At 36.8% G+C, this 115,343-nt stretch carries 95 protein-coding genes and 2 pseudogenes (1 of these 97 running past the window's edge); 44 read left to right on the top strand and 53 right to left on the bottom strand.

Annotated elements, in window-relative coordinates; all coding sequences use genetic code 11:
* Positions 1 to 828, bottom strand: the start of a protein-coding gene (locus F6K23_RS19870; protein ID WP_293159009.1) for a calcium-translocating P-type ATPase, PMCA-type. 2,097 nt of this gene lie to the left of the window's left edge; 828 of the gene's 2,925 nt are visible here — the first part of the coding sequence; it begins with the start codon at positions 826 to 828; its stop codon lies beyond the left edge, outside the window.
* Between the two features lie 715 nt (positions 829 to 1,543).
* Here F6K23_RS19870 and F6K23_RS19865 point away from each other — a divergent pair.
* From F6K23_RS19865 to F6K23_RS19845, 5 genes are all read left to right on the top strand, one after another.
* A complete protein-coding gene (locus F6K23_RS19865) occupies positions 1,544 to 2,677 on the top strand; it encodes a DNA cytosine methyltransferase (RefSeq protein ID WP_293159007.1) in 1,134 nt (377 codons plus the stop codon).
* A gap of 237 nt (positions 2,678 to 2,914) precedes the next feature.
* Positions 2,915 to 3,475: a COP23 domain-containing protein gene (locus tag F6K23_RS19860; RefSeq protein ID WP_293159004.1), complete on the top strand. Its 561-nt coding sequence runs from the start codon at positions 2,915 to 2,917 to the stop codon at positions 3,473 to 3,475.
* 431 nt (positions 3,476 to 3,906) lie between these two features.
* Entirely contained in the window at positions 3,907 to 4,233 is a 327-nt protein-coding gene (locus F6K23_RS19855) for a XisI protein (RefSeq protein WP_293159002.1), read from the top strand.
* Positions 4,234 to 4,299: 66 nt separating this feature from the next.
* Positions 4,300 to 5,085, top strand: a complete 786-nt coding sequence (locus tag F6K23_RS19850; RefSeq protein WP_293159000.1) for a serine protease — start codon at positions 4,300 to 4,302, stop codon at positions 5,083 to 5,085.
* Positions 5,086 to 5,320: 235 nt separating this feature from the next.
* Positions 5,321 to 7,084, top strand: coding sequence for a tetratricopeptide repeat-containing serine protease family protein (locus F6K23_RS19845; RefSeq protein WP_293158998.1), 1,764 nt, complete (start codon positions 5,321 to 5,323; stop codon positions 7,082 to 7,084).
* A gap of 347 nt (positions 7,085 to 7,431) precedes the next feature.
* Here F6K23_RS19845 and F6K23_RS19840 read toward each other — a convergent pair whose 3' ends face one another.
* Positions 7,432 to 8,637 (bottom strand): transposase, encoded by a 1,206-nt coding sequence (locus F6K23_RS19840; protein ID WP_293158996.1) that lies wholly within the window; start codon positions 8,635 to 8,637, stop codon positions 7,432 to 7,434.
* A gap of 168 nt (positions 8,638 to 8,805) precedes the next feature.
* On the opposite strand from F6K23_RS19840, the gene F6K23_RS19835 reads away from it, so the two are divergent.
* Entirely contained in the window at positions 8,806 to 9,192 is a 387-nt protein-coding gene (locus F6K23_RS19835; protein WP_293158994.1) for a hypothetical protein, read from the top strand.
* 55 nt (positions 9,193 to 9,247) lie between these two features.
* Here F6K23_RS19835 and F6K23_RS19830 read toward each other — a convergent pair whose 3' ends face one another.
* From F6K23_RS19830 to F6K23_RS19810, 5 genes are all read right to left on the bottom strand, one after another.
* Positions 9,248 to 10,441, bottom strand: coding sequence for a class I SAM-dependent methyltransferase (locus tag F6K23_RS19830; RefSeq protein WP_293158992.1), 1,194 nt, complete (start codon positions 10,439 to 10,441; stop codon positions 9,248 to 9,250).
* 356 nt (positions 10,442 to 10,797) lie between these two features.
* A complete protein-coding gene (mddA, locus tag F6K23_RS19825; protein ID WP_293158990.1) occupies positions 10,798 to 11,553 on the bottom strand; it encodes a methanethiol S-methyltransferase in 756 nt (251 codons plus the stop codon).
* A gap of 51 nt (positions 11,554 to 11,604) precedes the next feature.
* On the bottom strand, positions 11,605 to 11,958 hold the full coding sequence (locus F6K23_RS19820) for a macro domain-containing protein (RefSeq protein WP_293158988.1): 354 nt from the start codon (positions 11,956 to 11,958) through the stop codon (positions 11,605 to 11,607).
* Between the two features lie 161 nt (positions 11,959 to 12,119).
* Positions 12,120 to 12,491, bottom strand: coding sequence for a co-chaperone YbbN (locus F6K23_RS19815; RefSeq protein ID WP_293158986.1), 372 nt, complete (start codon positions 12,489 to 12,491; stop codon positions 12,120 to 12,122).
* A gap of 47 nt (positions 12,492 to 12,538) precedes the next feature.
* Positions 12,539 to 13,252: an NnrU family protein gene (locus F6K23_RS19810; RefSeq protein ID WP_293158984.1), complete on the bottom strand. Its 714-nt coding sequence runs from the start codon at positions 13,250 to 13,252 to the stop codon at positions 12,539 to 12,541.
* A gap of 633 nt (positions 13,253 to 13,885) precedes the next feature.
* Between F6K23_RS19810 and F6K23_RS19805 the strand changes: the two genes are divergently transcribed.
* On the top strand, positions 13,886 to 14,890 hold the full coding sequence (locus F6K23_RS19805; RefSeq protein ID WP_293158982.1) for a LysR family transcriptional regulator: 1,005 nt from the start codon (positions 13,886 to 13,888) through the stop codon (positions 14,888 to 14,890).
* A 1,186-nt stretch (positions 14,891 to 16,076) separates the two neighbouring features.
* On the opposite strand, the gene F6K23_RS19800 is transcribed toward F6K23_RS19805, so the two are convergent.
* Both F6K23_RS19800 and F6K23_RS19795 read right to left on the bottom strand, forming a co-directional pair.
* Positions 16,077 to 16,412 carry an acyl carrier protein phosphodiesterase gene (locus tag F6K23_RS19800; protein WP_293158980.1) on the bottom strand — a complete coding sequence of 112 codons (336 nt, stop codon included), beginning with the start codon at positions 16,410 to 16,412 and terminating at the stop codon, positions 16,077 to 16,079.
* Positions 16,413 to 16,540: 128 nt separating this feature from the next.
* Complete coding sequence (locus F6K23_RS19795; RefSeq protein WP_293158978.1) at positions 16,541 to 16,906, bottom strand: ACP phosphodiesterase; 366 nt, start codon at positions 16,904 to 16,906, stop codon at positions 16,541 to 16,543.
* A gap of 1,038 nt (positions 16,907 to 17,944) precedes the next feature.
* Here F6K23_RS19795 and F6K23_RS19790 point away from each other — a divergent pair.
* Together F6K23_RS19790 and F6K23_RS19785 are read left to right on the top strand one after the other, a co-directional pair.
* Positions 17,945 to 19,330, top strand: a complete 1,386-nt coding sequence (locus F6K23_RS19790) for a hypothetical protein (RefSeq protein WP_293158976.1) — start codon at positions 17,945 to 17,947, stop codon at positions 19,328 to 19,330.
* 402 nt (positions 19,331 to 19,732) lie between these two features.
* On the top strand, positions 19,733 to 20,002 hold the full coding sequence (locus tag F6K23_RS19785; protein WP_293158974.1) for a hypothetical protein: 270 nt from the start codon (positions 19,733 to 19,735) through the stop codon (positions 20,000 to 20,002).
* Positions 20,003 to 20,027: 25 nt separating this feature from the next.
* Here the strand turns inward: F6K23_RS19785 and F6K23_RS19780 are convergent, their stop codons facing one another.
* The 3 genes from F6K23_RS19780 to queG all read right to left on the bottom strand — a co-directional run bounded on the left by F6K23_RS19780 (position 20,028) and on the right by queG (position 24,992).
* Entirely contained in the window at positions 20,028 to 21,872 is a 1,845-nt protein-coding gene (locus tag F6K23_RS19780; protein ID WP_293158972.1) for an EAL domain-containing protein, read from the bottom strand.
* A gap of 1,456 nt (positions 21,873 to 23,328) precedes the next feature.
* Positions 23,329 to 23,958 carry an HAD-IA family hydrolase gene (locus tag F6K23_RS19775; protein WP_293158970.1) on the bottom strand — a complete coding sequence of 210 codons (630 nt, stop codon included), beginning with the start codon at positions 23,956 to 23,958 and terminating at the stop codon, positions 23,329 to 23,331.
* 110 nt (positions 23,959 to 24,068) lie between these two features.
* On the bottom strand, positions 24,069 to 24,992 hold the full coding sequence (queG, locus tag F6K23_RS19770; RefSeq protein ID WP_293158968.1) for a tRNA epoxyqueuosine(34) reductase QueG: 924 nt from the start codon (positions 24,990 to 24,992) through the stop codon (positions 24,069 to 24,071).
* A 447-nt stretch (positions 24,993 to 25,439) separates the two neighbouring features.
* On the opposite strand from queG, the gene F6K23_RS19765 reads away from it, so the two are divergent.
* Positions 25,440 to 25,922 (top strand): orange carotenoid protein N-terminal domain-containing protein, encoded by a 483-nt coding sequence (locus F6K23_RS19765; RefSeq protein ID WP_293158966.1) that lies wholly within the window; start codon positions 25,440 to 25,442, stop codon positions 25,920 to 25,922.
* Positions 25,923 to 26,613: 691 nt separating this feature from the next.
* Here F6K23_RS19765 and F6K23_RS19760 read toward each other — a convergent pair.
* The 5 genes from F6K23_RS19760 to rsmH all read right to left on the bottom strand — a co-directional run bounded on the left by F6K23_RS19760 (position 26,614) and on the right by rsmH (position 31,304).
* The gene (locus tag F6K23_RS19760) at positions 26,614 to 26,763 is read right to left on the bottom strand and encodes a hypothetical protein (RefSeq protein ID WP_293158964.1); all 150 of its coding nucleotides are present in this window, start codon (positions 26,761 to 26,763) and stop codon (positions 26,614 to 26,616) included.
* A 371-nt stretch (positions 26,764 to 27,134) separates the two neighbouring features.
* A complete protein-coding gene (locus tag F6K23_RS19755; protein WP_293158962.1) occupies positions 27,135 to 27,569 on the bottom strand; it encodes a hypothetical protein in 435 nt (144 codons plus the stop codon).
* 493 nt (positions 27,570 to 28,062) lie between these two features.
* On the bottom strand, positions 28,063 to 28,488 hold the full coding sequence (locus F6K23_RS19750) for an anti-sigma regulatory factor (protein ID WP_293062526.1): 426 nt from the start codon (positions 28,486 to 28,488) through the stop codon (positions 28,063 to 28,065).
* A gap of 4 nt (positions 28,489 to 28,492) precedes the next feature.
* The gene (locus F6K23_RS19745) at positions 28,493 to 30,148 is read right to left on the bottom strand and encodes a SpoIIE family protein phosphatase (protein ID WP_293159019.1); all 1,656 of its coding nucleotides are present in this window, start codon (positions 30,146 to 30,148) and stop codon (positions 28,493 to 28,495) included.
* A gap of 304 nt (positions 30,149 to 30,452) precedes the next feature.
* A complete protein-coding gene (gene rsmH, locus F6K23_RS19740) occupies positions 30,453 to 31,304 on the bottom strand; it encodes a 16S rRNA (cytosine(1402)-N(4))-methyltransferase RsmH (protein WP_293158960.1) in 852 nt (283 codons plus the stop codon).
* A 451-nt stretch (positions 31,305 to 31,755) separates the two neighbouring features.
* On the opposite strand from rsmH, the gene F6K23_RS19735 reads away from it, so the two are divergent.
* From F6K23_RS19735 to F6K23_RS19720, 4 genes are all read left to right on the top strand, one after another.
* Positions 31,756 to 32,163, top strand: coding sequence for a helix-turn-helix domain-containing protein (locus F6K23_RS19735; protein ID WP_293158959.1), 408 nt, complete (start codon positions 31,756 to 31,758; stop codon positions 32,161 to 32,163).
* Positions 32,160 to 32,285: a hypothetical protein gene (locus F6K23_RS19730; RefSeq protein ID WP_293159017.1), complete on the top strand. Its 126-nt coding sequence runs from the start codon at positions 32,160 to 32,162 to the stop codon at positions 32,283 to 32,285. The genes F6K23_RS19735 and F6K23_RS19730 overlap by 4 nt, the downstream gene beginning before the upstream one ends.
* A gap of 410 nt (positions 32,286 to 32,695) precedes the next feature.
* The gene (locus tag F6K23_RS19725; protein WP_293158957.1) at positions 32,696 to 32,857 is read left to right on the top strand and encodes a hypothetical protein; all 162 of its coding nucleotides are present in this window, start codon (positions 32,696 to 32,698) and stop codon (positions 32,855 to 32,857) included.
* Between the two features lie 225 nt (positions 32,858 to 33,082).
* Positions 33,083 to 34,267 carry an NAD(P)H-quinone oxidoreductase subunit H gene (locus F6K23_RS19720; RefSeq protein WP_293158955.1) on the top strand — a complete coding sequence of 395 codons (1,185 nt, stop codon included), beginning with the start codon at positions 33,083 to 33,085 and terminating at the stop codon, positions 34,265 to 34,267.
* 742 nt (positions 34,268 to 35,009) lie between these two features.
* Here the strand turns inward: F6K23_RS19720 and F6K23_RS19715 are convergent.
* A complete protein-coding gene (locus F6K23_RS19715; protein ID WP_293158954.1) occupies positions 35,010 to 36,758 on the bottom strand; it encodes a hypothetical protein in 1,749 nt (582 codons plus the stop codon).
* A gap of 1,954 nt (positions 36,759 to 38,712) precedes the next feature.
* On the opposite strand from F6K23_RS19715, the gene F6K23_RS19710 reads away from it, so the two are divergent.
* Genes F6K23_RS19710 through F6K23_RS19700 form a run of 3 tightly spaced genes read left to right on the top strand, consistent with a single transcriptional unit; the run spans position 38,713 to position 42,405 of the window.
* Positions 38,713 to 40,419, top strand: a complete 1,707-nt coding sequence (locus F6K23_RS19710; RefSeq protein ID WP_293158952.1) for a hypothetical protein — start codon at positions 38,713 to 38,715, stop codon at positions 40,417 to 40,419.
* A 9-nt stretch (positions 40,420 to 40,428) separates the two neighbouring features.
* Positions 40,429 to 42,156: an ABC transporter ATP-binding protein/permease gene (locus F6K23_RS19705; RefSeq protein ID WP_293158950.1), complete on the top strand. Its 1,728-nt coding sequence runs from the start codon at positions 40,429 to 40,431 to the stop codon at positions 42,154 to 42,156.
* Between the two features lie 45 nt (positions 42,157 to 42,201).
* Positions 42,202 to 42,405, top strand: coding sequence for a hypothetical protein (locus F6K23_RS19700; RefSeq protein WP_293158948.1), 204 nt, complete (start codon positions 42,202 to 42,204; stop codon positions 42,403 to 42,405).
* Between the two features lie 208 nt (positions 42,406 to 42,613).
* Here F6K23_RS19700 and F6K23_RS19695 read toward each other — a convergent pair whose 3' ends face one another.
* Positions 42,614 to 42,748, bottom strand: coding sequence for a hypothetical protein (locus F6K23_RS19695; protein WP_293158946.1), 135 nt, complete (start codon positions 42,746 to 42,748; stop codon positions 42,614 to 42,616).
* A gap of 18 nt (positions 42,749 to 42,766) precedes the next feature.
* Here F6K23_RS19695 and F6K23_RS19690 point away from each other — a divergent pair, with 18 nt between their 5' ends.
* Both F6K23_RS19690 and F6K23_RS19685 read left to right on the top strand, forming a co-directional pair.
* Complete coding sequence (locus tag F6K23_RS19690; RefSeq protein WP_293158944.1) at positions 42,767 to 43,585, top strand: alpha/beta fold hydrolase; 819 nt, start codon at positions 42,767 to 42,769, stop codon at positions 43,583 to 43,585.
* Positions 43,586 to 43,601: 16 nt separating this feature from the next.
* Entirely contained in the window at positions 43,602 to 44,414 is an 813-nt protein-coding gene (locus F6K23_RS19685; protein ID WP_293158942.1) for an alpha/beta fold hydrolase, read from the top strand.
* Positions 44,415 to 44,442: 28 nt separating this feature from the next.
* Here F6K23_RS19685 and F6K23_RS19680 read toward each other — a convergent pair whose 3' ends face one another.
* Both F6K23_RS19680 and F6K23_RS19675 read right to left on the bottom strand, forming a co-directional pair.
* Complete coding sequence (locus F6K23_RS19680) at positions 44,443 to 45,000, bottom strand: DUF4437 domain-containing protein (protein ID WP_293158940.1); 558 nt, start codon at positions 44,998 to 45,000, stop codon at positions 44,443 to 44,445.
* 487 nt (positions 45,001 to 45,487) lie between these two features.
* Positions 45,488 to 45,784 (bottom strand): DUF4437 domain-containing protein, encoded by a 297-nt coding sequence (locus F6K23_RS19675; RefSeq protein WP_293158938.1) that lies wholly within the window; start codon positions 45,782 to 45,784, stop codon positions 45,488 to 45,490.
* Between the two features lie 146 nt (positions 45,785 to 45,930).
* On the opposite strand from F6K23_RS19675, the gene F6K23_RS19670 reads away from it, so the two are divergent.
* Both F6K23_RS19670 and F6K23_RS19665 read left to right on the top strand, forming a co-directional pair.
* Positions 45,931 to 46,713: an SDR family NAD(P)-dependent oxidoreductase gene (locus F6K23_RS19670; RefSeq protein ID WP_293158936.1), complete on the top strand. Its 783-nt coding sequence runs from the start codon at positions 45,931 to 45,933 to the stop codon at positions 46,711 to 46,713.
* Between the two features lie 336 nt (positions 46,714 to 47,049).
* Entirely contained in the window at positions 47,050 to 47,523 is a 474-nt protein-coding gene (locus F6K23_RS19665; protein WP_293158934.1) for a hypothetical protein, read from the top strand.
* Positions 47,524 to 47,837: 314 nt separating this feature from the next.
* On the opposite strand, the gene F6K23_RS19660 is transcribed toward F6K23_RS19665, so the two are convergent.
* The 4 genes from F6K23_RS19660 to F6K23_RS19645 form a co-directional block, all read right to left on the bottom strand.
* Positions 47,838 to 48,689, bottom strand: a complete 852-nt coding sequence (locus F6K23_RS19660) for an RNA-guided endonuclease TnpB family protein (RefSeq protein WP_293158932.1) — start codon at positions 48,687 to 48,689, stop codon at positions 47,838 to 47,840.
* A complete protein-coding gene (locus F6K23_RS19655; RefSeq protein ID WP_293158930.1) occupies positions 48,646 to 48,906 on the bottom strand; it encodes a helix-turn-helix domain-containing protein in 261 nt (86 codons plus the stop codon). Before F6K23_RS19655 ends, F6K23_RS19660 begins: the two co-directional genes overlap by 44 nt.
* A gap of 160 nt (positions 48,907 to 49,066) precedes the next feature.
* Positions 49,067 to 50,077, bottom strand: a complete 1,011-nt coding sequence (locus F6K23_RS19650) for an NADPH:quinone oxidoreductase family protein (protein ID WP_293158928.1) — start codon at positions 50,075 to 50,077, stop codon at positions 49,067 to 49,069.
* 668 nt (positions 50,078 to 50,745) lie between these two features.
* On the bottom strand, positions 50,746 to 51,192 hold the full coding sequence (locus F6K23_RS19645; RefSeq protein WP_293158926.1) for a DUF3598 family protein: 447 nt from the start codon (positions 51,190 to 51,192) through the stop codon (positions 50,746 to 50,748).
* Positions 51,193 to 52,010: 818 nt separating this feature from the next.
* Between F6K23_RS19645 and F6K23_RS19640 the strand changes: the two genes are divergently transcribed.
* Positions 52,011 to 52,298: a hypothetical protein gene (locus F6K23_RS19640; RefSeq protein WP_293158924.1), complete on the top strand. Its 288-nt coding sequence runs from the start codon at positions 52,011 to 52,013 to the stop codon at positions 52,296 to 52,298.
* Positions 52,282 to 55,056, top strand: coding sequence for a pentapeptide repeat-containing protein (locus F6K23_RS19635; protein WP_293158922.1), 2,775 nt, complete (start codon positions 52,282 to 52,284; stop codon positions 55,054 to 55,056). The genes F6K23_RS19640 and F6K23_RS19635 overlap by 17 nt, the downstream gene beginning before the upstream one ends.
* Before the next feature lie 284 nt (positions 55,057 to 55,340).
* Here F6K23_RS19635 and F6K23_RS19630 read toward each other — a convergent pair whose 3' ends face one another.
* The gene (locus F6K23_RS19630; protein ID WP_293158920.1) at positions 55,341 to 55,913 is read right to left on the bottom strand and encodes a Uma2 family endonuclease; all 573 of its coding nucleotides are present in this window, start codon (positions 55,911 to 55,913) and stop codon (positions 55,341 to 55,343) included.
* 109 nt (positions 55,914 to 56,022) lie between these two features.
* On the opposite strand from F6K23_RS19630, the gene F6K23_RS19625 reads away from it, so the two are divergent.
* The 4 genes from F6K23_RS19625 to F6K23_RS19610 are packed head-to-tail and all read left to right on the top strand — an operon-like array spanning position 56,023 to position 57,261.
* Positions 56,023 to 56,259, top strand: coding sequence for a hypothetical protein (locus tag F6K23_RS19625; protein WP_293158918.1), 237 nt, complete (start codon positions 56,023 to 56,025; stop codon positions 56,257 to 56,259).
* 53 nt (positions 56,260 to 56,312) lie between these two features.
* Positions 56,313 to 56,552, top strand: a complete 240-nt coding sequence (locus F6K23_RS19620) for a hypothetical protein (protein ID WP_293158916.1) — start codon at positions 56,313 to 56,315, stop codon at positions 56,550 to 56,552.
* Between the two features lie 56 nt (positions 56,553 to 56,608).
* Positions 56,609 to 56,845: a hypothetical protein gene (locus F6K23_RS19615; RefSeq protein WP_293158914.1), complete on the top strand. Its 237-nt coding sequence runs from the start codon at positions 56,609 to 56,611 to the stop codon at positions 56,843 to 56,845.
* Positions 56,842 to 57,261, top strand: coding sequence for a putative toxin-antitoxin system toxin component, PIN family (locus F6K23_RS19610; RefSeq protein ID WP_293158912.1), 420 nt, complete (start codon positions 56,842 to 56,844; stop codon positions 57,259 to 57,261). The genes F6K23_RS19615 and F6K23_RS19610 overlap by 4 nt, the downstream gene beginning before the upstream one ends.
* A 316-nt stretch (positions 57,262 to 57,577) precedes the next feature.
* Here F6K23_RS19610 and F6K23_RS19605 read toward each other — a convergent pair whose 3' ends face one another.
* The 7 genes from F6K23_RS19605 to F6K23_RS19575 all read right to left on the bottom strand — a co-directional run bounded on the left by F6K23_RS19605 (position 57,578) and on the right by F6K23_RS19575 (position 66,467).
* Positions 57,578 to 59,095, bottom strand: coding sequence for a GMC oxidoreductase (locus F6K23_RS19605; RefSeq protein ID WP_293158910.1), 1,518 nt, complete (start codon positions 59,093 to 59,095; stop codon positions 57,578 to 57,580).
* Positions 59,096 to 59,465: 370 nt separating this feature from the next.
* The gene (locus tag F6K23_RS19600) at positions 59,466 to 60,080 is read right to left on the bottom strand and encodes a heme-copper oxidase subunit III (protein ID WP_293158908.1); all 615 of its coding nucleotides are present in this window, start codon (positions 60,078 to 60,080) and stop codon (positions 59,466 to 59,468) included.
* 487 nt (positions 60,081 to 60,567) lie between these two features.
* The gene (ctaD, locus tag F6K23_RS19595) at positions 60,568 to 62,262 is read right to left on the bottom strand and encodes a cytochrome c oxidase subunit I (protein ID WP_293158906.1); all 1,695 of its coding nucleotides are present in this window, start codon (positions 62,260 to 62,262) and stop codon (positions 60,568 to 60,570) included.
* 348 nt (positions 62,263 to 62,610) lie between these two features.
* Positions 62,611 to 63,516 carry a cytochrome c oxidase subunit II gene (locus F6K23_RS19590; RefSeq protein ID WP_293158904.1) on the bottom strand — a complete coding sequence of 302 codons (906 nt, stop codon included), beginning with the start codon at positions 63,514 to 63,516 and terminating at the stop codon, positions 62,611 to 62,613.
* Positions 63,517 to 63,640: 124 nt separating this feature from the next.
* A complete protein-coding gene (iscB, locus tag F6K23_RS19585; RefSeq protein ID WP_293158902.1) occupies positions 63,641 to 65,092 on the bottom strand; it encodes an RNA-guided endonuclease IscB in 1,452 nt (483 codons plus the stop codon).
* 272 nt (positions 65,093 to 65,364) lie between these two features.
* Positions 65,365 to 66,030 carry a DUF2231 domain-containing protein gene (locus F6K23_RS19580; RefSeq protein WP_293158900.1) on the bottom strand — a complete coding sequence of 222 codons (666 nt, stop codon included), beginning with the start codon at positions 66,028 to 66,030 and terminating at the stop codon, positions 65,365 to 65,367.
* Positions 65,967 to 66,467: a DUF2231 domain-containing protein gene (locus F6K23_RS19575; protein WP_287518265.1), complete on the bottom strand. Its 501-nt coding sequence runs from the start codon at positions 66,465 to 66,467 to the stop codon at positions 65,967 to 65,969. Before F6K23_RS19575 ends, F6K23_RS19580 begins: the two co-directional genes overlap by 64 nt.
* 1,116 nt (positions 66,468 to 67,583) lie before the next feature.
* Here F6K23_RS19575 and F6K23_RS19570 point away from each other — a divergent pair.
* Together F6K23_RS19570 and F6K23_RS19565 are read left to right on the top strand one after the other, a co-directional pair.
* Positions 67,584 to 68,768, top strand: coding sequence for a DUF4347 domain-containing protein (locus tag F6K23_RS19570; protein ID WP_293158896.1), 1,185 nt, complete (start codon positions 67,584 to 67,586; stop codon positions 68,766 to 68,768).
* A gap of 41 nt (positions 68,769 to 68,809) precedes the next feature.
* Entirely contained in the window at positions 68,810 to 70,168 is a 1,359-nt protein-coding gene (locus tag F6K23_RS19565) for an FG-GAP-like repeat-containing protein (protein WP_375340771.1), read from the top strand.
* A gap of 414 nt (positions 70,169 to 70,582) precedes the next feature.
* On the opposite strand, the gene F6K23_RS19560 is transcribed toward F6K23_RS19565, so the two are convergent.
* The 8 genes from F6K23_RS19560 to F6K23_RS19525 all read right to left on the bottom strand — a co-directional run bounded on the left by F6K23_RS19560 (position 70,583) and on the right by F6K23_RS19525 (position 82,310).
* The gene (locus F6K23_RS19560; RefSeq protein WP_293158895.1) at positions 70,583 to 71,656 is read right to left on the bottom strand and encodes a YheT family hydrolase; all 1,074 of its coding nucleotides are present in this window, start codon (positions 71,654 to 71,656) and stop codon (positions 70,583 to 70,585) included.
* Between the two features lie 222 nt (positions 71,657 to 71,878).
* Positions 71,879 to 73,093: a DUF1624 domain-containing protein gene (locus F6K23_RS19555; RefSeq protein ID WP_293158894.1), complete on the bottom strand. Its 1,215-nt coding sequence runs from the start codon at positions 73,091 to 73,093 to the stop codon at positions 71,879 to 71,881.
* A 166-nt stretch (positions 73,094 to 73,259) separates the two neighbouring features.
* On the bottom strand, positions 73,260 to 73,580 hold the full coding sequence (locus F6K23_RS19550; protein WP_367267759.1) for a reverse transcriptase domain-containing protein: 321 nt from the start codon (positions 73,578 to 73,580) through the stop codon (positions 73,260 to 73,262).
* A 582-nt stretch (positions 73,581 to 74,162) separates the two neighbouring features.
* Positions 74,163 to 74,864, bottom strand: a complete 702-nt coding sequence (locus tag F6K23_RS19545; RefSeq protein WP_124143022.1) for a hypothetical protein — start codon at positions 74,862 to 74,864, stop codon at positions 74,163 to 74,165.
* 846 nt (positions 74,865 to 75,710) lie between these two features.
* Positions 75,711 to 75,920: a hypothetical protein gene (locus F6K23_RS19540; protein ID WP_293158893.1), complete on the bottom strand. Its 210-nt coding sequence runs from the start codon at positions 75,918 to 75,920 to the stop codon at positions 75,711 to 75,713.
* A gap of 235 nt (positions 75,921 to 76,155) precedes the next feature.
* Positions 76,156 to 79,050, bottom strand: coding sequence for an AAA-like domain-containing protein (locus F6K23_RS19535; RefSeq protein ID WP_293158892.1), 2,895 nt, complete (start codon positions 79,048 to 79,050; stop codon positions 76,156 to 76,158).
* A gap of 447 nt (positions 79,051 to 79,497) precedes the next feature.
* Positions 79,498 to 80,319 (bottom strand): tetratricopeptide repeat protein, encoded by an 822-nt coding sequence (locus F6K23_RS19530; RefSeq protein ID WP_367267758.1) that lies wholly within the window; start codon positions 80,317 to 80,319, stop codon positions 79,498 to 79,500.
* 656 nt (positions 80,320 to 80,975) lie between these two features.
* Positions 80,976 to 82,310: a sensor histidine kinase gene (locus F6K23_RS19525; RefSeq protein ID WP_293158890.1), complete on the bottom strand. Its 1,335-nt coding sequence runs from the start codon at positions 82,308 to 82,310 to the stop codon at positions 80,976 to 80,978.
* A 1,146-nt stretch (positions 82,311 to 83,456) separates the two neighbouring features.
* On the opposite strand from F6K23_RS19525, the gene mazG reads away from it, so the two are divergent.
* Positions 83,457 to 84,266: a nucleoside triphosphate pyrophosphohydrolase gene (mazG, locus tag F6K23_RS19520; RefSeq protein ID WP_293158889.1), complete on the top strand. Its 810-nt coding sequence runs from the start codon at positions 83,457 to 83,459 to the stop codon at positions 84,264 to 84,266.
* Between the two features lie 515 nt (positions 84,267 to 84,781).
* Here mazG and F6K23_RS19515 read toward each other — a convergent pair.
* Positions 84,782 to 85,606: an alpha/beta hydrolase gene (locus tag F6K23_RS19515; RefSeq protein WP_293158888.1), complete on the bottom strand. Its 825-nt coding sequence runs from the start codon at positions 85,604 to 85,606 to the stop codon at positions 84,782 to 84,784.
* A 106-nt stretch (positions 85,607 to 85,712) separates the two neighbouring features.
* Between F6K23_RS19515 and gcvH the strand changes: the two genes are divergently transcribed.
* A complete protein-coding gene (gcvH, locus tag F6K23_RS19510; RefSeq protein WP_293158887.1) occupies positions 85,713 to 86,111 on the top strand; it encodes a glycine cleavage system protein GcvH in 399 nt (132 codons plus the stop codon).
* Between the two features lie 94 nt (positions 86,112 to 86,205).
* Here gcvH and F6K23_RS19505 read toward each other — a convergent pair.
* Together F6K23_RS19505 and F6K23_RS19500 are read right to left on the bottom strand one after the other, a co-directional pair.
* Positions 86,206 to 86,521, bottom strand: a pseudogene (locus F6K23_RS19505) (RNA-guided endonuclease InsQ/TnpB family protein); the annotation flags it as partial.
* A gap of 123 nt (positions 86,522 to 86,644) precedes the next feature.
* Positions 86,645 to 86,827: pseudogene (locus F6K23_RS19500) on the bottom strand (hypothetical protein); the annotation flags it as partial.
* A 775-nt stretch (positions 86,828 to 87,602) separates the two neighbouring features.
* Here F6K23_RS19500 and F6K23_RS19495 point away from each other — a divergent pair.
* Positions 87,603 to 87,950, top strand: coding sequence for a hypothetical protein (locus F6K23_RS19495; RefSeq protein ID WP_293158886.1), 348 nt, complete (start codon positions 87,603 to 87,605; stop codon positions 87,948 to 87,950).
* Positions 87,951 to 88,288: 338 nt separating this feature from the next.
* Here the strand turns inward: F6K23_RS19495 and F6K23_RS19490 are convergent, their stop codons facing one another.
* Together F6K23_RS19490 and F6K23_RS19485 are read right to left on the bottom strand one after the other, a co-directional pair.
* A complete protein-coding gene (locus F6K23_RS19490) occupies positions 88,289 to 89,380 on the bottom strand; it encodes a pentapeptide repeat-containing protein (protein ID WP_293158885.1) in 1,092 nt (363 codons plus the stop codon).
* A gap of 367 nt (positions 89,381 to 89,747) precedes the next feature.
* A complete protein-coding gene (locus F6K23_RS19485) occupies positions 89,748 to 89,960 on the bottom strand; it encodes a hypothetical protein (RefSeq protein ID WP_293158884.1) in 213 nt (70 codons plus the stop codon).
* Between the two features lie 91 nt (positions 89,961 to 90,051).
* Here F6K23_RS19485 and gcvP point away from each other — a divergent pair, with 91 nt between their 5' ends.
* The 4 genes from gcvP to F6K23_RS19465 all read left to right on the top strand — a co-directional run bounded on the left by gcvP (position 90,052) and on the right by F6K23_RS19465 (position 98,159).
* Positions 90,052 to 92,964: an aminomethyl-transferring glycine dehydrogenase gene (gene gcvP, locus F6K23_RS19480; protein ID WP_367267757.1), complete on the top strand. Its 2,913-nt coding sequence runs from the start codon at positions 90,052 to 90,054 to the stop codon at positions 92,962 to 92,964.
* Between the two features lie 397 nt (positions 92,965 to 93,361).
* The gene (locus F6K23_RS19475; protein WP_293158883.1) at positions 93,362 to 94,282 is read left to right on the top strand and encodes an ABC transporter permease; all 921 of its coding nucleotides are present in this window, start codon (positions 93,362 to 93,364) and stop codon (positions 94,280 to 94,282) included.
* Between the two features lie 1,236 nt (positions 94,283 to 95,518).
* Positions 95,519 to 97,087 (top strand): lysine--tRNA ligase, encoded by a 1,569-nt coding sequence (gene lysS, locus F6K23_RS19470; protein ID WP_293158882.1) that lies wholly within the window; start codon positions 95,519 to 95,521, stop codon positions 97,085 to 97,087.
* A 496-nt stretch (positions 97,088 to 97,583) separates the two neighbouring features.
* Positions 97,584 to 98,159 carry a hypothetical protein gene (locus tag F6K23_RS19465; protein WP_293158881.1) on the top strand — a complete coding sequence of 192 codons (576 nt, stop codon included), beginning with the start codon at positions 97,584 to 97,586 and terminating at the stop codon, positions 98,157 to 98,159.
* Between the two features lie 502 nt (positions 98,160 to 98,661).
* Here F6K23_RS19465 and F6K23_RS19460 read toward each other — a convergent pair.
* The 3 genes from F6K23_RS19460 to F6K23_RS19450 all read right to left on the bottom strand — a co-directional run bounded on the left by F6K23_RS19460 (position 98,662) and on the right by F6K23_RS19450 (position 100,617).
* A complete protein-coding gene (locus F6K23_RS19460) occupies positions 98,662 to 98,826 on the bottom strand; it encodes a hypothetical protein (protein WP_293158880.1) in 165 nt (54 codons plus the stop codon).
* 568 nt (positions 98,827 to 99,394) lie between these two features.
* Complete coding sequence (locus tag F6K23_RS19455) at positions 99,395 to 99,748, bottom strand: VOC family protein (protein ID WP_293158879.1); 354 nt, start codon at positions 99,746 to 99,748, stop codon at positions 99,395 to 99,397.
* Positions 99,749 to 99,966: 218 nt separating this feature from the next.
* Positions 99,967 to 100,617: a HEAT repeat domain-containing protein gene (locus F6K23_RS19450; RefSeq protein WP_367267756.1), complete on the bottom strand. Its 651-nt coding sequence runs from the start codon at positions 100,615 to 100,617 to the stop codon at positions 99,967 to 99,969.
* Positions 100,618 to 100,733: 116 nt separating this feature from the next.
* Here F6K23_RS19450 and F6K23_RS19445 point away from each other — a divergent pair, with 116 nt between their 5' ends.
* The 8 genes from F6K23_RS19445 (at position 100,734) to F6K23_RS19410 (ending at position 108,185) form a co-directional block, all read left to right on the top strand.
* The gene (locus F6K23_RS19445; protein WP_293158877.1) at positions 100,734 to 100,964 is read left to right on the top strand and encodes an acetyltransferase; all 231 of its coding nucleotides are present in this window, start codon (positions 100,734 to 100,736) and stop codon (positions 100,962 to 100,964) included.
* Between the two features lie 12 nt (positions 100,965 to 100,976).
* Positions 100,977 to 101,123, top strand: a complete 147-nt coding sequence (locus F6K23_RS19440) for a hypothetical protein (RefSeq protein ID WP_293158876.1) — start codon at positions 100,977 to 100,979, stop codon at positions 101,121 to 101,123.
* A 320-nt stretch (positions 101,124 to 101,443) separates the two neighbouring features.
* A complete protein-coding gene (locus F6K23_RS19435) occupies positions 101,444 to 102,028 on the top strand; it encodes a phycobilisome protein (RefSeq protein WP_293158875.1) in 585 nt (194 codons plus the stop codon).
* Between the two features lie 321 nt (positions 102,029 to 102,349).
* Positions 102,350 to 102,559, top strand: a complete 210-nt coding sequence (locus F6K23_RS19430; protein ID WP_293158874.1) for a hypothetical protein — start codon at positions 102,350 to 102,352, stop codon at positions 102,557 to 102,559.
* A gap of 18 nt (positions 102,560 to 102,577) precedes the next feature.
* Positions 102,578 to 103,108 (top strand): hypothetical protein, encoded by a 531-nt coding sequence (locus F6K23_RS19425; RefSeq protein ID WP_293158873.1) that lies wholly within the window; start codon positions 102,578 to 102,580, stop codon positions 103,106 to 103,108.
* A 385-nt stretch (positions 103,109 to 103,493) separates the two neighbouring features.
* Positions 103,494 to 103,700: a hypothetical protein gene (locus tag F6K23_RS19420; RefSeq protein WP_293158872.1), complete on the top strand. Its 207-nt coding sequence runs from the start codon at positions 103,494 to 103,496 to the stop codon at positions 103,698 to 103,700.
* Between the two features lie 872 nt (positions 103,701 to 104,572).
* Positions 104,573 to 106,834, top strand: a complete 2,262-nt coding sequence (locus F6K23_RS19415) for a hypothetical protein (protein WP_293158871.1) — start codon at positions 104,573 to 104,575, stop codon at positions 106,832 to 106,834.
* Between the two features lie 175 nt (positions 106,835 to 107,009).
* A complete protein-coding gene (locus tag F6K23_RS19410) occupies positions 107,010 to 108,185 on the top strand; it encodes an ATP-binding protein (RefSeq protein ID WP_293158870.1) in 1,176 nt (391 codons plus the stop codon).
* Positions 108,186 to 108,354: 169 nt separating this feature from the next.
* Here the strand turns inward: F6K23_RS19410 and F6K23_RS19405 are convergent, their stop codons facing one another.
* The 4 genes from F6K23_RS19405 to F6K23_RS19390 form a co-directional block, all read right to left on the bottom strand.
* Entirely contained in the window at positions 108,355 to 108,483 is a 129-nt protein-coding gene (locus tag F6K23_RS19405) for a hypothetical protein (protein ID WP_293158869.1), read from the bottom strand.
* A gap of 52 nt (positions 108,484 to 108,535) precedes the next feature.
* Entirely contained in the window at positions 108,536 to 110,605 is a 2,070-nt protein-coding gene (locus F6K23_RS19400) for a serine/threonine-protein kinase (protein ID WP_293158868.1), read from the bottom strand.
* 439 nt (positions 110,606 to 111,044) lie between these two features.
* On the bottom strand, positions 111,045 to 111,935 hold the full coding sequence (locus tag F6K23_RS19395) for a hypothetical protein (RefSeq protein ID WP_293158867.1): 891 nt from the start codon (positions 111,933 to 111,935) through the stop codon (positions 111,045 to 111,047).
* An 895-nt stretch (positions 111,936 to 112,830) separates the two neighbouring features.
* Positions 112,831 to 115,098 carry an SdrD B-like domain-containing protein gene (locus F6K23_RS19390; protein WP_293158865.1) on the bottom strand — a complete coding sequence of 756 codons (2,268 nt, stop codon included), beginning with the start codon at positions 115,096 to 115,098 and terminating at the stop codon, positions 112,831 to 112,833.
* Between the last annotated feature and the right edge of the window lie 245 nt (positions 115,099 to 115,343).

Here is a 115,343-nt window from a genome sequence, read left to right as displayed (position 1 = left end):
TCCGGAGGTGAGTTCGAGTTCTCCTGTGAAGATACCTCGTGCTACTAAGGCGATATCAATTAAGACTGCTATGACTAAACCGAGAATACCAATTAGGTTACTAAGACGTTCGAGTTGTAGATTTAGAGGCGTTTCAACATCCGTAATATCTAGAACGCATCTAGCAGTTTTACCAATTTCTGTCTCATCGCCAACCGCTGTGATTTCGATTACTCCATGACCATCATTAACTACAGTATCTCGCAATACTTTGTTTGGGGGATAAGCGCAACCACTATTACCATTAGAGGATAATTTTACATCTGCTACTTTGGCAACAGGTATTGCTTCTCCCGTTAAACTAGCTTCATTAACTTCTAGGGAAACTGCTTCTAATACTTGACCATCTGCTGGTATTTCGTCTCCTGTTTCTATCAGTACAATATCGCCTACTACTAAATCTTTTTTCGGAACAGTTGTAACTTTATTATCCCTAATTACTGCAATAGGAATTTCATCACTTACTTGATTAAGAATATCGAATTCTTTACTAGCTTTATACTCATTTAAAAAAGCAACAGAGGTAGCCAGAATAATAGCAGCAATAATGCCTAAACCTTCTACATAATTACCTTCAAAAATTCCCACAGTAATGGCAATAACGGCTGCGATTATTAGAATCCGAATTACTGGGTCGTCGAACTTTTCTAACCATAATTTCCACCATGGCGATCGCTTGGGTGGCGTTAATAAGTTAGACCCGTATTTTTGCCTGTTTGCCTCAACTTCAGCCTGTGTGAGTCCTCTATAGCGACTTTGTTTTTGCCGTGGTTCTTGAGTTGTTTTCATTAATTAATCTCCTTACCAAAGTTAACTTTGGTGAGTCTCGTTATAATTTTAGTATTTTATTGTTTTATGTCTTAACTTTATTAATATATCTTAAATGCGTGATTTTGTCTAGAAATGTTTATAATTAGGACTTAAGCACAGACACTAAATCAATTCATTAATGGATAATGGATAATTGATAATTACCTCTGGTTAAAACTGTTCTTGATTGAATATAAGGAAATATTATTTCTTTTTTCCCCCTTAAAAGGGGAGGCTTTCAAGCAGAATTATTTAATTATTAATTATTAATTATTCGGTAAGTGCGAATGCCATTCGCCCCTACATATGACGTTTTTAAGTTGAATTTGCGTAAGTCCTGATAATTAGGAAAACAACTCGTTTTTTTGTCTGTTTTTGCAATCAAAATATTTAATTTTTTTTCGTAAAATTATGCTATATTTTATTGTAAGCATTTCCTCCGGAATGCTACGCAAACAGCGGTCAGCCATCAGCTATCAGCTATTGCTTTTAGTTTAGGATCAAAGCAATATTTAATTGTCTTAGTACAAAAGTTGCCTCCCTTACCCTTAAAGTCAATTGTTAATTTAAACACTGTTCTATACTAGAAAGTATTGTTGCTGATAGCTGACAGCTAATAGCTGTTTGCGCAGCATTTCGCAGGAAATGCTTACCATTTTATTTTTCCCAAAAACCGCTTATTTTGTTTAATAAAATGTCGCTCTATCTTCTCAATAAAACACATTGGAAAACACCACCACAGCTTATTTCTTTATTTTCAGGTTGTGGAGGAATGGATTTACCATTTCATTACGCAGGATTTAAGGTTATTTGGGCAGTTGATTCTAATTTTTATGCCTGTCAAACTTTTAAGACAAATATTGCTGATGTTGTTGAGCATAATCAAATTGAAAATATAGATATTGATGCAGTTCCAGAGGCGGATTTAATTACGGGAGGGTTTCCTTGTCAAGATTTTTCAATGATTTGGAAACGTCCTGGTTTAGAGGGTACAAGAGGCAATTTATATACTTACTTCTTAGAATTTGTTAAACGGAAACAACCAAAGGCATTTATAGCAGAAAATGTCAAAGGTTTATTAAGTGCGAATAAACATCAAGCAATTCAACGAATAATATCAGATTTTGAAAGTATATCTCCAGGTTATTTAGTAAAGCCTAAATTATACAAATTTGCCGATTACGGAGTACCTCAATTTAGGGAAAGAGTAATTTTAGTAGGGATTAGAATGGATACAGGTTTTAATTTTATTCATCCTCAGCCCGAATATGGTCTTGGTCGTAAATATCCTTATAAAACTGCTGGTGAAGCACTTAAAAATGTAGAAAAAATTCCCCACAATAATGAACATCAAAAAATTCAACCTCGAACAATTGAAATATTGAAAAGGATAAAAGCTGGAGGTAATTTTAGAGATATTCCTCAAGATAGTCCCTACTATGTAAAAGGAATGATTAGTCATGTTTATCGACGCATTCATCCAGACAAACCTTCTGCAACAATTATTGCTGGTGGGGGTGGTGGAACATGGGGTTATCATTATCCCGAACCAAGGTCTTTAACAAATAGAGAAAGAGCAAGGTTACAAACATTTCCTGATGATTTTATTTTTGAAGGTTCTTTTACTGAAATTAGGCGGCAAATTGGTAATGCAGTTCCTCCAAATGGAATTGTTTCTATTATTGAATCTTTGATTCCATTATTTAAAGATGATTATCATAAAATAGATTTATATAGTCTTAGTAAACATTTACAATGTATGTCAATCAAAGATAGATTAAAGTTAGTAGAATTAGAATTAGATGAACAACCAATACAGTTAAGTTGAGTATAAAGTTTTGATATTAATTTTATGACTATTTATACTAATTATCCATATTTGAAAACTCAAATGTATTGAAAATAATTTTGATGATGTTTCTGAAGCTTTCCGGAATTATTAAAGTTACTTTTGTAGGTAAATTCATTGTTGCTAAACCTCAATTTATACTCATTCAATTTAGCAGCTAGATGCAAAAATTAAATATAATTGATATATATTTTTTGGTAATTAGGAGTGCTATATATGAATTTTCAATTTGTCAAACAATGGGCGACTATTGGTTTCTTAAGTTTAGCCGTAATTTCTGCTCTAACTCAATACAGTCAGGCCCAACAAGCTAGTCGTTTTGCTAGTTTCTACTGTGGTACTGATAATGGTAAAGCTGCTACTATAGCAGACCATCCTATCAGGGGGAAAATAACTCTAATTATTTGGGAAAGCGAGTATTTCATCAAAGCTGGATATGACCCTCAGAGACGTTGCCGTGAAGTTTCTGATAACTTTGAGAAGTTTCAACAGACAGGAGATTTGAGTAAAATTGTTCCTGGCCGTGCAAATAACCAACCTGTATTATGTGCTATTGGTAGTCTAAATAACTATACTGGCAAATGTCCTAGTTCTAATGTTTTGATGACTCTTATACCTGGTGATAATGCTCAAGGAATGGTTAATCAAATAGGCGAATTAAATCTAAAAGATTCTGTTGATCCTCTGAAGCATTCGGCTAGTATTTTTGAACAATATGGGGATATAAAGACTATTAATATCGATGCAATGTTGAAATATTCTCCACCTACGAAATAATTTGTTTGGCTTGAGTTTTTTCTAGCTAATGTAGGTTGGGTAGAACGAAGTAAAAGCCAACAAAGTAGCCAATTTTGTAGGGTGCGTTAGACGGCTTAAATTTAGACTATAAAAGGGATTTAGCAATCCGTCGTAACGCACCATTTAAAATGTGTCAGTCCACTAATATAGAATCCGATTGAATAGTTATTGTATAGTTGGGAGTAGGGGAGTAGGGGAGTAGGGGAGTGGGGGAGTGAGGGAGATTAAATATTAAAGTAATTATAGAATTATCAACATATACTGTATAACCGGATTCTATATAAAATAAATTATTTTTTAACAATAAACGTTATATTATCTTTGCGTAAGTCCTGATTTATGTAGAGTCTTTTGATAAAGTTTTAGTTACGACTAATTGTTTATAATCCAGACATTGAGGAAATTATCAAATGGCAATAGACTATAGTCAAATAATTCAAACTCTGATTAAAGAACAAGCTTCTTTGCACAAGTCTGGTGATGTTCGGGTAGAGACAATTTTCGATACTGAGCGCCACCATTACCTCTTAGTACAAGTCGGTTGGGCTAAAAATCATTGGGTATACGGTGCTATTCTGCATCTAGATATTATTGAAGACAAAGTATATATTCAACAGAATAACACAGAGCAATCTGTAGCTGAACGTTTAGTTGAATTAGGAGTTGACAAAGAAAATATAGTGATTGGTTTCCATTCTCCTTTCAAAAGACAATTTACAGATTATGCAGTTAGCTAAATTTATATTAGTCAGGTAATGAAGGTAAATTTTTCATTCAAAACAGTTAGCATCTTGAGTATATTTATGACAACTTTATTAGTGTCTTGTTTATATCAAAATATCGCTCCTGCTCGTCCTCCTTTTTTACCTGAAAAAATAGCCGCAAAAAAACTTTGTCAAACTGCTGCAAAATTTACTGTAAAAATTATTTCTGGTGAGAGTTGGGGCACGGGAATTTTAGTGCAGAAACAGCAGAATATTTATACTCTGGTAACTAACGGTCATGTTTTGAAAGATAAGGCAGAAAAATTTATTGTCGAAACTGAGGATGGTCAACAATATCAAGCAAGTTTATTGGTGAATTTTTATCATGGTAAAACAACAGGTAATGATTTAGCGATTTTACAGTTTAATAGTCCGAAAAATTATCCAACCGCTAGTTTGGCAAAGTGGAAAAAGGATGAACAAGTAATGGCTGTTGGTTTTCCCACTGATGTTAATGTTGCTAACTCTAATAATGGCGGTTTAACCTGTAGTAAATTAGGTGATGTTTCTGAAAAATTAGCAAAACCAATGCAGTCGGGATATCAAATTGGATATAACTTAACTACTTATAGTGGCATGAGTGGCGGACCTTTATTAAATAATTATGGTGAGTTGGTAGGAATTATTGGTATGGGGGAGCCGATTATTTTTGTTAATCCTGATGTTTATCTATATAGAGATGGTTCGCGAGTGACAGAATCTTTGGATGCTTCTCCAGAGGAAGCTTTGGATTTTTTATCTAGTTTAAGTTGGGCAATTCCATCAGAAACTTTAGTTTATTTATCGCCTTCTGGATTAGAATTGAATTTAGATTCGGGGAGATAGTCAAGTAATCTCAATATGACAAAAGACACCCAAACTGTCATTGCGAGGAACGAAGCAATCCCAGTATTTAGAAAAGATTGCTTCGGGAGGTCTCAAATATGAAATCTCCTAGATAAAATGTTAATCATCCTCCCTCGCAATGACACCCATTCTTTATATTTCTAAGAACGAAACAATGCTAAAATATTTAAATTAGGACTTACGTAAAGACCATGTAAATAACAAAACAACCATAATGAAACATATTACTAAAATAACAATTGGATTAATCACTATTGCTCTGGTTGGCTACAGTAAATATGAATCAGAAATAAGTACAAATGTATCTACTAAAATTTCTATATCAAATCCAATTTTTACTGCTAGACAAGACAATACTCCTTTAAGTCGATCTGCTCTAAATAGATTAGCTGAAAACATTACTGTAGAAATTGTTACTCCTAGTGTTACTACTGGAGGTGGTAGATTTACCCCTGCTGGTTCCGGGGTAATTATTGGTAAACAAGATTCTACTTATTATGTGCTGACTGCGGAGCATATTTTTCCTGACCAAAATGATTATCGAGTGGTTGTTCGTAGTAAAAAACCAGGGGAGGATGCGGAAGTAGTTAAACTACAAATTCTCCGCCGTTACCCAAAGCAGGATTTGGCAGTGGTGAAGTTTGCTAGTCTGAAGAAATATAAGGTTGTGGAAGTAGGAGAGGCGAGTCAGTTAAGTAATAATAGTCAAGTTTATGTGGGGGGTTGGCCTGGAGTTGAGAATAGGGAGGGTTTTCAGTTTACTCCCGCCAAGGTGACTAACCCACGAGCAGGAGATAATTTGACGTATGAACCTACTGAACCTGGTGAGGGTGTGTATAAAGGTATGAGTGGGGGAGCGGTTTTGAGTGAGGCAGGGCAGTTGGTGGGTATTCATGTGCAGTTGACGGAAGTTGATGGAGATGGGGAAGGGGTTTTGATTTCGACTTTTTTGCGGGAGATGCCACAGGAGGTTAGCAGGGTTTTGGTGAAGCCAACTTCTGTTGCCTCACCTTCTCGGACTAGAGAAAATCAGACTGTGAGAAATTATGCTAATCCTACTCCCGTTGCTTCACCTTCTTGGACTAGGGAAAATCAGGCTGTTACAAATGCTGGTAATCCTATTCCTGTTATCTCAACGTCTCCGACAAGAGAAAACCAGACTCTCAGAAATTCTGCTAATCCTACTCTATCTCAAAGTCAAAATGCTGCAATTTACATTTCCCAGGGTATTATTTACACCATCCAGGGACAATATGACAAGGCGATCGCTGACTTTAACCAAGCTATTCGACTCAATCCCAAATATGCTGAAGTTTACATAGCCCGGGGTGCTGCTTACGGCATACAGGGAAAATATGAAAAGGCGCTCACTGACTTTAACCAAGCTATTCGACTCAATCCCAAACATGCTGAAGCTTACAATGGCCGGGCTAGTGTTTACTATGAGCAGGGAGAATATGAAAAGGCGATCGCTGACTTTAACCAAGCTATTCGACTCAATCCCAAACATGCTGAAGCTTACAATGGCCGGGCTAGTGTTTACTATGAGCAGGGAGAATATGAAAAGGCGATCGCTGACCTTAACCAAGCTATTCGACTCAATCCCAAACATGCTGACGTTTACAATTACAGAGGTATTGTTTACCGTAAGCAGAGAGAATATGAAAAGGCGATCGCTGACTATAACCAAGCCATTCAACTTAATCCCAAATATCCTGAAGCTTATAATAACAGGGGTATTGTTTACCGTAAGCAGGGAAAATATGAAAAGGCGATCGCTGACTATAATCAAGCCATTCAACTCAATCCCAAATATGCTCATGCCTACTATAACAGGGGTCTGACTTACAAAGCTAACAAAAATATTGAAAAAGCCATATCAGACTTTGAAAAAGCTGCCGATTTATACAAACAACAAGCAAATCAAGAAGATTATCAAGACTCTTTGGATCAACTCAAAGAATTACGAGGATATTAATGAGTATTTCTTGGTGAGGTACACCCGCGCGAGCAAGATGCTTCCTCGCGAGCAAGATGCTCGGACTGGGAACATTTAATTGTTAATATTTGTACTTCTTATGCGAGGAATCTGCTGTATAATTAATAGGATTTACGCAAATACGCTATATATAGCGCTAAAAACTATTGGACAATAGTCATTAAACTCTATAGATAGTGCCTTTGCGTAAGTCCTGATTAAGTTGAACATTTCCCAAAAGCGATCGCTCTATAATCCAATTATCCTTTAAACAACTAATCAAAACTACCAATGACCAGACCATCATCAGACCGTACGAAAAAAACTGTAGAAAATTGTAACAGCTTTTATCTTGATATTGGATTAACCAATATTGGCTGTACGGCACAGCTCACTATTCCCTCGGCAGTAAATGCCTCTGGGAATTTCTTTCTAATTATTTGAAGAGATCCATTAACATCAGCATTAATGACTATACCAGTTGCACTCCTGAATAAACCACGTTTGACTCGTTTACCTACATAAGTTCTATGTTTACAAGGTTTTTCTAAGTCAATAGCTGAAGTTTTACTGGTGTAACTTTCTTCCGTTTCAATGACTTTTACCCCAGCCAGTTGACACTTATAAGTTATCTGTTGAATTAGCTGAGAATGCGGTATTTGAGTAAAATTTTGGTTGTTTTTTTTGCCGATATTTGCGCCTTGTTTCCAGTTATCATTTTGGCCGATGACTACAATACCAATTCTGTTAGTGACTAAATAATTCACCACTAATTTACTGGTGTTATGCAGATAATTCTCGACAAAACGATTTCGGTGATAAGTTAATGCTTCAATCTTACGGCTCGTTTTTTTCTGTCCCTTGAGAACACTTTGATACTTAGCTTTTCGCTTGTTATATAGTTGATTGACGCTTTTTAGTGGCTGACCATTAACTAGCATAGGTTTAACACCGGGCTTGTTTGTAGATATAGCAACCAATCTGTCAATTCCTAAGTCAATTCCGGCTACATATGTTGAGTCTATTTGTGGCTGATGTTTTTTTTCATACACAACTTCAATTATATAGCAGCTAGTAGCAGGTACTATCCTCACTTCGATGACAGTATCCACAACTACAGGTATTTTGATTTCACTCATGGATAAGTGACAAATACCATCTTTTAGAGGGGCTTTATAGACTGATTCTTTGGAATATATAACTACATTCCTACCTTGAGTTTTATTTTTATACTTTGGTATTTTGGGTTTACCTAAAAACTTACAGGGATGCTTTGACCATTCAATGATTGCCTGAAAATAACCACGCCAAGTGGCAACCAAGCATTTGATTATTTGTTTTGATACCTTGGTTGGTAAGGCTCTGTAAGCATCACTATCTTTGGTTGCATGGTAGAGTGTGGTTAAATCTAGACTTTTTGAACACTTGAAAAAATGCTGACGACAGTAATAATTAGCCAAATTATACAAGTTTTTTGACTTAAAGGCTAACTCATCACACACTCGCCAAAAGTTATGTGTTCGTTTAATAATATGTCTGTCAACAAGTCGCATTCATGCAGAATTATTTCATGTCTTTGGTTACCTGTTTAATATTAACACACTTTTCTACTTCTAGCAACTATTTTATACAATTTTCATTCAACAGTTAATTACCCTTCTCAAAATAATTCTCCACGACCTGGAAAAGGTAAGTTATTAGCAGTAATAGGGACAGCAATAATGATAATTGGTGTTATTGTTGGTATTATTGCTGATACAGCAGATATTTTTGACAGGTTTAAAGGAGTATTTCAAAAATCAGAAACCAATACTCAAACAATATTAGACACAGCAACTAAAAAAGCAGAGTCAGCCATTAGTAAAGCCAAAGTTGCTCTCAAAAAAGAACAATTAGAAACTGCCAGAGACGAACTACAAAAAGCAATTCAAGAATTAGAAAATATTCCTCTAAACCAAGGTACTGAGAATCAAATTAAAACTAAAAAAACAGAATATATAAAAATCATCTATCAAATAGACCAGGCATTAGAAAAAAAACCTTGTTATGAATTATTATATAAAATAGATGATTGCCAAGAATATCCAGTAAAATTAGATGATGGCTGAAGTCCGCAATTCGGACCTTATGAGGCTAGCTGACACCTAAATACTTACCTTAAACCTATCCCATCGCAGGCATACTTAAACCTTTCAAAATCTCCTTTTTTTCTTCCTCACTCAAACCTTTACTCTGTACTAAAACTCCAAAATTTCCCAACCCCATTGGGTCTATTAATGAATGTAATACTTCCCTACGTCGGAAAACTTCCTCAATAGAAAATCCTTGATTATTTGATAATTCATTTAATCTATCTCCTAAACCTAACGCCATTAAAAATAAAGCCTGTTGAGTAAAGCCTAGATTTTCCAATCCTGACAAAATTCCCTGTTTTTCCAAAGCAGTAAAATCCACATGAGCTGTAATATCTTGTCGCCCAATATTCCAATATAAGTCATTATTTCGATGATGTTGATAATAACATTGTAGAGTTCCTTGTCTGCGAGTGGGATTATAATAACGTGGTGCTTGATAACCATAATCAATTGTTAACAAATATCCCTTTTGTAGTTTAGAGGCAACAGTATTTATCCAATCTAAAGCTTGTAAATTCACCTCAGTTTGATAACCTTCCGCATCTGGAAATGCAAGTAAATCTATACCCACTAAATTAAAATATTCAACAATTCTAGGAGTGGAAGTTTCACCACTTATTTCTATAAACTTTCCATCTGAGTCAGAGCTTACATAAACTTCTCGAAATTCCTGATTTTCTATGATAATTTTATGCACTGGAAAAGCATCCACTAATTCATTAGAAAATAAACACCCCGTAATTGAACTATGAGAAATTTCATCCCAATCGCACCACCTGACTTTATATGAGTGTAACCTTTGTTTTTGTTCCTCTTTTAAAACTTCTGACTTTTCGATAATCAGATATTCTATTGTTTGGAAAAAATCTAAATACTTTTGCTTTAAATATCCTAAAATTTGTTCTGCTAAAATTCCCTGACCAGCACCCATTTCTACCAGAGTAAAATTATGGGGTCGATGGAGAATATCCCACATTTGCACAAATTGTTCTGCCAATAATTCTCCAAAATCTGCACTCCAATGAGAAGATGTTAAAAAATCTCCTTGTTTGCCAATATTCACAGGATGACTTGCATAATAACCATATTGTGAATGGTACAAAACTAAATCCATATATTCAGCAAAAGTAATCCGTTTTTTTGGAGATTCAGAAATGCTTTGATGGATAATTTTACACAAATTTTCGTTACTGTTGTTGATAGTTAATTGTGGTTGATTCATAAATTTAAGTAAGAAGGAAGAAGGAAGAAGGAAGAAGGAAGAAGAAAGATAAGTTTATAGTAAAATACAATTCAGTTACAGCGCTTTTCATATTGATGAACCACATCGTCACAATCAAAACCCTGTAGAGACGTTCAATGGAACATCTCTACTGTGGTCTACTGAAATGAAAACCGCTGTAAGGATTTTTTTTTGCCAGTTCCGTAACCTCAAGAGCTACTCTAATGGTTCCATACCTTATAAGACTAATGTACCTTACTAATATAAAATACCCTTGATGTACCTTACTAATATGAAATACGCTGTATCATCTTTCCCTTCTTCCTTCTTCCTTCTTCCTTCTTGCTTCTTCAAAATTATTCCTGAACCTTCTCCTGGGTTAATTTTATCCTGGGGATAGGAATTAACATAGAAACTTGCTGCCGATATTCCTGATATAAATCTCCATAAATAGAAATCATATCTACTTCTTCTAATTTAATTCCCACTAACATATAAATTGTTGTACCCAAGGCAAAAATCAAATGAGAAAATGTCATAGTTGGAGCTGCCCAAAAAACAATAACAAAACCCAACATAATCGGATGACGAACATATTTGTAAAATCCTGGAGTTCTAAATCCTAAATATTCATATTCCTGACTGCGCAAATATAAATATACTTGTCGCAACCCAAATAAATCAAAATGGTTAATCATAAAAGTGCTGAGGAAAACAATTAACCACCCCAAAGCAAAAATGCCATAAATAATATTAGAAGCAATCGGACTTTGTATATTCCAAATAATTCCACCAAGAGAATGCCATTGCCAAAATAACAGTAATAATGCCAGACTTGCCATTAAAACATAAGTGCTACGTTCAATCGGATGTGGAATAATTTTCGTCCACCATTTCTTGAAACTTTGACGTGCCATAAGACTATGTTGAATAGCAAACAAACCGAGTAATAAAATATCAATTAATATCCCGTTAATCAGAGAACCATCAAAATCGGAATCTAGTGTTTTTGGTACTATTAAGTTGCCGACAAAACCAATGCTGTACAGAATAGTTATCATTGATATTAAATAACAAACTACACCATAGATAAATGCTAGTATTCTACTCATATTTCTCTGATAAAATCTCCATTACTTTATAGAAATAAATGAAATTATTTTTTACTCTAGTATTTCACGAAAAACTTCTAAGTATTTTTCATATACTTTAGTCTGAAAACAAACAAGAACAACCTTTTCAATAGATTTACTTTCCAATAAAAATTGCATAACTTCAGTTATAGCTATTCTTGCTGCTACTTCCACCGGAAAAAATAAACCACCAGTAGCAATAGCAGGAAAAGCAATTGTTTTTATAGCATATTTTTCTGCTAAAGCTAAACTATTTTCATAACATCTCATCAGTGTATTCTTCTCTCCGAAAACTCCAGCTCGCCATCTAGCTGCAACTGGCTGTAAAAACTGAAAGAGGCTAAAACTAGCTCCAAAGGAAATTATTATTATTATTCCCTTCAATTCTAGTTTTAACCTCTTTATTTAAGACTCAGCAATAGTACAATTAGCGTTTGATCTTCCCTAAACTCCAAAAATGCTAGGTATAAGAAACTGGTGCAAGCAATTATTAATTATTAATTATTAATTATTAATTATTAATTATTAATTACCTAACACCTTCTTCATCCCATTAACTGAGGTTCCAAAAGTCGAGTTAGACAAGTTTTTTGGTAACTGGTCATAAAAGCATCTAATGTGCGTAAAAAATCTTCCCGTGCCTGAAAATGATCCACTCGATTCACTATTTGGCCATTTTCAAACAGGATCAGGGTAGGTAAGGTTCTGAGTTGATATGTACTAGCAAGCTTTAAACTTTCGTCAGCATTGACCTCCACCAACTTTAAGTGGCCATTCCATTCAGACTGAAATTGAATTAATTGGGGGACAATCATTTTACATAGGCCACACCACGGTGCCCAAAAATTTACTAAAACCGGGTTAGAGGCATCTAACACCTCTTTTTTAAAAGTTTTTTCGTTAATTGACAAAAGCATGGCTTCTCGATGTGAGTTAATTAAATTTTTTATATCCTGGGATCATGCTACCAGTCTACGCTCCCAGTTGCACGGATTAGTAGTGGATGAGCTTGCCAAAGTAAGAAAATAAAAATAGCTACTCCCACATAGGCCCATCGGAGAAACTCCTGTAAATGTAGAGTTTGACGTCCTTGGATAATAGCGACAAAAGGTATAACCGATGTGCGAAACTTTAACTTTTCAAAAGATTCACCAAAATGCTTTTGAAGTCGTCGATCCCCATGCCATACACCAAACAAATGATGGAGTATGAGGCCAAAAGAGGTCACTAGGGTAAAACTTGTCCCTAACCAAAGAGTATGGGCAATACACCAAATTACTTGGCCGACCATTTGGGGATGGCGGGTAATCCGAATGATCCCTGTTTCATAGAGATGGACTTGGGGTTTTTGAATTGCAGCAATTTCTAAAAGATTGAATGTAGAGGGATAGAGAAAGATAAATGAAATTGCTGATAGTATCCAGACTATAGGCTTAACTATTGGGACACCTTGCAGTTGCCATAACTGCAACCCATCGTAACGGTGGTTGAAAAAGTAAATAATCAGAATTACTGCTAGTGGTAGACTGACCAGAGCAAATAAGATGCGATAGGGTCTAGGACCAATTTTGGTTTCGGCCCATGGTCGGAGGGCTGCCAAACCACTATGAGCGATCGCAAAACTTAGTAGTAACCCCAAGATAATTAAATGGCTAGGGGTTAACCAATCATGAGACATGGGCACTATGGGAAATTGATAATAAAAGTTAACTTTTGGAGTAATCGTCCAGCAGTATGCTGAAGGGACGTAATGCCAATCCCTGGAACAGGGAAGGAAATGCGGTGAGTGTAGAGTTTGATTTTCCCAATAAATTATTGATTCCCTAGCTGAGGAATTTGGAAATCTCAATCTTCTACTCTCAACCTCTGTTTTAAGGACTTTTGTCCCTGATTCAGTTTAATCTAAACAGGACAATCAGAGCTTGATTAACTAACAAGATTGAAGATATGGGACATGGAGTTAACAAAGTCAGAAGTCAGTAGGGGCGAATGGCCATTCGCCCGTACAGAAGTTATTTTTGTAACGGGGGTTTAAGCTCCCCTACAAAAATATTTCGCCTTAAAAGGCGGGGTTGTGTGACCCAATCCTGTTTGATAATTGTAATTTCTTCCTGATTTAATAAAATTAAGTAACTTAAATGCAAACCAATTTAAGACAGAAAAACACTGTAAATTCAAACTTGTTAAAACTTTCCCATTCTCTACTTGCTCTGGAAAGACCTACCGAGTCAAATCAAATACCATTAAGCAATTTGCCCATTTGCTAACTCTTTGGGCGTTAACTTCCTCAATTTCTTTTTCCTTTAACAATATGTCTGAGCTTCCTTTCACCCTAGACCAATTACGCATTCTCAAGGCGATCGCTGCTGAAGGTAGTTTTAAACGAGCTGCCGATAGTTTGTTTGTTTCTCAACCAGCGGTTAGTTTACAGGTACAAAATTTAGAGCGACAGTTGAATGTACCTTTATTCGACCGGGGTGGCCGCCGGGCACAATTAACTGAAGCTGGTCATTTACTGCTTACTTATGGTGAGAAGATATTATCTTTGTGTCAAGAGACTTGCCGAGCTATTGAGGACTTACAAAACCTTCAGGGTGGTACTTTAATTGTTGGTGCTTCTCAAACTACTGGTACTTATTTACTACCCCGAATGATTGGGATGTTTAGGCAAAAATATCCTGATGTGGCTGTGCAGTTACATGTTCATTCTACTCGTCGTACTGCTTGGAGTGTGGCTAATGGACAAATAGATTTAGCTATTGTTGGGGGTGAAGTTCCTCCAGAGTTACAAGAGTCTTTGGAGGTTATACCTTATGCTGAGGATGAGTTGGCTTTAATTTTGCCTGTTTCTCATTCTTTGGCAGAAAAGGAGACTATTCAAAAGGATGATTTGTATCACCTAAATTTTATTACTCTAGACTCTCAATCTACTATTCGCAAGGTTATTGACCAGGTATTATCCCGTAGTGGTATTGATACTCGCCGTCTGAAAGTGGAGATGGAATTAAATTCAATTGAGGCAATTAAAAATGCTGTTCAATCTGGTTTGGGGGTAGCTTTTGTTTCTGTTTCAGCTATTGAGAAGGATTTACAAATTGGGGTTTTGACTACGGCTAAAATAGATCAGATAGTTGTCAATAGAATATTATCGGTTATTTATAATCCTAATCGTTACCGCTCTAAAGCTGCCGAGGCTTTTAGTAAGGAAATTTTACCTTTGTTTTCTAGTCTCAATTTTAATCCAGATAAGATTAAACCTTTATCTAAAGAAATACAGCCTATAGAGATAGTAACAAATAATGTTAGTGAAACTTGAAGATCAAATATTAATGGAGAATTTTTGAATCAATTATCAGTAATAACATTTTCAAAAAAGAATATTATGAATAATTTTGGTGATTAAAAGATAGGTGCAGGAGATGTCCCTTTGGCTAAAAAGATAAGTTCCGACCTAAAAAATGATATCGAAGCTATTTATTCTGACTCGGTCTTCCTGACTCCTAAGAAATAGCCTACCTAATTTGTAGCAAATATTTCTCAAACTGGTATAAGTGTTTCGGCATTTAAACTGTATCTCTCAATGGGCGGTTAAGGGAACACCAGAGATGAGAAAACTGTCTGAGGGAATATAGAATCTCAATGGGTATTAGTTGAGTTCCAGTTCAATTTTTCCTATCAACTGGAGTTACAAAAAATTAACTGATAACTGAATAGTGGGTATCTTAAACCCAGGGTTAAAAATATAGATAACAATTTCAGTTTATACTCATAGATTTATAATTTTGCTCTGTTTCTTCCTTTAATAATGAATATAAATTAACCAAGTTTTTCAAATAAAAAACTCAATAAATATAGAAGAGGAATCAGCAAATTTTGCTCGCAATAAAGATTAATTTGCTTGAGTATATTTGATGTTCGCTAGAATAACAATTTTGTCACATTCTTAGAGCTGATTTATAAAGTAAATATTAAGAGGTTAACAAAGTCATTAGAAGTCAGTAGGGGCGCAATTGCGAAGCTCATGCCGTCAGGCTATATGGCCATTCGCCCCTACAGAAGTTATTTTTGTAACGGGGATTTGAGCGACTCTCCAAAAACCTGATCGCCTTAAAAGGCGGGGTTTTAGACCCATATTATTTTGATAAATACTTCACATTGTAAGGGTTTGAAACTATCTAAGGCCTAAGGGCATAACTTTTGAAAAACCCATGCTAGAAAGGGACTTCAGCTCAGTTTACAAATCAGCTCTAAGATCGGAATTGGTATTATATCAAATCTGTTTAATTGCAAAATCCGAATTTCACCCTCGACATTTGCGGAATAGACAATGAAAATGTAAGCATTTCCTGCGGAATGCTGCGCAAACAGCTGTCAGCTATTAGCTATCAGCTATTTTTTAGTTTTAGATCAAAGCTTTATTAATTAAGTCAGAATTAAATCTGACTACAAAAGCTGACTTTAAAGTCTATATTAATTTCAACCCCTTCTTGAAGGTTGGGATATCATTGCTGAAAGCTGACAGCTAATAGCTGAATGCTTACATGAAAATAAATATAGGTAAAATTTCTGGCATTCCTATTTTTGACATAATTAATAACTTCTGGAAAAAAAGTCAAAAAATCTGACTCAATTTCAGTATAATTTTTAATCAGTTCATTTCCAGCAGTAGCAAGATTATTTTCTCTCTTCAAACGTTTAGATAAAGGAACAAAACTTAAGTTAATCCCTGATAAATTTTTGTAGGAACTAAGCCTATTTTCAGAGATGATTTTCGGTAATATTTTTTGTAATTTATCAGGTAAAATTTCCTGATTTTTTTGCAAAATAATAGGGTGCATCTCATATTTGCAAAAATACTATTTTCCTATATATTCCCTGTTGCCTGTTGCCTGTTGCCTGTTGCCTGTTACCTGTTGCCTGTTGCCAGATGAGCTGTTGCCTAAAAGCGATAAAGTTTTGGCTTTATTCACGCATTGAGATGCACCCAAATAATATATATTTTTTGCACAAATACATCTAAGTTTTCATAGGCAAATAAGTTCCAGTGATTGGCTAAAAAATGGTCATAACAAATATCAATAATTATTCCTGCTAAAAGTCTATGATTATTACTAATACGATTTTTACTTCTCAAATATATTGTATGAGTATCAGTAAAGCAATCAACTTGACGATGAGTTTTGATTCCTTGAATAATTTCATGGCTATAAATAGTTTCATATTGTTCTAGATACCCTTTGACAAAATCACCTAATAAATTTCCTGTGATTCGGGAGTATTTTTCGCTAAAAATAAATGAGCTAGATAGTTCATAAGTAGATAGTTCGATCATTTTTAAGTACAGTACATAGCAGTTATAGCAGAAGGAAGAAGGAAGAAAGAAGAAGGAAGAAGGAAGAAGAAAAAATCTGGCGTTGTCTAAGTTTTAAGCTTTTGATATGTCCTAATATAAAACCCACATTCCGCACTTCAAGAGCGTATCATTAAAAGTAGTATATGAATCTGTAGCTTGGTAGGTATTTATACTATGCAAATCATCTCAATACTTTTTTCGTTCATCAAATTCCTAGTAAATAATTTACGCATAAATACTTGCTCTGATGATGACTCAATCACGGCAGCTATAATTTTCTTCTAAAATTCTGTCTCCAGTATAGCTGTCTCCTGACTCCTGATTCTATACTGCATTTTGTGGTGCGGAATGTGGGATAAAATACTAAAATTTTTGCTACAAATACGCACGGTTGTTTCCAGTCCTCAGTCCTCAGTCCTAAGTAGGAATAGCCTACATATCATTTATTAGAGTAAAACTCTGTTTTTAGTCAAATCGATATTTCAAAGTTTTTTAACCAGCTAAATTATTTGTAGCATTCTTTTTTATCTTTCATATAACCTTTCCTTCAACTGTTATATATTTTGATTTTATATAAAATCTCTATTGGAATTTAAGAAGAGATCACAGTAATAGGAATTTCAGACTTTATTATCTATTTTTTTTTTACAAATCCTGCACATCAAGAGTGTATAAATATCAATATTATAAATCTCTATAAACGAAGAAACAGGGAATAGAGAACAGGAATAAATAATTGACAATTTATAAATAAGAATTGCTTTTATTTTTTATTTTTGGAGAAGTCTATTGCCTAGATTTTATGATTAAATTTTGATATACTTCCCATCATATCTATGTAAAAGCAAAGTTAAACTGCTCAGGATAATTTATACAAAAATCAATATCTATTGAAATGAGTTAGAAATGACGATTGACGTTATTAGCTAACAGCTTATACAATAAATCAAAATTATGATGATTAAACTACCCTAGATTTTTCCGAAGCTTTTTCATAAATTAAGTGGATTTTGTAGCATGGCAAACACCCTAGAATCTATTATTAATCTACCGAAGTTAAATTCTGAATCTATCCTCAGAGAATTACCACTGACTGATTTTCAAGTAAGTCCGATGACTTCCCTAGAATTAGTTGAATATCAGTTTAATGAACAACCTGACTTACCTGGAGTTATAATTGCTTCCGATGAAAAGTTTTTTGGCATGATTTCTCGACGCTACTTTCATGAACAAATGAATTATCGTTATGGAAGAGAACTATTTATCAAACGTCCTATTCAATATTTTTTAAAAGCTACTCCAACTAAATATTTAGATAACTGTTTGGTATTACTTTCTGAAGAAAAAATTAATTTAGCTGTACAAATAGCACTAAATCGTTCTGAAGAAACTGTATATGAACCGCTTGTAATTCAATTCGTCAACAAAAAAAATCCTAATTTTTCTATTTATTTTTTATTGAATTTTAAAACTTTAATTCTGGCTCAATCCCATCTGCTTAGAGAAGTCAATAATGAGTTATCTCGCTACAAAAGTTCTGCTAAAAATTATTTGATGCAGCTCAAACATAAACAGCAAAAACTCCAACAACATACGACAGCATTACAAACGCAAAAACAAGAAATTTTAGCTAGACACAAGTTATTAGAAATACAGCAAAATGGCTTAATTAGTCAATCACAACAAATTCATAACCTTAACCACAGACTAAAGGAAATTACTGGTTTTATTTCTCAGGAAGGAAAAAAAGCATTTTATGCCACATTTGAAGGAGTACAAAAAATTAACAAAAATATGGATAAAATTGTCAATATTGGTCACTTGTTCACCAATGAACTCAAACTAATTAACTCTGCATCCCATCAAATTGAAACAGTTAGTAAGCAAGCAAAACATTTGGCAATACAAGCTGCTATTGTTGCGGGTCATTCAAATTCTCAACTTAGCGGTTTTAGTCATATTACTAACGAGATTGGAAAATTGGTGAATGAAACTTCACAAGCAGGTCGTCAAATGAATTTAGTAGCTAATAACTTAATGATGAAAATTTCTGAACTTAACAATTTAGCTGAAACTGGTAAGCAAACCGCTCAGTCTCTAGTAGAAAATAATCAACGTTCTGAGATAACATTAGATGAGTTAGAAAAATTAATTCAACAACCAAACTTGGATCGAGCAGCAGTAAATTCCTCTGGTGTTACACAAGGTAGCAAAATTACTGATATTTCTCAAGAAAATCCGTATCAAGATAAAAATATAGTCAATAACTATCAAGAAAAGTTTGAGGAAAAAAATACAGATATTTCTGAATTGCAAATGCAAATATTGAATAACAAAAAAGATAAAGAAAAATTGATACAACAAATTCGTTCTACTTTAAATAAAAAAAAATTTGATATTTAGTTAGATTGAGTTGACAAAAAAATAACTAACTTGATAGAAGATGTAGCCAGTTTAAGTGAATCTTCAACAATTAATAATTAATAATTACCTCTACTGAAAATAATAGCATTGGTGAAAAGTATTTTTTTCTTTATTTCTTCTTCAATGATATCAAATACGTTTGATTGGATATAAAAAAATTCTCGAATCGTCATAACTAATAAATCTTCGTGATTCTCTCTCCCCCTGACTCCTAAAGACTTAACTAATTTATAACTGTTTAACCAGATTTGATATGAAAAGGTTTTCAACCTTAATTATTCGGTAAAAAAATATCAAATTCTACCCCTGTTTATTTATTTGAAATTTTCTAGAATAACTAGAGTATAACTTCTATAGTTAATGAACAAGATGCAAATTATTGTGACTCCAAATCACTTTCTTTATCAAGATGTACAACTATACCATCTTAAACTTCGAGGTATTAGTAATCAAGCTACTGGATATTTATATTGCAAAAATAATGAAACTATTACTAGAGCTACTTCTATGGATAAAATTCAGTTAGAAGGACTTTGTAAGATTAAACAAGTTATTGCTCTACGGCAACGAGCAGTTATAGATATTGCACCTATTCTAGAAGCACATAACTGGGAGATAATCCCTATTTCAGAATATCAAACTAATAACTAAACTAATAATTAATAGATACATTATTTCATTTTCCTTTTCTTTTTCCTTTTCCCTGTATCCAATCATTAATCATTTCAGGACAACTAGCTAAAGACTCTGCTAAGGATGCAAATTCGACCAAAGGTAAAGGACGATGAAATACATGACCTTGAAGTTCATCGCACTGATTTTTAACTAAAAAAGCCAATTCTTCTTCAGTTTCAACTCCTTCAGCAATAACTCGCATCTTTAATTTGTGAGCCATCGAAATAATTGCTGATACGATAATTTGGTTAGGAGGATTACTATCAATTTTACTAATAAAATTTTGATTGATTTTTATAGCATCAATGGGGAATTTTTGCAGATAAGTTAAGGAAGAATAACCCGTACCGAAATCATCTATAGAAATTTGAATACCTAAACTTTTTAAACCATGTAAACTGCGTATAGCCTTTGTTTCATTTGTAATCAAAATACTTTCATTAAAATCTAACTCGACGTAATTAGGAGCTAGACCGCTATTTAAGAGAACTTTAACTAACTTTTGACGTAAATCTAATTGATTTAACTGGCGAGCAGATATATTGACCCCTACCCGTATTTTTCCTAACCCAATATCCTGCAAAGCTTTAACATTTTCACAAGCAGTCTTCAACACAAATTCACCTATTGGTTCAATTAATCCTGTTTCTTCTGCTAGGGGTAAAAATTGTCCTGGTAATATTATAGAACCATCAGATTTTTGCCAGCGCAGTAGAGCTTCTGCACCTACAATTTTGCCTGTTTTTAAATTAACTATTGGTTGATAGTAAATCTTAAATTGTTTACTTGATAGTGCCGAATGTAAATCATTTTCTAACTGCAAAGTATTGCTGTTTTGATCTTTACCTACTTCATTATCAAAATAATATTGATTATTGCCCTTTCTTCTGGCATACTCCATGGTTTTTCTGGCTTTTAAAAGTAATTGCCCCAGTTGTCTTCCATCAATAGGATAAAGAGCAATTCCAGCATTAGCACTAATCAAAAACTTTTGCTGTTTTAACACATAAGGTTCGACAAATTGCTGTAGAATATTTTGAATTATACCTGTAATTTCTATCTTCTGATGAAGTGATTCTAGGATAATCACTAATTCATCTGTATTTAACCGAGTTATAACGCTATTTTTACCAATAAATTTATTGATTCTTTTACCTATATTTGTCACCAATAAATCACTCCAATCATATCCTAAGTCATCAATGCGCTTAAAGCGATTTATGCCTAAATAAATCACAGGAATAGTTAGTATAAAATCTTTTTCTTTTACAGAATATTGTGTTTTTAAATTTGCGATATTACTAATAATTTGATCGAATTTATCTGATAATAAAAGCCGATTACTTAAAATACTTGGATTTTCTTGATTAGTTAACTTATTAAGTTGATATTTTACCGTTTCAATTTGCTGAACGTACCGCGACTCTACATCTTGTTCGCCTTGATATTTCTGAAGGGCAATCTCAATTGTAGTTTTTAATGATTGAGGTTTAAACGGCTTCACTAGATATCCATAAGGTTCGGTTAACTTTGCCCGCCCTAATGTATTATCATCTGCATAAGCAGTCATATAAACAACAGGTATTTTTAATTGGGAGCGAATATACCCAGCAGCTTCAATGCCATCCATATCTCCTTGAAGCATGATATCCATTAGTACTAAATTAGGATGTTTTTTTGTTGCAGTTTGAATAGCTTCTTCGCCAGAGTCTACAATTCCAACTACTTCATATCCTAATTTCTTAAGATTTCTAGCAATATTTTCCGCGACAATAAGTTCATCTTCTATAATTAAAATTTTTGTGGGAGATTTGGGATTTTTAACAGAATCTTGAGTAATATCCATCGCATTTTACCTGCATAAGTTGGATAATTTGATTGTATATACCATTATACTAATTATCAAAAATTATGTGACAAAAAGGAGATTGAAAAATTCTCCTTAATAGGAGATGATTAGATCCTAAACACTATCTATATATATCATTTTTTTCTTTATTTACTTTTGACTTTTCCTTCTTTTTTATCTTTAATATGGCATTATTTTATAAAATTTATATTATACTACTAATCTAAATTATGCACAACGAAGTATAGTACATGAAGCTCTGAAAGAATAGTAATATTAAATCCGGTAACATTGGCATAATTCAACATTTAGTAATAAAAGTCAATATTGTAGGGGGTAAACCGCCGTTTGCCCATACTGATGGCAAGAATTATATTACTCAGAAGCCAACTGATTTGATATAATATTACAACCAGGCGATCGAGAATTCTTTATAGGATATTAAGATTAAATCATCTCTCCATCTCCCCTACATCCTATATGCTTTACACCCTATCTCCCTATCTTCATAATTATGATACTCTATAAACTCAACTTTTTCAATGGAGGAAAGTCGTAGAGGGAATCCTCACCCATAGTTTATGCTTGGAACATCAACTTTCTCTCTCTCTCTCTCTCTCTGCGTGCCAGTAGACATTGAAACGGGTGAACAGTAAATCATTTGCACTCACAGATAGCAAATATCTAGCTTTGCCTAGTTTTCAAGAAGGTGTCATTTATAGCAGGGAATAGGGAACAGTAGGAAAAACATTGCTTAGTCTAAGATTCATCATTAGTCTATGTCCTAACTGCCCTGACTACTGCTATAGTATAAATATTTAGATCCTTTGTAATTATTTGATATTACTAATCCAAAGATATGTGATCGCGTAGGGAAACTATTGAAGGTTACTTTGATTAAATTAGTTAAGATATTGGGTAGTATATACAAATAGTAATTTTATCAGAAAAAGTCAAGTTATATCATGTCCGTTTAATCGCGGCCTGAAAAAAACCCATCCTCTACCTTCAACAACAAATCTTTCTATTCTCCCTGCTCACTTATTTATAAGTATTCAACCGAAAATGAGGTGTTGCACAGTGACAAATGATTTTAGATTTTTGATGGAATTGGATTTTGGATTAGTCAATTGCTAGAATGATTAATATTAGGTTTTTTTTAGCCAAAGTCTAAACTAATTTTTGGCAATATCATTCCATAATGTGCAACCCCGAAAATGATACAATTCGTGAATACTATTTCTTTGAAACTTAGAATTTGAGAAGTTTTCTGTTCCCTACCTCCACCATAAATTATTATATATAATGCCAATTCCCAAAAATAATGGTATACTTCCTCAAGACTTTACTCTCAAGAAGATTTAGCAAGAATAGGTAAGATTTGGTATAAGACTAGTAGATCTTGAAGTGAATAAAGCTTAGGTTTGTCACTATTCATCATTTTTTACTTTCTTCAAAAGTTATTAATTACTTCCATTAATTCTTGCGGTCGATCAACTAAAGCATCTGGCTGATAATCGGATAATACTTCTCTAGAATTAAATCCCCAAGTCACCGCTATTACTTTAACTTTAGCTTTTTTGGAAGCACTAATATCTCTAACCTCATCTCCGATATAAACGATCTCTTCTGGTTGAATATTCTCCACTTTTAGATATTTTTTAATCACCTTATCTTTGCCAAAAAGTGTTGGGGCTGAAATTATAAAATCAAAGATTAATAAATCATATTTTTGCAAGATAAACTCTACATTTTTCTGAGCATTAGAAGTAATTATTCCCAGCTTATAACCTTGTTGTTTCAGTGCTAATAAAATTTCTTTAATGCCAGAAAACAAACTGACATTGTTAATTCCTTTTTGAAATTCTGCTCTAATTCTTCTCAATAAAAAAGGAACTTTAAAAATAGATATTCCTGACTGATTAATCACTTGTAGAGGGCTTAATTTTTCTATTTCTGGAATTTCTTCCTTCTTAGCTTGTTTATATCCAAATTCAACTGATAAATGATTTGTAATTGCAAAAATCAGATCAAAAGTATCTGCTAATGTACCATCAAAATCAAAAATAACTATTTTTATCATTATTATATAACAATTGCTAATTGCTTTCTGATTCTATCATTAACTATTACTCGAAAATGTCAATCAATCAACCTAATCTATGGCGGTGGATAACCTTGACTTTGACTTCATTAAAGATTAGCACAAGCATTTCGTCGCAGCATTTCTGGCTTAATACGTCGTAGCGCGGAAGCTGGAAACTGCTTATCCCAATCTTGTTGAGATATCTCTGCTAGTTCTGTTAACTTAGGAGTTACATTACCAGGATAAGGTTGAAAATCATCAATATTTGTCTTTTGAGCAAATCGTTCATTCCAAGGACAAACATCCTGACAAATATCACAACCCGCGACCCACCCTTTTAAATTTGATTTAATATGTTCAGGTAGTTCAGGATTTCTATTTTCTATTGTGTGATAAGCAATACAAAGATTTGCATCAACAACAAAAGGTTCTACGATCGCATTAGTCGGACAAGCTTCCAGACAACGAGTGCAACTACCACAATGTTGAGTATGAGGGCGATCGCTTGTCAACTCTAGGTTAGTTAACACTTCCCCCAAAAATACCCATGAACCGTATTCTCTAGTAATTAGATTACCATTTTTTGCTATCCAACCCAAACCTGCTTGTTGTGCCAATAGCTTTTCTGGCACTGGACCTGTATCTGCATAATACCTGGTTAAAATTTCCTTTTCTTGCTCCTGCAACCAGTTAGTCAGAGCTTTTAACTTTTGGTGCATGACTTTATGATAATCCCTACCCCACCCATAGCGAGAAATTTTACCTATTTCAGAATTTTCAGAATGTTGATGTAGCGTGTAATAGTTGAGAGCAACACAAATAATAGATTCAACCTCTGGCATCACTAGCTTCAAATTTTGACGTTTGGGGTTAGCCATCCATCTTAAGTCTGCTTGATAACCTTTGTTCAACCATGCCTGCAATCTTTCTGTGTCTGAACCTAACTCATTTACTGAAGCTATACCAACCTTGTGAAATCCTACTTCTAAGGCTTTCTGTTTGATTTGACTAATGCTAAGTGCAGATTTCATCGATACTAGCTAGATTTGTAAAATTTGTATTAATTTATAATATTTTAAATACCTTACATCATGTTTATTTCATTAGTTATAATAAATTTCTTAGGTAGTAGGTGTAAATTAAAGTTAGAACACTGGAAACGAAGCATAAATTTTGGATATTTCTTCCAGAGCGCTTCTATAGAACATTTTTATGATACTTAATCATCCGGACATGGTATTAATTGGTAACACAGATTGGCAAAACTGTATAATAATTTAGGATACAACCACCATGAATTTTGAATTATACTTTGTTTTGAAACTTTTCAACTTGTCAATTTTATTTGCACCTATTAACAAAAAGTTACATAATGCCAAGCAAGGAGGCAGAGATTTGCAAGGCCATTTTATTTTAGGTTGGCTAACATAAATATACATCTCTAAGTTGCAGACATGACATATACTGCTGAATCTACAATGAAAATTTTTATCTGTAGTAACCCTAAAACTGTTATTGAAACTACAGCTCAGTTCAATACTCTTAGTATTGATGAACAACTGGCCTTACTATGGTACATCTACACCAAAATTAGAATTAGACGCTCTGTTACACCTACAGCCCCCGGTGCAGCACGCCTACAGTTGGCTGAAGGTCTGCTAAATGAGATTAAATATATGTTTCACGAAGAACAATTAGGAATCATCCGTGACTTAGCTGCTAGCAAAAATAACCCTATTTCTCGTGCTTATGGTATACTAAGTGCTAATACTAAGCTAGCTTTCTGGTATCAACTAACAGAGTCTATTGAAGAAGGCGATATAGTTCCAATGCCTACTTTTCATCAGCTCTCGGTTTCTGGCTCTCAAGTATTGACCTCTATAGAAGTATTAAATTTTGCTCAACAAATTACTGTATTACGCAATGTTGTAGCGAATATGGGTGTCGATCCTTTAGCTTAATTTTTTAGTAATATTCCCGAAACCGAATCTAATACCATATCTCAAAAAGTTTGCTATATATCTTTGTAATGAGGAAATAGGGAGATGGTAATCAAATATAGCATTACTATCAGAAATGGTATGGTATAATATCAAACCCGGTAGCATTGGTGTAATTAAATAAGGAGTCAGGAGTCAAGATTCAGGAGTCAGGAGGCGCGGAGGCGCGGAGGGAAGAGAATTGAGAAAGATTTGGCAATGACTGAAGATGGAACATTTTTTTATACTGAATTAACCGGATTTGATATAATATCATGTCTCTTTAAATACCCACAAATAACATTGATTAGGGGCACCGGAGCAGGGGGCAATTTGATAGATTCTCAAGATAATTTGAGAAGATAATTTTTACCCTTGTCTAATTAATTAATGACACTTGATATAACGAAATACTTACTGTGAAACCGTCTGATATTGGACAGTACAGAGCCAAACAATTATTGGTATTGAACAGCAAGTAGTTACTCGCTACTTTGAAACTTTTAATAACAATAATTTTGAAAGTACAGCAGTCGCCATTACTGTATTTGACTTATGAAATAGCTGCAAGCTTGGGAATATCAATAATCAAACTTTTTCCTTCTTCCTTCTGTGTTTGCAGCAAGTCTATTTACTGCTAATGGCTCACTGAATGATCTTCAAGATCCTATTATTAGTAGGAGTGCGATCGCTTCCTATCTTCAGGAAAAAGATTAAAGTTATAGCAGTCGAAGTAAAGTTTAGGAGATATCAAAAGCTTAAAACCCAGACAAAGGAATATTTTTCCTTCTTCCTTCTTCCTTCTTTCTTCTGCTATATACAAACTTATCCTCAAGCAGCAGTGATCCTAGAGCTTGGTGAAAACGACGTAGAAGTTTAAGTCAGGCAAACAAAACTTCTTGATTTTAGGTAAATGTAGCTGGGAAATTTATTTTGAACCGTCAGTAGGAGCGAATAATTGCTCTTAGTTTAAAGCTGTTAGCTTATCCACAAAAGTTCTTAAAAAGCATTCAGCTTAAATTTATGCTGAAACCGAGAGAAATGCAATTTAAGAGGGGTTGAAATCCTTTTTAAATTATCCGGCATCTAACCTATAATTCGGGGATTTTAACCCAAGCTGATAGCTGAAAGCTATTAGTCCAGAGCTAGTTAAATTTGTGTCCTCACACTAGATTTCATGTTAGATGATTAATTTCAAGCTGTAGTGGATACTTGCAATGAACGAGCTAACATTTGTTGTCCTAGTTCTATATGACTAGAACCACACTTCCAGTCTGGATGACTTGTCATTAATAAACTTTCTAAAGTTTCTTTGTCAAATAGATGCCATACTAGCGATTTATTAAAATAGCATTCAACTGCATAGCAGTTTTGACTAATACAGTAAATATAACAAGTTTCGGAAGCTCTCTCAATTTTTATATGTGCCCCTGGTTCTAGGTCGCGAAATTGAAATATATTTTGTTTAAATTCATCTGTAGAAGACACTGTAAAACCAGGAATTACAGCCGTTAGTGCTTTTTCTCCATTGATATGAATCCAATAATTACGAGTAGGATCGATTCTTTCTAGCCAAGGAGATTCGTCATCTAGGCGATAACGAGGGGCTAAAGGAAAAAACATATTCATATAACAAACCTAATATATATATTTTAATGGTATCTAAATAAACCTTATTTTTATCTTGCGGTAGAGTATAGTTAGATGCAACCAAACTTAACAAAACTTATCAGGTTGATCATAATATATAATAGTTATCGCAAAATTTTTTCAGTTGTGTAATACCAATTTCATCAAATATTGCCACACTCAGGGAACAGGGAAAAGAGAATAGGGAACAGATTTAAGGATAAACGTATCAAAAAAGAGAAAAAAAACTTAAAAATGTACAATAATCAAAGTAAATAAATATTGATAACAGATTTAATTTTTAAGAGGTACTTTGACTTATCTCCACAAATTAATCTTGATCAAAGAAAAAGCCTGACAACTTCGGTCTATATTTGTTGCATTATTTAGCTTGTAATTCCGATAAATTTAGTCCAGGCAAAGTTGTTAATCTTAACTTCCATCGGTAATATTTATAATCAAGGTCAAAATTAAATATAATGAAGCAAGTGCTTTATGGTACTTTTTCTGGTATATTCGCTTGTAATTTTAGGCAGTTTCTACCATCTATCTGCAATGTATAATCTACACGATCCATCAATCTATTCATAATTAACCATCCATAACCACTTTCTTGTTTAGCTTCTGGTGTTGGTGGGTTATACTCTCCTATACTATAACCTTGACCATAGTCCCAGATTTCCAAAGCAATACCACCGTCTTTGGCTTCTAAGCGTATTAATACTGGTAAGTTAGGTTGGTCTTTATGAGCATGACGAATCACATTGGAGTAAGCTTCTGCCAGCACCAAGCGTAAACGGTTGGATTGACGAGGCCAATCAATATGTTCTCCTAGCTCTACTTCTAAACTGCTCAATAACCAGTGTTCGACAATAGTTAAAAAGCGTAAGTCGCTTGGCACCTGAAGCTCAGTTTTCATAAATTCACAGAACCTCCAGAGATAGTATAGTTTGGTCATCTTCTTGAACTTGATTATTAGCTCGGATATAAGCTAATAAGCCATTTAGGTCTATTTGGCTTGTATGCTGTTTTAAAAGTTGCCATAAACCTTCTTGTTGCAGCATTACACGAGTTTGTTCCCTACTATCAGTAGCCTCTTGAACTACTGTAGCTTCAGTGATACCATCACTGGTCAGTAGGAACACATCTCCTGGATTTAACTCTATGGTACCTGCTTTTCCTTTCCATATTGGCAATATTCCCAGGGGAATACCACGTTCCTTGAGGAAATTTGGTTTCACTTCATCATTTTCTGCAGTTAGCAGCGCAGTTTGAGACCAGACCAATGGATATATATGGCCAGCATTAGCATAAGCTAATAATCCTGTTTCTGGTGTATAACGAGCCAAAACCATTGTAATGAAGCAATTGTTACTAATCAGGTGGTCACATAAACCAATATTAAGATTTTGCATGATTTCGTAAGGGTCTGGGGGATTTTCTTGAGAAAGTTCTCGTCGCATTACAGACATAGCACTTGCCATGAATAAAGCAGCGGGTACTCCCTTGCCAGAAACATCTCCCAGTGCCAACCAGATGTCACCTTGAGAATGGGTATAAACTTCAAAGAAATCACCTCCTACTTCTCTGGCAGGATAGCAGCAAGCTTGTATCCTTAATTTGTCAAATTCTGGCCAACTTTGAGGTAATAAGTTGCTCTGTATCTGACGAGCTACCTCTAAGTCATTACGCATTTGTTCTGCAAGTTCTCTGGTGCGTTGATAGAGTTTAGCCTGAGATAATGCTAATGCTCCTTGCTCCAGGACACTTTCTATCAATTCTATATCTTCTGAAGACCAGAATTTACTGCTTTCTTGTTGATAAAGAGCTAAAACTGCTAGTAAGTCTTGTTGATAAATCAGGGGGATTATTAATTTATAAATGCTTTTATCTGAACTTTCTTCTAATTGGGTTTGACGATTTATTACTACTTCCAAAAATTGTTCTGGAGTGAAAGGGAAGTTGTTTTGAGTAATTTCAGGGTTTTGATAAGAAAAAGATTCAGACATTAAGCGATCGCCTTCTACTGGCCATAACTTGCCTTCTGTTGCCTCAAAAGTCTGTCCCACTGTCTGAATGATTGTCGATAACATACTAGAGTAATCCAATGATTCTCTAATAGCACTCATTACTTCATTTAACATAGACTCTCGTCGCAAAGCACGAGTTAGAGCATTGGTGCGTTGCGTGACAATTTCGTAGGTTTCTGAAGCTTGTTGTACTACAGCTTTCAATTCTTCAGGATTCCAAGGTTTTGTAATATACTTGAATACTTTTCCTGAGTTAATTGCTTCTACTAAGTCTTCTACATCTGTATAGCCTGTCAGTAGAATCCTAACTGTATTTGGATATTTTTCTAATGTTCTGCCTAAAAACTCTGTACCATTCATTTCTGGCATTCTTTGGTCAGAGATAATCAATGCCATTTCTCCTTCATCTTCCAAAACTTTCATGGCACTGAAGGCACTATCTGCTTTATATACTTTAAAGTCTCGCCGAAACGTCCTGTACAACAAATCTAGGTTGTCTGGTTCGTCATCGACTACCATCAGTTTTAATTTCCCCTCTCCCCGACTCATGCTATGCCTTACTCCCAGACAATTTTTCAAATTTTATACTCTCCGGTTGGCCTTGATAGCTTCCTAATTTATTGATGTATATGATTTAGGATAAATAGCCTTGAGTTAAATTTTATGAATTTGGGTTTCATTTTTTCTCTGGCCATAAACTTCCAAGAAAAACTCATTTTGAGTATATTTTATACTTAAGTTATAGATATAGATTATTCCAATAAATATCTCATTTACTAAATAATATTCAACAATAAATTTAATTATAATTCAGTTTTTTTTTGCTAATTATTTATGTATTTTTATACTTAGATTAACCAATTTTTTCTGCCAATCTAAGTTTAGCAGAACGTGCCCGTGGATTTAATGTTATTTCATTATCTTGGGCTTGGATGGGCTTTTTTGTCAATACTTGCAAAAGAGATGAACCTCTTAAACTATGTTTAACCAAACGATCCTCTAAACTATGAAAACTAATAATTCCGATTCTACCTCCTGGTTTGAGCCAGTTAGGAGCATTCTCTAGAAAAGTTTCTAGGGCAGTAAGTTCTTGATTTACTTGTATTCTTAAAGCTTGAAAAACACGAGTGGCAGGGTGTATCCTACCATAACGGTATTTGCGAGGTACACAGTGGGCGATCGCTTCTGCCAACTCGGTTGTTGTTTCAAAAGGGCGATGTTCTACTATTCTTCTGGCAATACGTCGTGACAAACGCTCTTCCCCGTAGGTATAAAAAATATTTGCTAATTTGGCTTCTTCCCAAGAATTAACTATTTCGGCTGCGGTCAGAGATTGCTGCTGGTTCATCCGCATATCTAACTTAGCTTGATGCCGAAAACTGAACCCTCGTTCTGGGGTATCCAATTGCACAGAGCTTACACCCAAATCAGCTATTATACCATCAAATTCCAGATTTTTTGGCTCATACTCAGCAAAATTTCCATGCCAAAATTGAATATTAGAGTTTTCAGAGGCCAATAAAGTTTGACAATAGGCGATCGCTTGCTCATCTTGGTCAATAGCTACTACTTTTACATCTGGGGCCGTAGCTAAAATTGACTGAGTATGGCCACCAAATCCCACTGTTGCATCTAAGTAAAGACCTCTTGGAGATATTGCCAAACCTTGGATTAACTCGGCACTGAGAACAGGTATATGGTTCATCAAGTCTGAAGTTTACAATAAGAATTGACTAATTAGTTTGTAAATTACGCATTTTTGATTTAAAACACTACTTATAATGTGGCACTATAGTTTTTATCTAGTATATATAGTGTCTCAGGATAAGTAGAATTATCTCTGGTTCGAGTAACTGACTATCCCTATCAGAGAATGTTGAAAGAGTTCGAGCCACTATAATTTTAATTTAGCGGTGAGATGAATTTCAACCAGCTAATTAATTGAGCGGTAGCGAATCAATATAGCATTAGTTATAATACAATACAGTTTAGTTAAATATTTTTTTTTGCATTTTTGTAATTTCAAAAGCTTATCTAATGGTTTCATGCCTTATAAGTTTTGGTATTATCTGTTTGCGCAGCATGACCTAGGAAACCGTATTGAATTATCATATAGATAGTTATTAACTTTTGATTTTTCATCTTTGATTACCTTAATGATTACTTTAACTTACCAATACAAACTTAAGCTAAACAAACAACAAGAAACCGAAATAAACCAGATTCTTGATGTTTGTAAAAGTGTGTATAATTATGCTTTAAGAGAGCGTAAAGATTGGTTAAGTTCTAGAAAATCACAAATTAATAGTTGCTCAATCCTAACTGAATATATTATCCCTGCCGATACTCCTTATCCTAATTACAATTATCAAGCAAAAAATTTAACAATGGCCAAGAAAACTAATCCTAGATTAAGGTCAGTTAATGCTCAAGTTTTGCAACAAACTTTAAAGACTTTAGAACGAGCATTTTATGAGATGAAGTCTCTTGGTAAAGGCTTCCCTAGATTTAAGAAGTTGACAAAAATTATACTTCTCAAGAATGCCCTAAATGTGGTCAGATAGAGAAGAAAAAACTTTCTGATAGAAAGCATAATTGCAGGCATTGTAATTATCAAGAAAATCGCGATGTAGCTGCTGCACCCACCCCCATCCCCTCCCGGGAGGGGAGCAAGAGGGGTGGGTGAGGATTGACAGCGGTAGGGCATACCGTTAAATAAAAAGCTTATCGTTGGTACAACAAACAGATATTAACTATTAAAGAAAATAAATCTCAAGGATTTTGGTCAAATAGGCTAGCTGCAATTACAGAAAAGCGTAACCGCCAAATTCGATTTGGGTATTAATAAAGCAGCCAGAATAGTCATTAACCATTGCTTAAAAAATTCTATTGGTACAATAGTTTTTGGTTCGAATAAAGGTCAGAAAAATCAAATAGAATTAGGAAAGAAAAGTAATTCATAATTTGTACCAATTCCGACAGCTAGACTCAAACAGAGAATAGCTAAGTTATGCTCTGAATATGGAATAATATTTATAGAAACCGAAGAAAGTTATACTTGTAGGGGCGAATGGCCATTCGCCCCTACATTTTTAGATGGTGACTATCTACCTAATTTATGGTGAAAAACCCAATGATTGGAAACCATCAGGAAAAAGAACAAAGCGTGGTTTGTATAGAACAGGTAATAATTGGTGTGTGAATGTAGACTGTAATGGGGCTGCAAATATAATCACAAAAGTAAGCAGAAAGCAGTAGGGGCGAACGGCCGTTCGCCCCTACTTAAGGCGACTGTGTAGGGGCACTTTGACTTGCCCCCAGAGAGTGTATCTTTGGTCAGCTAAGAAGAAACGAAGCAACATGGATTTATCAGTGTTGCGTAGTATCTGCTTAGAATCCCCGTGACTTGAGTCCGGGGAGTAGTCAAGGTCTAACAATATAATTAGGCTGAAATAAAATAGGTCACTATGGAGAATAGTCAACATGAGCAAAATTGAAACTAGAACCGAACCCATGGTCATTAACATGGGACCCCACCATCCCTCAATGCACGGGGTGTTACGGTTGATTGTCACCTTAGATGGGGAAGATGTAGTTGACTGTGAACCTGTGATTGGCTATTTACACAGGGGCATGGAAAAGATTGCCGAAAACCGCACTAATACAATGTTTGTCCCTTATGTGAGTCGTTGGGATTATGCTGCGGGAATGTTTAACGAGGCCGTAACGGTGAATGCTCCGGAACAATTGGCCGATATTGAAGTCCCGAAACGGGCTAGCTACATCCGGGTAATTATGCTGGAACTAAACCGGATTGCTAATCACCTTTTGTGGCTTGGCCCATTCTTGGCTGATGTCGGTGCCCAAACTCCTTTCTTCTACATTTTCCGGGAACGGGAAATGATTTACGACTTGTGGGAAGCTGCTACAGGTTATCGGATGGTGAATAATAACTACTTCCGTATTGGTGGGGTTGCTGCCGACTTACCTTACGGTTGGGTAGATAAGTGCGAAGACTTTTGCGATTATTTTTTGCCAAAGGTTGATGAGTATGAACGTTTAATTACAAATAATCCGATTTTCCGTCGTCGCATTACGGGATTAGGTGTAATTAGTAGGGAAGAGGCGATTAATTGGGGGCTTTCTGGTCCAATGTTGCGTGCTTCAGGTGTTAAATGGGACTTACGGAAGGTTGACCACTATGAATGTTACGACGATTTTGACTGGGATGTTCATTGGGAAAAAGATGGAGATTGCTTGGCCCGATATTTTGTGCGTATTCGGGAAATGCGAGAGTCTGTCAAGATTATTCGTCAAGCAATCAAGGGACTTCCTGGGGGACCTTACGAAAATCTGGAAGCAAAACGGATGGCTGGAGGGCCGAAGTCTGAGTGGAATGGTTTTGATTATCAATTTTTAGGTAAGAAAATACCTCCTACTTTTAAGATTCCTAAAGGCGAACATTATGTTCGGATTGAAAGTGGTAAGGGAGAAATTGGTATTTACATTATTGGTGATGATAGTCCTTTCCCTTGGCGTTTTAAAATTCGGGCTGCAGATTTTGTGAATTTGCAGGTTTTTCCTCATATTTTGCAAGGTGCAAAAGTGGCAGATATTGTTGCTATTTTGGGTAGTATTGACATTATTATGGGGTCTGTAGATCGATAGTTAATTTATTTAAAATAAGGGAGTAGGGAATTTTTTCTTTATTCCCTTTTTTTTAGGTTTTAGGTGATAGGTTTTAGTGGTACTTATATTAAATATTAAATATAAAAAAGAATGCTACGAATAATTTCCCTGCTTAAAAGCCTTTACTTAGAAATGTCGATTTGACTAAAAACAGAGTTTTACTCTACTATAACGGCCGTTTTCTGGCGCACAACTATTGTTAACGCCTGTACAGGAGTTAGCAGAGTAGTTAGAAAGGAGTTTTTCGGTGATTAAATAGGAAGAAATAGGTATAATTTGCACTATTTTTTTTGCTGAAAATTTACCCAAAAAATTTGAATTTCATACCTCAAATCAGCAACGCCAAGGATTTATATCATGTCCGGTTGAACAGTGATAAATAAATAACTACGGAGGAGTCAGGAGTCAGGAGTCAGGAGTCAGGAGGAAAGAGGGAAGAAAGAAGAAGAACTGGAGTTGAAGGAGAAAGTTTTTTTATAACTAATTATCCGGACATGATATTATACCTTTTTGAGGTAAAACTCTCTGCTTGTATATATTTGAAGCTATTTTATGATTCTATTTTGTGTAAGTCTTATTAGTGGCTCTTTGAAGTTGGGACGTGGTTTCGGCATCATCCCTAATGCGGACTTTACAGGGTGGGAATAGTCAGAGTACGTTGTCGAATGAGACATATTTTTTTGTCAAGTTAGAAATAATTTTATTTTGATCGTACTAAATTTTACCGACAATTATATAGTTCATAACTATAATTAACTTTGGGTAAAATATCGGGATTCTCCCAACAGTTGAATTTCTCTAAATCATTTTCATTTACTTCTAAATTCACTGCCCATAAATCTAGAGGTATGGTTTTTTCTTTCAAGATTTGAGCAATTGTTGAATCTGGTAATAATGCTGATTTTTCTGTTTTTTTTGCCAGAATAAATTCTAAGGTTGGTGTTGGTAAATTAGTCTTTTTTTCGAGATGTTGAAAATATAAACCAATAGCCATTAAAGCACGAATTTCTGAGTGAGTTTTATAACTCATGGCAATCAATATTGGGGCTTGAGATTTTGTTTGAATGACTTTGGCTAATAAATCGGCTCGTCGTGATTTTTGATAGGCATAATTTGTAACTACGCTTAATGCTCCACATAATCCCATTATTAATATTATGACAACTACTTTTTTTCCTGTTGCTCTGAAAAAAGTGGGGATAATTTTAAACAGTTTGCTTCTTTGTTTTTTCTCCCCAATATTATTTTGCCAACAACTCGCCAGAATTGACCCCAACAACAATAAAACTACAGGAAAATAAACAAAGCTATAACGAGCGACCAAAGATATGTCTTTTCCTAAACCATAAATTACAAATAAAAATAGGAAGATGGCAAAGCCTAAAAACCATCCTAATATCTGAAGAGAAAGACCTGCTAATGGAGAGGCAATCGCTACTTTCCACCCTTGCCATAAACTAGGAAAAACCCAGACTAATACTAACAACATTGTCACGCCAGAAACAATGCTAATAAAAGTATTTGTTCCCTCCACTGGCAACATAAATATCATTGTTATTCCCCATACAAATAAACGCAGGATAGGTTGCCAGATTTCATCTAGGTCATAACTGGTATCGATCCAACTCGTCAAGTCATTGCCCGAAATACCTGTCACTGCTGGCAACCAAACTAAACAACCGAGCAAACTTCCCAACCCAACCGCATATATGCGCCACCAATAACGTTGAGAAAATTGTTTGATATCCCTGAGCAAAAACCCACCCATAACTAAGCCTTCCGCAGCTAGGGTTAATGCAAAAAAGTAGTGGGTGGCGATGCCTAAACTATTAATTATTACCCACAAACATCCTAACCATAAAGGTAATATTTTTTGCTGCTGAATACAGCGTATTGCTTCGATGAGACAAGCTAGAGAAATGATTATCCAGAGGATAGTTAGGGTATAATGACGAGCTTCTTGGGCAATATAAATGCTGAAAGGAGACACCGCCATCAGTGCAGCAGCTATTTGCCCCACTATCTGAGAGCGAAAGGCAAAGCAACCAAGGGCAAATATTGCCGGAATAGCTAATACACCAAACAAAGCACTGAGCGATCGCCCTACTGCTAATGATACTATTTCTCCGTCTGGGGTAAATATTTTTAGCCAAAAATGAGTCAGCAGAAAATATAGAGGGGGATGAGTGCTTTCGGTCATTAGGTTGTGAATGACGTCGCTGTAGGGAGTTGTTGGGTCTAAGCGCAGGGGTGACAGGAGTTGTTGCCAAGTGATGACTTGATCTAGGGGAATGTCAAGAAAGTTATGACCGAGACTGTAACCTAAAGTGGATATTTCTATGGAGTCAGCGGGTTTGTCTGCCGAAAAATTGTAGCGGAGAATAGTACCTATTAAAATTGAGATGCTTAGTAGGAAATAGTTGAAGTTATTTGTTTTTAGACTTTTTCTGGTGTTAATTACGATTGCCAATTTAGTAGTGACCTCTTAATCTATTTGATACAGAAGATTCTACCAGGCGTGAGGTACACCCATAGCGGGCAAGATGCTATAGCGGGCAAAATGCCCGCACTGGGAACATTAGGCGTTGGTAATTAGTAAGATGATTTTCTAGCAGGGGTGATACGCATTACTTACTCTGGTTAAAAATTTAGAGTGACTCAGAAGGGGATTAGTCTGAAAGTTTCATCTCTTGATTTACCAACGCCATATACTTGGAATCTGCTGTAACTTTTTGAATGTGAAAATTTTAATTATCGCCATATCATATAATGATTTTAGATCTTCTATTATATCATGTCCGGATAATTAGTTATAAAAAAACTTTCTCTTTCTCGTCCTCTTTCTTCTTCTTTTTTCCCTGCTGACTCCTGTACTTCGCCAATCCGACACCTACCCTACCTGACTCATTCATCGTTTATTTATAACTGTTCAACAGGACATGATATTAGTCATCAGGGTGTTTATAGACAATAACAATAGTTTAATTATAGACAGGACTTACGCAGGGACTCTACATATAGCTAGGGCGCCATTCGGAGCTTTGCGGAACGCAAATGCCATTCGCCCCTACAGATGGTGCTTTAAAGGTCAATTTGCCTAAGTCCTGATAGAATGTATTCTGTGTTATCTTAGTTTTTGTTGTCGCAACCAAGTATCTGCCCAAATCGCATCATCTTCTAATAGACATCTGGTAAAAATCAAAAATAAAATCAATTCTTATCCATAAATAATCAATTATTCCCCTCCCAGGAGGGGTTCGGGGTGGGTTCCCTGTTGCCTTCCGGAGCAGATGAGCTGTTGCCTCTTTTCTGGAGATGTCTAATAATTCTGGTACTTGAATTGCTTGCTGACGTTTGTTGAAAGTATCGCAATTATGAAAGAGTATCGCCAGCAAATAAGTTGAATCTTTGGTTTTCTGGCAATTTATAATTAGCTGTAGCAATCTCAATTGCTAAGTCAAATGAGTTTATTAGAACAAGAAGAAGGGAGAGAAAATGCGGAATGTTAAAAGATTTCCCTTTGTTGGGCGTTGCTGAAATGTAATAGTAAGTAGCTGAAGGTAAAATTGAAAAACTTATGTTTTGCGTTGATACTTAATTTAAAAATCATTACCATTGAGCAACGCCTCATGTCCGCTTAATAGCGCGTTCAAACTCTGTTCCTCTTTTCTACGCAATGCTACGCAAACGCGATCAAAAACTTTCTTCTCTTCTCCCTTCTTCTTTCCTCCTGATATCAAATCCATTTAATTCGGTATAAAAAAATCTTCCATCTTCAACCATTACCAAATATTTCTCTAATATCATGTCCGAAGGCAATCGTTTGTGTAAAAGTTGGCGTGGATATTTGCAGGAAATTTAAGTTTTTTTCTTGCCTGTTGCCTTCCGGAGCAGATGAGCTGTTGCCTATTGACTATACAAGACCGATGCTACCGGACATGATATAACTCCCCATCTCCCCATCTCCCCATCTCCCCATCTCCCCATCTCCCCATCTCCCCATCTCACCATCTCACCATCTAATTACACCGATGCTACCGGATTTGATATGACTCAGTCCTCCTGACTCGGTCTTCCTCCAAAGTTATTTATAACTATTCAACCGGACATGATATAAATATTGTATTTCTGCTCAAGAAAGGTTTAAACTTATTGACATACTCCCGACGTTGCGCATAGCGCGACAACGCGGGATTCTTCAGCCATGAAAAAAATGACCGCTGTTTCGTGTGAGGTGATGTCCTCCCCCTGTATTGACCTTGATGATAACATGCATACCTCCTAGCTTGTCAAGGGTATAGGAAGGTTTTATTTGTGGAGGTATCCGACTATTGGCCCAGGCTTGACCATACGACGCTCCCCTTCGGGAGAGCGCGGGACTTCCCGCCAGGGAAGTTAAATGTCTTACCTTGTAAATAGACAGAATGAAAAATATAAAACTTTTTTCCATGCTTCCCAAAGTTTTTGAGCAATTAGGTAAACTATTTAACAAAAGTTATATCAAACTAGGGGCGGTATTAGCCCTGATTACTCTGATTGGTCTTTCGACTGTCAATCATCATGGAATATCGGTTGACGAGGATATCCATCTTTTAATCCTGAAATGGAATTGGGAATTCATTCAGGAAGGAAAACCCGTGCCGAAAGATCTCGGGTTTTATGGAGTTGTTTTTGACGGAGTTGCTGAAATCGTTTTTCAAGTTAAGCATTGGATTGAAACTAACTTATTTTCTCGTCCTCCCTTGGAACCGTACCTATCAGCACTTGATTCAGAAATTCTGGTTCTCGATCGCTTTTTAACTAAGCACGTTTTTACATTTTGCGTTTCTCTAATTACCTACCTATCTGTCGCTGGTGGCATTACACTCCTTTATGGAAAAAAATGGGCTTGGTTAGCTCCTCTAATGCTCGCTCTTTTTCCGCGATTTTGGGGGCATAGTTTTTTTAATCCCAAAGATATTCCTTTTGCTGCTTTATTTAGCCTTTGTGTTTATCTAGGAGCATATATTGTTGAAGAAATAAAACAAAACTCAAGTTCACCGTTTTTTTTAGGAATTAGGCGCACAACCATTAGAGCGATTGGCTATGGTATTTTAGTAGGGTTGCTTAGTGGTATTCGGATTGGCGGGTTTCTGATGTTGGGATTTGTAGGGTTGGTATCTCTCATATTAATCCCCCGAAACAATATAGGAAGATTTCTCAAATTTTCCCTATTCAATTATACTTTAATGACGGTCAGTTGGGCGATCGCTCTTTTCTGCGTTATCCCCTCTTCTTGGTCAAACCCGTTTCGTTGGTTTTGGGATACCATCAACTATCTTTCCCAACATGAATGGCCTGGATCAGTTTTATTTAAAGGAGAATGGATTAAAGGCTCGGAACTACCCTGGGATTATCTTCCTACCTGGTTTTTGATTACGACTCCTTCACTGTTTCTATTTTACTTTTTGTTAGGTTTAATCGGTCTAACCCGAAACTATCATCAATTTAGTGATCGCCAAAAAGCCTATATTCTTCTGGTGATTTTGCAAATTTTCCTGTTGCCGATGATTGCCATTATCAAAAGTTCTAATATTTATGATGGGTTAAGACACTTTTTGTTTGTAATTCCGGGAATGGCGATCGTCACAACGATTGGCTTCATTTGGAGCTACCAACAGATTTCTCAACCCAGGTTTAAGCTTTGGTTAGTGGGGGTCACTTTACTAGGAGTTCTGATTATTCTTTTCGATATGGTAACATTACACCCTTATGAATATATTTATTTTAATCGAGTTTTTGGAGGTTTAAAAGCTGCCTACCAGCAATATGAAACTGATTATTGGGCATTAAGCATGAGAAAGGGTATGGAATGGATTAATCAGAATGGTAAAAAGGGAGCGATTCTAGTTGTTCCAGCAGCCTGGAATTTATACTCAGCAAAACCATTTGCTGAACCTGATTTTACCATCGTTGATCGAAGTCAGTTAGAAAAAATCACATTAGAACAACCAGATTATTATTTATTTTTTTCTCGTTTCAAGTATCAAGAACATTTTCCAAATTGCGATCTTGTTTATTTTATCACTCGTAAAGGCGTTCCGTTAACCACAGTCAAAGACTGTACAGCTAACACAGATGAATCATATTAAATACACAGAATGAAAAATATAAAACTTAATTTCAGCATTTTCCAGAGGTTTTGGGCAATTGGTAAACTATATTGGTGGGAATCTCCAGAGAAATGGCGAGCAATTGGTTTATTTACATTGCTGCTTTGTCTTCTCAGTTTAGATTCAACTATAGGAGTTAATCAACTCAAACAACAAGGAGAATTAATTTCTGCTTTAGTTGATACGGACTCTGAGAGATTCTGGAAATCTGCATTTTTCTATATTGGTGCTTCTATTGTGTTAGCTGTTAATGTTGCTACTTGGCAGTATGTGGAAGATAAAATTCGTCTGTATTCCCGAGGGTGGTTAACTAAATTTTATTTAGATAAGTATTTCCAAAATGATTGTTTCTATAAAATCAATACCCTCTATCCAGAAATTGATAACCCCGATCAGCGAATTGCAGAAGATATTGCATCATTTTGTCATCGTTCTGTAACTCTATTTCGGCAGTTTACTTTAGCAATTTTTAACTTGTTTGCGTTTGGAATTCTACTTTGGGAAAAATCAACATTATTGGTTCTGATTTTAGTCATATATTCTGTAGGAGGTATGCTAATAACCACTATTGGTTTTGGTAAAATTTTGATTCCAATTAAAAAAGAACAACTGAAACGAGAGGCAAATTTTCGATTTGGTTTAGTGAGAATTCGAGAGAATGCTGAATCAATTGCTTTTTATAATGGAGGTAATAGAGAATTTAGTTACATTAAGCAGGTATTTGCTCCTGTTTTAAGTATTTATAACAAGGTGATTACTTGGGAGAGAAACTTAGATATTTTTCAAAACATATATAATTACATTACCTGGATGTTACCTGCTTTAGTTATTGGTCCGAGAATTTTGGCAGGGGAACCAGGGTTGGAAGTGGGAGCAATACAACAAGCTTCTGGAGCTTTTGGAAGGGTCTTTAAGTCCTTGAATATCATAGTTAGGATGTTTGAATTTCTCACCAGTTTTATCGCAGGTATTGAACGTTTAGAGAGTTTTGTTAAAGTTCTAGAAGAACCAAATGCATCACCAGTGGAGGGTGGTCAAACAATTGATACTGTTGAAGACTCACGTTTAAGCTTACAGCATCTTACTTTGCAAACTCCTAACTATCAAAGAACTTTAGTTAAAAATGTATCTATAGAATTACAACCGGGAGAAGGACTGTTAATTGTGGGGGTTAGTGGTAGCGGCAAGAGTTCTATTTTGCGAGCGATCGCTGGTTTGTGGAATTCTGGAACTGGGACAATTTACCGACCGAAACCAGAAGAGATTCTGTTCTTGCCACAACATCCTTATATGATTTTAGGTTCTCTACGAGATCAACTGCTATATCCACGCACTGACTTAAATATCTCTGATGAAATAATTTATCGAGTGCTTAACCAAGTTAATTTGCCAAAATTAGCAGAAATATTCGGTGGTTTAGATACCGTTGAAGATTGGGACCGTGTGTTGTCAATGGGAGAGCAACAGCGGGTAGCTTTTGCTCGTTTGTTGCTGACTCAACCTCGTTATGCAATTTTAGACGAAGCAACGAGCGCTCTGGATGTGCAAAACGAACAAAGTCTTTACCAACATTTGCAAAGTTTATCGACCACTTATATTAGTGTAGGACACCGACCAACTTTGTTACAATATCACCACCAAGTTTTGGAAGTTATGGGTGATGAAACTTGGCGAGTGACTTCTGCACAAGATTATAAGTTTATGTCAATTCATTAGATTTATCTAGGAGATGGGGTGATGGGGGGATGGGGAAATGGGGAGATGGGGGGATGGGGAGATGGGGAGATGGGGGGATGGGGAGATGGGGAGATGGGGAGATGGGGAGTGTGGGAACCCACCCCTAACCCCTCCGGTGGAGGGGAATGTGGGGAGACCGAGAAAGATTTGGCAATGGCGCATCGGTTGGGACATTTTTTTATACTGAACCCGAGCAGATTTGATATAATGTCATGTCCGGTTGAATAATTAGACTTTGGTGGAAGGAAGGCAGAAGGCAGGAGGCAGGAGGCAGAAGGTTTTCTCAAGAGTGTCACCTTAATTTTATACACAAATGATGCTACCGGACATGATATAATTGATAATTGATTGATAATAATTGATTTTATTTTGGATTTTTGGAGATGTCTATTAATATTTATAGTAGTCGAAGGAAAGGTCAGGATAGATCAAAAACTTAAAGTTCAGACAATGTAAGATTTTCCTTCTTCCTTCTTCCTTCTTCCTTCTTCCTTCTTCCTTCTGCTATACCGAAAAATATGAACAATAATGCTACAGGTAGTCTAATATAAAATACAGAAATTGATTTCATATACATAACTCAAGGAAAATGAAAAAAACAATTAAAAAAGCTTTTTTAGACACAGAAGACGGACAAATTTTTTACCGCATAGGGGGAGAAGGAGAACCTCTAGTTTTACTGCACATGACTCCTCGAAGTAGCGATGAATTTAAAGAGTTAATGGCAATTTTAGCTCCTAAATATCGTGTTATTGCCATGGACTTAATGGGGTTAGGAAATTCAGATAAACCTCCTAGAGAATATTCTATTGCAGACTATGCTAAAACTGTCATTTTATTGTTAGATGAATTAGAAATTCAAAAATGCAGTATTTTGGGCAGTTTAACGGGGGGTTATATTGCTGGAGAAGTAGCCGTATCTTATAGCGATCGCCTGAATAAATTAATCCTTTGTAATACTCATGGTTTTGATGCAGAAGAAGCTGAAAAAATTGGCGAAAGATATAGGCAAGGATTTACCATAAAAGAAGATGGTTCTCACCTCATGGAAAGATGGTTAACACGGAGTAATTATCTGGAAGCGGAATTAAATCACCGTTGTCTTATTGATGATTTAAAAACTTTTGGTAGACCTATTTATACTGGTTTAGCAGTTAGTAAATATTGTGTTTATGCTCAAAAAAGGTTTAAACTTATTCAATGTCCGACCTTAGTTTGTACAGGAACTAAAGCATTAGAACCTTTAGAAAAATATGGTTTAGCAAAAGCAGAAAATCAAGGTTGGTTATCAGAAGCAATGCCCCATAGTCAAGCTGTAAAAATTCAGGGGGGAACTATCTGTATGATTAATCAAATGGCTGAAGAAATATCTACAGTTGTTGTTGATTTTTTAGATAAAAATAGATGAGGATAAATTAAATATTATGAAAATAAAAAGAGCATTTTTAGATACAGAAGACGGTCAAATACATTATCGAATTGGTGGTGAAGGTGAACCACTAATTTTGCTACATCAAAATATAAAAAGTAGCGATGAATATCGAGAATTAATGCCAAGATTTATTAAAGAAAAAAAGTTAGTTATTGCTATGGATTTTTTAGGTTTTGGTGAATCGGATAAACCACCCAGAATGTATTATATAGAAGACTACGCCAAAACAGTTACTTTAGTTCTAGATCAATTAGGAATCAAAAAAGCAAATGTTCTTGGGCATCATACAGGTGCTTTCGTAGCAGCAGAAGTAGCAGCAGCATACCCAGAAAGAGTTAACAAACTGGTGTTATCCTGTATTGATTATTTTGAGGAAGAGGAGAGAAAAATACTTTATAGTAGGTTTTCTAATGCTTTTGAAATAAGAGAAGATGGTTCTCACCTAACAAACAGATGGCCTGTTCGTTTAAGCTATGTAGGTTCAATAGAATTAAATCATCGTTGTTTATTAGATGAGTTTAGATGCCATGGTTATCCTCCCTATGGTCCTTTTTCAATAATGAATTATGCAGAGAAAAGCTTAGAAAGATTTGGATTAATTAATTCTCAAACCTTAATCTTGTCCGGAACTGAAGACATTAAACAACTAGAAAAATTAGGACTGGCAAAATCAGAAAATAGAAAACTAATTACTCAAACAATTCCTAATGCTAAGAAAGTTGATATTGAAGGTGGTACAATTTACATGATGAATCAAATGTCTGAAGAAATTGCTAAAATAGTGGTGGATTTTTTAGATAATTAGAGAATTAATAATTGTATTTTTTGTTCAGTTATAAGCGATCTACATAAGATAAAACCCTCCCAGGTTTTGAAATATCCCGATCGACTCGAACAAATGCTAAAAAACCATCATCAGTAATATTTCTAGGAAGAGTTGAAAAACTCGGACAATAGTGAAACCAATTCTTAAGCAATTGATAATTACCTAGATTCATATACCCGACTAAAGTATATCCTTCTTCGTTATAACTTTGAATTGCTGGATAATGTCGATAATAATGAGGGAGAATAGCAATTAACCACACACCTCCCCCATTATTATCTTTCCTTAAATACTTCTTTTTAGCCACTTCAAATTGGCTAGTTTCTGTTTTTCCCCAAGGTAAAAGTTTACTATCCAATGCTGGAATAAACTCATTAATTATAGCATTAGGAACGTCTATTTCTGAAGCTTGATATTTAAAAGGAACTATTCCATTTTCCATCCAAAGAATTTCTAGAGGTTCATCTCCTAAAACCTTCCAAGAACTAACTCTAACTCCAGCAGGAATAAAAGAGTAACTATGTTTATCTAATTGCCATTCTCCTATTTGAATAACTCCACTCAAGACAAAAATTTATAGATCGGCTTTCATTAATGGATAATTGATAATGGATAATTGATAATTACCTCGGATTTTAACCGTTACGGAATTGAATATAAGGAAATATTATTTCTTTTCTTGGTCGATTGGATATGGCGAGGAGACCTCGCCATCCCATCCTACGGAATGCTGCGCAAACGACCGCTTTTTTTCCCCTTAAAAGGGGAGACTTCAAGGCGCGAATTATTTAATTAGGGCTTGCTGATTAAATCTAAAAGCATTGACATATAAAGACTTTAGCTTTTTTGGGGTCGAATTGCAGTACCTGGTTTTCAGCTCTTCATGCTCATGCATGGAGCGTATTTTAGGCGCATAGTTAGGCAGAACAATCTTGGGACAATTCTTTCTACTACCTCTTCTAAATTCCCCGTTCCTCCTGTCTCCTGTCTCCTGTCTCCTACAAAGAGCAAAAAGACTTTCCATACGCAAACCCTAATTATTAATTAGTTAATTATTCGGTAAATATTCCTGCGGGAGCTGTAAACTGAGAAGGTAAACTAACCCGTGATGTAGATGCACCACAATGATGCCAAGATAGTAATCTTCTTGTGGCAAAAGGAACAGTATCTGGCATTCCCTTAATACACCAATGTAAAATTTCTGGTACAGTATTAGAGTCAAAAAACTGGTATTGACGAGGGATAAAGTCTGGAGAAATTGCTGTACTTCTCCGAGATAAATTCATCCGTCCCCTACCATCTCCTCCCCAGTCTTCTTTAAGATTGGCATTTTCTTGATTATCATTCACTATATTCTATACTCCTATCCAAACTTGCATTTTTTCATTAGACCATAATCCAATCTTTCTAAAATTTCAAGGAATATTATTAAGGAAATAAAATATACTAATCTAACTATTAATCTCTGAACTTAAAAATTAACTATTTTAAACCTATGAAAGTTGCTTTAATCACTGGTGGAACTCGTGGAATAGGGTTAGCTATTTCTCGTAAATTAGCTGAAAATGGTTTTAATCTTATCCTGGGATATCATTCTAACCATGATGCTGCTTTTGCAGTTAAAAAAGAGTTAGAAAAATCAAATATTAGGGTTATTACTGTAGCTGGAGACATCACAAAATCTGAAACTGTTGATGCTTTATTTCAGGTAGTTGAAGAAAACTTTAATAGTCAACTTACAGCTTTTGTTCATGTCGCTGGTTATGCTATTACCGCAACACTCCCAGGAAATTTTACTTTTGAACAGTATGAAGCAGCTCAAGAAATTTATCCTAAAGCATTTATTCGCTGTATTGAAAAAGCCTTAAATTATATGGTTGACGCTCAAGGTAGAGTCGTTGTCATTTCTGCAACAGGTGTTCATAACCCAGGAAAAGTTTATGGAATGGCCGCACCAGCAAAAGCAGCAATGGAAACCTTGGCCAAACATTACGCGATCGCTGTTGCTCCACGGAGAATTACTGTTAATATTATTACCCCTGGTTATATCAAAACTCAAGCTTGGGATGGTTACCTTGATCAAGTACCTTATATTGATAAAATTCCTCCTCAAGTAACTCCTATGGGAAGATGGGGACAGCCGGAAGATATTGCTCCCTTGGTTGGGTTTTTATGTTCTCCAGAAAGTCAATTTATTACTGGTCAACATATTTATGTTGATGGTGGGTTAGAATTATCTTTATTTTGGAATATTCATCGGTTTAGCAAAGTAGAATAATCGATTATCGTGATGAAAACTGCTATAATCAATTTTCTGGCAATCTTTTCATCAAATCTGTAAAAGTATATTGATTTTATTCTTGATTTTTACCAGATGTCTAATAAATTAGACCATTTCTCAAAAACTTTTCTACGCTTTCTTGAGCAGGAGACCCACCCTTAACCCCTCCCAGGAGGGGAAGTAGGGGAGGAGGGGAGTGGGAGAGAAGTAAAAAGTAAGAATAATTAACACTAACATAGCTAAAATTAGCAAAAAAAATATTTAGATAACTTTATTTAATGTTGTTCTATTTTTGGACATTTAACTATTGTCCAACAGTTAAGGGGAAAAATTATGGGTACAAGAGAAGCATCTTTTTTATTAGGTATATCTCGTCAACGTTTATTAGTTTTACTCGCTCAAGGAAGAGTTAAAGGAGCTGAAAAAAAAGGTAGATTCTGGGAAATACCAGTATCAGAAAGTGGAATGCCTGTAATAATTCCGGCTCGGCGCGGTCCGAAAGGTATGTGGCGCAAGAGAGAATCTACTACACCAAAAATGATTCATGTCAATCAAAACAAAATTCAAAGTAATAAAAAGAAGCCTCCAACAGAATTGGAAGCTGTAGTGTCACTCAAGCATGGCAGTGATAACTATTATGGTTATGAGTTATATATTTCAGGTCCTTGCCAAATCGTCTATCGACCTTATAAACCAGCAAGTTGTGGCGCTCATCTGTGGATTAATACTTATCATCCAGTGCAATTCATAGATACTAAATCCAATCCAGCCACCGCAAGGCAATCTAGCAAACAAATTTTCATCTAGTCTGGTTTCAAAGTCACTCCGATCATCACCAAAAAATATTTCCAAGCTCAGAGCAGCTCAACTGACAATAACTTCAGCAGGCTTTGTGCTGATTGTTTGTGGGAAATCGCCACAGTAGTAAGGTAGAAAATTTTGATTTTCCTAATTTTTGAACTCCGTCCTACTAAACTTACCCAAACTTACCCATACACGATTGCATAAGCTTTGGAGTTAGCTTCCTGCTTTCCTACGGAATGCTGCGCAAACACAGAAGACCACTGACCGCAGTCTGCAACTTATCTTCTCCACAGGCTTAAATTCGCTTGGAACTCAAGCTACTGATACACATAGTTTTTCAGGTTGATAGCAGCATTCAAATCTCTATCAGTTTTAAAACTGCATTCACTACACTCATAAGTTCTCAAGTGTAACGGCATTTTCTGTTGATGCCCACAGTTTGAACATATTTGAGAACTTGGATAATATCTATCCGCTATGACTAATTTACTGCCGTACCATTCACATTTGTATATAAGCTGACGCTTAAATTCATAAAAGCCACAATCAGCAATAGCACTTGCTAGTTTGTGATTTTTGAGCATTCCACTTACATTCAAGTCCTCAATTACTATGGTGCTGTGGTTTTTAGCCAACCATGTTGTGAGTTTATGTAGTACATCTGCTCTGATATCGGCTACTTTTTTGTGAATTTTTGCTAATTTTTTTACTGCTTTGCGTCTGTTTTTAGAACCAATAACTTTTTTACTGACTGCACGTTGATGACGAACTAATTGTTTTTTGGCTTGTCTGTAGGCTTTGACATTAGCAAATTTGCTGCCATCAGAACAGGTTGCTAATGTATTTATTCCTATGTCTACACCTATAGTTTCTCCTACTTTTTCTGTTGGATAGGATTCAAAATTATATTTAAAACTGATGTACCAATTATCTGCTTTTTTTGATATGGTGACGTTTTTTACTGGTACTGAAGGTAAGATTTCATAAGTTTTTACTATTCCTATTCTGGGTAGTTGTATGTAGTTTCCTTGGAAAATTTTGATACTTCCTTCTAAGTAAAAGCTGTCTTTTCTACCTTTTTTCTTAAAGACTGGAAATCCACGTTCAGGAATAGTTAGAAAGTTTTTAAATGCCCTCTCTAAGTCTCTTAATGCTTGCCCTTGGTGCACATTTAGATACCTCATAATACCAAGGATTAATTGATTTTACTTCGGCTACTAAACGCTTATGTAGGGTGATGGCGCTGGGGCGTTTTTTAGTTTCTTCGTACTCTTTTATGCAAGTTGCCAACCCCCAATTATAAGCATGACGAGCAACACCTGCGTGTTTAGCAAGTATTGTTTTTTGCTGATTGTTAAGTTTTAGCTTAGTTTTAAAGGATTTCATGATTATTAGAGTTGTTGGCACTCAAGGGAAGTTCTGCTGTTTCATATATAGTTAACTAAGTTAGACATAAATCTAGTATATCACAGTAAAGGTTTAATTGTGTCTCACTTTGTTTAATTATTTTAATACTGTTGATATCCCTACCTACTCCCCCACTCCCCTACTCCTCTACTCTCCTATTCCCCCGCTCAAGAAAACAAGGAACTACAATAATTTTTCCCATCAAACGACGCTGCTCCATTTTCGTCAATGCTGCTGACACTTCCTCCAGACTAACTACTTGCTCAATAGTTGATTGTAACTTTCCCTCCACAAATGCTGGTATAACTAAATCTTTGAGAGTTTGCCAACTTGCCTGATAATCACTGTTATACCAAAGGGCAATGCCATAAACTGCAATATTGCGCCCCAGTAATTTTCCCATTGGTAAAGCAGCATCTAAACCAGTAGTCGTGCCATAGCAAGCAATACGACCATTATTAGCGATCGCTTCTAAACAGTCGGCAAATGTCACTTTACCAGCACCATCCACTGCCACCTGTACCCCTATATTATTTGTAATTTTTCTGACTTCAGAAACTACACTTTGACTGCTATAGTCAATACCATAGTCAGCACCCAGTTTCAACAGGTATTCCACTTTAGCTCTATTGCCAGCAGTGGCGATCACTTTTGCTCCCAATAATTTCGCTAGTTGTATTGCTGCCGTCCCCACACCACCACTACCAGGATGGACTAATACCCACTCTCCCACCTGAACTTTTGCCCGATAAATGAGAGCTAAAATAGCAGTCAAATAATTAATAGGTAAACTGGCAGCTACTTCAAAAGATATATCATCAGGAATAGGTAATAATTCTGTTGCTGGAGCGATCGCCATTTCGGCAAAAGCTCCTTGAACGTGTCCTACTACCCGCATTCCTGGGAAAAACCCTTCCACTTTTTCCCCCACTGCATCAACTATACCTGCTGCCTCTTGACCTAAAATTTGAGGTAGTGGGTCATCCCCTGGTCTTTTATATTTTCCGTAGGTCATTTGCAGATCTGAGTTATTAATTCCTGCTGCTCCTACAAGCATTCTAATTTCACCAATATTTGGTGGCGATATTTCTGTTTCTTCTACTCGAATACCATTAATACCTGTATATTCATGTATGCGAACTGCTTTCATTTTTTGTGTGTTATACAAATTGATAAGTTTTTGCGACAAATAGCTAGTAGCTCGTCTAAACTAAAATTGTGAGTAAAACCCAACGCTACGATCCCCCCAACCCCCCTTGGAAAGCTATCCCTTATAAGGAATTCCTGAAACCCTTGTGGAAGGGTGGGGAGTGTGGGAAGGGTGGGGGGTGTGGGGAGTAAGAATCTTCAAAAAAACGTCTAATTCAATACACTTTTCTGAGGAAAAAGCCTCTCAAACGACTTCTCCATAACTACTCACTTTTGTCAAGTTTTATGTTAAAAAAGATGTTTATAAAGCATAGCTTGGAAAGGGGGGAGAGGTCTACATTTTCTAAAATTTACCCACATTTTCAAGCTAGACGAGCTACTAGGATATTTCTTAGGAGTCAGGAGTCAGTAGGGGGAAGAAACAAGAGTATAAGGATAAAGTTTGTTGTTTGCTGGCGCAAAATGCACGTTAACGCGGAGCGCAGAACGGAGTTCTATCCCTAATTATCCGGACATGATATCATACCTCAAATCACCAACGCCATATTTTTTAATTTCTTCCCACACTCCCCACACTCCCTTTTTTCCTTCTTCTTCTTCCCTCCTGACTCCTGACTCCTGACTCCTGACTCCTCTCTCGTTATTTATAACTATTCAACCAGACATAATTCAACTTACTCTTTCTTCTTTAATTATTGTTCGTTTAACTATTTGATGATTATTAAACCAATGCCAAGTTCTAGCACGATGATTATTATCGGGACTAATATTAATCATTTCATAGATATAGAAATCTGGCATTCCTTTATATGTAATCCACAAAATAATTGTTGAATCATCTACTTCCCAAGCGTAACCATCCAACCTTTCTGTATCAAACCAAATCTTTTTATCTCGATATATTCCTGGAAATTTATATTCTTCTTTTTTACCATCTTCCCATTCATAACGATTAGTTTGAAAATAAGGATATTCTCCATTATCTGGAAACTGACAAGTTAAATGAGAACTATGGCGATCGATAATATTTCCCTCATTATCTACTATTGTATATGTTCCTTTCCAATCTCCTTCATGGCGCACTAATACGGGCATTTCTTCTCTAATTGTGGACATAATCTAACTCCTGATGGGACAAAGATAATTATGTTATAGCAGAAGGAAGAAGGAAGAAGAAAGAAGGAAAAGTATTATGTTGTCTGACGTTGCTGATTCTGGGTATGATTTTGCCCCCCTAGCCCCCCAAAATTGGGGGGAATAAAACTCTAAAAGTCCCCCAAAGTTGGGGGATGCGCGGGGGCTTTACCAGAACCAAACAGGGTAATAAAACTCTAAAAGTACCCCAAAATTAGGGGATGCGCGGGGGCTTTACCAGAACCAAACAATCGCACATTCATACTTCAATTCAGCAACACCTGTTGTCTGAGAAGTCTCATTTGCTACATCAAAGTCGCCTAATACCATTTCTCACGCAAGAATTCTATATCTGATTGGGTGGGGAAGTGTGGGAAGTGTGGGAGGTGTGGGGAGAGTAGGGACGTTGCATGCAACGTCCCTACGAAAAATCTATACTAACCAACTAATAATTGTCAAAAACAAACTTTTTATCTTGGTACCTATTTGACTGTTGAAATATAGCTCAAGTATAGCATTAATGCATGGTAATTGGTATAAATCCCCCTAAATTCTGGAACTTTTACCAGCTAATGGATTCTTTTTCCCCCCAGAATTGGGGGGTTAGGGGGGCAAAATTCAGTATTAAACAACTTTTCAAACATCCTCTAAAGCAGTCTATTACTGGACTTTTATGTACCGATAACTGTTAACGCAGTTCCTCCGGAGGAGGCTAACTGAAATGACATCAGGAATTTACAGAAATTAAACTGTAGATATCCAAATATATTAGGCAAAAATTAAAGCAGGAAATATTTACTATGGCAAGTAAACTCTGGCGGAATATTTGGCGAGTTCTCAACACAGAAATAGAATTGAATTTATCAGAAACTGTTAAAGGTGGGGTTGAGTCAACGAAGGCGGTTTTGGAAATAGCAAAAGCTCTACAAGAAAATAAGGATGCTAAAGAGTTAAAACCTTTTATTGAGAATATTGATTCAGTTTTGGATGTGTTAAATTCTCCCCTGGGAAAAGTTGCCGGAGCTAGCTTACCTTTTTTGCCTATTCCAACTGGAATTATTACTTTTATTATTGAAAAAAACTCGTAAAGAGCCTACTTTAGAAGATGAAGTACAATTGGTGGTTCAGGTGGCTTATTTAGAAAGTTTACGAAAATTTTTAATAAGCCATCCTGAAATATCGGAAAAGTTGACAGAAACTGAGGCTTCGGAAGCGGTACAAAAACGGATTAAAAATTTGGATGAAGAAATTAATTTTAATGACCGAGATGCTAAGGATACTTTAATTTGTTTTTATGATTCACCTTGGAGGGAAAAGTTTGATGAAATTTTGATTGAACGTTTTAAAGAATCTGGTTTAGCTGAAAATAAAGCCAAAATTGTTGCCGAAAGAATTTCTCGCAGTACCCACCGTTATATGAAAGAAGCAGTGGTAGAGGTGAAAGACAATGCTAAAAAATTAGCCGGAATTTATGGGTATGGGTGGCAACGATGTTTGGAAATTTATGGCAGTATTGATAAATATTTGAAAGAAAATATCGCTACTAAACCAGACGAAAAAGTATTTGATGAAAATTTCACTTTTCAGCAGATTTATGTACCACTAGAAGTTAAACCTGTCAACTCCGATGGGAAGGTTGAAGAAACAGCAACACCCCAGAACATTGAAGAGTGGGCAAAAACTATTTTGTTAGATAAAAACTCGGATGAAAACTTGGATGAAAACTTGGATGAAAATTCGCATAAAAAGAAAAATCAAGACAAAAAAGACAAACAGGTTTTATTTATTCAAGCAGGACCGGGAAGAGGAAAGAGTGTATTTTGTCGAATGTTTGCCGACTGGGTACGTCAGGAATTACATCCTATATATACGCCGATTTTAATTCGGTTGCGGGATGTGAGAAATTTTGCAGCAAATATTGATGAGACTCTAGCTGATGCAGTGGGTAGAGATTTTGTTACTAGCGATAGTGGTTGGTTGACAGACCACAATACTCGGTTTCTGTTTTTGCTGGATGGGTTTGATGAGTTGTTGTTGGAGCGCGGTGCAAGTAATGAGTTGAAGGTGTTTTTAGACCAGGTGGCGCAGTTTCAGAAACAGGCAGCAGAAAATAACGAACGCGGTCATCGCGTTTTAATTACTGGTAGACCTTTGGCACTTTATGGAATTGAAAGGTTGATGCCTCCTAATTTGGAGCGGGTGAGTATTTTGCCAATGGGTGACGAAATTCAGCAACGGTGGTTTGAGAAGTGGCAGACTATTGTTGCGCAAGAGGAAACAAAAAAATTTCGGGAATTTTTGCAGAGTCAAAAATGTCCGGAGCAGGTTCAGGAGTTGGCACGGGAACCACTTTTGTTGTATTTGCTCGCTGCAATGCACCGGGATAAGCAGTTAAAGGTAGAGATGTTTGCTCATGCTGATGTTGGTGGGGCGAAAGTTTTGATTTATGAGCAGGCGTTGAAATGGGTGCTGGAGAAGCAGCGAGTAGAAGAGGGTAAAAATTTTAATCCGAAAATTACGAAATTAGACCCAGAAGATTTAGAAATTTTGTTGGCAGAAGCGGGGTTATGTGTGGTGCAGTCTGGTGGGGAATATGCTGCCATAAAAATGATTGAAGACCGACTGGTGAAACAGGGATATAAGGAGTTGCAGGATTTAATTGAGAATGCTCGGCAAGATAAACGAGAGGATGGATTGAAAAATGCTTTAGCTGCGTTTTATTTGAAATCGGCAGCAAAAGCAGAAAATTCGGTGGAGTTTTTCCACAAGAGTTTTGGTGAGTTTCTCTGTGCAAAACGGATGGTGGAAAGTCTGGAAGATTTGACGGAGAAAACAGGGAAGCGACGTAAAACTTATGCAGTATCTGATGAAGAGTTGGAATGGCAGGTTTACGATCTGTTTGGTTATGGGAGTTTGACAGCGGAAGTTGTGGAATATTTGATGGCGTTGTTGGTGAAAAGTGAGGTTGAGTTGGTAGTGTTGTTTGAGCGGTTGTATGAATTTTATTGGAATTGGAGTGATCGAAAGTTTATTGAGGCGACGGAGGAAACTTTACCTCAGAAGAAGGGGAGGCAGTTGCAGCAGTGGGGTATTGAGTCTGGGCAACGTCGGGTGGATATTTATACGGGGTTGAATGTAATGATTTTGTTGTTTGAGTTGCATCGTTATGGGCAGTCTCAGGAAGAGTTGCGGGAGCAGTTGCATTTTTATCCTTGTGGTCAACCTGGCAGTGAAGATTTTGATCGAAGAAGATTACTGCGAATTATTGCTTATAGCAAGTGTCCTAAAGTTGTTGTTTTTGTGAAAATAGTAGGTAGTTTTCTCAGAGGTGTCGATCTTAGTAGTGCTGACCTCATTCGTGCCGACCTCAGTAGTGCCTACCTCAGAGATGCTGACCTCAGAGATGCTGACCTCATTCGTGCCGACCTCAGTAGTGCCTACCTTAGTGGTGCTAACCTTAGTGGTGTCTACCTCGGTGATGCCGACCTCAGTAGTGCTAACCTCAGTAGTGCTAACCTCAGTGATGCCAACCTTAGTTATGCTGACCTTAATGGTATCGACCTTAGTTATGCCGACCTTAGTAGTGCAGATCTCTTTGCTACCAACCTCAGTGGTGCTGATCTCATTTATGCAGACCTCAGTGATGCCGACCTTAGTAGTGCAGATCTCTTTGCTGCCAACCTCAGTGGTGCCGACCTTAGTGATATCAAATGGGATAACTATACTAAGTGGTCAGATGCTATTGGTTTACATGAAGCAAGAGAAGTTTCAGAAGACCTACAACAAAATCCAGAATTTGCCGCAGCAGTTGCTCAGTCGGAGACAGCAAGTCAGGAAGAAGAGTAGCTTGTAGGTTGGGTTGACGAAAGGAAACCCAACACCAATGTGTATCTGTTGCGTTGTGCGAAAGTGTCATCTTGGGGTTTTCCCCATAAACAACTTTTGTAAGATGACGTTAAGGAAACCTAACAAGAAACAGGCATCTGTTGGGTTTATTCTCCGGATAAGCTCCGCTAACGCCAGCTCAACCCAACCTACGGGAAAATTGATAATGAATCATTACCGAAAAATTGTGGTATAAAGTCTCCCCTTTTAAAGGATAGGTAATTCTAAATTCTAAATTCTAAATTCTAAATTCTTGAACCCATTTTTAACCAGCCAAATACTTGATCGACAGTGAGAGTTAATTCTAAATCGGGAAATACTGGAAGGACTCGATCGCTTCTACACAACACAGGTTGTTTTTGGTGTCGTAAGCACAAAATGCTGAGGTCATCTGGGTCAACAAACCACCCTAGATGACTTCCATGCTCTAGACAATGGAGAATATTACCTATCACCTTGTTTGGTCTTTGTTCAGGGGAGAGAATTTCAATCGTCCAATCTGGCGGTAGGTCAAAATTGTCTGGAACCTCACCCTCTGGTGTAAACGGGATACGATCCCACCGAAAGACCGCCACATCGGCAACAATCGATCGCCCGCCAAAACTACATCTCAACTCTGGGAAAGCATAGGCAATCTTTGTTTCTTCTGCCACTTGATTGATCGTGGCACAGAGTTTTGCTTGCAAGCGGCTATGTCGTCCCTTTGGCATAGGTTTTTGAATAATTTCTCCATTAATGTATTCACTTGCTGGTTTCGTTTCTGGCAGTTGCAGAAATTCTTGTAATGTTATTAAAGCCGAATATTCTTTTAAAGGCATAATCAAGTTTAGGACTTACAAATTTCATAATTAGGGAATAGGGAATAGGAAATAGAGTTAGAATAATTTCTGCTAATATTATAGCAGAATATTTAAGGGAATAAAAATCATGTCAGAACTACAAGAATTAAGAAAAAAAGCTTTGAATTTATCAGTAAGCGATCGCCTCTCTTTACTCAAGGATATTACTGATTATTTGAACGAAGAATTACGCCCCCGTCGCGACCTCAAAGCTGCTATAGAAGGTTTGCGAGGTATAGGAAAAACAGATAGTCCACCTCCAAATGATGCGGAAGTTGAAGCTATGCTCGAAGAACGTTTAGTGGAGAAGTACTTAAAATCCTGATAAAAATACATATTATAATATTTAGATAAAAGCAATTTGAAGGAATAAAAATCATGTCAGAACTACAAGATTTAAGAAAAAAAGCTCTGAATTTATCAGTGAGCGATCGCCTGTTATTACTCAAGGCCATTACAAATTCTTTGTACCGAGAACTTCGCCCTCGCCCAGAGTTACCACCTGATTTCTTAGACAAGTTCCGAGGTATAGCAAAAATAGATAACCCACCTCCAAATGATGCGGAAGTTGAAGCTATGGTCGAAGAACATTTAGTTGAGAAATATTTAAAATCTTGAGTAAAATATATACTATAATATTTAGATAAAAATAATCGTTTGAAGGAATAAAAATTATGTCAGAACTACAAGAGTTAAGAAAAAAAGCTTTGAATTTATCAGTAAGCGATCGCCTGTTATTACTTAAGGCCATTACAGATTCTTTGTACCGAGAACTTCGCCCTCGCCCACAGTTACCTCCTGATTTTGTAGACAGGATGATTGGGATAGGAAAAACAGACAGTCCACCTCCAAATGATGCGGAAGTTGAAGCTATGCTCGAAGAACGTTTAGTGGAGAAATACCTAAAATGAGAGTTTTAGTAGACACAAATATTATTTTAGACGCATTTATAGAACGGGAAGCATTTGTTCAGGATGCAAAGACTTTATTAACAGCTATTCAATCTCAGCAAATAGAAGGATATGTTACAGCAACAACTTTAACTAATATTTTCTACATTGTTAGAAAACAAACTAAAAGTGTTGAACGAGCAAGGGAAGCAGTTGCTATGACATTAGAATTAATGGAAATTTGTGACGTTCATCGTAATATTTTAGAAACTGCTTTTGCTACTAATTTGAGAGACTTTGGAGATGCAGTGCAACTAGCTTGTGCTTATGCTGAGAATGTTGATGCTATTGTTACTCGCAATGCTGATTATTTTGTTGATGCAAGTCTGCCTATTTTGTCAGTTCAACAGTTATTTGAACAGATGAATAATTCTTGAGTAATATTATATTCGGACAATGAAGTCTTTGTTTGTAGTTGCGCTTCAGCGCTGCTAGATATATTTGAGGTGCTAAAGGGCAACTACGAGCTGTTATTATACAGCATATTTTGGGCAAATGAGATACAGGGTAAGTAATGAAAATATGGTAGTGCGGGCATCTTGCCCGCTTCGGGGTGTACCTCATAACAACGGGAAGCACTGTAAGTGTTGGTAGTCCTCAATAGTAATAGTATGCAGGAACAAGAAATTGACACGGGAGCAAGATGCTCCCACTGTTATGGTTCGTCAAAAAAATAATGACAATGCACAACCATTACTGTAATCTTTCCTTCAAATGTTCCCCTACCCGCAGAGCATTAGCAATAATTGTCAGTGCAGGAGTTACTGCCGAACTTGATGGGAAAAAACTGCTATCCACAACATATAAATTATCAACATCGTGGGTACGACAGTTAATATCCAAAACCGATGTTTTCGGGTCTTCCCCAAACCGACAAGTACCACATTGGTTTGCTACAACTTCAATGGGAACTTCCCCACGGGGATAAATACTGCCGCGCTTCAAAACAGCATTTCCCACCTCTTTGTCTACCAACTTCAATACATCCATCCAACGATGTACTAAGCGATCATGTGCTTCCCAGTTATTGGGAGTGTAATGGAAAAACAATTTATCCCCTTTGACTTCAACTCGGTTATTGGGGTCTGGTACTATTTCCGAATGCAACCACCAACCAATGGAACGCAATGCTAACTGTTTCAAGCCAAACCCTGGCATTGCTTTTGCTAACACAGATAAAATTGGTGGAGACTCAGCAAAAGTAATATCTTGCAGCAGACCACCTGTATTTTCTATGTGACCCATAGGATACGCAAAATTCTCATCCCCCCAATAAAAGTCATTCACACTCACACTTCTGAGAAAGTTCCCAGAGTTTGGTTTGGGACTAGGTTGCACTACGGCAGTCATCAGATGTTTCATTAGGTTGCGTCCCACTTGTCCGGAACTGTTTGCTAAACCATCTGGATGTTTTTCATTAGCAGAACGTAATAGTAATGCTGCTGAATTTACTGCTCCACAAGCAAGTACGACAATATCTCCAAAAAATAGAAATGATTGTTTGCCAATTTCTACTTCTACTGCTTTAACTGTATTACCAGATGAGTTAGTGAGTAAGCAGACTACTTTTGCATTAGCTTTAATAGTAATGTTAGGAGAGTCCAGCAGTGGTGCAATACCGAATACTTCCGAGTCTCCAGTGGGGTCTTCCTCTTCGCGGGTGAGAGTTAATGGTAAAGTTTCTGGATGTAAACCTTGCCCGGCGATCGCATCGACAACTTTTTTAATTTCTGGGTCGTGGTCAACTGCGGGATAAGGATATTCTGAACTGTGGGTAGGTTCGGTTGGGTCTTTGCTAACTTGACCATGAACTTTATAAAGTTTTTCTGCTTCAGTGTAATATGGTTCAAAGTCTTTGTATTTGAGACACCATTCTGGAGAAATTCCTTCTTGATGTTTTACTGTTTCAAAGTCTTTTTCCCGCATCCTAATGAGAGCAGCACCATAGATTTTGGTATTGCCACCTACGGCATAATTTGTCTGAGGAGAAAAGGGTTCCCCTGCATTGTCATACCAATTTTCGGGGGCACGATAAAGTTCTTTTTTGAAGATATCAACATGAGCTCTATTTTGAATTTCTAGGGGCATAAAATCACCCCTTTCTAAGATGAGTATTTTTTTTCCGGTACTAGCAAGTTTAGAGGCTAATGTTCCTCCTCCTGCACCTGTGCCGACAATAATTACATCATAATGTTGGTCGTCAATAATCATTTTATTCTTCCTTTAGTAATTTTTTTTGAGTGTATTGAAGAAGGAGTTATATCATGTCCGGTTGAATAGTTATCATTAGGAATAAATAGCATAAATATCTAAAATATGAGATTGCTTCCTTCCACTCCGTTCCAGTCGCAATGACTTTATAGTTAATGTTGATCTGGAGATCATATTAGGAGTCATTAAAATTCAATTTTTGAGTAGTGGGAGCATCTTGCTCCCGTTTTGGAGTAGCTCCCGTGGATAAGGGAGAGTCCCCTTTTGTCAACATTATGTTTTCTTTTACACAAAAAATTTATTCTGACTCCTAACTCCTAACTCCTAGACTCCTAACTCCTGACTCCTGACTCCTGAATTCCTAATTATTTCACTGCCAAATGTAAATGAGGATAAACAAAATAATCCAAATTACGTCAACGAAATGCCAAAATAAAGAAGTAGCATTGATGCCAAAGTGACCGTTATCATAGTTGCCAGGAATGAAAGAGCGACCCAACATAATACCCTGCAACAAAATACCAGTCATAACGTGCAGACCGTGAAAACCAGTCAACAGATAGAAAGTTCCACCGAATACTCCCGTTGTGAAACCAAATTCTAGACTATTCCATTCAATTCCTTGACCCACTACAAAGTAAGTTCCCATTGCCATTGTGGCAAACAGAAATATGCGAAACCATTTCAGGTCGTTACGCTCTAAAGCTTTTTCGGCAAAATAGATAACGAAACTACTCGAAACCAAAATCACTGTATTAATAGCAGGTTCTCTAACTTCCAAACCAGACACACCGGGTGGCAACCAGTCCGTGGCACTTGTTTTGTAGATAATGTATCCGACAAAGAAACTCAAGAAAATTACGCTTTCCGAAAGTAGGAAAACGATAAACCCGAACATACTATTACCTTCTTCATCGTGAGTATGTTCGGCAACTGCTGAATGCAAAGGTTCTTCTAGTTGTTCTGAGGCGATCGAACTATCCATATTTTAATTCTCCTTTAATTTACTGGTTTTATCCTTGTTATAGCAGGCAACAGGCAACAGGCAACAGGCAAAAGTGGGAAAAGCATTTCTCTGTCTTACGGTTCATCATCAATCTATGTCCTAACCAACTCGTTCCTTGCTATATGCTCAGAAAAAAGTAAAGATTGTAGGGGCGAATGGCCATTCGCCCTTAAGCATTGTATGACCATTGACAGAATTATATTACTCCGATTTATCGAAAACCGTAGTCAACGGATTTGATATTATCAGGACTTACGCACGGACACTAAATCGGGTGAGGGCGTTTTGTTCCGCAACATATAAAGCGGAGCTTTGGAGCGCAAATGCTATTCGCCCCTACATATGGCGTTTTCAAGGTGAAGCATGGGTAAGTCCTGATTATTTATTACTCGTTGTAGATGAGAAAAGTTTACCTAAAACCTACCAACTAAAACCTACTACCTAAAACCTACCACCTACCACCTAATTAATTAACAGGTTCGGGAACTTCTGCATGATGTCCGTTGGGGTCATTAGAAGTCAAAGGTTCCGACTTACCATAACCATAGGGTTCCGCAATAATTATCGGAATTTCTTCAAAGTTCTCTACATCTGGTGGGGAAGAAATCATCCATTCTAAACCGATCGCTCGCCAAGGGTTAGCAGGTGCTTCCTTTCCTTGTATCCAGGAACTGACAATATTTAAAATGAACGGTAAAGTAGACATTCCTAATAAAAATGCCCCCAGACTTGCAACCAAATTCCAAAATTCATACTCAGGTGCATAAGAAGAAACTCGGCGCAACATTCCCTGTAAACCTAATGGGTGCATGGGTAAAAAATTGAGGTTAGTACCGATGAATGAAAGCCAAAAATGCAACTGACCCAAACCTTCATAATACATTTTCCCAGTCATTTTGGGGAACCAATGGTAAATGGCAGCATACATTCCCATGGTCACGGTGCCATAGAGAACATAGTGGAAGTGACCCACCACAAAATAAGTATTATTAACGTGAATATCTACAGGAACAGCAGAGAGCATAATGCCAGTAATACCAGCAAACACAAACATGATCAACCCACCCAAAGCAAACAACATGGGAGTATTCAGTCTAATTTTTCCACCCCAAATAGTTGCCACCCAAGCAAATACTTTAATTCCAGTAGGTACAGAAACACACATAGTTGACAGCATAAAAATCATCCGCATCCAGGGAGGAGTACCACTCGCGTACATATGGTGTACCCAAACTAAACCACTTACCGCAGCAATGAGCATTGATGAAATTACTACCACTTTGTACCCGAATAGTGGTTTGCGACTGTAGACTGGGAATATTTCGGAAAAAATGCCAAAAATAGGCAGAATAATCACATAAACTGCTGGGTGGGAGTAAAACCAGAAAAAATGCTGGAAGAGAACCGGGTTTCCTCCGTTTGCAGGATTAAAAAATCCAGTTCCCATTGTGATGTCAAATAGTAACATCGTTGCACCTGCTGTTAGTGCTGGCAGTCCGAACAATTGAATAATCTGAGCAGCAAATACTGTCCAAACAAAAGCTGGCATCCGGAAAAATGTCATACCAGGCGCTCGCATTCTCACAATAGTTGTGACGAAATTGACCGCACCCATAATGGAGGAAACACCAGAAATGGCAACAGCAAGTATCCATAGTACCTGACCATTGATTAAATTACCCGTGGGATTTTGTATACTTACTGGAGGATAGGCCCACCAACCTGACTGTGCGGGCCCGCCAGGAACAAAAAAACTGGCTATCATCAGGATGCCAACTACTGGCACCATCCAAAATGCAGCAGCATTTAGACGGGGAAATGCCATATCTCGCGCCCCGATCATTATCGGTACGAGATAATTTGCCAGACCAACTAAAGATGGAAATGTCCACAGAAACAGCATGATCGTGCCGTGCATGGTGAACATTCCGTTATAAATCGTGCGGTCTACCAGGTCTGATTCTGGTGTCATTAGTTCGCCACGAATTACCATGGCGAATATTCCACCTACTAGGAAAAATAGGAAAGAGGTAACTAGATATTGGATACCGATAACTTTGTGGTCGGTACTGAAGCTGAAATATCGTCGCCAGTTAGGCGGTTGTTCATGTTCTGGTTTTTCCGTGACATCACCGATGCCGTCGATTGTTATTTCTTTCATGGAGTAATTTTTTTCCCTTGAGTATCTAGATATAAATTTCTGTAGGTTGGGTTAAGCAGAGCGCAACCCAACAAAACAAGTACATAATTTTAGGTTTGCTTGCTTAAGTATAAGTTGGGTTAAAGGTGGCTGTCAGACAACATAACATCTATATGATGTTGGGTTTCCGTAAACGTCAACCCAACCTACCTTACTACTGATGCTGTCGATGGTTATTTCTTTCATGGAATAATTTTTTTCTCGATCTCTGCAAATAGTCTCGCTCCTGTAAATGTCAAATAATTGTCTGAAACTATTGTCTTATCAAAGTTTTTAGCCGTCCGAGTCTAACTTTTGACTTTTGACTTCTTAACTATGATAATTAACAATAGGAGGTGCAGCAGGTATAACTGAAGGCCAACCTGGTTTGACTGGAGCTTCTAATTTTTGAACATATTCAGTCTGTGCCTGATTTTTGGCTGGAGATAATTTAGTATTTGCTGCTTTTGCCAACCAATTTTTATAGTCATCGGGAGATTCAACAACTACATCTGCTATCATTGTGGCAAAATAAGTACCGCTATATTGTGAATCAGTTAGACTATATTTGCCAACACGAATGGGAGTAAATTCAAAATTTATTGAATGGTTGGGAATAATGTCTTGCTTCAGTCGGAATGCTGGAATATAAAATCCATGCAGCACATCCTCTGAATTTAATGCTACCCGTACTCGCTTATTTGCTGGTAAGTGTAGTTCGGTGCTAGTAACCCCATTTTCTGGATAGCTAAATACCCAAGACCATTGTTTGGCAAAGACTTCGATTTCCTCTACAGGTTCAGTTACAGGTTTTAGTGTGTCTGCAATTGCTGATTCCATTTCTAATGGTGTATGCAGATGTACTAATTCCATCGGTCCCTGAATTCCCATTTGTTGGTAAATATTGTAGCTATAAGCAGCAATCCAAAATACGAGAAAAATAGGAATTGCTGTCCAAACAACTTCTAGGGTGATGTTGCCTTCAATATGAGGGCCGTCGCTGTAGTCATATTTGGCAGCACGTTGGAATAGAACTGAATACATTAGGGTTCCAGTTACCCCCAGAAAGATAAATGTACCGAGGGTGACGAGAAAGCTAAATAAGTCATCTATCAATATAGATTCTGCTGCTGCTTGAGGTGGGAGCCATGAATAGGATAGTCGTCCAACCCAAATACTCACAGCAGTTAAAACGAGAGCGATCGCTCCCAATGTCAAAATAGTCCGGATTTTCATCTAAAATAGTTGCTGGAGACCTACACTATAATCTATGATTTAGTGCTAGGGGGAAAGCAACCAGCAAATAAATTACTTTCCTCCAATAAATTAGAACAATTAAATTTGTTCTCTATCAGTACCATTAAACTTTTTCTTTTTCCTTTTGACTTTTGCTTGTACTTTCCTTTGCAACGCTAACGCCAACAGTAGTTAACTCAGAAGTATCAAACAAATTAAGTTGAATTGGAGTATTTAAAACTTTAACTACCTTCTTGACAAAGTTAGTACTTTCCTGTTTAACTAATTCACCAAAACTATAAATGTATCCATCTGATTTATGGATTATTTTACAATACTTATAACTAATTCCTTGCACGGTTTCAGTTTGAGTTTTGATATTAAAATTGCCAGTCTTTCTAACAGCAACTCGACCAACATAAGTGCCAATCTTTTTACCTTTAGTAACAACAGCTTTGACAATATCTCCAGTTTGAAAACCATAGAATAATTTCTGTCTTAGTTTAGGCTTTGTTTTAGGAAAACCATATTTATCTGGCTTAACCATTTGTCTATTACCTCTACCCATAGCTTTGATTATTAATGGCTGATAGTTACTAATATTTAAACTATCTGGAGTAGAAGTACCAACACAAGCAGCATCAGTCCAATGAGATTTACTAATACCATTACGTTTCCTGTTGTATTTAGTTAAACCACCAGAGCCAGTCTCTATTTCTAATCCAGTAGATTCTAAGACTAATTTCAGTTTCCACCTAGTAGCATTAACAGCAGCAGCATCAGCTAAAGGTAACTTTCTTTGCTTATTTATTAATGCTAGTAATTTAGGTCTGTCTGACAGGAATTCAGTCGGTAATCTAGCTCTTTTATTTTGATTGCATTGAACACAACTAAGAACTAAATTAGATACTTTGTCACTACCTCCACGAGACTTAGGGTGGAAATGGTCTAAATTAAATACAGCTTCTTTAGTCCCACAATAAACACAAGTGCGATTAAACTTTTCAAGTAGATATTCTCTAACCTCATAACTAAATAACTCACCTTTTTGATATTCAGTTCCTTGTATTTCTGGATTAACTATCTTCTGGGTATTAAACTTAACTAATTCCATTGATATTGCTGAAACTGGAACAAGTTTGATTAACTTATCAACCCAAGATTTAATGTTTTGAACTCTACTAATTAAGCTAGGTGGCAACCAACCATTCGGTCTAGTTCTATTGAGAAACCGAGGTTGACGATATCTGGTTTTACGGTTTCTACGAAAACGTCTAACTTGTCTACGTTTAATTAATGATTCAGATATTTGAAAGCCTCTATGTTCAAGTTCAGCACACCAAATTATATTAGAATTTGATAGCAAAGCTAAACCAGTAAATTTTGCACCGGGGTCAACCTTAATTCTGTAATTTTTTGTGGGTTTTGATTCCGACTTCAAAATAATAGTAAATGGATAGTTTCTAAATACTGCTGCTTTACCTTCCGATAATAATTTTCTGGCCTTAGCAGGATGAATTGGGTCACAAGGTACTTTGTTATTATTTAGAACAAAAACTGAATTTTTGTTTAACATAAGAATCTCCTATTGCTAGGGTAATGTCCAACTTGTCAATGTTATTTAAGCTTTTTCAGGTGGCCACACTTCCAATGCCCAAATAAGATGTTTAATGACTACCGATAGAGCAACAAACTGTTGGAGCATTTGCAGGTATCGTGACTTAAATAACGTAGTGAATGAACACTTAGACGGGTCAACTAAGACTTAATTAGAGACTAGCTTTATCAAGCCTACACTATATTCTAGGAATTAGTTTTGGGTCGTTGACATCAAAATACCATACTAAATTACTTAAGCACTTGGTTGGGGTCTTCGCCTAGTTTTAGCAATGCATCAGCAGTATTATGTACTCCAAACTCAGCAGCTAACTGTGCTCCCAGAGTCCCGTGAACATACATCAGAAACATGATGAATAAACCCACTGCTAAATAGCTCCACTGCACTTGTTGGAGTTTGTCTTTAGACCATATATAGCGTTGAAATCCTCTCCAGATTGTCATGCCCACAATGAAGGCTAAAAGGAACACACCACCAACACCGTGCCAAATCATAGTATCCATAGCTCCGAATCCCCAGGCACTTTTTAGCTCTGCGGATGGTCTCGCTAGCATGATTTCATAAAACCCTGCTGCTACCGTGAAAAATGTAATTATTGATGAGGCGAGCATATTGTACCAACCTACATCAAAAAAATTAGAACGAGTAGTGGATATTGCTAAAAGTTTAAAGACTGGTTTTTGTAGAGGAAAGAGTATTCCCACGATATCAAAGGCGATCCCCATAATAAACAAACCTAAAGTCAGGTGAACTAAATTAGGATGAATTGGGATGCTGTATGGGAGACCATTTGCTCCCAACTGAGAACTCAAACTATCTATTAATTCTGGGTTCATTGTAAAATTCCCTCCTCGATCGCTTCCACTACTGGCACTGTATGTAACCCATATACCCACACCAGTTTATCTCCAAGATATACCTGGAAGAAAACTATACCTACTAGCACCAACCCCAATCCTAGATATGGCATCGGCAGTTTTTCTGTATTATTTGAACGAATCACATACCGCCAACCAGTAAGTGCAGCGATTATTCCTGACAGAGACCAACCAATCAAGGTATGTAAATTTAGGACTGGTTGGACTGCTTCGTAGGGTTGTGCCAGACCTGCTTCAAACTGACCAAATATTATGGCGATAAAAATAGAAATTGTGGCGAAAAACATATTCCACCAGCTTACTTCATATAAACGGTAATTATGAGTAAAATAACCAATAAGATCGCATACAAAAGCAAATAATACCATCGCTATTACGAAGTGGACAACAATGGGATGTATTGTATCTGGGTAAGGCAAGTAATGATCGTTTAATTGTGGTAGATACTCCCACATAGTCTTCTCCTTCAGTAAATCAGTAGATATGCGTGAAAAAAATGTAAATTTTACGAGTTACTACAGGCAAATATTTGCATCAACTTTTTCTCACAACATTCTAATTGAATTTATAAAATCTGTTTGTTTTTTACCGTATCAATTCTCACAGTTTTTCTTGAGAGATAGCCATTTTTTTTCTTTAATCAAAGTGAAAAAGTAATGTAGTCAAGACAACATTATTTTTTTTTCAGATTTTATGCTTTGTCATAATTAACTAAACTATTTTTATTCTGAAAAGGTAAAAAAAATCATAATCCGTAGGTCTGACAATCCTTAGAATTAAATATCTTTTCTGTAATGCCTATATAGCTTAATTTCAAGAGATTATAGGTATTTAATTAGAGGGGATATTAAGCCGGATTTTGTATTAGCAATAATCGACCTCAACTCTACAAAAGCTAGATATTTAATTAAAATTTAATATTATGATATTTTCAATCTGACTCAAATCCTGTAACTAAATTTACAGAAAAAATTAATGTTTTTCAAGCTAAATCAGTCTTGCTTTCCAGATTTTTTTATGCTATAATTATAATTTACTGAAAAAGTCTTTTAGTAGGGGTAGAAGACAGGAGACAGGAGACAGGAGACAGGAGAAACGGGGAATTTATAGGAGGTAGGAGTAAGAATTGTCACTTGATTTTTCTGCCCAACTCTTGCCTAAAATACTAACTTTTTGAGCGTTTTAGACTGAAACAGGCGCACTGCAATTCGACCCCAAAAAGGCTAAAATCTTTATCTGTCAATGCTTTTAGATGTATTTAGCAAACCCTAATTATAAGTTAATATTAATCTTTATCTCTTATAAGTTTAATACCCCACAGTGTATATGATGCAAATGCGGTTGGTGGGGTGAGAATCTCCATCGACCCGATTCTCCTGACTCCTTCTTCAAATTAATAATTTCCTTAAGAATTTCTCTCTAATCAAGTTGGGAAGTGAGCGAAATTTGAGAATATATGTAACGAAGACAAACTTTCTCCACAATCGGAATGCTATAATTTATCTAAAATTAAGAATCTAAAATTGAGTTACTTTGCCCAGTAAATAGCTACATTTTTGGGAGGATTAGTAATGATTTTTACGAGAGTTGACGATACAAACTCCACAACAACAGTTAGGGAAATAACTGCACCAAAAAAAACAAAACAGACGTTAGTAATTATTGACCCCCGTGTGGATAATTATCAGCAGTTGGTTTCGGGGACTTATCCTGACACAAAAGTGGTGGTGTTGGATTTGAGAAAAGACGGTATTGAGCAAATAACAGCAGCGTTATCAGATGAGCTAGCTACCAGTATTCATATAGTTGCTCACGGTGCTGATGGTGTTTTGTACTTGGGTAAAACTCCTGTGAGTCGGGAGAATATTTATCAATATAGAGGGTTACTGCAAGAATGGGCAGTTGAGGAGATTTTGCTTTATGGTTGTAATGTCGGTGGCGATCGCCAATTTCTCAATTTTCTCCACCAGTTAACAGGAGCAAATATTGCAGCATCTGCGCACCGGGTGGGAAATATTGCTAAAGGTGGCAGTTGGCAGTTAGAAGTTCGGATAGGACTGGTGAATTCTCGGTTGGCGTTTTTGCCGGAAGTTATTCAGGAGTATTCAGGGGTGTTTGCGGTTTCCTTTAGTGAACCTACTAATTTTGCAGTGGGAAATTCCCCAGAATCAATAGTAGTAGGAGAATTCAATGGAGATGGCAATCTCGATTTAGCCACGGCTAATTTGAATTCCAATGATGTCTCAGTATTATTAGGAAATGGTGATGGTTCTTTTTCTCAACCTACTAATTTTGCGGTGAATAACCCAGACTTAATAGCAGTAGGGGAATTTAATGGAGATAGCAATCTTGATTTAGCTACTGCTAACACTTCCTCCGAGGATGTGTCAGTGTTATTAGGAAATGGTGATGGTTCTTTTTCTCAACCTACTAATTTTGCTGTGGGAGATTTCCCAAGATCAATAGCAGTAGGGGGATTCAATGGAGATGACAATCTTGACTTAGCTGTGCTTAACATTTCCGATGAGATTTCAGTATTATTAGGAAATGGAGATGGTTCTTTTTCTCAACCTACTAATTTTGCTGTGGGAGATTTTCCAATATCAATAGCAGTAGGGGAATTCAATGGAGATGGCAATCTTGACTTAGCTTTGCCTAACATTTCCTCCGATGAGATTTCAGTATTATTAGGAAATGGAGATGGTTCTTTTTCTCAACCTACTAATTTTGCTGTGGGAATTTTCCAATATCAATAGCAGTAGGGGAATTCAATGGAGATGGCAATCTCGACTTAGCTGTGGCTAATAATATATCCAATGATGTGTCAGTATTATTAGGAAATGGAGATGGCTCTTTTGCTGATGCTACTAATTTTGCTGTGGGAGACAGCCCAATATCAATAGCAGTAGGGGAATTCAATGGAGATGGCAATTTTGACTTAGCTACTGCTAACATTTTCTCCGATGATGTGTCAGTATTATTAGGAAATGGAGATGGGTCTTTTTCTGAACCTACTAACTTTGCAGCGGGAGAATTCCCAGAGTCGATAGCAGTAGGGGAATTCAATGGAGATGGCAATCTCGATTTAGCCATAGCTGGTTTTTCCCCTAGTACTGTCTCAATACTACTCAATACTACCGGACCTCCTGGCACTCCAGAAAACGATAATCTCTCTGGCACCTCCGCAAACGAATTGATTGATGGATTAGCAGGCAACGATACTATTGACGGTGCAGGGGGAAATGATACTCTTCTGGGCAATACTGACAACGACTCCCTCATAGGTAATGCTGGCGACGATCAACTTGATGGCGGCTCAGGAATAGACATAATGATTGGTGGGCCTGGCAATGATTCTTATGTGGTAGATAACTCAGAAGATACCGTCATAGAACTAGCTGATGCAGGTAATGATACTGTCAATTCCTCCATCACTTACACTCTAGGAGATAACTTAGAAAATCTCAATCTCACAGGCAACGACGCCATTAACGGTCAAGGCAATAACCTAGACAATACCATCACAGGCAATGTAGCAAATAATCGTGTTAATGGTAACGACGGCAATGACATTCTCAAAGCTGGTGGTGGTAACGATACTGTTAATGGTGGTAGTGGTGCAGACCAAATCATCGGTGGTAGAGGCAAAGACTTGCTCCGTGGTAACGATGGCAATGACATAATCGAAGGCCGCCCTGGGTCTGATATCTTACTCGGTGGCAATGGCGACGATATTTTAAACGGTGGTATTGGTCGCGATCGCCTCAACGGAGGTGCAGGCAACGATACTCTCACAGGTGGAGCTAGCATTGACAGCTTTATCTTCAACACTAACCAAGAGTTTGAAACCGCCGCAATAGGTATAGATATAATTACAGATTTTGATGTACAACGAGACTTGATTTTGTTAGACAAAAAAACATTCACTGCTTTAGAGAGTGATGCAGGTGAAGGTTTTAGTGTGGAAACAGATTTTGCCATAGTTGAAAGTGATGATGCTGTTGCCACTAATGGTGCTTTTATTGTTTATAATTCTGCCAGTGGCGCATTATTTTATAATCCTAATGGTAGTGAATTTGGTTTAGGAGATGGCGCTCAATTTGCAGTTTTGAATAATGATATTTCTCTGGAGGCGAATAATTTTCAAATTAGGTAGTGCCGCTACGCGGAAGTCATGCATCGAGTGTGTAATTCTGAGGTCCCCTACGGGGCGTATAAAGTGCGGAAGTAATTCCGCACACAGCCCCTCCAGAATGTAAGACACACATCTGACAGTCAAAAGTTAAAAGTATTGATTGGTAAGGCTTTTAGGATTTTTTAACTGGTTATATCATGTCCGGATAATTAGTGATAAAAAAACTTTCTCCTTCTTCTTCTTTCTACCCTCCTGTCTCCTGTCTCCTGTCTCCTGACTCCTTCGTCGTTTATTTATAACTGTTCAACCGGACATGATATTAGTTATTTCTGCCATCCTGCAGTAGTAAAATTAATTGGCTAAATATTTGCTACAAAATGAGCAACTAATAAATATCAGGAATTAGGATTATAACCCAATTCCAAATCATTAATTTTAATAAGTAACTGAAGTACTTAATTTTGACATTTCATTTTGTTTAATCCATTCAAAAACTCGATTCAATGCCCACCAAATATCAGGATCTTGAGCATTAGCTTGACAAGATTTACTGCTAACATGAGCTACATGGCCACCGTAACGAGTTAACATTAAATCAATGGCAGAATTACTGTCACAAGCAGCTTTTAAATCTGCTGCAATTGTTGGGTCAAACATAGGGTCATCTTCAGCATAAATAATCAATGTTCGTTTTTTTATATGAGGTAAAAAATATAGAGGACTTGTTGCTTGATAGTAATCTTCTACTGATGAAAATCCTAACTTTTCAATAACAAATTCTTCATCAAATTTCCAGATAGAATCAGCACGCTCTATTGCTTCTGGATCGATAAAATCTGGATGATGTTCGTGAATTAACCAAACTAATTTTTTGAGGTTTTTAGTAATTCCTTTATCCAAGTATCTTCCTAAAGGAGAGCTATCTAAGTAAGATAGAGAACGTTGAGCTTCCAGACTGGGGCAAATAACTGCACAACCACCAATATCTGTTTCTGCTAACCCTAATTCTGGAGCCAAACTTTCTGCTACTTTTGCACCCCAAAGTGCTAGTTGTCCTCCCAAAGAATATGCAGTAAACCAAAAATTAGGCGGACAACCCATTGCTTTTGCTTGAGCAGCAATATGAACAAAATCTTGCCCTTCATAAATACCATCTGAAGTTAGAGTTTCTGATAGTAATGCTGTCTTGCCATGGGCACGCCAATCAAATAAAATAACAGCATAACCTTGAGCATAAGCTTTGCGTCCTAATAGTTGTAAGAACCATTGATTATCTAACTCTCCTGTAATTCCATAAGTCCCAATAATTGTACCTTTTGGGTTTTCTGGAATAGCCATCCAGCCAAAAATTGGCACATCATTTGCTCCAATAAAAATTTTATCTTGGTAAGAAGGCTTAGGAAATGTAGTAGTTTCTTCCCAAAAACGGGGTATCCAAAAGGCTGCATAAAGAGTCATTGCTAAACCATTTTTCAGGAACCACGGAGGAGTATAAGAAGGATAACCCATAGATAAATTTTAATCTGATAAAACTTAAATTTGTTGATCAGATAGTATATCAGTTGGTGATGAAATTTTATAATCCAGAATTTTTCGGTCAATAACTGGTCTTTATCAGTAATTCAACCACCACTTGCTTCGATGCTTTTTCTTATACTTGGCGAACCAGTCATTTCAGTTATCAGTTATCAGTACCTTCTAATTCAGTAGAAGGCTAGGAAAACCCTATTTTTATAGGTAATTCAACCACCACTTGCTTCGATGCTTTTTCTTATACTTAGCAAACCAGTCACAGATAATGTATAAAAGGAAGGTTATTAACAACCAAATTAGATAAACAATTGGTAAATCATACCCAAATTCTTTTGGTTTCCAACTGATGCCTACTTGGGAGAAAGTAAAAGGTTCTATCCCATATCTAGAAAGGGCAAATAAAATAGCAGTTAGATGAATTAAGTAGATGTGTATAACATAGAAAAATAATGGTTGCTGACCTAATATAATTAATGGTTTAAAATAACGTATTTTTGTTTTTTCCAAACAATAAAGTAATAATATTGCTAGACCGAGTGTTATTAGTAAATATAGTAGAGAAGGCGGATATTTATGACAATCGATAAAGGATAGTAAGGTATTAGGAAAGTTAGACTGGATTGACCAAGGATTGGGGTCGCCATAAATATTAGTTGCTCGGATAATGATAAAAGCAGCAATCGTACTTAAACCGATGTTTCTTAATAGCTGAAGTCGCCGTTCTTTTTCCATTTCAAATAGTGTTCCGAAAGCATAACCTAATGCCATTACTCCGATCCAAGGAATAAGAGGATAAAGGATAAACAAACGAAACCCAGAAATTGGTTCAATCATTTTTTGCTCGTGAAGTATTGTCCAAATCCAACCAATATTTCCTAATTGTTCTGCTTGTACGTTATCAAAAAGATTATGTCCGACTATCAGGAAAATTGCGATCGCCAAAATTGTCCGAGTAGGAAGATAAATTATTGCTGCTAAGAAAATCATCGACCATCCGATCGCCCACAATACTCCGGCAGCAGAAAAAGTGAAATTCAAGTCAAACCTCCAGCTCAAACGTACTACTGTTAAATCTAGAAATACTAACCACAGTCCTCGGAGCAACAAAAAACGAGAAAGTTGTTGTTTAGTTTTGCCACGTTTGAGAGAGAGATAAGCGCTAATTCCTGCTAAAAAAATGAATGTGGGAGCGCAAAGATGAGTTATCCACCGTGTTAGAAATAGAGGAATGTTTGACTGAGTCAGGTCTAAGGGGTTAAAGTCGGCATTGGAAAAAAATCCTCGTACATGGTCTAATGTCATTAGCACCATTACGAGTCCACGCAAAAGGTCTATTGATATTATTCGTGGAATGCGGTCTGGAGTTTGATTATTTGCGATTAAGACTAGCTGGTTTATATTAGATTTTTCCATCGGTGAGCGTGATAAATTAGTTGCTATTCAAACAACCAACATTTTTACAATATTTTCCTTTCCACAAGATAACACCATTGGCAACAATTTCAATATTTGAAGTGTATTTTACATCTGAAGAGCGATCGCGAATTATATCATGTCTGGTTGCATCGTTAGTGTATAATCAAGTTGAAGAAAAAAAGAGCGATACGGCGCTCCACCACGCTCCACGAACGCCACTATGCCAAAACGCTTTATAGAACCCATTGGATATGTCAGCATCTAGCACATATTTAGATTTTTTGTTGATGCTGGCATAGATGGCTGCTATGGCATCATGCGTTGGCCACCGGAAAAGACCATAGCTATTAGGTTCAAAACGTCCCTGCCATTCTGCTTCCATACCTAATTTCACCAGGACTTGTAATGCATGATCGTATATTGTTGGAATTCCCAGCGGTCGTTTTTCATCCTTTCCTGGTTTTGGTATCCAGACTCTAAAGATAGACTTTTAGGCAAAAAAGGTATAAATCCAGTATTGATAAGGGTTTTAGCCAATTTTAGGGCTTTAACGTCTTTCCCCTGCCTAGACATTTTTTTGGCTAGTTTATAGCCGAAAAAATGTCTACAGCAGTTTTCATTTGAATCGACCACAGTAGGGACGTTCCATGGAACGTCCCTACAAGTATTATTATTTTGAATGTGTGGTTCACCAATCTGAAAAGTGCTTTCATTAATGGATAATTGATAATTGATAATTGATAATTACCTCGGGTTTTAACCGCTACGGAATTGAATATCAGGAGATATTATTTCTTTTCTTGGTCGATTGGATATGGCGCAGGAAACCTGCGCCATCCCACCCTATGGGAAGCTCCGAAGAGAGAACTCCGTTCCGCTGTCGCGTTTCGCGTCAGCGTTGCGTTACGCCAGTTTTGCGAAGCAAAAGCAAACGACCGCTGTCTTGGTCGATTGGATATGGCGAGGGGACCTGGCCATCCCTCGACCGCTTTTTTCCCCTATCCAAGGGGAGGCTTCAAGGCGCGAATTATTTAATTATTAATTATTAATTATTCGGTAAGTACCATTATCTAGGAATAACTGAAGTTATTAGCCAATATAGCTTATGCCTGAAAAAATTTTTTTCTACATTTTTCTCTACAATTGTAGGTTTTGTAGGTTGTTTCATTACCTGTAATAATGAATTTAAAGCATAATCTTCAGATGAGTTGACTTGCCGATCAAAAAGAGCAATATTCATCGCTAAAGGAAGAGCGATCGCTGCTACATCTGGCTCTAATTCTTCAACTAATAAATCAATAGACTGAGGTACTCTAATCGCAGAGCGAATTCCGTCTAACATATTTTCATCTAATCCCAATTGTTGTAAATTAGGACATATTTCTTCCCATTTAATTTTCTGATTTGGTTCCCCTGCTTGAATAAGATAAGCTATCAACCTTTGCAGTTTTCCTTGTTGCTTGGCTGTCATTATTTGGATCGGTTCGGTCGCAGTTATTTCTTGGGAACTATTTTGAGGTTTTTCTATATTAATACCATCGACAATTTTTTGCCAATCTTGGTTATCGCAAGATTCTGGTTTTTCTACAGTTAAGGAAATAGTTATTTTTTTGTCTAGATTAGCATTAAGTTCGATTACTTCTGCTTTTACTCCCAAAAAACCTAGCCATTTAGCAATTGTATGAATTAACGTTAGACGGGTTGAGTGACAGTTTGCTAATAACCGAACCTGGGTCCGAACCATGGGACGAACTATTTGTGTCAGCATTATGATTAACGTACTGTCTTGGTTATAAGTTTACTTTTCTATAAGATAACTAATTTTTCTAGTATGAATAGCAATTTTAGCTACAGATTTTTTTTACGCTTATAGTAATCTGATTCAATATCAAAAATTGAAGATTTAGCAGGTTGGGTTGATAAATTTTACCACAGCTTATCCATTATCTTTGAATAATCACAATAAAAAATTAGTTGTCCTGCTCCCTAAGGTGTGAAGATATATATTTTTTAATTTTTTCCCACACTTCCCACACTCTCTCTACCATTACTATGCACCACCACCAAAAAATTTAAGGAGTAAGGAGCAGGGATAAATTTATCTCAACGTTGGTTGAAGACCCGCGCTCTCCCGTAGGGGAGCTAGGGCATGTTTGCGCAGCATTCCGCAGGAAAAACCAATCAATAAGAGCGGTTCTTACAATAGTATGCTATACTCAATAAAATAAGGCTGCTGGACTAGCAATGTCAGTCTGTGGAGCGACCGTAAGACCGAAAAGAGGTTCGGCCTCGGAGGTAGGTGCTATGTTAGCGCAGCTCCTCTGTCAAGAGGAAGCAGAAAACCCCTATCAGTGATGTTAGGGAATCTCGCGCTGTCACGCAAGTGCAGCGTCGGGAGGATGTCAATTGCGCAGCATTCCGCACCAAAAAAATATTCTTTCTCAAGAAAAGAACATTTTTATTATGGCTAATTAATGAGACTTGATATAATACTAAATTGATAAATATTTGCTACAAATAGCTAGGATATTTCTTAGGAGTCAACCCACCCGCGCGCCCCTCCCAGGAGGGGGAGTCAGGAAGACCGAGTCACACGGGAATAGCTTCAATACCATTATTTTTCAGGTTGGAAATCATTCTTTTGTCTTGGTGCGCTACCAGGTGCGACTGGCGTCGTCGCGGGGTCGCACCGCTCTCTTGGTCGATTGGATATGGCGCAGGTTTCCTCGCCATCCCACCCTACGGGAAGCTCCGAAGATCGACCGCTTTGCCAAAGGGGAATATCCTGCACGTGTTTTTTTATTCCTCTTACTATTCGTAACATTCTTTTTTCACGCTTGGTATAACACCTAAAACCTAACACCTAATATAGAATCCGGTTATATAGTATATGTTCATTATTCAATCTCCCCATCTCCCCATCTCCCCATCTCCCCCAACAATACAATTAAGTATTCAACTGGATTTGATATTACTCGTTACTCGTTACTCGTTACTCCTTACTCCTTACTCCTCAGTAATACGATAACTAATTACCCGGATTCTATATAAGACCTTCTTCATGGCATTCTGGCAAAATGTTCTAACAATAATCTATGAATAAAAATATAGCCACCTCCTACTTTTTGTAAAAATATTAACTTGGTTGCATAGTCGAGAAAACGAGTATAATTCCAAGGGATATAACCATTAAAATACAAAATAATTCGTAAAATAAAATGTTTTACACAAGCTTCCCCTCCTCCCACAGCTAATCCGAAAATCAACCCATATTCACCCCAAGTTAAGAAGTACCAGTCTAATAATTTAGCAGCTAAACTCATTACTATTGCACCAACTAAACCAAAGATAAAAGCATTTTTAGTTGACTGCCAAATTCCTTGATTGGGAACAGTTACTTCTTCTATTCCTGGACCTGTCATACCACGAACTATTCCTAGAATTAGCCCTAAGCTTAATCCAGCTATTACTCCTCTAAGTAGAGGATGACTAATTTGATTAGGAATTTTTAAATTATAGTAGAAAATAACTGCAGATAATATACCAGAAATTAGTCCGATAGTTATGCCAATAACTACTTGGTTGATAGTATATTTTCCTAACCATCTCAAAGTAGTGACTGTTTGAATAGTTTTAAATCCAAAAAAACGCCAAAAATATACAAAACAAAATGCTACAAGTAACGCCATTTTAGGCAAAGTTAAAAATCGATAAAATAGGTTCCATAATACGAATAATATTATCGTCAAAAGAGTAATAATATAACCAATAATATAAATTTTATTTCGTAGCCAAGTTGGCTGAATTCTTTCAATTAAAAATACAGTTTCTGACTCGCTTACCATTTGCTTTGCTAACCAAATTAGCCATTTTTTTACTTTCTCTTGAGAATAGAGAATATTAACCGAACGACGCTTAAACATTCGCTCAATATAAGCATTAAATAAATGTTCCCTTAGTTCAGTATTACTGGGACTAGGTAATTCTTCAATTGATATTCCTTGATAAGCTAAACTGATAATACTTAAAATCAAAGGAGACCGAGAAAATTCTTGTAATTTAACATCAGATTCTAATGCTTTTCTGACTGCTACTAATTCTGAACCTGCATTTTTTAAATACTCTTGAATTTGCTCTAAACTTAAGGGCTGTAAATATATAGCTGCTTGAAATTTTAACTTACTTGAAAGAGCTTCATAATCACGAATCCGGCTACAAACTACTATTTCTGTCTGCCCGTATTCTTGACAGAATTTATTCAAAGCATCTACACAATCTTCTCGTTTTTCTCTACTAACTTCATCTAAACCATCCAGCAATAAAAGTAACTTTTGTTCTTGTATCCAAGCTTTACCAATTTGTTGAGACACTTGATATTTAGTATGTAATTCTATAACTAACCAATCAGCGATCGCTTGTTTTTTACCCTCCCAAGAAGACAAGTTAAAAACAACAGGTATTGGTTGAGTTAAATCAGCTTCAGTTCTATTAATTAAGTCTCGTGCTAATTCTAATAAAGTTGTCGTTTTGCCAGAACCAGGTTCACCCAAAATTAATAAAGTTCGCCCCGCGCCTAATTCATCAAATTTATCAATAATTCGAGTACCAGGCGGTAATTCTTGTTGGGGATTTTCTAAGTCTGACCACAGTAAACCCCAAGGACGATTTACTGCATTTTTTCGTTCTTCTAATCCTAGTTCAATTAATACTTTGCCGTGCAAGGAAGTTTCTAAAACACCTTTAACCCAATAATTTTTTACCTTGTTCAACAATATCTGACTATTTCGGTATTCCTGCCGATTTATTGATAAGTTAGTATCCGAATTTCGCAGATATTTACTATCTTTTACTATTCCCGCTTCTGGCAAAACATTATTTATCCAATTTAGATTAAAAATTGCTTCATAAATGCGATTATAAACCTTTAACTTACCTCGGTCATGAATAACTAACCCAGTTAATCTTAATTCTAATTGTTCAGGACTTTGATTAACTTTTACTCCTTTTGTCTGCAAAATTTTTTGATATAACAATAATAACTTCTGACGTTGATTACTTAATAAGAAGCGATCGCGAATAGTCCGTAAATGTTGTGGTTCATCCTGACTTTCCCAATTATCTATTATCATGCTTCGGACAAAATTTTCTACCCATTCTTTCTCCTTACCAAGGGGAATAAAAGACTCAGATTTTAGGATGAGTTGGCATAGCTTCTGAGTCAGAAAAGGTTGCCCCCCAGTCCAATTTAATATTGCTTGTAATATTTGTTGATGATTATTATATTTTGTAGCTAATCCTGTTACTAAAGGTTGAGCTTCTTTGAAACTAAAACCAGTTAATTCTATTCCACGACCAATATTAAAAGGACTCCCAATTTTATCTCTAATTAGATCGGCAGGAGTAGCTACACCAAAAAAAGAAAAAGTTAAACGCTTATATTCCTGATTTTGCCCTCTTTTATCGTAACAAGAGCGAATCACCCTAAAAAAATCATCTACTTGAAATTTTAAACTGAGGGTACTATCAATTTCATCAATAAAAATTATAATATTTCGGGAAATTAACTTGAGAATAATCGATTGAATAAATTTGCTAAAACGCTGCCCATAAGATAAATTATTATGCTCAAACCACCAACTTGTTAAATCGAAGCGATCGTATAAATCCAAACTACTAATAATACTGTCAATTACACTTGCATACCACTGTTCGGGAGTAATGTCTAAATTACCAATTGCACTTAGATCGATACCAGCACAAATAATTCCTTCCGTTTGTAAAATTTCCATAGTTTGTATTCGCAAACTAGACTTACCCATCTGTCGAGAATTAAGAACATAACAAAATTCTCCTGCTTTTAATCCACGATATAATTCTAAATCTGCTTGACGTTTAATATAGGTAGGAGAATCAATTGGCAAACATCCACCAACTTGATATTGATAATTTGTCATAGCTTATTTTGACAGAAGGAAAAAAAATAAAATTTTTATATTTTCGAGGTTTTAGCAATTATAGCAACTTTAATTGCTCTGAAAAAATATTATTTATCACTAAAGTGGTTTGAGCGACCTACATTTTTCCAATTTGTCACAAATTATCGAGAGCTTGAAAGAGGTGAAAATATTTTTTTATAGATCGAGTTAGCGATCGCCGGATAGTATGATTGAAACTAACTTTTCATACTTTTACCGAAAAATTGTGGGTATGCGCCTCCCCTTGGATAGGGGATAATAAGCGGTCGTTTGCGCAGCATGACCTAGGATGGGATGGCATTGTAGCGACTGCCACGCAGGACAGCTTGTGCAAAAAATACTCTCGAAATCTAGCTATTTTACGATTAGCTACTTGATAATGGCGTGAGGTTTCTGCAACAGTTAAATATTGAAGATGACTCTATATCATGGAGATACCTGAGATGGAGACGAGGGAGGTAAGTCTTCTATTTGAGCTAAGGTTTCCTGAATACGCGGAGTTGCGAAAAACCTTTTTGCATCCTCCAGCAAGCGTTTTCCCCACAAGTTTTGGTCAAGATAATCAATATCTGCATATCTGCTATCTAGTCGTAGAGCTTCTTCTCCCATAGCAAAACCTTGTTGTTTATCACCTTTAGTGTAGAGAGCTACTGATAGCGCTAGAAGTGGTTCTGCTGCTTTACTATCTAAAGAAACAGCTTCACGCCATTTTCCGATCGCATCATCCACATCTCCCATCTCGTATCTAACTAAGCCAATATTGTTAATTGCAGGCCATAGATTTTTTTCTAACTCATAAGCTTCTTCATATTGATCGATCGCTCTTTTAAACTTACCACGTTTGTAATAAGCATTACCTAGATCGAATAAAGCACCAGGACTATCTGGTTTGAACTTCAAACCTGCTCTTAACTGCTTGATAGCTTCTCCATACTCAGCTTTTTGAAAGTAAGCTCTACCAAGAACAAATCGAATATCAGCATTACTTGGATCAATTTCTTGAGCTTGTTCTAGAGCTATAATACCTTCTTCTAACTCTTCAGCTTGAATGTAAAGACTGCCTAATAGTGCCCAGGTCTGTTGACTATTTGGGGCTAACTCAGTGGCCAATTCAGCTCTTGATAAAGCTAACTCAAATTGTTGAAATCTTGCTAACTGTACAGCTTCCTCAGCTAAACTTAAACCCGTTTGTTCCAATTGAGCTGAGTTTAGCTGTAGTATGTGAGGAACTAATGCTTGTCCCAGCATCGGTTTCACTGTAGTGCCCCATAGGCCAAGGGTAATGAATAAAGAAACTAAGAAATTTCGATTTGGCACGGTAAAGAGTATTTATGGTTAAGAAGTTTAGTTGAAAGTATAAAGTATATAATATGATAGGATAAAATTCGACTAAACTTACCCAAACTTACCCAAAACGGTATTTTGAGCTTTGGAGCTAGCTTCCTGCGCGTGCTGACGCAATGCTGCGCAAACACTGAAGACCACTGACCCCAGTCTGTAACTTATCTTCGTCCACAGGTTTAAAATTGGTGAGAACTCCACCTAGTAATTCAAGTATAACAGAAGTTTTGCCATTTACCACTAAAAAATTTGAAAAAAAGTAGGGAAAGAGTATATTTAGGTAGGATTTGAGCTTCTGTTTTTACCCTAAAAATTTTATAATTTGCAGTATACTACTATTACATATATGTGAAAAAGAATCTGAAACCCTTATCCTGTTGTATAGGTAAAAATCTAATTTATGGAGATATCTATTGGAAATAATATATCTATAAATAATACGTCTATAATTTCCGCTTCAGACTTTTAATAAATTCTCTTGGTAAAGATCCTCTGATCTTTTTTTTTCAGTAAGGACTGTCTGATTTATATTTTTTCTTTTCTAGAGCGTGAACAGTATTCAATTAAACTATTGGTATAATAATTTCAAATTCAGTACCCTTGCCTGGTAAGGAATTTAGTTTAAGCTTTCCACCATGTTTTTCAGTAATAATTTGGTAACAAATAGCTAGACCCATACCTGTTCCTTTACCTACAGGTTTAGTGGTAAAAAAGTTTTCAAAGATTCGATCTTGTATTTCTAGAGGAATACCTTGCCCATTATCAGCTATTCTAATAGTCAGCAAATCAGACTCTTTCCTAACTATGACTTCTGTACTTATTTCAATTTGAGGTTGCCAATCACACAAGTCCAATTCAGCTAATTTTTCATTAAGTGCATCAATACTATTACTAATTAGATTCATAAATACTTGGCTAAGTTGACCAGAATAGCAACTAATCATTGGTAAATTTGTACAATAATTCTTAAGAATTTTGATACCATTTTTAAGACGATTATTTAAAATAAGTAAGCTACTATCTATACATTCATGGATATATGCTTGTTTCTTTTGAGACTCATCCATGTGAGAAAAATTGCGAAGACTATTCACAATTTTCAGCAGTTGTTCTGAGCCAAGTTTAATACCTTGAGTCGTCTCAGCTAATTCTTCTTGTAAAGAATCATAATCTATTTGTTCTTTAATTCGATTGATAATTGGAGATGGCTCTGATATTTCATCATAAGCAGATAAAAGCTTAGTAATTTCTTCTAAATAAGAAGTTAGAAATATCAAATTATTCCAAATACAGTTAACAGGATTTCTAATTTCATGGGCTACCCCGGCAACCATTCTTCCCAAACTTGCCATTTTCTCCGTTTGAATAGCTTTTGCCTGAGTTTGTTTTTGTAGTAGATGATTCGTAAGTTCATGAATATTTGACTGAGCGACTAATAACTGATGCACATCCAAAAGTCTATAAACATTAGCTTCTATTTCTACAACAATTGGGTCATATAATAACTCAGGCCGTCTCTGCAAAGATTTTTGTGCTGCTTCTACTATCAACGTATTACCAGGAAGAATAGATATATCTGTTTTGGAGACACGATATAAAGCTTCTATAGGCCGCTTGTAAAACATCTCTATACCATAGCGACTTCCCATTTTTTCAAAAAATAATCTTCGAGAAATCATACCAACTAATTTATCTTGCCGATCTCTCAAAATCACGCCAGGCAGCAAAGGGTTGGATTCAAACACAGGTGCAATATCTTTCCCAAGGTAGCTAGATGCAATTTGAAAGTCTTGCAGAGGTAGTTCCTGTATAGTTGACTCTAAAGATAGAAATTGACTTTTAACCTCTAAATTAGGCACAATAAATGAATCTGAATATGACTCATACAAAGCAAACATATTAAGGGAATTCCTAGTATTTTTGTATCAATAGATACGATTTATCAAAATATTCCTGATAGTTTGCTTGCACATCTGGAATATATTATCATGGCTATCTTTAACTTTTCTAGCACAATCCTCAGAAGATCATCAGAGCTGATAAAAATTGCTTAATTTTATTTCTTAATATATTTGTTTGTTTTATATAATATGTATAGATTATGTGGCCTATATCTTGGTCACAAATAAAAAAAGGTTTAATTATTTCATTGCACACTACTTGATAGATAATAATCTATATAGTTGGATACTATGATAAATTTATGACTGTAAATCAGTAATTATTCTTATAGAATTTAAGTAAGTAAATTGAGCAAAGTACTCAATATTTTTATCTATAACTAATAGTTAGGATATATGGATTAACTAAGCTTACCTACTTACTTAAATAGAAATACAAGTACTCACCCGTAAGAGTTGTCATAAATCCTAAACGTTCTAGATAAACAGTTTTAACATCTTTATCCACGCTGCCTTTTTCCAGAATATTTTTTATATAATCATCAAAGATGGCTCCTAGATCAAATCCTCTTAAATTAGCTATAAATACTGTTTTTTTCCTTAAACTTAAATAACAGCAAAATTACTGTAGGACAAAAATATTCTAGTAATGAGTTTGGAAGTCTGCTTTATAGACGATAGGGTAAACATTATTCATTAATGGATAATACCATTTCTCAAAAACTTTTCTACATTTTGTTGATCAGCAGACCCACCCCTCGCCCCTCCCCCTCCCAGGAGGGGAAGTGGGGGAGTGGGTAGGGACGTTGCATAAGGGCGTCCGTACAGGGAGAAGCAAACACAAGAATAATTAACATGAACTTAGGTGAAATTAGTAAAAAAGTGATTTTACTTGTGCTAATTAGTTAAGAACTTAAGTCTTGTCCAAGTATAGCAATAATGCATGGGAATTGGTATAATTACCTCTGGTTAAAACCGTTACGGAATTGAATGTAAGGAAATATTATTTCTTTATTTTCCCTTTGAAAGGGGAGGCTTCAAAGCGCGAATTATTTAATAATTAATAATTAATTATTAATTATTAATTATTCGGTAAGGATTTTACTTATTTCATATTAAAATTAAACTATTTTGTGATCTAATATGGATTCAACATTGACTGCGTTACAAGAACTAATAGAAATAGTAGCAAAATTACGTTCTCCAGATGGGGGATGTCCCTGGGATTTAGCTCAAACTTCAGAAACTTTAACTCCTTACATTATTGAAGAAGCTTATGAAGCAGTTGATGCCATAAAAAGCGGAGATAAAGAAGCAGTAGTTGATGAATTAGGAGATTTATTATTACAGGTGGTTTTGCAAGCACAAATAGCTAGTGAAGCAAATGATTTTACTTTAGCTGAAGTCGCTAAAAATATTAATAAAAAAATGATTAGAAGACATCCTCATGTATTTGGAGATGTGAAAGTAAATAGTACAGAAGAAGTTAAGCAAAATTGGGAACAAATCAAAGCAGCAGAAAAAGGAGAAACTAATGATTTATTTAGTACAAAACTCAGTCGATACGCTCGACAGTTACCTCCACTTATGGCAGCAATGAAAATTTCTAAAAAAGCTGCTGCTCTTGGTTTTGAATGGGAAAATATTGAAGGAGTTTGGGAAAAATTTAACGAAGAAGTTGGAGAGTTTGAAGAAGCTTTAAAATCTGAAGATAAGGAACATCAACAAGCAGAAATGGGAGATATTTTATTTGTTTTAGTGCAATTGGCAAGGTGGTATGATTTAAATCCAGAACAAGCTTTACAAGGAACTAATCATCGATTTTTGAAACGGTTTGCTTTAGTAGAAAAAATGTGCAACCGTCCTCTTTCTGAGTATACTTTGGCGGAGTTTGAACAAATGTGGCAAAATGCAAAAGTACAATTAGCAAGGGAAAAAAAGAAGTATGTATAGCAGTTATAAACTGGATGAAATACAAATTTATAGGTTTTAGCCAATAGGGAATAAAAGTTAAGCTTCAGCTTGATCATAAATATTAACTCACAGTTTATAGATGATTGGATCTATCAGGTTTTAGGTAATATTATTTCCGTTTAATAGCGTGATGAAAAACTTTCTGCTCTTCTTCCTGATTCTTCCCTCCTGACTCCTGACTCCTCGATTGTTATTTAGGGCTTGCTGATTAATTCTAAAAGTATTTACAGATACAGGTTTTAGCGTTTTAGAGTTGAAAAAAGTACCAACTTTTTGGTGGAAAAAGCTCATGCATGCTGGTATTTTGGGATGATTATGGCAGAAAAATTGAGAGACAATTCTTGCTCCTAGCTCCTCTACATTCCCCGTTCCTCCTGTCTCCTACAAAGAGCAAAAAGACTTTCCATACGCAGACCCTATTTATAAGTATTTAATTGGACATCATATAAGTATCAAGAAACTTAAAATTATTCTTGAGTCAAACTTAATTGCTACTATTGATTTTGTTGCACCAAATTAGCAAACTCAATCATCACTTTTTCATACTTTTCGCCCGCAACTTCTAATAAATCAATATGACCAGCACCATCGACCCAAAAGGAAAGCTTAGGCTCATTAGCTGTGTTAAAAAGTTGTTTCCCCTGGGAAAAAGGAATCACTCGGTCAGAATTTCCGTGGATTACCAAAACTGGGCAGTTAACATTTTTTATCTTATCAATACTGCGAAACTTGTCAAAGGGATAAATAGGGATGCGGGTCACCACCCGAAACGCAGTTGTAAATGAACTTTCAACTACTAAACCAGCCACAGACTGCCGGGATGCCAAATCTACTGAAGGCCCCCCACCAACTGAACGTCCATAAACAATAATTTGGTTTGCAGGTATGCCCAACTGCTGGGTCAAATATTCATAAGCTGCATTAATATCTTGGTAGGCATTTTTAACTGAAGGAGATCCTTGACTTGTTCCATAACCCTGATAATCATAGGAAAATATATTAAACCCAATATCTCGCAAATCTCGCAACCTGGGTAAAATTTCCCCTAGGTCTTCAGCATTACCATGACTGTAGAGAATTGTATACTTTGCTTTGGGTAATGCTAAATAAACACCTGTAATTTGGACTGTATCGCTAGACTGAAGCTTGACAAATTCCTGGTTTTCTTGATAGCTAGATAGACGAGGTAAAAAAATCAGCCGATCTGAGAAAAAGAAAGCCCAGAAACCTACAAGGACATAGATAATTAGGGTAGATCTGATTAGCCTAAGAACAGAAAATTTCCCTATAAGTAGTCCTATAATATTTTTCTTATCCATAAGAAAGAACTGGATATTTACCTATATTATTCTATACGGAATAATTTGTAACGCAGGTCTAGTGTTGAGCTGGCTAGCATTATTTGTACTATTGCGAGGAATATAAATGCAATTAGAATTTCCAGATGACCTCAAGTATCTTGAAACCCACGAGTATGTAAGAATGGATGGCGAAATTGCCACTATTGGTATTAGTTCCTTTGCTATTGAGCAGTTGGGAGATATTGTATTTCTGGAACTTCCAGAGGAGGGAGACCAAATAGAAAAAGAAGGCTCCTGTGGCAGTATTGAGTCTGTGAAGGCAGTTGAAGACCTGAAAGCTCCTATTACTGGTACAGTTGTAGAGCGTAATGAGGAAATATTAGAAAGTCCAGAACGTTTATCAGAAGAGGACCCATACATAGAGGGTTGGCTTCTGAAGGTGCGTGTTAAAGACCCTGATGAATTAGAAGGAGATGATATTTACTCTGCTGAGGAGTATCGTGAAATGGTAGAAGGAGAGTAGGTATTGACACTCCCCGCGCTAAGGCGACGAGGATTCTTGGTTTGCTGGCGCAACGCTGCGCGAACAATGACTCACCATAATTATGCAGGATTTCTCCTACACAACTAGAGGGTGTGTCTCCCCAAACGTTACTTTCGGTGTGCCCCACCGTAGAAAGTCCTTTTTGCAGAATGTTCAATGCTGCATTTATGTCTCTATCTTCTACAAACCCACAATGATCACAAATGTGGGTTTGTAGAAGATAGAGACTTCTTGACTGTCTGACCGCAACTAGAACAATTTTGGCTAGTATTATGTGGCGGAACCGCTACAGTTGCTTTTCCATACTTTCTACCAAAACGTTCTAACCATCTTCTAAATGTTAACCATCCTGCATCATTTATCGACTTCGCTAAATTCTGATTTTTTACCGAAAAATTGTGGGTATGCGCCTCCCCTTGGATAGGGGATAATAAAAAAAAATTTTCATGAATTTGTCAATCCTCTTCAATTCATGGAGAGGTAATTATTCATTATTCATTATTCATTATTCATTATTGAACATGCCTTTTACATTCAAATCTGCCTTCGGCACGCCACTCCGTGTCTACATAGGCGACCAAATCATTAGACTGGATGACGCAGTTGGCCACTCTCTTGACAAACTCTTCACGCTGCCTACTTACTTTTAAATGTTTTCGTGCATATCTAACTCTAGCTTTGTGATAATTATTTGACTGTCGTTGTTTGGGAACCTTTACCGAAAAATTGTGGGTATGCGCCTCCCCTTTTCAGGGGATAATAAGCGGTCGTTTGCGGAGCAGTCCGTTAGGATGGGATGCCGAGGAAACCTGCGCCATATCCAATCGACTCCTGTGAAGAAAAATTTTCATGAATTTGTCAATCCTCTTCAATTTCAATTCATAGAGAGGTAATTATTCATTATTCATTATTCATTATTCATTATTCATTGTTGAACATTTTGGCTCCCTTTTTTCCTTTACCTGGATTCCGGTATTTCCTAGACTTTCTCCTATTTAATCGGTTTAATCTTTTTGATGCTTTTCGATAGTATCTTGGAGATTCAACCACATTTCCAGAACTATCAGCAATTTTATTGTCAAGCGCTAAAGAAGGTACTGCTATACTCATAGAATATGTTTACTGGCGGTTGATAGCGTAGCTCCTCCCCAGGAGGCAACCGCCGTATCGCTTTTCATACCTGGACTGAAGTGACCGGGCTTTCCAGCTCTCGAACTTTTTCGGTAACTATTTTTCGGATTATTTACGTTATCTGTCTTTATTAACCTTTCTGCCTTATTTTATCTTCTTAAGTTAGTGGCATTAATGTTATTTTATGCCTCGTCGAAAATTGTTTTTTGTGAATTTATCTGGTTAAGTATGGTGTATACTTTTTCAGTTAATGTGCCTATCTTAATTCCCGGATTATGATAGTTTGAAGGTGATATGATATAATAGGAATATATAAAAAAATATAGTCGGGGTAGTACAATGAAAAAATATATATGGTTTAGTTTAACTGTCATAATCAGCTTAATACCTATATCTGTAAAAGCAGAAACATGGAATGGGGAAAAAATTTCTCAGATGATTGGTGCTATGAGTTGGTGTACAAATAATGCTGCTAAAAATCCTTCAGAAGCATCTATTTATCAGTCTGCTAGACGTGCTGGAACAATGGCACTTAAGAAGGCTATTGATAACGGAGATATAGATAGTAATGAAAGTCTGGAAATCTTAAAAAAATCAGAGAGAGAGGGAAAGTATTTTGACCAAACACTGAATCCAGAGCGTTGTAAACAAATCTGGCAAAGTGTTAATGAAAATTCAATGTTTTGAAATAGTTTTCAACTGATTACTTTTGGTAAAAGTTATTAGACTAAAGCAGGAATTGACCATAATTATTCTCTGAAATATTTATAGTTTTTACCGAATAATTAATCTTGAAAGCCTCTTCTTCTTTAAAGAAATAAAGAAAAAAAATTATGTTTGCCAATCCTATCCGTTTTCAGCCGAAGTAATTATTAATAATTAATTGTTGAAGATCTGCTTCATCTATAGAACTACGCAAATAGGGCGCGGACATTCCTCCCATGCAACCTTCCTACTCCTTACTGCCAATTCCGGTGCGGAATGCTGCACAAACTACTCAAATTTATTGTCAAACGCCAAAGAATTTACTGTGATATAACCCTGGTCGATCGCTCAGGACATTGTTGATTAGAAATTTTTCCATCTGGCATAATTGTTTGACACAAAGTAGCAAATAACAACGTTGTTTTTTTATCCATTTTTGCACCAGTAAGATTTGCATTAGTTAAGTTAGCTTGACTTAAATCTGCACCTCGCAAATCAGCATTATTTAATGTAGCAAAACTAAGATTTGCTTGATTTAAGTTGGCATTCCTAAGTTCAGCTCCCACTAATTTTGCATAACTTAAATCAGCTTCTACCAAAGTTGAATTTTTCAATTTTACATTAGTAAAGTTAGTACCACTCAACTTGGCTTTTTCTAAATTAGCATTCATTAATTGAGCATTTTCTAGATTAACTCCATCCAGAGAAACTATTCGATTGCAATCTGCATCTAATTCTCTGCATCGAATTAATTCTGTATCATATAGAAATTTTAATAATAATCCTTTGAGTATTTTATTATCTTCTAAACGAATTGATAAAGCTAATGTATTAGCCCTAATTAAATCTAAATAATCAAATTTATCTGTATCAGTATTATTAATATTTGGTCGGTCTACCAAAATTTCTCGTATTTCTTTCAGGTAGTTTTCCCATATTTGTTCGTGGAGGCGTTTATCAGCAATTTGTTCTTGAATTTGTTCTAAATCGTAAGTAATAAAACTGGCAATTAAACCGATAAAAACAGGCAAAAATATTTTCTCAAAAACTTCCCAAGGTTCTTTCTTAGCTATAGAGGATAAGAGGTTATTTAAGTAGATAACTGGATGAACTCTTTCTGGCTTCATTGTGATCGGGTTTAACTCTTTTTCCCGATAGATTGCAAAGACAAAAATAAAGAAAAATACAAAAGTAATTCCTATAGTATATCTGAACAAAGGCAAACTATTAATTTGCTCTATAATATATTCCCAATTAAAAAAATCTTCTCTTGAGTCATACTGCCAAGTTTCAATTTGAGCATAATTAATAGTATTATCAAATGCTTGATTCTGCCGTAACTTAACTACACTAACTGATACTGATATAGTACTCAAAATTCCTAAGCCAGCAGCAATAAATTTTCTTTTCATAGTCAAAAAAATACTATTACAGGAATAGTATAAACTTTAACAAAATCTTCATCAGGACTTACGCACGGACACTAAATCCAGTGAGGGCGCAATTCGGAGCTTTGCGGAACACAAATGCCATTTGTCTCTACATATGGCGCTTTCAAGATTAATTTGCGTAAGTCCTGTTCATAATAAAAATCTGTGTAGGGACGTTGCATGCAACGTCCCTACTGCTCAATAAAATGTAGAAAACTTTTTGAGAAATAGTCAATCCCAAAATTTGGCCTCTAAACTCAAAGAAGATATATATAGCGCTGTGCGCAGCTCATCTGGCAACAGCTCCGGAAGGCAACAGGGGGAATAAATTGCCGATAATATAAGACTTTTAGCTATTTGGCCTTTCCTGCAATTTGTAAATATACCAGGGCTCATTGCTATATTTTCTAATTTCTTCCCAAACCTCCCACACTCCCCACACTTCCCACACTCCCCACACTCCCCACACTTCCCACACTCCCCACCCTTCCCACACTCCCCACACTTCCCAAACCTCCCACCCTTCCCACACTCCCCACACTTCCCACACCCTCTCTAGCATTACTATGCAGCACCAAAATTATTTTATCTCCCATGAAGTTATGAATTTTTGTTAAAACTTAATCAGAAGTTAACCCCAAGGAATATATAAAGTGGTAGCCATACACAAATCTAATACAAAGTCAACCCCTAAACCACAACACCAGAATAAAGGCCAAAAGTCTACTAACTTTTGCCCAAGGCATATTGGCCCAGCCTCTGACGCAATTCAAAAAATGTTGACAGTATTAAGTATTTCCTCCCTAGATGACCTAATTGACAAAACAGTTCCACAAGTAATTCGATACCAAAAACCCCTAAATTTACCAAAATCTCTGAGTGAGACTGCTGCTCTTGCCAAAATCAAAGAAATAGCCTCCAAAAACCAAGTATTTCGTTCCTTCATAGGAATGGGTTATTACGACTGCATAACCCCACCAGTCATCCTCCGCAATATCCTAGAAAACCCTGGTTGGTATACTGCTTACACTCCCTATCAAGCAGAAATCGCCCAAGGACGAATGGAAGCATTGCTGAATTTTCAAACCATGATTACAGACTTAACAGGTTTAGAAATAGCTAACGCTTCCCTACTCGACGAAGCTACAGCAGCAGCGGAAGCAATGAGTATGAGTTACGGTCAGTGTAAAACTAAAGCAGAAGCTTTTTTTGTTGACTCTAACTGCCATCCTCAAAATATTGAAGTGGTGAAAACTAGAGCGCAACCATTAGGAATAGAAGTTATCGTTGGCGACTTTCGCACCTTCACCTTTGACAAACCAATATTCGGCGCACTCCTCCAATATCCTGCCACCGACGGAGCAATTTACGACTACCGCGAATTTGTGGAAAAAGTTCACGAAGTGGGAGGTTTAGTTACTGTTGCTGCTGACTTACTCAGTCTAACTTTATTAACACCTCCCGGAGAATTTGGTGCTGATATTGCTGTAGGAAATACTCAACGTTTTGGCGTATCTCTAGGATATGGCGGTCCTCATGCTGCCTACTTTGCGACAAAAGAAGCTTATAAACGACAAACTCCAGGTCGTATTGTCGGAGTTTCTCAAGACGCTAACGGCAACCCTGCACTAAGGTTGGCATTGCAAACGCGGGAACAACATATTCGTAGGGAAAAAGCAACGAGTAATATTTGTACTGCTCAAGTTTTACTGGCAGTAATGGCAAGTATGTATGCGGTTTATCACGGTCCGGATGGTTTAAAAGAAATTGCCGAAAATATCCATAATTTGACATCGAAACTGGCAGCAGGTTTAAAACAGCTTGGTTATCAAATTGGTAAAGAACCATTTTTTGATACTATTCGGGTAGAATTAGGTGCTGACTCTCCCCAGAAAAGTGCAAAAGAAATTATTGATGCTGCTGAAACAGCAGGTATTAATCTCCGGAGTCTCGACGATCAAACTTTCAGCATTTCTCTAGATGAAACTACTAATAATATAGATGTGCAAAATTTGTGGGAAATTTTTGCTGGTGGGAAAGCATTACCAGACATCGAAAACATTTCCCCTCTTGCTCAGAATTCATATTCCCGCACCAGCAGTTATTTAACTCACCCAGTATTTAACCGCTACCACTCAGAAACCGAACTATTGCGTTACCTCCACCGTTTACAGGCAAAAGACTTATCCCTAACAACATCAATGATACCGTTAGGTTCCTGTACAATGAAACTCAACTCTACAGCAGAGATGATACCTGTAACCTGGCCGGAATTTGCCAAAATTCACCCTTTCGCCCCCACTTCTCAAACCAAAGGTTATCAAATAATGTTTGAACAACTAGAAGAATGGTTAGCAGAAATCACAGGTTTTACCGCCATTTCCCTACAACCAAATGCAGGTTCCCAGGGAGAATATACAGGTTTATTAGTAATTCGCGAATATCACGCTCACCGAGGAGAAGCACATCGCAATATTTGTTTGATTCCCGAATCTGCTCACGGTACAAACCCTGCTTCAGCGGTGATGAGTGGGTTAAAAGTAGTAGTTGTCAAATGCGATAAACAAGGAAATATAGATATTGCAGATTTAAAGAAGAAGACAGAAAAACACAAAGATAACTTAGCCGCCATTATGGTTACTTATCCCTCAACTCACGGTGTATTTGAGGAAGAAATTTCTGAAATATGCGAAATTATCCATGCTAACGGCGGTCAAGTTTATATGGATGGAGCGAATATGAATGCTCAGGTAGGTTTATGTCGCCCCGCAGAAATAGGAGCAGATGTTTGTCATTTGAATTTGCACAAGACTTTTTGTATTCCTCACGGTGGCGGTGGTCCGGGAATGGGTCCGATCGGAGTTCAATCTCATTTAGCAAAGTTTTTACCAGGACATTCTGTGATTAATATTGGTGGAGAAAATTCTAGTGGAGCGGTATCTGCTGCACCTTGGGGTAGTGCGAGTATTCTGCCAATTTCTTGGATGTATATTGCCATGATGGGTGCGGATGGTTTGACTGAAGCAACTAAAGTAGCAATTTTGAATGCTAATTATATTGCTCAACGGTTGGAGAGTTATTATCCTGTTTTGTATAAGGGTAAGCATGGGTTTATTGCTCACGAGTGCATTTTGGATTTGCGTCCGTTGAAAAAGTTGGCTGGTATTGAAGTAGAAGATATTGCCAAACGTTTGATGGATTATGGTTTTCACGCACCGACAGTTTCTTGGCCTGTGGCGGGTACAATTATGGTAGAGCCAACAGAGAGTGAGTCTAAGGAAGAGTTAGACCGTTTTTGTGAAGCGATGATTTTGATTCGCCAGGAAATAGAAGAAATTGAAACTGGGAAAGCAGATAAAGAGGATAATTTGTTGAAAAATGCACCCCATACTGCTGAGAGTTTGATGGTGGATGAGTGGAAACATGATTATTCTCGACAACGTGCTGCTTATCCCGCACCTTGGACGCGGGAGCATAAGTTTTGGCCTGCTGTGGGAAGGGTTGATAATGCTTTTGGCGATCGTAACTTTGTGTGTTCTTGTTTGCCGATAGAAGCTTATAGTTAAAAGCGGTCAGCACTCAGCACTCAGCTATCAGCAAAATTTGTATGCTCAGTTAGACGGCTGAAATTCAGATTTTGAAGGAAATTCAGTAATCTGTCGTAACGCACCGCCTCTTCTCAAAAAGCACTCAGCCATCAGCAAAATTTGTATGCTCAGTTAGACGGCTGAAATTCAGATTTTGAAGGAAATTCAGTAATCTGTCGTAACGCACCGTTCTGGCACAATGTTCGGTGCGTTACGCTTTGCTAACGCACCCTACTAGACTGACACAGCTAAAACTGTGCACTCTTATTTTTATTTCTAGGTGTCTTTTTCTCCCCACCCTTCCCACACTCCCCACACTCCCCACACCCCCATCTAATCCACCATTTAAGGTGTGTCAGTCTACTACTGGACTAAAATGACAAATATAGATTTTTTCTCTGACTATTTATCTGCCACAATTCGACTTTCTGTTCCTCTAGCTTTTGCCGCTTTAGGTGGAATATTTTCCGAACGTTCCGGCATTCTTAATATTGCTTTAGAAGGAATGTTATTAACAGAAGCTTTTGTCAGTGCGGCTGTTTCTATTTCCACTGAAAATGTCTGGATAGGAACATTAGTAGCAATTTTTGCCGGGGGAATTTTAGGTTTAATTCATGGCTATCTTTGTGTCAGTTTAAAAGTCAATCAATTAGTCTCTGGTTTAGCAATAAATTTAGCAGTATCAGGATTAACTGCTTATGGAGCGAGGGTGTTATTTGACAGTGGCACAATTGCTTTACCAGGTATTGAAACTATCAATTTTTTGGGATTAAAACATTTGCCAATTTTAGGAATATTCTTCAATCAAGACCCACTATTTTATTTACTTTTATTGTTAATTCCGGTTTGTACTTATCTGATTTTTCATACCAGTTGGCGTTTAGCTTTAAGAGCAGTTGGTGAATATCCTCAAGCAGCAGCAACAGCAGGAATATCTGTTAATTTGGTGCGTTATTTAAGCGTAGGTTTTAGTGGTTGCTTGGCAAGTTTAGGTGGAGTTTATTTAGCATTAGTTCATGTGAAATTTTTCACCGAAGGTATGAGTAGTGGAAAAGGTTTTATTGCTTTGGCAGCCATAATCTTTGGTAGATGGCATCCCTTTAATACAGTTTTAGCTTGTTTATTATTTGGAGCAACAGAAGCTTTGCAATTGAGAGTTCAAGCTTTTAATCTGAATATTCCCTATCAATTTTTAGAGATGTTGCCTTATGTTATTGCTTTGTTAGCTTTAATTGGTTTATCAGGTAAATCTACCCCTCCTGCTGCTTTGGGAAGGGAGCGGGGAGCGGGGGAGTAGGGATTCATTAATTGATAATTGATAATGGATAATTGATAATTACCTCGGGTTTTAACCGCTACGGAATTGGGTAGTCCTGTATAGTAATGGTGAATGGTGGCTGAAATGCTTGCTATACCCTTACCGAAAAAATTACAATGCACCACTACCCGGAATTGAATATAAGGAGATATTATTTCTTTTCTTGGTCGATTGGATATGGCGAGGAGACCCGCTCTTGACAGAGCCGCTCCGAATGGCGCCATCCCTCGACCGCTTTTTTCCCCTTAAAAGGAGAGGCTTTAAACCATAATTATTTAATTATTAATTATTAATTATTAATAATTCGGTAAGGGAGTAGGAGAGTAGTAAAAACTTGAAGAACGCAGAAGAGAAAATCTGGCGTTGTCTGAGTTTTACAGCGCTTTTGCTGATTGATAAACCACATGGTCTTGAAATCCTCCCGACGCTGCTCTATGAGACAGCTCGGGATTCCCTAAAATCACTGATAGGGACTTTCTGCTTCCTCTTGACAGAGGAGCTGCGCTAACATAGCACCTACCTCCGAGGCCGAACCTCTTTTCGGTCTTACGGTCGCTCCACAGACTGACACTGCTAGCTCAGCAGCTTTATTCTATTCAGGATAGCACACTATTGTAAGAACCGCTCTTATTGATTGGTTTTTCCTGCGGAATGCTGCGCAAACATCCCGACGCTCCCCTTCGGGAGAGCGCGGGTCTTCAACCAACGTTGAGATAACCAAAACCCTGTAGGGGCGAATGGCCATTCGCCCCTACTTTAGTAAGATACGTCAAGCAGTATTCTAAATAAGTCTAGAAAATGTGGCTCTAGCTACGAAAGTATTGAAACTATAAAAACCTCAAAACTTAAACTTTTTCCCACTGCATAAATTAAAATATTGATATCTAAAAAAGATTGATTTACCATTAATTTTTTGTAGATTTAAAATCTTATCAAAAACAAAAATAACCTCCATTCAATAACTTAGAAATCAGAAGTGTATTAGCTCCGCATTCAGACCGAAAGTCAGAAGTTAAAATTAGTGGGATATTGTTACTCACTACTAATTTTATACCGCTAAAATTAATTTTTTTCTTCTTCCTTATTCCTTCTTCAATTCCCAACTTTATCATCGCCAAATAACTTTGGAATAATTTAATCTTTATAACCTCCTAGAAACAGAAAAACTATGGTATTATACTAACCTCATTAACCAAATATAGAGAACAATTACCAATGCCTAACAGCGAAACCAGGAACGAAACAGAAGTTCGTTCACAAAGAGTTGAAGAATTACGCACCCTGGGAATAGACCCCTATCCTAGTAAAGCAGTAGAGCGATCGCACACTGCTCAACAAGTTATAGACCTATTTTCCCCACCAGCAAAAGAATTAGAACCAGGGGAAGCAGACCCTGATGAAAAATTATTAAAAGTTTGTGGTCGTATTACTTCTAAGCGCGATAGTGGTAGTATTGGTTTTATTAAACTAACAGATGAAAGTGGAAAAATTCAACTTAAAATTGAGAAAAAATTAGTTAAAGGAGACCCTGGTTTAGGCTTTAAACAAATACAAAAACTTCTGGATGTGGGAGACTTTATTAGTGCCGAAGGAATTGGTTGTCGTACTAACCGAGGTGAGTTATCAATTCAGGTAAATAAACTTGAGATTATTTCCAAAGCTATTATTCCTTTTCCTGACTCTTATTATGGTGTAAATGACCCAGAAATTTGTCGTCGTCATCGAGAAATGGATTTAGCTGGAAATGCCGAATCTTTAAAGCGTTTTAGAATGCGGAGTAAAATTTTACAAAGTATTCGTACATATCTTTGGGATGCTGGATTTTATGAAATAGAAACACCAGTTTTACAAGCAATTTATGGAGGTGCTGCTGCTCGACCTTTTACCACTCATCATAATGCTTTAGATGTAGATTTATATCTGCGAATTGCTACAGAATTATTTTTAAAACGGGCAATTTGTGGTGGTTTTGAACGGGTATTTGAATTAGGTAGAGTATTTAGAAATGAAGGAATAGATAGTACCCATAATCCTGAATTTACCTCCCTAGAAGTTTATCAAGCTTATGCAGATTATTTTGAAATTTTGGGTTTGGTAGAAGATGTTATTTGTTATTGTATGAACAATGTTTTAGGAGATATAAAAGAGATAGAATATCAAGGACAAACTATTAACTTAGAACGTCAATATGACCATAGTCAAAAATATCCTAATTTCACTGGTAAACATTGGCAAGTTAAAACAATGGTAGAAGCAGTTAAGGATGAAACAGGACTAGATTTTGATAACTTAGAATTGCCAGAAGCTATTAAAGCTGTAGAAAAATTAAACCTAAAATTATCCAAGTTAGAAACGCAAAGCTTGGGTTATCTTTTATATGCTGTCTTCGACCAAAAAGTAGAGTCAACTTTAATTCAACCTACTTTTATAATTGATTTTCCTGTAGAAGTCAGTCCGTTAGCAAAAAGACATCACAGCAAACCAGGTTTTGTGGAAAGATTCGAGTTATTTATCCACGGTACAGAATATTCCAATGGTTTCTCCGAGTTAAACGACCCCCAAGACCAACGCCAACGTTTTGAGGAACAAATTGCCCAGAGAGATGCAGGAGATGATGAAGCACATCCAATGGATGAAGACTTTATTCAAGCGTTATCCTTAGGAATGCCTAGTTGTGGTGGAATGGGTATTGGAGTTGACCGTGTCGTGATGTTATTGACTAATACTCAAAGTATTCGGGATGCCATTATGTTCCCGACTATGCGATCGACTTTGAAGGATTGAAGAAGGAGTCAGGAGTCAGGAGTCAGGAGGAAAGAAAGAAGAAAAAGGAGAAAGTTTTTTTACCACGCTCTTATACCAATTCTCATGCATTATTGCTATACTTGGGCAGTACTTCAGTTGTCAACCGATCAGTACAAGCAAAATCACTTTGCATGCTAATTTTAGCTTGCGTTAATGTTAATTATTCTTATGTTTGCTTCTCCCTGTACGGACGTTGCATGCAACGTCCCTACCCACTCCCCTACTCCCCTACTCAACAAAATGTAGAAAAGAAAAATGTTTGAGAAATGGTATTATAAGGGAGCAAGATACGAACAAGGGAGCAAGATGCTCCCACTACTTTTGTTCTCGATCAAAATAATTATAATAGACCACCACCTGCACCATTAACTAAATATAGTGTTTCACTTTGTATATCACAAATAGTTTCATACCTCAAATGAAATAATCGTTTAAAATTAGTCAAAAGTTAAAGTTTTCAGAAGGAGATTTTCTCTTGAATTATCAACTCATAAAAAACTACTTGCCACAGTTTTTAGTATTAATTTGGTTATTTTTTTGTGTAGGGGTAGAATTACATATTTTTTTCGGTGGTATGGATTTTTTTTTAGATTTTTTAATTCTTTGGCCAGGTATTGTCATATTTGGAGCTTATTGGCTATTTCAAGTAATTTTAATTGCTATCTACAGTTTAAGAAACCACCATTTTAAATATTCTAAAATCAGAACTTTAATCAAAATTACAGTTATACCTATACTGCTGGTTTTATGTATCGTTTTTACATTTCCTAGAGGTACAACTAGGTTAAAGCTATCAGAAAGTTCGTTGCTTAAATGTGTAGAAAATCTTTCTTCATGTAGAGGCAATAGTCGGATTGGATTATTCTATGTTTACGGTACTCCTCGTAGAGAAATGGAATGCACTTTTTTTATGACTGACACAATGTTTCTCTCTGAATGGGGTTTAGTTTATGTACCATCTGGTGAGGAAGAGTGTGTAGAAAATTATCAATCTTTAGGGTATGTAGGTGAAAAAATCTACGGTAATTGGTGGCGGTATTTTAGGCATTGATAAAAAATCTACGGTAATTAGTGGCAGTATTTTTGGAATTGCATCTCTGAACAAAAGACTAAACAAGTATTCTAAGGAAAGCAGAAGGGAAGAAAAGATTAGAAGGGATAAAGTTTTTTGATCACTGATTATCCGGACATGATATTAAACTAAGAATTATATCATGTTCCCCCGGAGGGGGAGCTACGCTAACGGATAATTACTTATAATAAAGTTTTTGTTTGTAGTTGGGTTTGAGCAATTACAATGCTTAGTATTAGGACTAAAGTCCAACTACGAGCCTAATTATAACTGTTCTACCGAACATAATATTAGCCGTTAAACTTTACAAAATGGTGTCGGAATTTAACCGAGGTCAGCTCATAAAATTACCAGTAGAAATTGGGAATTTTTCCAAGAGTGAAATCGAACGAATTTCTTTGATGAGAAAAGTCTAGAGTGCTAAAGTTAAGAGAGCAATCCCTCATTCTCATCTCCAAGAGGCGATCGCTTGCCCCATTTCCTAAATTAACTCCGATGCGTTCAGTCTTCCTTCCAAAAGTTCATACTCATCCTCAAGTAACCAAAACTGAGCATCATCATAATTATCACTCTCAAAAATCACCCGATAATTTTCAGCGGGGTTGTAAATGCGACACCTTCTGTCTGTAGCACTCAGTAATACCAATTTGATAAGTGTTTGTTACAAATAGTAGAAGCAAGAAAGAAGAAAGAAGGAAGAAGGAAGAAATATTAAACAAAAGGTGAAAACGATAGAAATAACTATCTAAAATGAACGATAGCCACTATTTTTAAACAGATTCGATCAAGAGGCACTTTTCATAGCATTCTTTTTTCAAATTGGTATAACAAAAGAATATAGGGAGGAGACAAAGTAGGATCGATCCATACTTCAGTAAACTCTCAATTATCTTTCACTGGGTTGAGTTCTTGGTATAACATGGTATTAGTTCTGTTCATTGATTTTAATTTCATCGTAATTAAAGTGCAATAGGACTACCAGAGCATTCTCATCCCTAAGAGGCGATCGCCTTGACTTTAAATAGAAGAAGTAACTGCCTTAGCGCTACTAATTTCCTCTCGAATAGACTTATTAATTAGCAAGCTCTAAGTATATCCTCAATGATCCAAATCTGATGACTAGCTATTTTGCCACGGAAAAATAGACTGTTGAAGTATCAAGAAACCAGGTATATCTGAAAAACCTGGCTTCTAGGATACATAGATATATATTACTACTTACTGACTTTTGTAGGTTGCAAAAGGCTCACTAGATAACCATCTGGAGTGCGCATAGCTGCTACTTTCCCGAATGATGGTTCTCGAACTCTTCCCTCTAATGCACCCCCCATCGATTCCAAAGTTGCGATCGCTCCTAGTACGTCTTCTACATGAAAACTAAGAATCGGAGAATCACTGCCTTGTGGATTTTCCGCTGCATGGAGGGCAATAGTCGTACCGTTTGCATCCAGTTCTGCCCAGCCTGGACTAGCAGTTTTAACCGTTAGTCCCAAACCCTCCGAGTAAAACTTCACCGATGCCAGTACATCTTTTACCATCAGCATCACGTGCTTAAATTCTACAGTCATTGTATCTCCTTAAATAGCGTTAGCACCCATTATATTTCGTATTATAGCAGCAGCAGGATGCTATATAAAACCTTATATAGCTACATTTTAATGTTTAGTTTCTGCTTTCCTGCGGAATGCTACGCAAACCAGCAGAACCTCCATAGGTATCAACTCTCAAGCAGACCGCATTTCTTAAATTGATACTCTCATTCAAATCGCGGTCTATATTTTATCTGTTATAAGGAACTCTCCAAAGTTACAGCTACTACCCTATGGTCTTCGTCTTTGCTCAAATAACTTAAAGCGGCTTTTGCTTGAGGGTCTTCAAATTTCCTTAACGCCTGAGCAACTCGTAACCTGGTCATCCAAGATTTGGCACTGACAAAACCTAAAAGTTTTTGTAAAGCTTCAGTTTCTTTAATTGTTCCTGCCAAAGCACCTAAAGCATGAATAGCAGCTTCCCTGACAGTCAAATCTTCCCCTGCGATCGCACAAATACATACTTCATAGAGTGCTTCAGGAAATGGCATTTCTGTAAGAGGAGCAAGAATACTCCGACGCACTAACCAATTATCGTCTTGACGGAATATTTCCAGTAAATGAGGAATTGACTCTTCTCCAAATTTAGATAAGGAGTTTGCAGCTTCAGCTCGCACATTGTAGTCTTGGTCATTTTTCATCATTTCCAATAATATTTTAAATGATTCTGGGCTGCGTTTATTGCCCAACCCCATTGCTACAAATGAACGTACTATAAATTCTGGGTCTCGCTGTCTAGTTATGAGCAAAGGAATTGCTATTTCACTTTCGTAGTTTCTCAACTCGGTCAGTGCTTTGAGTCTTTCTTGAGAATTAGAGCTATTTAAGTATAACTGAATTTGGTTCATTTCCATGTTAAGGCTTCCTTAATTTTATTTACGTTTCTTTACAAATACTAGCAACTAATCCCTCAATCTGGGATGATAAATTTCAGGAAAATACAAAAATTGATGAGAAAGTCATTATGTCTGAAACTATAGAAGCCAATACTTCAACACCAACAACTCAAGAAATAGAAGAAGTAATCAAAGGTTTAGAGCAATTGAAGGAGCGTATGATCAATGAAACTATAGAAAAAGCGAAAAAAGTTAAGATGCCTAAAGCCAAGGTAATGGCCAAGTTGGAAGAACACCCAGAATTGTCCTTCATTGATAAAACCCTGAAAGACCTGCGCTCGCAACAACCTACAGCTTAGTAATGTGGGGAGATGGGGGGATGGGGAGATGGGGAGATGGGGAGATGGGGGGATGGGGGGATGGGGAGATGGGGAGATGGGGAGAAATTAAAACATACATATCCTCACCATTACCATACAAGACTACCAAAAAATTTTGTCAACTACTACAAAACCTAACAGTTACCGAAAAATTGTGGTTTAAAGCCTCCCCTTCTCAGGAGATAATAAAGAAAAATTTTTCTGTTCATCTATCCTATCCGTTTTAAAGGAAAGGTAATAATTAATAATTAATAATTAATAATTAATAATTAATAATTAATAATTAATTGTTGAACACCTAAAATATTTATAATTATGACCGAAAAATTTTGGTCTCAAGCCTCATAAAAAAAGATAATATTTCTGAGATCAAGCCTTCTTATTGCAGAGGTATTGTTAACGCAGTTCCTCCGATAGGAGGCTAACTGATAACTGATAACTGATAACTGATAACTGAAATGACTACACAATTAACTGAAACTGCCAAACAATTAATTCCTAAAGCGAGAATAGTTAGTTTTAAAACTTGGGAAGAGGTTTTATCAACAGAAGTAATTCAACTATTTCAAATGGCTGATGATGAAAGTCGTTATTTAACAGATGATGATTTACAGACACTCAAAAAATATGCAAAAATTCCAAATTTTTCTCTTGAAACTGCTAGTTTGCTTCGAGATAGTGCAGCAGAAATTGTTGATGAAGCTAGGGGAAAAGTATTAGCGAAATATCCGAATATTACAGCAGAAGGAGGCGATTTATATCCACCAGCACGAGCTGAAGCTTGTTGGCGAGACTTCTGGCATTTTTTACGTTGTATTACTTATGGAATTGCTGGCGATCGCACAGATTTTACCAGTGCTGAAGGTCTGCATTATATGAATTTACTTTATCAAGAATTGCTTGTACCACTATCAGCAATGGTGTTAGGTTTAGAAGCTATTAAAACTGCTAGCTTAAAAAGATTTCCTGATGAAAAGCAAACAGAATTAGCTCCTTATTTTGACCATTTAGTGAGTAAATTACAGCAGTTTTCTAATTGTTGAGGAGTCAGGAGTCAGGAGTCAGGAGGGAAGAAAGAGGAGGAAAAGGTGAATTTTTTTTTGTTTGCTGGGGCAAAACTGCGTTAACGCGGAGTGAAACGGAGTTCTATAGCTAATTATCCAGACATAATATCAGTCCTCAATAATTATTTTTGAAATTACTTTGGTTATTAGCTAGGAATTAAAATTTACGATGGGTTTATAGCAGTTAAACAAAAGGTTGAGACATATCAAAAGCTTAAAGTTCAGAGCAATATTTTTCCTTCTTACTTCTTCCTTCTTACTTCTTCCTTCTTAAGGATAAAACTAAAAAAAAAATTTCCTATGAGTAAAAATATTGTCGATTTATATGAACCAATTAATGTTCCTAAAATAGTAGATGAAAACATTTGGATTGTTGATGGAGGAATTGTCACAATGGCAATGTATGGAACCAGGATTCCATTTCCTACACGCATGACAATTGTGCGACTAAAAAATGGTGAATTATGGTGTCATTCTCCTGTAGAATTAACCCCACAATTAAAAGCATAAATTGATAAATTAGGTGTAGTGCGTCACTTAATTTCACCTAACAAAATTCATTATACTTACATTCATAATTGGGCAAAAGCTTATCCAGAAGCTACTGCATGGGCATCACCAGGAGTTTTAGAACGAGCAGCACAACAGAAAATTGAGGTGACTTTTCATACTTTTTTAGCAGATGAAGCACCTATTGAATGGTCAGAAGAAATTGCTCAATTAATTTTTAGAGGTAGTAGATTTATGGATGAAGTAGTTTTTTTTCATCGCCAAAGTTCTACACTTATTTTGACAGATTTGATTGAAAATTTTGAGCTGGATAAAGTTAGTAAAAAATTTGGTTTTCTAATAAAGTTGATTGGTTGTGCAGCTCCAAATGGTAAAACACCACTGGATTTGCGAGCAACATTTTGGGGGCGAAAAAATCAAGCTCGTGACTGTTTCAAGCAGATGTTAAAATGGGAGCCTCAAAAAATTATTTTATCTCACGGAAAATGGTATGAAGAAAATGGCACTGCTGAGTTGCGTCGAGCTTTTGCTTGGTTAGGAAAGAGTTAACGAAGTCAGAAGTTAGAAGTCAGAAGTCAGAAGTTATTAATGTGACTTTTCAAAAGTTTTGTATGCTTTATATTACCAATTATTATCCTGTAGTTCTATATTTTAATTTGGGTGTTGCTGATTTTGGGTATGATTTTGCCCCCCTAGCCCCCCAAAATTGGGGGGAATAAAACTCTAAAAGTACCCCAAAATGGGGGATGCGCGGGGGCTTGAGGTGTTGGTGATTCTGGGTATGATTTTGCCCCCCTAGCCCCCCAAAATTGGGGGGAATAAGACTCTAAAAGTCCCCCAAAATTAGGGGATTTATGGGGTTTGACCAGAACCAAACAATCACGCATTCATACTTCAATTCAGCAACGCCTTAATTTGAATATCATCAAGAGAAATGTCAGAAACTAATAATAAAAAAGAAGATATTTCATTATTGCAAGCTTGGCAGAAAAAAATTGAGTTAGCTAATACTAATAATATCTTTTGTCATTGTCACAACTGTGGATATGAATGGGTAGATTCCTCATTTGAAGAGATATGTCCGAGCTGCAAAAGTTCCCATATCGAACGTATTTCTTGTTGGCAATTTCCAGACGACTAACTAATATCAAATCCATTCAATAGCACGATTTTTATTGCGGATGTTGCAATAGAAATTTTTGCTCAGTTTCATTTCTGGTTTTATTGCGTATGTCGCAATAGGAGTTTTTGCTCAGTTTCATTTCTGGTTTTATTGCGGATGTCGCAATAGGAGTTTTTACTCACTTCCATTTCTGGTTTTATTGCGGATGTCGCAATAGGAGTTTTTACTCACTTCCATTTCTGATTTTATTGCGGATGTCGCAATAGGAGTTTTTACTCACTTCCATTTCTGATTTTATTGCGTATGTCGCAATAGGAGTTTTTGCTCAGTTTCATTTCTGGTTTTATTGCGGATGTCGCAATAGGAGTTTTTACTCACTTCCATTTCTGATTTTATTGCGTATGTCGCAATAGGAGTTTTTACTCAGTTCTATTTCTGGTTTTATTGCGTATGTCGCAATAGGAGTTTTTGCTCAGTTCCATTTCTGGTTTTATTGCGTATGTCGCAATAGGAGTTTTTACTCAGTCAGGACTTACGCAAATTCACCTTGAAAACGTCATCTGTAGGGGCGAATGCCATTCGCCCTCTCGATTTAGTGTCCGCGCATAAGTCCTGTCAGTTCTATTGTTGGTTTTATTGCGTATGTCGCAATAGGAGTTTTTACTCAGTTCCATTGTTGGTTTTATTGCGTATGTCGCAATAGAAGTTTTTACTCAGTTCTATTGTTGGTTTTATTGCGTATGTCGCAATAGGAGTTTTTACTCAGTTCTATTGTTGGTTTTATTGCGTATGTCGCAATAGGAATTTTTACCTGTTTGTATAGTGAGGTAAACTTAATAATGACTTGATAGAATTAGCTTTCTTAAACTTTTGAACTTTCTGTTGTCGTCATGTTTAAATCTAAACTCACATTTTTTCGTTGGTTGGTGTTTAGTGTCATCGGGTTGGTGGCGCTCTGGATGATAGGAGGAAATCTTCTAGCTTCTCTGTTAGAAAAGGAGATTGATAGGGAAATTGCACAAAAAGTGAAGGAACTAGAGGAACAATATCCCGATCCAGAGCCTAATGATTCTGCTTTGAAACTGGAAGCTATATTCTTAAAAGAATTTGGAATGGGAGAAATTGGCAAAGCAAATGTTCAAGGTGTTTTGAAATTTGAAAACTATATGGGTTATCATCCAGATTTTAAGGAATCTCAGGAGTCTAAGGATGAATTTGAGAATATCAGGGAATCACTTGACCGATATATCAATAGTCAAATCTCAAAACCTGATGATAAGTCAGAGATTAGAAGTCATTATGCTAGAAATTTCCGCCGAGTTGTGTTCCTAATTTTAAGTTCCATAGTGTTAGCTGGAGGTGTACTATTCTGGTATCTACAGTATCGCCCGAATTTATTTCTACGTCGGATTATAATCACATTTCAAAATAAATTTGTAGATATAGTAATAAATCTAATATTTCAACAATTAGATCGAGAAGCGACAGATAGATTAAAAGTTGAGGTGCGAAATCTAGCATTTCAGCAATTAGCTCAAGAAGCGACAGATAGATTAAAAGTTGAGGTACAAAAATTTCTGCAAAAAGCAGGGGCAACAACTAGCGACAATGGTAAACATGGATTGCAAATCACCTCTGCTGCAGGCAAGCTAAAATCCTACATTCCCATACCTGTCTCCCTAGCAATAGAACAACCTGATGCTCAAGATGTAGTCGATCTAGTGCAACAAGCAACCAAAATGAAAAAATCCAACCAACAACAAGCAGGAATTATTTTCTATCGGGAACCTCCAGATATTCTTTTCCGACTGCGAATGGCGGAAGTAAGATTGCGCGATCGCTTTATCCTCATTCCCATTCCTCTAACAGCAGTGGAAAAATCACTACAAGAGGAGAAAGAATCTTCAGGACTTTTAGCTGATTACACAGAACGCTATTTACCAGGAGCAGACCTATTTGATGACCGCAATGCCATCGGCGATACTCTCACATTTTTTGGTAGAGGGGAACTACTACAACGTTTGGAAGAAAATCTACGTCGAGGTCAAGGTATTGGCATTTTTGGTTTGCGCAAGTCTGGGAAAACTTCCTTGTTGTTGCAATTGGGATTTGCAATGCGAGAAAATCCTTTAGTTCATATTGACTTGCAAACTTACGGCAGCAAACCACATTATGGTGCAGAGTTGTTTAATCAAATTTTGTCAAAACTGTTTCAACTAATTGAGTCCCGTTCCGCAAAAATGGTGAGTCACCCTAAATTATTTGATAGCGATCGCCCTGCTGCCCATCTCACAACAGAATTTACTCAACAGTTGCAAAATTTGACTCAACAACTCACTGAAGTCGGTTATCAACTTCCCATTCTAATTTTTCTAGATGAAATTGATCGCATCATTCCCACTGAGACAGATGCAAAGGAGCGAGCGGAGGAGTGCAATGCTTTCTTCGGAGCTTTACGAGCAGTCAGTCAGGAAAAACGTTCTCTTTCCCTACTGGTGGCGGATGTTCATCCAGATATTAACCGCATCAATCAATGGAAGCAACCTAATGTACCCACTAATCCTGTGTTTAACTTTTTCAAGGAAATTTTTGTCGTACCCTTTTCTGCGGATGAAACGACTCGAATGTTGACTGATATTGGAAACTTAATGGGAATTACTTTTGACGAAGAAACTCAGAGTGAAATTCATATTAGAAGTGGCGGACATCCCTTTGTCTCTCGGCAATTAGCAAGTTTATTGTGCAAGAAAGTAGCAAAAGAGAATGAAAGTAATATCCAGTTTGCTGATGCCCAACGTTATTTGAGCAAACCATTCACTTATTCAGGAGTATTAAAAGATTACTGCGGGCAAAATATTTGGAGCGATATAGAAAAACGGGAGTTTCAGTCAGCAATGGCAATTATTCGGTTGCTTGCTTGCAATGAAAAACTTGAGTCAGGAATTCCATCATCTGGTATACTGAAAAAACTGCAAAATCAATTCACAGAAAGTGAGTGTTTGGATGCTTTGCTGTGGTTAGAATCAGTTGGTTTAATCCTACAGCAAGAGTCAGGAGAAGAAGATGAGTATCAAATAAAATTACCGCTTCTGTCTCAATGGTTGCGGATGCAAATGAAACCACAGGAGGTGCAAGAATGGCAAATTTCGTAAGACCAGATTTTAAACTGCCAATATCAGACACCCGTTACCAATGGATAATGGATAATTGATAATGGATAATTGATAATTAATCCCCAAAAGTTGAAAGTCTCTGCTTTTAAGGAGAAAAAGAAATAAGATTACCCCTGACTGCTGACCACTTTTTTAAACAATAGGAGCTTTAAGAGTGACAACTTTGGTAAGACCAGATTTTAAACTGCCAATATCAGACACCCGTTACTTTTTTGGGCGAGATGATATTTTGAAAGCTATTGAGCGATCGCCTTTTTCAGTACGCATTTTATTAGGAGGTCATCGTCTGGGAAAAACCAGCTTGTTAAATGAGATTCAACATCGGTTTCTGACCTCTAGCAATTCCGACTACCGAGCATTTCCAGTGTTATTCAACTTGCAACAAGAGCGACCAGAAAATTTAGACCATCTGCGCTATTTAATGATTGCCCGTCTCCAAGAAGCTTTAGCAGAATATAAAGAAGGTAGGTTATCTCATTGGCGTAAAAGTTACCGTCGTTTACTGCGACAAATTTCGGGAGGAGAGATAAAAAAAGTAGGTATTTCCCTAAAAGTGACTAACCCAGACTACGAACGTCGCTTGATAAATGAAGATTTTCGCCAAGACTTACTAAGAATACTGAAATCTTTGCAAAAGAAAAATTTTGTGGGTGTTTGCTATTTAATAGATGGTGCAGAATTTATTGTGAGTCAGGAATGGGCAAACGATGCTTGGAGTTACCTCCGAGCATTGAAGGATACTGACACTGCTCTCAAACCATTTGTCGGTTTGATTTTTTCTGGTTATCAAGACTTAAAAGATTATCAACAAAAAGTTGGTTCTCCCCTGCTTAACATTGCTGAAGTAGAATGGTTAGGAGCATTAAAAGAGGCAGATATGCAACAACTAATTGCCTACCGTCGTCAAATTGAAAATATTTTCCTCACTCACGAAGAAATTGAGCAAATAATTGAATGGTCTGGGGGTCATCCTTATTTGATTCAACAATTACTCAACACAATTTTTGATTATAAAAATTCCGATCAATCTTATGTAATGGATGCTTTAATGAACAACTTAATTCGTCAGTATGATGGAGATTTTTCTGCTTGGTGGGATAATAAAAAAAAGAGTTATAGTTTTAGTGCAATTGAGCGATCGGTTTACTTAAAATTGATAGAAAAGAGAATGGGGACAACTGAATCTCTAGCTCAAGAAATTGATTTAAGTATTGGAGAAATAGCAGACGCTCTTGAGGTATTAGCTGGTACAGGAGTAATTCAAAAAATTGACGATGAGCAGTATAAAATTGGAGCAAAAATATTTGAACAGTGGGTTAAATATAATTAATAATTAATAATTAGGGTTTGCTGAATAAAGTCTTTTGGTAAGAGTAGGAGCCAGAATTTCCTACGGAATACTTCGACAGATATGTACGATTTTTTAGACTAAAAAAGAAGATTAACAAATTAGCAACTGCAAAAATATTAATCTACAAATAATTAAGCGATCGCTAATATCATGTCCGGATAATTAGTGATAAAAAACTTTCTCCTTCAACTTCAGTTCTTCTTCTTCCTTCTTCTTTCTTCCTTCTTCCTTCTGGAGAAAGCGATCGCCTTTCATTTGCCCAAGTATAAACTGACAAAAGTAGCGATCGCTCTAATTCAAATATTGATAATAGCCGTGGTTAAAAAAAACTAGAACCTAGAAGGAGAAAAACGCCACACCTTAATCGTGTCATCAAAACTACCACTAATCAGAGTTTTGCCTCTAGGGTCAAAAGTCAAATTCACCCAAGCCGAATGTCCCTTCAGCGTTCCCATCAAACCACCTGTGTCTATTTGCCAGAGTTTGATTGTACCGCCAAAATCTCCACTAGCTAGAGTCTTACCATCTGGACTAAACTCGAGAGACTGTACTTTCTCCGAATGACCAATCAAAGTACGTTGAGAACGCCTAATAACTCGTCGGGGACTATTGCTGTCCAAATCCCAAAGTTTAATCGTATTATCCCAACTACCACTAGCTAAAGTCTTACCATCTGGGCTAATAGCAACAGACCATACTGGCCCATCATGTCCTCTGAGTGTGCGTAATAATCTACCATAACGCCAATCCCATAGCTTAACAGTACCATCATTACTACCACTAGCCAGAGTCTTACCATCGCTACTAAAAGCAACAGACTGAACCTCATCTAAATGTCCATAAAGAGTATATAAAAGTAAACCACTATTCAAATCCCACAATTTAATAGTTTTATCTTTACTCACACTGGCAATAGTATTTCCATCTGGACTAATAGCTACAGAAAACACATCCTTCAGATGACCATACAATGTATTTTTCAAAGTACCACTGTAGATATTCCAAATTTTAATCGTACTATCACTACTAGAGCTGACCAGAGTACGACCGTCGGGACTAACAGCAACAGACCACACAGGTCCATCATGTCCTGATAATTTACCCAGATTTTTACCACTACGCAGATGTAATAGTTGAATATTTCCATCCGTACTGCCACTGGCAATAATACGACCATTAGGACTAGCTGCGATTGACCAAACTGGGCCAGAAGTAGTCGCCAAAGTTTGCAGTGGGGAAAGTCGGTCTATGATTCCCGTAGATGGAGATATGGGAGGGAGGGTACTAATACTAGAGTCAAAATCATCTACTTTTAGTTGAGGTGGCCTTGGTTCTAACTTAGGAATATTATTGGATGAAGATAATGGCTGAGTTTGGGGAGATGGTAAGCGAGAACTAATAACTAAAGATAACAGAGCGATCGCTGCTGCTCCCCAAGCAGTTACAGTCCACCGTGGTTTCTGTAGAATAACATCTACGGGTGTTGGTCCATATTTGATATCTTTAATAACTTCTGCCACAGACTGATAGCGTTGACGATGGTCTCGCTGTACCATTTTGTCTAAAATCCGACCCAGATGGCGACTAATGGGATGTTTTAAATAGTCTCGCCACGCCCACTTATCTGCTTTAATATCAAATAGTTCAAAGGGTGAAACCATAGTCAATAGGTGGAGACAAGTTACTCCCAAACTATAAATGTCACTGTTGGGGTAGACTTTCCCTTTTGTTTGTTCTGGGGCAGCATATTCAGCAGAACCATTAATACTACCTATTGATAATAAATCTCCAGTAGCGGAAATTGTCACACCAAAATCTACTAAAACAAATTCTTGAGTATTTGTTTCTGGTTTTGTCCGACAAATAATATTCTCTGGTTTAATATCCCCATGAATCAGGTGATGGTCGTGGATAAACTCTAAGACTGGCAACAACTGGTTTAATATTTGCCAAATTTTATGTTCACTAAAGACACCATCTTCTATAAGTTCTGTGGCCAAATCACGGCCTTCGATGTACTCTTGTACCAGATAACGATGGCCATCATGTTCTACAGAGGCTAATAGTTCTGGAATCTGGGGATGTTTTCCGATTTTGTCTAGTTGTACTGGGTTGCAACTAAAGGTCGGAATAACTTCTTGACCCTGAAAAACTAGGTCTTTTCTGTCGTCTAGGTTGACAAACTCCTTAATAATACACGGCGGTTTGGAAGGTTTGTCTTGGTCAACGGCTAGAAATGTATGGCTCCAGACACTTTCGCCCAAGGGTTTGATTACTTGGTAGCGTTCTTTGAGTATGGGTGGACAATTTGATAATCCACCTATTGTCTCATTTTTACTGACAATGTTATTGTCAGGGTCTTCTGGATTTTGGCTGTGAGAATTGATGCGAGGATTCATAATCAGCAATCAATTAGCATATTTGTTCTATGATAGTATTTCTTAGATTTTAGCTACAAACTTGAAGAATACAGAAGACAGAAGGCAGAATGGAAAATTACTTATGGATAGTTAACAACCGGCCACTTCGTTCTACAAACCCCAAACAATTTTAAGCACCCCCGCAGAAGGCAGAAGGCAGAAAGGAGAAAGAATCATAGTACCTAAGTAAAACTACTGAATTTGTCAAAACAAATGTATTTTTCCATATATTTTTTCTCCCGAAAAAGCCCAACCAAGACTCACCTATGACTTGTCTATAATGTTCGCGTTTTATATTAATTGGAGTTGAAAAAAAACCCGGTTTCTTCAAGAAACCGGGTTTTTAGGTTCCACTAATAACAGCAGGTGCAGGTTTAGCCCCCTCATTCAACGCCCTTCTGAGAAACCTACTAGGAGTTTAATTATCCCGGCGACGCTTTGTCAAATAACCAATACCAGCAGCTACCATTATTCCTAAAATATTAACTGGTTCAGGAGTCTTGACAGATAACTTGTCTACAACAACATTATCAATCAGTAAAGCTGAGGTCTTATCAGTTCCATCTAAATCGTAAACTGCTATACCCACTGTGTAATCACCAGCAGCAAGAGCTTTTGAGAATGTTCCTTGAGATTTTTTATCAAATTCAGGTGATGTCAGGGAACCTGGTGCAGGGAAATTACCTTCACTTTGGGCAAAAGTCTCAATCACCGTACCTGTGCCGTCAAATATAGTTACAATCGCACGGTCTGCAGGAAGAGGAAATAGACCAGTTGTGTTTCCATCGTTAGTAAGAAACTTCCAATCAAAACTCAGATTAAAATCATGCTCGAAAGAAAAAGATTGTTTGATCGCTGACCCTTCTTTAGAATCTAATTGAATCCCAGTGAAAGCAGTTATAGGTGTATCAATTTGTAAAGCATCATTATCTAAACCCAAGAATGCTTGTAGTAGAGCTTGTGGTTGACCGTCTACGTCGTCGTTGACAATGGCAAGAGTGGCATCAGTACCTGAAAAATTATATGCACCATTACCAACACCATCGTCATCTCTGATAGTTACTGCAGTGGTTAACAAAGCCTGAAAGGAGCCATCTGTTGGATCGAAGCCATTGAAAGTACTTACTGTACTAACATCTCCAGTAGTCATCCAACCAGTGAACTCTGATTCAAAACTGCCGTTGTTAAATGCTGCTGCTTGAACTGGTTTAGAAGCTAGAGTTCCTAAGCTCAGTAAGCTGAGGGTAGCAACTGGAAGCAAGGAAATACCACGGAAAACGGATTTATAAGTTGATAAAAGTTTGAACATGATTTTTGTATTTGAATTAATTAAAGAAATTGAGGGTTGATTGAAGTTCTATTATGGGAAACCGATGGAGTGGAGTGTTCTATTGAAGGTACTCAAGTTTACCTTAACTGAAAATTATAGCACATGATTTTCTAGAATGCTTGCGTATAATTTCTGCTCTTTTCCCTGTTTGCAGAGTTCATATTCTCGGATTTCTTGAAGTGAACCTACTCAAATGCACCTAAAAAAATTATAGCAAATGATTTCCTAGAATGCTTGCGTATAATTTCTGCTCTTTTCCCTGTTCGCAGAGTTCATATTCTCGGATGTCTTGAAGTGAACCTACTCAAATGCACCTAAAAAAATTATAGCAAATGATTTCCTAGAATGCTTGCGTATAATTTCTGCTCTTTTTCCTGTTTGCAGAGTTCATATTCTCGGATGTCTTGAAGTGAACCTACTCAAATGCACCTAAAAAAATTATAGCAAATGATTTCCTAGAATGCTTGCGTATAATTTCTGCTCTTTTTCCTGTTCGCAGAGTTCATATTGTTAGATTTATAGAGACGTTGCACGCAACGTCTCTATGAGAATTGCTACCAGACTTGGGAACGGATTATCTGTGATATCAAATCCGGTAGCATCGGTGTTATATTATGTTCGGTAGAACAGTTATAATTAGGCTCGTAGTTGGACTTTAGTCCTAATACTAAGCATTGTAAGGGCTAAAGCCCAACTACAAACAAAAACTTTATTATAAGTAATTATCCGAACATGATATTATTCAGTATTAAAGAACTGTAGGGGCGAATGGCCATTCGCCCTTACACATTGTATGACGATCAACAGAATTATATTACTCCGAAGCCAACGGATTATCTGTGAAACCTGCTCAAGGAACTAAGTAACAGGAAGCTTAGACAATTAGATCTGTGTTCGGATTAAACACATTGCCGTCAGGATTTATGGATGAAACTCCATTCAGAACAACGATATTTTCTGGCACTAGTCCACCAGTGTTCCCATCAGGGTCGATTTGGAACCATGTTGCATCCATTCCAAATGCTCCCAAATCAACGGGATTGATGTATGAATTATCAATTGCATCTTGAACAGTTCCTTCTGGGAATTGGTCATAGAAGTTTGATTCATTCCCAAGTAGAATACGGAAATCAAGTTGATCGCTACCACTCTGGAAGTCAGTTATGTCATCTCGTTGATCCAATAATTGTGTGTAGACAAATATGTCATCTCCACCACCTCCAGTTAGCTCATCCCGGCCCTCAAAGCCAGTTATGATGTCGTCACCTGCAGTTCCTGTAATCATGTCCATACCACTGGTACCGTCGATTATGTTAGGAGTAGGTTCCTCTGGAGAAACCGTTGCACTATCCTGGTCATCTTCAGAAGGTACATCATTACCCGGAGTCGAATCAGGGTCAAACTGGTCAGAAGCAGTGACTTGAGCAATATTCTCAATCGCCTCAGCAGAATCAACTGTTGCTGTTATCTCTAAAGTTTCCGTATCACCATTTTCGACAGTACCTACATCCCAAAGACCAGTTACCTCGTCATAAGTACCTTCACTAGCAGTAGCAGAAACAAAGGTTAAACCATCAGGTAAGAGGTCTTCGACATTCACACTTGTGGCATCATTAGGACCATCGTTATTTAATTCAATGGTGAAGGTAATGTCATCACCCACATTGGGATTGGCATTATCTACTGTCTTCTCCACAGATAGGTCTGCTACTTCCTCTGGAGAAACCGTTGCACTATCCTGGTCATCTTCAGAAGGTACATCATTACCCGGAGTCGAATCAGGGTCAAACTGGTCAGAAGCAGTGACTTGAGCAATATTCTCAATCGCCTCAGCAGAATCAACTGTTGCTGTTATCTCTAAAGTTTCCGTATCACCATTTTCGACAGTACCTACATCCCAAAGACCAGTTACCTCGTCATAAGTACCTTCACTAGGAGTAGCAGAAACAAAGGTTAAACCATCAGGTAAGAGGTCTTCCAAATCTACATTGGTCGCATCATTGGGACCAGCGTTATTTAATTCAATGGTGAAGGTAATGTCTTCACCCACATTGGGATTGGCATTATCTACTGTCTTCTCCACAGATAGGTCTGCTTGCTGCCGATCCACAAAGTCGTTACCAGTATCTGCTTCACCAGGGTCTACGGTAACCGGGATGTTATTCACAATCTCATTATCTGGATTGTCCATATCATCACCACCATCTACTTCCGATACATCACTGTAGTTCGGTAGATTGGTTTCAATGACGTTGTAGTTTCCAGGTTCTACACCGGTAAACTCATATGTACCATCGGGATTAGTCGTAATCGGACTACCGACCGGTGTACCATCAGGTAGTTGTAACTCAATGGTCACGCCACCGAGACCATTGCCATTTTCATCGGTAACTTGACCGGAAATGGAACCAACTTGCTCATCCACAAAATCATTACCCGTGGAATCTACATCTCCTGGTAACGTAACACTAATCAAGTTATCGTTGGGAGGATCGGTATCGCTGACATCAGAATAGCCACCCAAGTTAACTTGACGAACAGTGTAATCACCCGCCTCTAAGTCAGTGAACTCATAGTTACCATCGGTATCCGTTGTGGTAGTACGAATGACTGTACCCTGGTCATCAAGCAATTCCACCGTGACGTTTTCGAGGTTGACATCACCAGTGTCATCGTTGTCAATATCCTCTGAAACATTACCGCTAATGCTGCTCAGATTTATCAGCACTTCCTCAGAATCGCTGCTCGGAGGTGTCTGATCGGTATCAACTGTGGCAATGTTGTCGATATCCCCATCACCACCACCATTGCTATCAATGTCAGACTGCTGAACTGTATAGCTTCCTGTGTAAGTCCAAGTTTCTCCACGCTCTAAAATGCCATCATTGTTTATAGATTCAACAGGGTTACTCAGATTTCCGCCTAAGAGGGGGTCTGTGACCACGACACCTGTTAGGTCTTGGAAACCGGCATTACTAACCGCAATCTCATAATTAATGACATCGCCAACCTGGTCTACAATGCCATCGCTATCCGGGGTACCATCTGGATTGGTAACGCTAACGGCTTCCTTATTAATAGCGGGATTCGCCAATGGCACGATCGCCGTTCCTAAATCTAAAGCTTCGCCATCACCAGACAACGAGCGCGGTGGATCTTGTCCCCAAACAGCTGCAATGCTGACTGGTGTTCCATTTGGCTGGCCATTGCCATCCGCAGAGGTATTGGAAACAATAATAGCTCCGGTCAGATCCTGGTCACCGATACTATTTTGCTAACAATTGTTAACAATGCACAGCAAGATTAACTTACTGAGGGGGTATCTCCCAATGTGGTAGAAAATTTCTCTACCACGCTTTTGATCAAAATTCCACGCGGGACCTTTAA

The organism is Okeania sp. SIO2C9 (assembly GCF_010672455.1).
Taxonomy (GTDB): Bacteria; Cyanobacteriota; Cyanobacteriia; order Cyanobacteriales; family Microcoleaceae; genus Okeania.
Note: the sequence above shows the minus strand (reverse complement) of the source record. Positions and strands in the feature narration are given on the sequence as shown.

What these genes read in the sequence shown, in the direction of transcription:
- F6K23_RS19865 (WP_293159007.1), top strand. Translation starts at nt 1,544, where the DNA reads ATGTCGCTCTATCTTCTCAATAAAACACATTGGAAAACACCACCACAG.
- F6K23_RS19860 (WP_293159004.1), top strand. Translation starts at nt 2,915, where the DNA reads ATGAATTTTCAATTTGTCAAACAATGGGCGACTATTGGTTTCTTAAGT.
- F6K23_RS19855 (WP_293159002.1), top strand. Translation starts at nt 3,907, where the DNA reads ATGGCAATAGACTATAGTCAAATAATTCAAACTCTGATTAAAGAACAA.
- F6K23_RS19850 (WP_293159000.1), top strand. Translation starts at nt 4,300, where the DNA reads ATGACAACTTTATTAGTGTCTTGTTTATATCAAAATATCGCTCCTGCT.
- F6K23_RS19845 (WP_293158998.1), top strand. Translation starts at nt 5,321, where the DNA reads ATGAAACATATTACTAAAATAACAATTGGATTAATCACTATTGCTCTG.
- F6K23_RS19840 (WP_293158996.1), bottom strand. Translation starts at nt 8,637, where the DNA reads ATGCGACTTGTTGACAGACATATTATTAAACGAACACATAACTTTTGG.
- F6K23_RS19835 (WP_293158994.1), top strand. Translation starts at nt 8,806, where the DNA reads ATGATAATTGGTGTTATTGTTGGTATTATTGCTGATACAGCAGATATT.
- F6K23_RS19830 (WP_293158992.1), bottom strand. Translation starts at nt 10,441, where the DNA reads ATGAATCAACCACAATTAACTATCAACAACAGTAACGAAAATTTGTGT.
- mddA (WP_293158990.1), bottom strand. Translation starts at nt 11,553, where the DNA reads ATGAGTAGAATACTAGCATTTATCTATGGTGTAGTTTGTTATTTAATA.
- F6K23_RS19815 (WP_293158986.1), bottom strand. Translation starts at nt 12,491, where the DNA reads ATGCTTTTGTCAATTAACGAAAAAACTTTTAAAAAAGAGGTGTTAGAT.
- F6K23_RS19810 (WP_293158984.1), bottom strand. Translation starts at nt 13,252, where the DNA reads ATGTCTCATGATTGGTTAACCCCTAGCCATTTAATTATCTTGGGGTTA.
- F6K23_RS19805 (WP_293158982.1), top strand. Translation starts at nt 13,886, where the DNA reads ATGTCTGAGCTTCCTTTCACCCTAGACCAATTACGCATTCTCAAGGCG.
- F6K23_RS19800 (WP_293158980.1), bottom strand. Translation starts at nt 16,412, where the DNA reads ATGCACCCTATTATTTTGCAAAAAAATCAGGAAATTTTACCTGATAAA.
- F6K23_RS19795 (WP_293158978.1), bottom strand. Translation starts at nt 16,906, where the DNA reads ATGATCGAACTATCTACTTATGAACTATCTAGCTCATTTATTTTTAGC.
- F6K23_RS19790 (WP_293158976.1), top strand. Translation starts at nt 17,945, where the DNA reads ATGGCAAACACCCTAGAATCTATTATTAATCTACCGAAGTTAAATTCT.
- F6K23_RS19780 (WP_293158972.1), bottom strand. Translation starts at nt 21,872, where the DNA reads ATGGATATTACTCAAGATTCTGTTAAAAATCCCAAATCTCCCACAAAA.
- F6K23_RS19775 (WP_293158970.1), bottom strand. Translation starts at nt 23,958, where the DNA reads ATGATAAAAATAGTTATTTTTGATTTTGATGGTACATTAGCAGATACT.
- queG (WP_293158968.1), bottom strand. Translation starts at nt 24,992, where the DNA reads ATGAAATCTGCACTTAGCATTAGTCAAATCAAACAGAAAGCCTTAGAA.
- F6K23_RS19765 (WP_293158966.1), top strand. Translation starts at nt 25,440, where the DNA reads ATGAAAATTTTTATCTGTAGTAACCCTAAAACTGTTATTGAAACTACA.
- F6K23_RS19755 (WP_293158962.1), bottom strand. Translation starts at nt 27,569, where the DNA reads ATGAATATGTTTTTTCCTTTAGCCCCTCGTTATCGCCTAGATGACGAA.
- F6K23_RS19750 (WP_293062526.1), bottom strand. Translation starts at nt 28,488, where the DNA reads ATGAAAACTGAGCTTCAGGTGCCAAGCGACTTACGCTTTTTAACTATT.
- F6K23_RS19745 (WP_293159019.1), bottom strand. Translation starts at nt 30,148, where the DNA reads ATGAGTCGGGGAGAGGGGAAATTAAAACTGATGGTAGTCGATGACGAA.
- rsmH (WP_293158960.1), bottom strand. Translation starts at nt 31,304, where the DNA reads ATGAACCATATACCTGTTCTCAGTGCCGAGTTAATCCAAGGTTTGGCA.
- F6K23_RS19735 (WP_293158959.1), top strand. Translation starts at nt 31,756, where the DNA reads ATGATTACTTTAACTTACCAATACAAACTTAAGCTAAACAAACAACAA.
- F6K23_RS19725 (WP_293158957.1), top strand. Translation starts at nt 32,696, where the DNA reads ATGGTGACTATCTACCTAATTTATGGTGAAAAACCCAATGATTGGAAA.
- F6K23_RS19720 (WP_293158955.1), top strand. Translation starts at nt 33,083, where the DNA reads ATGAGCAAAATTGAAACTAGAACCGAACCCATGGTCATTAACATGGGA.
- F6K23_RS19710 (WP_293158952.1), top strand. Translation starts at nt 38,713, where the DNA reads ATGAAAAATATAAAACTTTTTTCCATGCTTCCCAAAGTTTTTGAGCAA.
- F6K23_RS19705 (WP_293158950.1), top strand. Translation starts at nt 40,429, where the DNA reads ATGAAAAATATAAAACTTAATTTCAGCATTTTCCAGAGGTTTTGGGCA.
- F6K23_RS19700 (WP_293158948.1), top strand. Translation starts at nt 42,202, where the DNA reads ATGGGGGGATGGGGAGATGGGGAGATGGGGGGATGGGGAGATGGGGAG.
- F6K23_RS19695 (WP_293158946.1), bottom strand. Translation starts at nt 42,748, where the DNA reads ATGAAATCAATTTCTGTATTTTATATTAGACTACCTGTAGCATTATTG.
- F6K23_RS19690 (WP_293158944.1), top strand. Translation starts at nt 42,767, where the DNA reads ATGAAAAAAACAATTAAAAAAGCTTTTTTAGACACAGAAGACGGACAA.
- F6K23_RS19685 (WP_293158942.1), top strand. Translation starts at nt 43,602, where the DNA reads ATGAAAATAAAAAGAGCATTTTTAGATACAGAAGACGGTCAAATACAT.
- F6K23_RS19670 (WP_293158936.1), top strand. Translation starts at nt 45,931, where the DNA reads ATGAAAGTTGCTTTAATCACTGGTGGAACTCGTGGAATAGGGTTAGCT.
- F6K23_RS19665 (WP_293158934.1), top strand. Translation starts at nt 47,050, where the DNA reads ATGGGTACAAGAGAAGCATCTTTTTTATTAGGTATATCTCGTCAACGT.
- F6K23_RS19655 (WP_293158930.1), bottom strand. Translation starts at nt 48,906, where the DNA reads ATGAAATCCTTTAAAACTAAGCTAAAACTTAACAATCAGCAAAAAACA.
- F6K23_RS19650 (WP_293158928.1), bottom strand. Translation starts at nt 50,077, where the DNA reads ATGAAAGCAGTTCGCATACATGAATATACAGGTATTAATGGTATTCGA.
- F6K23_RS19645 (WP_293158926.1), bottom strand. Translation starts at nt 51,192, where the DNA reads ATGTCCACAATTAGAGAAGAAATGCCCGTATTAGTGCGCCATGAAGGA.
- F6K23_RS19640 (WP_293158924.1), top strand. Translation starts at nt 52,011, where the DNA reads ATGGCAAGTAAACTCTGGCGGAATATTTGGCGAGTTCTCAACACAGAA.
- F6K23_RS19630 (WP_293158920.1), bottom strand. Translation starts at nt 55,913, where the DNA reads ATGCCTTTAAAAGAATATTCGGCTTTAATAACATTACAAGAATTTCTG.
- F6K23_RS19625 (WP_293158918.1), top strand. Translation starts at nt 56,023, where the DNA reads ATGTCAGAACTACAAGAATTAAGAAAAAAAGCTTTGAATTTATCAGTA.
- F6K23_RS19620 (WP_293158916.1), top strand. Translation starts at nt 56,313, where the DNA reads ATGTCAGAACTACAAGATTTAAGAAAAAAAGCTCTGAATTTATCAGTG.
- F6K23_RS19615 (WP_293158914.1), top strand. Translation starts at nt 56,609, where the DNA reads ATGTCAGAACTACAAGAGTTAAGAAAAAAAGCTTTGAATTTATCAGTA.
- F6K23_RS19610 (WP_293158912.1), top strand. Translation starts at nt 56,842, where the DNA reads ATGAGAGTTTTAGTAGACACAAATATTATTTTAGACGCATTTATAGAA.
- F6K23_RS19605 (WP_293158910.1), bottom strand. Translation starts at nt 59,095, where the DNA reads ATGATTATTGACGACCAACATTATGATGTAATTATTGTCGGCACAGGT.
- F6K23_RS19600 (WP_293158908.1), bottom strand. Translation starts at nt 60,080, where the DNA reads ATGGATAGTTCGATCGCCTCAGAACAACTAGAAGAACCTTTGCATTCA.
- ctaD (WP_293158906.1), bottom strand. Translation starts at nt 62,262, where the DNA reads ATGAAAGAAATAACAATCGACGGCATCGGTGATGTCACGGAAAAACCA.
- F6K23_RS19590 (WP_293158904.1), bottom strand. Translation starts at nt 63,516, where the DNA reads ATGAAAATCCGGACTATTTTGACATTGGGAGCGATCGCTCTCGTTTTA.
- iscB (WP_293158902.1), bottom strand. Translation starts at nt 65,092, where the DNA reads ATGTTAAACAAAAATTCAGTTTTTGTTCTAAATAATAACAAAGTACCT.
- F6K23_RS19575 (WP_287518265.1), bottom strand. Translation starts at nt 66,467, where the DNA reads ATGTGGGAGTATCTACCACAATTAAACGATCATTACTTGCCTTACCCA.
- F6K23_RS19570 (WP_293158896.1), top strand. Translation starts at nt 67,584, where the DNA reads ATGATTTTTACGAGAGTTGACGATACAAACTCCACAACAACAGTTAGG.
- F6K23_RS19560 (WP_293158895.1), bottom strand. Translation starts at nt 71,656, where the DNA reads ATGGGTTATCCTTCTTATACTCCTCCGTGGTTCCTGAAAAATGGTTTA.
- F6K23_RS19555 (WP_293158894.1), bottom strand. Translation starts at nt 73,093, where the DNA reads ATGGAAAAATCTAATATAAACCAGCTAGTCTTAATCGCAAATAATCAA.
- F6K23_RS19545 (WP_124143022.1), bottom strand. Translation starts at nt 74,864, where the DNA reads ATGCTGACACAAATAGTTCGTCCCATGGTTCGGACCCAGGTTCGGTTA.
- F6K23_RS19540 (WP_293158893.1), bottom strand. Translation starts at nt 75,920, where the DNA reads ATGTTACGAATAGTAAGAGGAATAAAAAAACACGTGCAGGATATTCCC.
- F6K23_RS19535 (WP_293158892.1), bottom strand. Translation starts at nt 79,050, where the DNA reads ATGACAAATTATCAATATCAAGTTGGTGGATGTTTGCCAATTGATTCT.
- F6K23_RS19530 (WP_367267758.1), bottom strand. Translation starts at nt 80,319, where the DNA reads ATGCTGGGACAAGCATTAGTTCCTCACATACTACAGCTAAACTCAGCT.
- F6K23_RS19525 (WP_293158890.1), bottom strand. Translation starts at nt 82,310, where the DNA reads ATGTTTGCTTTGTATGAGTCATATTCAGATTCATTTATTGTGCCTAAT.
- mazG (WP_293158889.1), top strand. Translation starts at nt 83,457, where the DNA reads ATGGATTCAACATTGACTGCGTTACAAGAACTAATAGAAATAGTAGCA.
- F6K23_RS19515 (WP_293158888.1), bottom strand. Translation starts at nt 85,606, where the DNA reads ATGGATAAGAAAAATATTATAGGACTACTTATAGGGAAATTTTCTGTT.
- gcvH (WP_293158887.1), top strand. Translation starts at nt 85,713, where the DNA reads ATGCAATTAGAATTTCCAGATGACCTCAAGTATCTTGAAACCCACGAG.
- F6K23_RS19495 (WP_293158886.1), top strand. Translation starts at nt 87,603, where the DNA reads ATGAAAAAATATATATGGTTTAGTTTAACTGTCATAATCAGCTTAATA.
- F6K23_RS19490 (WP_293158885.1), bottom strand. Translation starts at nt 89,380, where the DNA reads ATGAAAAGAAAATTTATTGCTGCTGGCTTAGGAATTTTGAGTACTATA.
- F6K23_RS19485 (WP_293158884.1), bottom strand. Translation starts at nt 89,960, where the DNA reads ATGCTAGAGAGGGTGTGGGAAGTGTGGGGAGTGTGGGAAGGGTGGGAG.
- F6K23_RS19475 (WP_293158883.1), top strand. Translation starts at nt 93,362, where the DNA reads ATGACAAATATAGATTTTTTCTCTGACTATTTATCTGCCACAATTCGA.
- lysS (WP_293158882.1), top strand. Translation starts at nt 95,519, where the DNA reads ATGCCTAACAGCGAAACCAGGAACGAAACAGAAGTTCGTTCACAAAGA.
- F6K23_RS19455 (WP_293158879.1), bottom strand. Translation starts at nt 99,748, where the DNA reads ATGACTGTAGAATTTAAGCACGTGATGCTGATGGTAAAAGATGTACTG.
- F6K23_RS19450 (WP_367267756.1), bottom strand. Translation starts at nt 100,617, where the DNA reads ATGAACCAAATTCAGTTATACTTAAATAGCTCTAATTCTCAAGAAAGA.
- F6K23_RS19445 (WP_293158877.1), top strand. Translation starts at nt 100,734, where the DNA reads ATGTCTGAAACTATAGAAGCCAATACTTCAACACCAACAACTCAAGAA.
- F6K23_RS19440 (WP_293158876.1), top strand. Translation starts at nt 100,977, where the DNA reads ATGGGGGGATGGGGAGATGGGGAGATGGGGAGATGGGGGGATGGGGGG.
- F6K23_RS19435 (WP_293158875.1), top strand. Translation starts at nt 101,444, where the DNA reads ATGACTACACAATTAACTGAAACTGCCAAACAATTAATTCCTAAAGCG.
- F6K23_RS19430 (WP_293158874.1), top strand. Translation starts at nt 102,350, where the DNA reads ATGAGTAAAAATATTGTCGATTTATATGAACCAATTAATGTTCCTAAA.
- F6K23_RS19420 (WP_293158872.1), top strand. Translation starts at nt 103,494, where the DNA reads ATGTCAGAAACTAATAATAAAAAAGAAGATATTTCATTATTGCAAGCT.
- F6K23_RS19415 (WP_293158871.1), top strand. Translation starts at nt 104,573, where the DNA reads ATGTTTAAATCTAAACTCACATTTTTTCGTTGGTTGGTGTTTAGTGTC.
- F6K23_RS19400 (WP_293158868.1), bottom strand. Translation starts at nt 110,605, where the DNA reads ATGAATCCTCGCATCAATTCTCACAGCCAAAATCCAGAAGACCCTGAC.
- F6K23_RS19395 (WP_293158867.1), bottom strand. Translation starts at nt 111,935, where the DNA reads ATGTTCAAACTTTTATCAACTTATAAATCCGTTTTCCGTGGTATTTCC.